Raw genomic sequence first — 115343 nt, 5'->3', positions numbered from 1 at the left:
AAAACATCATCCCCTGGAATAGGATTACAGCATTGCGAGAGCTTATAGTTCAATTTTTCCTCCTCTTTACCAAAGACGAGCATGTCATACTTAACGGTAATCTCATCTTTGTCGATATCCTTGGAAACCGGGGCTCGTCGGATACGGTTTTTAAAGAAATTAAGGAATGCGTTATGGTAGGAGGATGCAAAATCCTTGAGCTTATCATTATCGATAGACCCGATGCCCACCCGATAAAACAAGTCCAGACTGGTCTTTAATTTAAAGTAAGTGACCAGTTTATTGATGGTATCCTCGTTAAGGACAATTTTTTGCGATTTCAACTTTCTGCGAAGGATTTCCTTACCTTCTTCAGCAACACTTTTCTTCTCTTCTTTTAATGAAGATTTAATTTTGGAACGTGCCCTTGCAGTCTGGGCATAATCTAACCAGCTTTGCGATGGCTTTGCCGTTTCTGAAGTAATGATTTCCACCTGATCACCACTTTGCAGTTCTGAACCTAGGGGCACCAATTTTCCATTGACCTTGGCCCCTCGGGTCTTCATGCCAATTTCTGTGTGGATATGGAAGGCAAAATCCAATGCGGTTGCCCCTTTGGGCATGGATTTTAGCTCACCTTTTGGCGTAAAGACAAAAATTTCCTTGGAATACAGGTTGAGTTTGAACTCTTCCACAAAATCCACCGCATTTCCATTGGCGCCTTCCAGCGCTTCTTGAAGTCGGTTCAACCATTCCTCGATTCCCTGTTCTTTCTGGTCGCCGTGCTTGTATTTGAAGTGCGCCGCGTAGCCTTTCTCAGCAATTTCGTGCATCCGCTCACTTCGAATTTGAACCTCAACCCATTTTCCTTTTGGCCCCATTACGGTTATATGTAGGGCCTCGTACCCCGTTGATTTTGGAGAGGTAATCCAATCCCGAAGGCGAATGGGGTTAGGGGTAAAGTGGTCCGTTACAATGGAATAAATCTTCCATGCGAGGAACTTTTCATTTTTTCGGTCGGATTTGTAAATGATTCGAATGGCGAATTTGTCATAAACCTCATCAAAAGGAATATTTTGGGCCTTCATTTTCCTTCGGATGGAGAAAATGGACTTCATTCGACCTTTGATTTGGTAATTGAGTCCTTCCTTATCCAAAGAATTTCGGATGACATCGGAAAAAGCATCGATATAGGCCAGGTTTTCCTCTTCAGTATCTTCAATTTTACCCTGAATGTCATAATAAACATCGGGCTCGGTATATTTTAGGGCGAGGTCCTCTAAGTGGGTTTTTATGTTGTAAAGACCAATTCTATGGGCGAGGGGCGCATAGATATAAAGTGTCTCCGAAGCGATTTTTACCTGCTTATGCTCTGGCATGGAATCCATAGTAAGCATGTTGTGGTAGCGGTCTGCAATTTTGATAATGATTACCCGAACATCATCGTGCAAAGTCAACAACATTTTACGGAAATTCTCCGCCTGCTGACTTATATCCTTATCTTTTTTTAAGTGGGCTATTTTGGTAAGACCGTCAACAATTCGAGCTACCGTTTCACCGAACATGCGTTCGATGTCATCCAAGGTGTATGGAGTGTCCTCAACCACATCATGGAGTAGGGCAGAGGCAATGGAAACCGCGTCGAGACCAATTTTGGAGGCCACGATTTTGGCCACAGCAATGGGGTGAAAAATGTATGCCTCACCGGATTTTCGCCTTTGTTCCTTGTGGGCATCTACGGCCACATCAAAAGCAGAGCGTATCAACTTCTTGTCCTCATCGGTCAAGGTTTGATAGCTGATGCGAAGCAATTCCTTGTACTGCTTTGCAATCTCCTTGTTCTCTTTTTCAATGGCAGCCTCTGTCATAGCATATTAAAATTACCACAATCTTTATTGGTAAACAACAAAAATTATGCCTTTAAATTTCGAATTCGCTCTATGAGTGGAGGATGGGAGTAGTGCACAAAAACGTAGGCCGGATGTGGGGTAAGGTTGCTTAAACTGTTTTTTGAAAGCTTTTTCAGGGAAGTTACCAATGGAGTGGCAGCAAAGGTGGTCTTGGCATAATCATCCGCCTGAAACTCAAATTTCCGTGACAAATAGTTCATGGCCAACCCGGTGATTTCCGAAATGGGGCTATACAAAAGGGCGAACCCAACCAATCCGGCATGAAAACTGGGTATGGAAACCCCAATCGCTCGTGAAATTTCTGGATGGTTGATGAACAATGCCAGGATATAAAGCATGAAACCAGTCAATGCGAGGGAGACCGTTAAATTAAAAATGATGTGTTTCCGTTTGTAATGTCCCACTTCGTGCGCCAAAACAGCCACTATTTCCTCTTCATCGAGATCATGGATCAAAGTGTCATACAGCGTAATCCGTTTTTCCTTCCCAAAACCTGAAAAATAGGCATTGGCCTTGGTGGAACGTTTGGACCCATCGATGACAAAAATGTTTTTCAGTTCAAAGCCCACTTTTTGGGCATAATTCTCAATGGCATTTTTTAAACTTCCCTCATCCAACGGAGTTTGTTTGTTGAACAGCGGAACAATGAGTCGACTGTAAAATAAATTGGTAAACAGAATGACAACTGCTACCAAAATCCAGGTGTACATCCAAAATTGAGGCCCCGTCCATTGGTAAAAAAGGATGAAGAGTGACAAAATACCGCCTGCAAGAACCGCTGTAAGCAATCCAGATTTTATCTTATCCAAAAAGAACAACTTTTTTGTGGTCTTGTTGAACCCGTACTGTTCTTCTATTACAAAGGTTTTATAGTACGAAAAAGGGATGCCAAGCAGTCCGCTTCCAAAGGTTATGATGCCAAAAAATAGCAAAGCCATGGGAATAGTTTCTGTGGTGATGGAACGTGTTATTTTATCGACCCATTCAAACCCGCCAAACCATAAAAAGCAAACGGTTAGCAACAAGGAAAAGCCATCGGAAAATAATCCAAAGCGATAGTTGGTCAACTTGTATGCCTGGGATTTTTGATATTCCGTATCATCAAAAATATCAGAAAGTTCAGCGGGAACCGTGGATTTGAATTTTTGGGCATTCAGGTATTCCAACACCTGATGGACCAGGTATTGCACCACCAAAATGATAAGAATAGTATAGAACAAGTAGTTTTTTTCCATAGCTTAAAATCCGCGCTGCCGCTTCGCCTCAAATATAAGTATTGCGGCGGATACGGAAACGTTCATTGAGTCGATTTCACCCTGCATCGGTATAATGATGTTCTGGTCTGAATTTTGGAGCCAATCTTCGGTTAATCCAGTGGCTTCGGTGCCCACTACAATGGCCGTGGCTTCGGTAAAATCACATTCAGCATAATTTTTTGAAGCTGTTAGCGCTGCACAATTGATTTTGATTTGATGTTCCTTAAGGAAACCGATGATTTCCTCTGAACTTCCCATTCCAATCTGATTGGTGAACACACAACCAACACTTGACCGAATGATGTTAGGGTTATAAAGGTCCGATTTTGGATTGGCAATCAAAACGGCGTCCACTGCGGCGGCATCAGCGGTTCTTAGCAAAGCGCCAACATTTCCTGGTTTTTCTGGGGCCTCCGCTACCAATACCAGAGGAGTTTTAGTTGAAAACTGAATGTCCTCCAAACTGTGTTCTTTTGCTTTTGCAATGGCCAAGATACCTTCCGTGGTCTCCCGGTAGGCCACTTTCTCGTAGACCTGCTTTGAAAGCTGCACAATTTCGGCATTCGGATTTTTAGAAATCAAAGATGTGTCAAGCTGAGGCAAAATCTCAGGACAATGGAGCAGGGTTTCAAAATAAAAACCACCTTTTTGGGCCAATTCCAACTCACGTTGTCCTTCCACAACAAAAAGTCCGGTCTTTCGCCGTTCCCGGGATTTTTCCTTGAGGAGCAGAATTTTCTTGACCAAGGAATTCTGGACACTGCTGATGATTTTGGCTTCCATACAAATCAAAAATAGAGATTCCTGTAATTTAAAAAAGGGCTTTTCGACCAAGTGACAAATTATAAACCATGACAAGAATAACCATCATTTTACTCACATTGGCCATATCGGCCTGCAAACCTAACGCCAAAAAAGAAGAAACCAAAGAAGCAGAACCACCAAAAATGGTGGAAACTTCATCAAGATATCCAGAAACCCTTTCCAAAGTTTTTGATGCTCACGGGGGGCTGAAAAAGTGGAAGCAACAACGCACATTGTCCTTTGTTTTACCCAATCCTGAAAATCCTGAAACCCATACGGTGGACCTTTGGTCCAGAAAGGACAGGATAGACGCTGAAAAATTCACCATGGGATTTGATGGTAATGACATTTGGCTGTTGGACCCTGACCAAAATTACAAGGGAGACCCTGTCTTCTACCACAATTTAATGTCTTATTTCTATGCCATGCCCTTTTTGTTGGGTGACAATGGTATTGTTTATGATAAAACCGACGATTTAGTTTTTGAAGGAAAAAGCTATCCAGGAGTACATATTAGCTATGATCCTGGAGTGGGAATTTCTTCCAAAGATGAATATTTCCTGCATTTTGACCCAGATACGCACCAAATGGCTTGGTTGGGATATACGGTCACCTACCGAACAGGAGAAAAATCCGATAACGTAAAATGGATTCGGTATGACGATTGGCAAAACCTAAATGGGGTTGTACTGCCCAAATCCATTACGTGGTACAATTACGAAGGTCGAGATATCTTGGACGCCAGGAATACGGTTTCTTTTGAAGAAGCTGCGGTAAGCACCACGCCCAAACCGGACGACTTTTACGCTAAACCTGAAGTAGCTATTGTTGTAGAACCCAAAGTGAATTAATTGAAAAAGGAAGTTATAAATAAGAGCGGCGCTCCATGGAGCGCCGCTTTCTTTTTATTCACTTTTTCCTTCTCGTTCGTATTTGCCCATATACCGTTTCCACAGTTTGGTCTGATGGGTTTCCAAGGAGACATCCCTTCCATCAATAAAGGCCTTGGAGATTTGGTTGGTACGCATGTCCAACGCATCCCCTTCGGAAATGAAAAGGGTTGCACTTTTACCAACTTCCAATGTGCCATAATCCGCATCAATACCTAAGATTTTAGCGGTATTGCTGGTAATCATTTTAAGGGCGGTTTCTTTGTCTAAACCTTGACCTGCTACCTGACCCGCGTAGAAGGGCAAGTTTCGCGTTTGGAAATTGGCCATGGATTCATTCTGTAAGCCTACCAAGAGGCCAGCATCCACCAATAGTTTGGGTAATTTATACGGGAAATCGTAGTCGTCGTCTTCGTATTTTGGCAACGCATGCGGCTCACTTACCAAAACTGGGATGTTGTGCTCTTTAAGGAAATCTGCGATTTTATGCGCACGATATCCGCCAACAATCACAGTATGTTGTATTCCAGCATTTTCAGCAAGGGTCACGGCATCAATCATTTCCTTTTCGCCATCGGTATGAATGTACAACCGTTGCGTACCATTAAATAGGCCCTGCATGGCGGCGAATGGAAGATTGGTCTCTTTTGAGGCAGCCTGTCCATAGGCTTTTGAATTTTCAACAAAGGTTTTGATTTCGCCTACTTGCTCTTCGTACTTTTTGTTAGGAACATACCCATGTTCACCTTGATAGGCATTTCCGCTTCTAAAAAGCGTAGGCCAATTTAGGTGGATGCCATCATCGGTCTTCACAGCCGCATCTTCCCAATTCCAAGCATCGAATTGGACAATGGAGGAAGTTCCTGAAATTCTGCCACCTTGTGGGGTTGCTTGACCTAACAAAACGCCATTGGGACGCATGCTCTCAATAACTTTTGATTCTGCATTATATGCAATAATACTACGTACATGTGGAATAAAATCACCGATTTCATCCTCGTCCTTACTGGCGCGTACGGCATCAACCTCTACCAATCCCAATGACTTTGCTGGGGCAATGAAACCTGGATAGACGTGCTTTCCTTCGGCATTGATCATCGTCCCGATAGTAGTGGCCATGAGATCAGCTCCAATGACCGTAATTTTTCCATCCACAAAAACGATGGTACAGTTTTCAATAACCTCTCCGTTTCCAATGTGTGCTGTTGCGCCAACAATGGCAACTTGTTCCGATTGGGGTGGAGCAGGGGTTTGCTGTGCGGAAGTATTAAAACTCAACACTAGTGCCACCATGAAAGTGAAGGTCCTAAACAACACCCCTAAAGTCCCCTCAAGGGAACAATGATTGCTTGTATTTATATGTATTTGCTTCATCATCTTGTTTTAAAGGGTTTCACATTCAAATTGTTCTTTTTTGTTTTGGACAGGAGTCTGGGTTTTTGCCCCATTTTCCTTTTCGGTCAGCATCATGTCGATGAGTTGGTTTCGCTCTCTCTGAACGGATTCACGAAGCATTTTGTCCTTTTCCAAATCGAAATAAACAGCACCTTCAATAAGCGTTTTTTCGGCTTTGGCATAAACCGAAAGTGGATGGTCGGTCCAAAGGACCAAATCCGCATCCTTACCTTCTTCCACGGTTCCCACTCGATCATCGATATGTAATAGTTTTGCTGGATTCAAGGTGACCATTTTCCAAGCTTCCAATTCAGATACGCCTCCGTATTTTACCGTTTTCCCTGCTTCCTGATTCAATCTGCGGGACATTTCGGCATCATCACTGTTGATGGCAACGGTAACTCCCTGACTGCTCATGATGGCCGCATTGTAGGGAATGGCATCGTTCACCTCAAACTTATAGGCCCACCAATCGCTGAAGGTGGAGCCTCCCACGCCATGCTCAGCCATTTTATCGGCCACTTTGTAGCCTTCCAAAATATGGGTGAAGGTGTTCACGGTAAAGTTGAATTTTTCTGCGACTTTCATCATCATGTTGATTTCACTCTGTACATAGGAATGACAGCTTATGAAGCGTTCACCATTCAAGATTTCAGCCAAAACCTCCATCTCTTCATCGTGGCGATAGGGTTGACCACTTTTCTTTTGGGCATCATATTCCTTGGCGCGCTGGAAGTAATCCACATAAACTTGCTCAACACCCATACGCGTTTGTGGAAAACGGGAAACACTGCCCCAGTTAGATTGTTTTACGTTCTCGCCCAGCGCAAATTTGATGAACTTAGGAGCATTTGGAAATACCAATCCATCGGCATTTTCACCCCATTTCAATCGCAAAATGGCCGAACGACCACCAATCGGATTGGCCGAACCATGCAAAAGTTGAATTGTGGTAACCCCGCCTGCAAGGTCTCTATAAATACCCATGTGCTCTGGGTCTATGGCATCCTTCATTCGAACTTCAGCGGACGAATTGTGTCCGGCTTCGTTGATGCTCAATGCCGCGATATGCGAGTGCTCATCGATGATTCCTGCGGTGAGATGTTTGCCTGTGGCATCAACTGTAGTAGCACCGCCTGCATTAAGTCCTTTTCCAACCTTGGAAATTTTTCCGTTTTTCACTAAAACATCGGTGTTTTCCAAAATGCTGGTACCGGTCCAAACCGTAGCATTTTTAAAGAGGATGTTTTCCTGTTTGGGCTTGGTTTTATAGCCGTATCCTACATTGGGGAAGGAAATCGGCATCAAGTTTGGCTTGGCTGAAGTTGTTGTTTCTGATTTTTCCTCGTACCCCGTAGTTTTGGTCAGATTTGCGGTAGTTTCATTTCCATTGGAAAGCGCAACCGTGGCGGCAATGTTATTCGATGAGGGAAGAACATGGGCCACCAAGCGGTACGTTGCTGCTGCTCCGTCCGAAAAAGCCAGATTCAACCAATCTGAATTGTAATCAATTTTAGATTCCAGTTTTTCAGTTCCTTTTTTTACCTCAACCTTTGGTTTACTCACCTCACCAGAAATGGAAACTGTAAAGGTTTGACCGTTCACAGAAAGGGTGTAATCCCCGCGAATGTCCTTTTGGTCCTTGGACTCAATCACATTTTTGGAGCCTTGCACCCAGTTTTCGTAAAGTGTGCTGCCTTCATCAAAAATATCTCCGGAGGTAATTAAAAAGTTGGCCTGACTCCCTGCTTTTAGGGAACCAATTTCGCTTGATTTACCCAAAATGGATGCCGGGGTAGTGGTTAGTGCCTCCAAGGCTTTCGTTTTGGAAAGTCCATAGGTAATGGCCTTTTGTAATTTTGATTTTAGGTCTGAAGGAGATTTTAAATCATGTAATGTGAAAGAAAACTGAATTCCGTTTTCTTCCAATGCTTTTGGATTGGATGGGGCCAAATTCCAATGTTTCATATCCTTCAAAGAGACATATTGGGCTTCGTAAGGGTTTGATACATCATAAGCATCAGGAAAATTCAAGGGAACAATCAACTTGGCATTTGTCGCTTTTATATCCTGAATGCGCTCGTATTCATCGCCTCCGGCCAAAATTGCATATTGTATGCCAAATTGGTCTCCAATTTTATCGGCTCGAAGCACATGTCCATTGTCACCTGCTGCAAAAATCTGGGTAAGTCCTTTGTTTTCGATTAAGGCCTCTAGAGAAAGGTCTTTGGTGTCCACATTCCCTTTGCTGTACCAATCCAAATCATAATATAATTGGCGCATTAGAGCAGTGGCACCCATAATGGAAGTTGGATAGGATTGGGTTTTTGCGATGCTTTTGTCGAATGAAAAGTACTGTGCGGATTTATCTTCAAGGATACGTTGCGCCTCACTTCCTTCGTCGTTGAGCGCCACCAAAACACCCGTTCCACGGGCAATACCATCTTGAATGTGGGCATTCATGACGCCAAAACCGGCCTTGCGTAATTCCTCCGCTTTTTTGGCGTCATAGGAAAAGTTGGCAATGGCATTGTTCTCGGGCATAATGTGGTCGTTCCAGTAATAGCCTTCCCGAGTGGGTTCGTATTGGGATGACCTACCTTGTGCGTCCGCTTTTCCAGGTTTTTTTACCCCAAAATCAGAAAAGACATCAATGAAGGAAGGGTAGATGAACTTTCCCTGCAAGTCTTCAACGATGGCATTCTTGGGAATAGTGACCGATTTTCCGGCCTGAACCACTTTTCCATTTTGAATGAGAAGGGTTCCGTTCTGGATAACCTCCGAAGGGGTCACGTAGATTTTGGCATTGGTAAATGCCTGGTAATTGTTGTTTTTGGTTTTGACCCCATCGTTTTTAGGAAAATACTCCTGCGCAAATAACGAGGCTCCTCCTAAAAATAGGATAAAAGTAGTTAGTTTGATTTTCATATATCCAGTATTGAATTAGCTGTGCTAAAGGTAACTGAAGTGTGTGTTTTGCACAAGTTTGGATTCAGCCCGTTTTTTTGTGGTGGTTGATCATGAGCCCCACCACGGAATTGTAGCTTAGAATGCCATCCTTTTGATTGTTTACCTTTAAAAAGGTATTGAAGATGGATTTGAAAATGGGCTCCATGGGATTTTGATATCCCTCCCAGAAATTTCGTAATTCCTGATAGTTTTTTTTGACACCTGGATTCAGTTGGGCAATAATTTCCTTGGACTTGGACTCGTCCTTTCGGGCCAAATCGGAAAGACAATACCCCAATGCGTGATTGTAGGCTGAATATCTAAAATAGACATCATCACTATTGGAAGTGACCAAAAAGCCGATAAAGTTGGTAGCATCTTCCGCGGAATAGCCCAACTGATGCCCCACCTCGTGCCCACTTACGGCAGGCAACCTGAAAAAGGGCATAATGCCGTTTACTTGAGCCTCATTGGTGAATGGATTTAAGTAACCACCATAACCCATGTACGTAAGGGGAATACTGTAAATGGAGGCTTTGAGACTATGGTTGTAATATTCAAAATCGGGATAGTCTTTCTGCAGTTTGATGTAACCTTCTTCGGTTTTTTGGAAAATTTCCCTTCGGGAATAGGGGATTTGCACCGCGGCCAAACTATCACCCGTGATTTCCATTTGGTAGTCATTGGTGTTCTCGGCCAGGTATTGGGTGAAGTCAATCAACTCCTCTAAAGTATATTCTTTTTCGATGCTCAATTTCCAAGTGATGGGTTGCCGGTAATAATTCATACCCCATAAAAAATGAAAGGCAAAATAGGCAATGGATAGGACGACAACAATATCCTTTAGAAAAAGCAATGGTTTTGTTTTGATGGATTTCCAATGTTTGTACAAATAGCTCAGCGCCAGAACAATCAAAATAGTGTAGAGCAGGTCCCCAACGGAAAAGGGAATCCAACCCAATAAAAGCCGCAACGTCTTTGAGATAAAAAGGTACAGCCCATTACTGTAATAGTCCTCCACAACATTGGGATAACTCCCTATCCATTTCACCAAAATAATTTGGATGGGTAGGGAAAGGGCTAGTACGGTTTTGGTTTTTTGTCCCATGGGTCAGCGGTTGAAGCATAAAAAAAGCCGCACGGAAAAGTACGGCTTTTTTGATGTTACTTCATTTGATTTATTCTTGGATTCCAGTGATTTCCAAATCGAATACTAAGTCTGAATTTGGTGGGATAGGACCGCTCCCTTGGGCTCCATAGCCCAAATGCGGTGGAATGAACAAGCGAATTTTGTCACCCACTTTCATGCTTTGCAATCCTTCCTTGAAACCGGGAATAAGTCGGGCTTGCGGACCGTATTCCATAGGAAATGGGGCATAACCACCTTGGTCTCTTCGACCTGGATTCAACATATTGAATTTTTCAGCAACTTCTTGAACGTTGCTGTCAAACAAGCTTCCATTGGTCAAATAACCGGCATAGTTCACGAAAACTTGCTGTCCTTCAGTCGGTTGTTCTCCTTCGCCTTTTACCAAGGTTAAAATTTTCAATCCGGTCGAGGTTTCTTCGGCCTCTTCTTTTTGTTGTGCGAATTCGGCAGCTAAATCTTCTTTCATTTTTATGAATTCAGCTTCTGCAACCTTGGCTTCTTCAAAATAGTTGCTCATCACTTGGATGGCATCAAATTTCTTGGCCTCTTTTCCATTCCGAACAATTTCTACCTTGTTCATGACCACCGGCACTTTAGGTTTGTCCCCTGGTGCGGTTTCCACATTGGCGATAGAATCAACAACATCCATTCCTTTGATCACTTCGCCAAAAACAGTGTGTTTGCCATCCAACCAAGGGGTTGGTTTGTGGGTAATGAAGAATTGACTGCTATTGGTTTTTGGTCCACGATTGGCCATGGAAAGTATTCCTTTTTTGGAATGCAACAAGGAATCGTTGAACTCATCTTTAAAGGTATATCCAATACTACCGCTTCCAGTGCCGGAAGGATCACCTCCTTGAATCATGAAATCTTTGATAATCCTGTGAAAGGCCACACCATCGTAAAACTTCTTTTCTTTAAATTCATCACTAACAAAAGGGCTGTTGCCTTCGGCAAGAGACACGAAGTTTGCAACGGTCACCGGGGTTTTTTCATACTCCAATTTCACAATGATGTCTCCTTTTGAGGTCTGGATATCGGCAAAGATACCATCACCCAATTCGGCATACTTGCTGGATTTACATCCAATAAGCACCATGGAAAACACTATGATCAGCAATAGGGATTGTTTCATTTTTCTATACGTTTTAATTTATACTGTCTTTATTTATGATAATTGTGTGGAGTTCCACTGATGATTTTATCGGGGTTCGTGGAGCCACTGCCTTATTGTCCCCTTGATAGCCATACGCTTGAAGGGAAGGGAACACAAAGGTCGCTTTTTCACTTATCTTCAAGAGTTTCACTGCATTTTGCATTCCAGGGAACAATTGTTCTTTATCCACCACAAACGATGTGGGACCAATGTCCTTTGCGCTATAAATGGTATCATTGTCCAGAGACATTACATTATAGGAGAATAATATTTGATCATTGGTTTTTGGAAAATAGGTGGCCGTGTCATTTTTGGCTTCAAAATAGTACCAAAATCCGTTGGGACTGGTCAAATATTCGTGGATGGTGTCCTTGGCAATCAACTCCTGAATCAATTTTTCCTCTTTGGCCAACAAGGCTTTGTTCCGTTCCACGGATTCCTTAAAAAAGCTGCCAGATTTTACTTCCACAGGTCTGCGGGGCTCTGGGCCTCCACAGCTCAAATACAATAATGCGAATAAAAGAATCAAGATGGGTCTCATGGATTCAATTCACTTTTATAATTTTTCAAAATTTTATTGAAACGGTCCACAGTTTCCTGCATGGAGAGGTCACTTTTTCCGCCTGCGGCATTGTCATGTCCTCCACCATCAAAATGTTCGCGAGCAAATTGGTTCACGGAGAAATCTCCGACCGAACGTAATGAAATCTTGATGATGCCTTCTTCCTTGTTTTCAATAAAAATCAGGGCAAAAATAATGCCTTCCAGCGTTAAACCATAGTTTACGAACCCCTCTGTGTCCCCTTTTTTAAATTCATGCTGGTCCAATTCGTCCTGGGTCAACGTAATATAGGCTGTTTTATACTCTGGTAAAATGACCATATTGCTTAGGGCAACTCCCAACAAATGCAATCGTGAGGGAGAATTGGTATCAAACACCTGACGATGGATTTCCATGTTGTCCGCACCCTTGTCAATAAGTTCGGCAACTACCCGATGTGTCTTACTTGAAGTGGAACGATACTTAAACGAACCTGTATCCGTCATAATACCGGTGTACAGATTTGTGGCGATATCCGCCGTTATGCTGTTGGTTAGCCCCAAATATTCAATGAAATTGTAGACCATCTCACAGGTAGAACTCATCGTAACATCAGAATAGGTCATTTTGGCGTAATCACTGGGTTGCTGGTGATGGTCAATCATAATGAAATCTGCATCCCTGTCCTTCAAGGCTGCTTCCATGGACCCAATTCGAGATAGGTCATTAAAATCTAAGGTGAAAATAACGGTAGCTTCATCGAGGAGTTTGTAGGCTTCTTGGGGTTGCCATTCAAAATTCACGACCTCATCATTGCCGGGCATCCATTTTAAGAATTTGGGATAATCGTTGGGCGAGACCACATGGGCCGTTTGCCCCATTCCCTTCAAAAAACTACAAAGACCCAAGCAAGCGCCCATGGCATCACCATCGGGGTTTTTATGGGGTACAATTACGATTTTTTGAGGCTGGGAAAGAATCGACTTAACTGTCGTGATATCCGCTAAATTCATGCGGCCAAATATACAATAATATAATATAGAGGTAACTTGTCATGCCCTATTTTTGTTTTTTGCGAAGTTTGTAAAATGAAGCTTTTTTCTTTTTTATTAGGTATGGTTGTTCTCCTTCTGGGATGCAAACCGAAGGAAAATCCAAAGGATTCCAATTTTGTGGTAGCTTTTGGTTCTTGTAATATGTCGCAGGAGCCCAATCCGTTTTGGGATGATATTTTGGCCGAAAACCCGGATGTTTGGATTTGGGGCGGCGATATTGTCTACGCCGATACCGATGATATCGAAAGATTGAGGGCCATTTATGCTCAACAAGATACCGTTCAAGGCTATGCTGATTTAAAAGCTGCTGTGCCAATTATCGGTACATGGGATGATCATGACTTTGGAGTGAATGATGGTGGTTCGGAATTTGCCGTGAAAAAGGAAAGTCAGCAGGTATTTTTGGATTTCATGGGGGTTCCGAAAGACAGTGAGCGACGAAATCAAGAAGGGGTTTACACTTCACATGATTATGAAACCCCGGAGGGGAAAGTGAAAGTTTTGATTTTGGACACCCGCTATTTTAGAAGTGAATTAATAGATGATGAAGATCCTGACCGACGTTATAAACCGAATCTGGCAGACGATGTTACAGTTCTGGGGGAAGCGCAATGGAAATGGCTGCAAAACGAATTGAATCATTCCGATGCGGATTTCAATCTAATCATGTCCAGTATCCAGTTTTTATCAGGGGAACATGGGTTTGAAACCTGGGGCAATTTTCCCAAAGAAGTGGAAAAACTCGAAAACATGATTGTGGATTCCAAAGCAAAAGGGGTGATAATCCTATCGGGAGACCGACATATTTCAGAATTCTCCAAAAAGACACTTTCTGGAATGGCGTATCCGCTAATTGATTTTACCAGCAGTGGACTTACCCATTCCTATTTTAGTTATAGTGGGGAGCCAAATCAGTATCGAGTTGGAGAGGTGGTTTCCAGCAAAAGCTACGGAACCCTCACCTTGGATTTTAAAAATAAGGAGGTCAATTTTAGGATCATGGGGGATAACGGTGTGGTTCTACAGGAGTTAAAACAGGCCTATTAAACCTTGCCCGTTAGTTGAAAAAATGTACTTTTGCGCAAAATTTAAAGTAAATGACTGGAAATAGAACGTTTACCATGATCAAGCCCGATGCTGTTGAGAACGGATACATTGGTGCGATTTTGGAAAAAATAACAGCTGCTGGATTCAAGATTGTGGCCATGAAGTATACACAGTTGAGCAAAAGGGATGCTGAGGAATTTTATGGTATCCACAAAGAGCGTCCATTTTTTGGGGAATTGGTTGAATTTATGACCAGGGGCCCTATTGTTGCCGCCATTTTAGAAAAAGATAATGCCGTTGATGATTTTCGTGCATTGATAGGTGCTACCAACCCAGCCGAGGCTGCCGAAGGTACCATCCGTAAATTATACGCAAATGACATTGCAGAGAATGCCGTTCACGGTTCTGACAGCGATGACAATGCAGCCATAGAAGGTGCTTTCCATTTTTCAGGAAGGGAAGTATTTTAATTGAAAATGAAAATTCTTTGAAAAGGCCACTCAATTCGAGTGGCTTTTTTTATTGGAGAACAACAGCAGTTCCTGACCGCCAGTTTTTGGAGTAACCGTTCCGATTTGTTGTAACCCCATTTTTTCAAGCAGCCTACATGATCTTCCGTTGGTGGGCAAAACAATGGCCAAGACACATTCGAACTTAAGTTTGGATTTCGCATGGTTCATTAGGGCATTGCACGCTTCCAACATCAATCCTTGACCTTCAAATTCAGGGAGCAGTGCAAAACCAATATCGGGATGGTCCAAATAATCCCGCTGTAAAAACCCACAAAGTCCAACCGGAATCAAAGACGATTTTAAACAAAGTTTATAAAGTCCAAAACCATTCTTTTTATAAGAACCGATTAAGCTCTCATCAATATAGGCCAAGGCCTGTTTTTTGGTCTTTATCCCCTTATCACCAATAAATTTTAACCAGGTAGCACTATTCAGCAACTCGAAGATAAAGTCGGCGTCGTTATGGTCTGCTTCCGCGATAAGAAGTCGCTCGGTCTGTAGGATGGTTTTCACGACATTTTGGAATACAAAATTTAACGAAGCACCAATTTCTTCACCAATTCCCGACCCAATTCTTCATTGATCATAGCAATGATTTTGGTTTTTCCCAAACTCAGTTCTTCACGAAGTACCGAAGATGAAAGGGACACAAAAAGGGTCTCATTTTTAAGTTCAACACCGGTGGTGTAGTTGTTCACCCCATTACCCATCAAGTTGGCCCAAGCTTCTCGAGCATCCACTTTATCCATTCCTTTTTGAAGCTTATTCTCTTTTATAAACTCGTTCAAAGCTTCACTCAAAGGTAAATTTGAATTCTGTCGCTTGGCCATTATTTTGGCATTTTAATGGGTTCAAATCGTTTGTAGAAATACGTTATCCCTTCTGGGTTGACCACCGCGAACGAAGTGGAATCAAGCTGCACCAAAGTTTCTTCCCATTCACTAAAATCGTTTTTGTAACGCATGGCGAAGCCATTGCTCACCTCAGCTACCGAAAATGTCTCCACGTCGTTTGAAGTGTTGTAGCTACCATCGAATTTTGGCTGCATTTTTTTGCGATAGCCCTCGCTTTCCTTCAATTGGATAAAATCGATGTTGGGATTCATCCCATATTCCTTGATGCTTCCGTCTGGGAACACCACCTCGTCAATTTCCCAATAGCCGTTCAAATAGTGAAGGTCTGTTTCGGCAACTATGTTTTTTTTGCAGCCCATAGCCATCAAAATCAAGAAAAAGGGAAGAATTCGAGACATACTACAAGGTAAAGATTTTATAACTCTGGTGAATGGTTTTAACAACATTTTCCGTTCGTTCGGCATGGGTGTCGCTGATGAAAATCTGTCCGAAATTTTCATTTTTCACCAAGCCAACAATGTGGGACACGCGACTTTCGTCGAGTTTATCAAAAATATCATCCAATAACAAGATGGGCGTGGTGCTGGCCAATTCTTTGATAAAGTGGAACTGTGCTAATTTCAATGCAATCAAAAACGATTTTTGCTGGCCCTGACTCCCAAATTTTTTAATGGGATGTCCTGCGATGGTAAAGTTCAAATCATCTTTGTGGATGCCCACTGAAGTATATTGTAAAGCCCGGTCTTTTTCAACGTTGTCTTCCAGCAGTTTCAAAAGAGACCCTTCGGAAAGTTGACTTTCGTAGGACAGCATGATTTCTTCATTTTTATCCGAAATATGGGCATACTGCTCTTGAAAAATCGGAACAAAGGAGGCAATAAATTCCGTCCGTTTTTTGTGGATTTCGGTTCCTAGCTGATGCAACTGCTCGTTGTAAATGGCCAAAGTGTTTGGGTCGAAGGTGCGGTTGGCCACAAAATATTTCAGTAGCGAATTGCGCTGCACCAATACTTTATTGTATTTGATAAGGGCCTGCAAATAGGCTTTGTCCGACTGTGAAATCACCCCGTCCATAAATTTTCGTCGGGTATCGCTGCCCTCCAAAATAAGGTCACGATCTGAAGGCGAGATGATTACCAAAGGTAAAAATCCGATATGCTCAGAAAACTTTTCGTAGGCCTTTCCGTTTCGTTTGATGATTTTTTTAGTACCCTTTTTAAACGAGCAGAGTATTTTTTCGGTGCGATTTTCTTTTTCAAACTCTCCTTCCACTACAAAAAAATCGGTATCATGCTTTATGTTTTGGGTAGACACCGGATTAAAATAACTCTTGCCAAAACAAAGGTGGTAAATGGCATCCAAAATGTTGGTCTTTCCCACGCCATTGTCGCCCACAAGACAGTTGATCACTGGGTCAAAATCGAGCGACTTGGAATCAAAATTTTTGTAATTGACTAAAGATAAATGCCTTAAAAACATAAAAAGTTTGTGGAACTACGTGATTTTTAGGGTTTGGGAACCAATTAAAGATTCCAAAAATAACGAATAAATTGCCTTTTGGTTTTGGATAAAAACTTTATTTTTGCGCGACCAATTAAATGATGCATGGCAACATACAAGAAGAGAGGCTTTAAGCCACAGAATAAGGCTGAAGAGGCTCAGGTAGAAGAACATGAAAGTACAACCGCTGAAGTTTTCCATACCTTGGACGAGAGTGCTTCCAGGACTGAGGCATGGGTTCAGAAGAACCAAAATTATATTTTGGGGGTAATTGGGGCCGTAGCCATTGGGGTGTTGGCCTACTTGGCTTACCACCAATTCATTCAGAAACCAAAAGAGGCTTCGGCAGCTAACGAGCTTTTCTATCCTCAGCAATATTTTGACCAAGCTTTGGCCAATGAAACCGCGAAGGATTCTTTGTTCACATTGGCTTTGAACGGGGCTGAAGGGAAATACGGATTTTTAGATATTATTGAGGAATACAGTGGTACCAAAGCGGCCAATTTAGCGGAATATTCTGCTGGAATGACCTATTTGAACCTTCAACAGTATGATGAGGCTATTTCCCATTTGGAGAGTTTTTCTTCGGATGATGCCATTATGGGTGCCATGGCCAAAGGAGGAATCGGTGATGCTTTTTCACAGCTGAATCAGTCTGAAGATGCTTTGGACTACTACGAAAAGGCAATTGCCCACAGCGATAATGAATTTACTACGCCAAGATTCTTGTACAAAGCAGGTGTTGTTGCCATGGAAATGGGACAAAACAATAAGGCTTTGGGGTATTTTGAGCGCATCAAGGAAGAATATCCAAAATCCCCTGAGGGCGTAGGAATCGATGCCCTTATTGGATTGGCCCAAAACTAACGTATGGCCACCGAGAATAAGAATTTATCAACTTACGATAAGACTAAAATCCCAAATGCGAAGGACCTTCGGTTTGGGATTGTTGTTTCTGAGTGGAACGGGGAAATCACTTCCGCCCTTGCACAAGGAGCTTTTGATGCGCTACTAGACTGTGGGGCCAAGGCTGAAAATATCCTGAAATGGGATGTGCCAGGTAGCTTTGAGCTTACCTTCGGAAGCAAAAAAATGATCAAGACCCAAAAGGTGGACGCTGTTATTGCCATTGGAAGTGTTATCCGTGGTGAGACCAGTCATTTTGATTTTGTCTGCAGTGCCACCGCCCAAGGCATCAAAGATTTGAACGTAGCGTATGATGTTCCCGTTATTTTCTGTGTTTTAACGGATGATAACATGCAGCAGGCCAAGGACCGTAGCGGTGGTAAGCACGGCAATAAAGGAACTGAAGCGGCTATCGCGGCGATACAGATGGCGGTATTGGGCAAGTAAGTTCAAACACAAGTTCAAGAATCAAAAAACAAGAAATAAGAACAGATTTGGGCTACCTTTTTCTTTTGGGTAGTTGGATTTTCTGAACTTGAAATATGCACTTGCATTTGAACCTGTGCCCCTGTTAACATTTTTTAGGAGTAGCCCTCAATCCCTTTTTTCTATTTTGAGTACCTTTGAAACTATACGGAAAAGGATACCATGCGAAACCCGCTAAAGCTTAGAAAAAATAAGGAGTTCAATTATTCACCACGCTATTACAAAGGGGAGGGCAATCCGTTTAAAATAGAACACAAACTAGATAAATTCAGAAGTACCGCAAATACGAAAAGGGGACTGAAAAATAAGGTCAATTCCGCCATGGATGACCTTAAAGTGGAGGGTGACAAAAACCTAAAACTACGTTTTCTCATCATTGTGGCCATTTTGGTCCTGTTGTTCCTTTTTGTGATCGATTTTGATTTATCGATATTCCTGAATCCATAATGGCCGACATCATTAAACTTTTACCGGACCATGTTGCCAATCAAATCGCAGCAGGGGAGGTGGTTCAACGGCCAGCCTCTGTGGTTAAGGAACTCTTGGAGAATGCCATCGATGCCGGTTCCACAAGCATTAAATTGATTGTAAAGGATGGTGGGAAAGCATTGATTCAGGTGGTGGATGACGGTATTGGAATGAGCGAAACAGATGCTCGATTATCGTTTGAGCGTCACGCCACTTCAAAAATATCCTCCGCACAAGACCTGTTCAATTTACAGACCAAAGGTTTTCGAGGTGAAGCATTGGCGTCCATTGCGGCCATTGCCCATGTGGATATGCAGACCCGCCCGGAATCAAAAGAGGTGGGAACCCATCTTAAAATTGAAGGAAGCAAGATTGTTTCCCAAGATGTGGTGGCCACGCCCGTTGGTACTTCTATTTCAGTTAAGAATCTTTTTTTTAATATTCCAGCACGACGTAATTTTTTGAAATCCAATCAGGTGGAGCTGCGCCATATTCAGGATGAATTTCATCGGGTGGCCTTGGTGCATCCCGGCATTGAATTTCATTTTTATAATAATGGTTCGGAGATTTTCAACCTGCCCAAGACCAAACACAGACAGCGCATCGCCCATATTTTTGGAAGCAAGATGGAAAGCCGTTTGGTACCCGTGAACGAGGAGACCGAAGTGGTAAAAATATCCGGATTCATCTGCAAGCCTGAGTTCGCCAAAAAGAGTAGGGGCGAGCAGTTTTTCTTTGCCAACAATCGATTTATCAAAAGTCCTTATTTGCATCATGCCGTGGTGGCTGCTTTTGAGGGACTCATTAAACAAGACATGTATCCGGGTTATTTCCTGTATTTGGATGTGGACCCGGCATCCATCGATATTAATATCCACCCCACCAAAACCGAAGTCAAGTTTGATGATGAGAATACATTGTATGCCATTCTAAGGTCGACCATAAAGCACAGTTTAGGACAATTTAATGTGGCTCCTGTTTTGGATTTTGACCACGACCCCAATCTGGATACGCCGTATGCCTATCGCGAAAAAGGTGCAACCTTGCCCAAAGTTACGGTCGACCCTACCTTTAATCCGTTTCAAGATGCTGCAAAAGCGAAGAGTGGCGGAGGAGGTTTTCAAAAAAGGAGCAGCAAAGGATGGGAAGGGCTGTACGAAGGTCTGGAAAAAGATGTGGATGTGGAGGAGTTCAGTAGTGTGGCCATTGAGTCTGATGGAGATGTGCAAGGAACCATTTATTCAGAGGACCATCTTGAAGAGCACTTGGCCACAACCTTTCAGTTACGTAGGAAATATGTAGTAAGCACTGTAAAATCTGGAATGCTCGTGATTCATCAGAAAAGGGCACACGAACGCATTCTGTTTGAGAAGTTTTTAGGTGAAATCACGGTGAAGGAAGGCGTAAGCCAACAACTGTTGTTTCCATTGGAGCTTACTTTTAGCAAACAAGAATTGAATATCTTAAAGGAAATCAAAGATAGCCTGTCAAACATTGGCTTTGCCTTTGAAAGCTTGGAGGAAGAAACTGTAAAAGTGACAGGTGTGCCGCTGGTGGTTCCCGAAAGTGGGATTGGCACGGTATTGGATCGCCTGATAGCGGATTATAAGGAGGGGTTCACGGAGGGTTCACTTTCGCAAGCCGAAGTATTGGCCAAAGTCTTGTCCAAAAACTTGTCGGTACGCACTGGAGAATTCTTGGATCAAGAATCGCAACAGGCTTTGGTGAACAATTTGTTCGCGTGCAAAGAGCCAACATTGAGTCCGTTTCAAAAATTGACGTATACCATAATCTCCGAAGGAGATATCGATAAAAAATTTAGCTAGATGGGTAGAATGACCGAGGCAGTGAAGCATTTATTGATCATTAACGTGATCTTATTTTTTGCGACCCAGTTATATGGGGAACAGATGTACCAATGGCTGGCACTTTGGTTTCCGAAGAACAGTAATTTTCATTGGTGGCAAATTGTTTCCCACATGTTCATGCATGGCGGATTGATGCACATAGCCTTCAATATGTTTGCACTTTGGATGTTTGGAACGCCCGTTGAACGGGTTTTGGGCAAGAATCGCTTTCTTTTTGTTTACTTTTCCGCAGGACTCGGTGCGGTTTTGTTTCAGTTGGGATACTATTATTTCAATTTTCTACCGGCCGAAACCGAATTGTTGAGTACTGGACTTTCAAATGAACAACTGGTGCAAATGATGACGTCCAACCAGCTTCAAGATGGGTTAACGAACTTACAGGCTTCCACAGTGCGAGCTGTACTGCCCGAATATGCCCAAATCTATTATGCGAGTATGGTAGGGGCCTCAGGTTGTATCATGGGAGTGTTGGCCGCTTTTGGAATGATGAATCCAGAAGCGAGACTGATGTTGATTTTCTTACCAATTCCCATCAAGGCCAAGTATTTCATCCCTGGGATAATTCTGTTGGATGTTATTTCGGCAATCACTGGTCAATCGTTTTTCAGTCCAAGCAATACGGCTTATATGGCCCACGTTGGTGGAGCCATTGTAGGTTTTCTGATCATGTGGTATTGGAAAAAGAATCAGTTTAACCAAAATCGGTGGGATCAATAGATGGCAACAGGAGGAATACGATACTATATGGCCCGCATGAATATCGCTGAAAAGCTGATAGCCATCAACGTGCTTGTTTTTATTTTGGATGGCCTCTCCGTAGCTCTTTTGGGTTATTCCGTATCCCAATGGTTTCATTTGCCCAAGGATTTTATGGATTTCTTTGGTCAGCCTTGGTCCTTGGTAACCTATTCTTTTTTTCATGGTGGACTGGGGCATGTATTTTGGAATATGCTCATGCTCTATTTTACGGGACGAATTTTCCTCAATCTTTTTGATGGCCAGCGGTTCATCAATGTGTATTTCTTGGGTGTTATCATCGGGGGACTCGTCTTTTTGCTGAGCTATAATGTGTTTCCAACGCTGTTGAACACTAACACTGCTTTGATAGGAGCATCCGCGGGAGTTACCGCCGTACTCATTTTTATTTGTGCCTATATTCCCAATCAGGAGGTGCGGGTCATCTTTTTTAATGTCAAGTTGTGGTATGTTGGGGCATTTTTTGTGTTGGTTGACTTGATTCAGATTCCATATGGAGGTAATATTGGAGGCAGATTGGCCCACTTGGGAGGTGCTTTTTTGGGCTATATTTATGCACGACAGCTGGTAAATGGCAAAGATATTGGTTCAGGGTTCACCAAGTTGATGGATGCCATTGCCCAATTCTTTAAACCAAAAGAAAAAAAGGCACCTTTAAAGACGGTCTACAAGAAAAATACCCAAAGGAACAGTGGAACGGATTATGACAAAGAGGCCCGTCAGCGCAAAATAGACACCATTCTGGATAAAATCAGTAAATCTGGTTATGAAAGTCTGTCAAAAGAAGAAAAAGATTTTTTGTTCAAAGCCGGTAAGGAAGATTGATCTGTGAAAAAGAGAACCTCCATAATCGACGGAATTGTCTTTGCAATCAATGTTTTGATTGCTTTTTTATTGGTTATGAGCTGCTTGTCTTCCTATTTAACGTTTCAGGCAATTCCGGTATTTTCAATACTTAGCTTAATCGTTCCATTAGTTTTTGGACTGAACTTACTGTTTGCGGCCTATTGGATTTTCAAGCGAAAAAGGAAATTTCTTTGGTCTTTTATTGCTCTGTTACTTGGATATTTGGCTTTTGGTCCGTTTTATGGAATGGGTAATGAATCAGAGGAAGTCAAGGATTCTGATTTAAAGATAATGACCTATAATGCTCGGGGGTTTGACAAATTTGGTTGGAGCAAGGACCCGAATACCGGGAACGAAATCGTAGCGTTCATAAAAAAGGAAAACCCGGATATTATCTGTATTCAAGAACACAGTAGAATTCGGCATAGACAATTGAAACAATATCCCTACCGAAGTGAAACACCTTATTCGGAAACTAAATCAGTTCAGGCCGTATTTTCTAAATACCCGATCGTGAGCAATGGTTCTCTTGATCTTCCGGGAACGGCCAATGGGATAATTTATGCTGATATTGTCCATAAAGAGGATACCATCCGTTTTTATAACATGCATTTGCAATCATTTCGCATCGTCCCATCCGCAAAAACATTTTCGGATGGTGAAGAATCTGAAAGGAATTACAAGCGATTGATCAGCACCTTCAAAAAACAAATGGAACAAGCGAAGACATTTGATGATCACATTAAAAATAGTCCTTACCTGAATGTGGTTTGTGGAGATTTTAACAACACACAATTCTCTAATGTGTACCGAATTGTGAAAGGGGATTTGAATGATACCTTTTTGGAGAAAGGTTCGGGTTTTGGAAGAACCTATGATTTATGGAAAATCCCTTTGAGAATCGATTACATTTTGACTGATTCTAATTTTGAGGTAATTTCCCATAAAAATTTCAATGAAAAACTGTCTGACCACTATCCGGTAATGGCCACTCTGCGCCTATCCTCGGAGGAGTAAGCAGTCTGTCACATCCGCGATGATATGAATAATCAGCGCCAAACCAATAATCCGTGTCACTTTAAAAAAGGGTAGAATACAATACACCAAAATGGCCCAGTAACTATGAAAGGGATGGAAACCTATGCTGCACCGATTTGGGTCGAACAGCGGTTCTGCCCATAGGTGGTCTATGTCTATGACAATTCCAGCCAAAAGAATCAGGGCGACTTTGATTCTATTTTCCTTAAAAAAGAAAAAGGCAATTAGTATGGGAACTAAAAAATGGATGCCATAATGTATGATATGCCTATACATCCAGAAAGTCTAACGACTGATTTTGTAAATAGGACAGGGTATTGGGGCCTTCGTTGAACAATAGGTCCAGCACACTGAGATTGGGAATAAACCCGTGACGGTCATCAAAAACCTGGGTGTAAGGCTCTATTTTTGGTGAAGGTTCTTTTTTGGCCTCTACCAAAAACCGTGCATCGTAATAGTTCTTAGGTTGAAGCTCATATTTTTGAGTCTTCTCCATTGAAAATTCAACCCCAATGCAATCAGCCACGGCTTCAATGGTCTTCAGGTTGAACTCAAATAGAGAATCGTCGTTTCCTTCGTATAAAGGGCGAATGTCATCCTCATAAAACTCAAAAAAGGGTGAGGTTCTGTAGGCGGTTTCAAGGGTTCGCCAGTGTATCTTCTTCCAATCATAGCTGTTCTCCAACTCGACCTCTTTGTATTTTTGACGTCCTTGATTGCCTCCAACATGTTTTATGGGAATATTGAGCATGTGTTTCCCTTTGTCAGTGCAGATATAGCACCGATTGCGGTAGGTTTGCTTCTGAAAATTATCGTGCGCTTCCCAAACCACCTCATTTTGCACCAATGCGGCAAAAGTGGCAATACTTGGAAAATACGTTGGATGCACCAATATTTTCAATAGACAATATTTTTAGGAATTATAGGAGCTTAATCAGCTTTTTTATTTTTTCGTTTTCTGAAAAAATCAAACACAAACCAGCCCACGACCAGAGCAACAAAGTACCAGCGATAAGACACAGGTTCCCCGCTTCCACCTACGGTGGTGAAAACACGTTCCCAACGGGGTCTCCATTTGGCTATCCCTTGCTTAAAGTTGTCAAAACTCATCCAAAGGAAGACCGGTTTACCCACAATATGATCGGCGGGCACATAACCCCACGTTCTGCTGTCTTCTGAGTGGTCCCTGTTGTCTCCCATCATCCAATAATAGTCCTGCTTAAAGGTATAGGAGTTGGCTTCTTGACCATTAATGAACACTTTTTGGCCAGTAACCTTTACATCATTATGCTCATAATCCCTGATGATCTTCTTATATAAAGGGATGGTCTTAGCATTGATTTCAACCGTAGCACCAGCTTCTGGGATGTAAATCGGACCAAAATAGTCATTGTTCCATGGATACAGATTCGGTTTTTGAGGAAATGCCCCTCCGTACATGCCTTTTGGCTCTTCGGTCTTAACTACAGAATCTATTCCAGATGTTTTACGGAGTTGCGCTACCATTTCATCCGTCATATTCGCGACTCTTGAGCGTGGCTTTTCTTCAGTAAGGGAAAGCCTCAATTGCCGGATAACATCGATGGGAATGCCATCTTCACTGGCAATAAGCTCCAACTTTCCATCTTGGGTTCTATTGGCACCCAAAACGAAGGGAACAAGAGCGTTATATTGTGCTTCACTAATATTGGAAGCTATGTACTTGCGCAGATAGTCGGAAGCATCCACATCTTCCAAATAGCGACTTGACACTCCATTTTTGGCATAAATCTCATAGTCGTACATGGGTTTGGCCCTATCGGATAACTTTAATTGCTTTCCATTGATGTACACATATCCATCAATCACGGCTAAAGAATCCCCCGGAGTGCCCACGCATCGTTTTACGTAATTCGATTTTTTGTCGATGGGCTTCATCACCGCTTTTTGAGCCTTGAAAAACTGATACAGAGTATCGGACGGCAGACTGAACACTACAATATCATTTTTCTTTACACGCTCAAAACCGGGCAATCGCATGTAGGGCAACTGCAATTTGTTGATCCACGAAGTTTTGTAGGTTTCCGGGTCAACATCCGCCAAATACGACCTTGTTTTTAGCACAGGTAGCGTATCATGCACCATTGGTGCGGCCAAAGTGGTCATGGGAACCCGGGCGCCATAATGGAATTTGCTCACAAAAAGAAAATCCCCAACGCGCAACGTGCGCTCCAACGATCCTGTGGGAATTACATACGGTTGAATAAAATAGGTGTGCACCAATGTGGCTGCCACAATGGCAAAAACGATGGAGCTCACCCATTCCCCCAATCCGGTTCGTGGTTTTAGGCTTCGATCCTCTATATAAGTTACATCTTCTGCGTAATTGATGTAGTAAATATAAAATCCTAGGGTAAGGATGACCAACCAAGTGTCCAAAAGGGTGTTTTTTCCAAAACTTCGGATGGTCTCAACCCATACTACGGGAATCATCAATAAATTGATGATGGGAATGAACATCAATATCACCCACCACCAAGGTCGGTTGATGATTTTCATCAGTACAATACCGTTGTAAATTGGAATTGCTGCTTCCCATGCTTTTCGTCCAGCTTTGATGTAAAGCTTCCAGGTTCCCAAGAAATGGATGACCTGGATGATCAAGATAAAAATGATCCACTGTGTGCCGCTCATGTAAAAGTTTCTTAGTTAGACTGTTCGTCTAAATTGTTGTTACGTTATTTAGCTTAGGTTTAACACATCTTTCATGGAGAAAACCCCTGTTTTTCCCTGAATCCATTCCGCGGCAATCACCGCTCCCAAGGCAAAGCCCTCTCTATTATGGGCCGTATGTTTTATTTCAATGCTATCAACACTGCTTTCATAACAAATGCTATGTGTACCAGGAACCATTCCTTCTCTTTTTGATGTGATGGGAATGATTTTTTCACCAGATGCTTCAAGTTGCCAACTGGTATACGCTGTATTATTGATAATGCCTTCAGCCAAGGTAATGGCCGTTCCACTGGGAGCATCCAACTTTTGGGTATGATGGATTTCTTCCATGGACACTTTATATTTATTCAATTTGGACATCATCTTGGCCAAATGCGCGTTCAATTCAAAGAAAATATTCACACCCAAACTAAAGTTTGAGGCGTAAATGAACGCACTTTTATTTGCGTTGCATAGGTCCACCGCTTCATTGTATTGGTCCAACCATCCGGTGGTGCCACATATCACAGGGACTCCATGCTCAAAACACCCGGTAATGTTTTCAAATGCTGAGTCTGGGGTGCTAAAATCGATGGCAACATCCATGGAAGCATAATCGATATCTTCTGCGCCGACATCTACTTTTGCAACAATTTCGTGGCCTCTTTTTTGGGCGATTTCTTCAATCATTTTGCCCATTTTGCCATAACCGAACAAAGCTATCCTCATATGCTAAAATTTTATGACCAGCGCCATTCCGTAATTGGGCTCTTTGGTCAGTGGATTTAAATCCAGATAAGGTTTAAAGTCAATCGAAAGATTATCATCCACATTGTATTGTTTTAGATGCGAATCCACGTTGGCATCAATAATATTCAAAGCGTATAGGGCAATGGTGACCACTAACGCCAAATCCCGATCACGCTGTGTACGTTCCTGCGCATCTTGCAGTGCTTCGTCAGACACATCTGGACCTTCCCCATCTCCATTGATGTCGAAAAATTCGTCATCCTCAAAGCCAGCGAGTCTTCTTTTGAAGGCATTTCGAGCACTTCTGTAATTGGTGTTGTTCGTGGAATAAACGTAAATCCCGGTACCTATGGCGCCCCAAACTATTGGAGCTTTCCAATACCGTTTATTGTAAATCTGACCGAGCCCAGGAAATACGGCGGAGTAAAATGCCGCCTTGCTCGGTGCTAAGGGGTTGATTCGCTTCTTTTCCACAGTAACCTCTTGAACCACAATGCCTTTTCTTTCCAAATCCTGTGCCAGCGTATCCACGGCGGTGGGTTGAGGCTGCACCTCTTCTTCTTTTTCTTCATCCTCTTGGGAAAAGCCAACGTGAAGAAAAAGCAAAAAAAAGAACAACAATAGGAGGTTTTTATTCACCTGTCACAATTTTTTTGATGCGCTGGAACTCTTCCTCGGAGTGAAACGGAATCACAATTTTACCTTTACCACTGGCTGAAGCAGTTATGTCCACTTTTGCGGATAAATATTCTTTTAAGGCATCAGCACCTTTTGTTGCAAAACTGGGTACTTTTTTCGCTTCTTTTTTGGTGGGGTTGGATTCTCCTTGAGGCTCTTTCAGGGATTTAACCAGTCGCTCTGTCTCACGAACGGAAAGCCCGTCTGAAACCACTTTTTCATAAACAGCAATCTGTTCTTTTTTCTTATCGATGTTTATAAGTGCGCGTCCATGCCCCATGCTGATGAAACCATCCCGCATTCCCGTTTGGATGATGGGGTGCAATTTCAACAACCGAAGATAGTTGGTGATAGTGGAACGTTTTTTGCCTACGCGGTCACTCAATTTTTCTTGGGTGATTTGGATTTCGTCAATCAATCGTTGGTAGGACAGCGCAATTTCAATGGGATCTAAATCCTGACGTTGGATGTTTTCCACCAAAGCCATTTCCAAGGATTCTTGGTCGTTGGCAATTCGGATATAGGCAGGAATGGTCTCCAAGCCCACCAATTTGGAGGCGCGGTATCTCCTTTCCCCAGAAACCAACTGAAATTTGTTGAAATCGAGCTTACGGACAGTAATAGGTTGAATGATGCCCAACTCCCGGATGGAACTGGCCAATTCTTCAAGGGCTTCGTCGTTAAAGTTGGAACGCGGCTGAAAGGGGTTCATTTCAATGGAATCAATTTCCAATTCCACCACATTTCCTATGACCTTGTCCGCATTTTTATCCGAAACGGATTGAATATCGTTCTCGGGGTCTTTCAATAGAGCGGACAGGCCTCTTCCCAAAGCCTGTTTTTTTGTTGCTTTCGCCATCTAAACTTTCTCCTTGTTTTTCTTTAAAATCTCATTGGCCAAGTTAAGGTAATTGGAGGCGCCCTTACTACTGGCATCGTATTTTATGATGCTCTCGCCATAACTTGGTGCTTCACTCAGCCTAACATTTCTTTGGATGATGGTGTCGAACACCATATCGGCAAAGTGTTTCTTTACTTCTTCAACAACTTGGTTGGATAAACGTAATCTGGAATCGTACATGGTCAGTAGCATGCCTTCAATGTCCAAATCGTTGTTGTGTATTTTTTGTACGCTTTTTACGGTGTTCAGCAATTTGCCAAGACCTTCAAGCGCAAAGTATTCGCATTGAATGGGAATCATCACCGAATCTGCCGCAGTTAGCGCATTCAGAGTGAGTAACCCCAAAGATGGAGCGCAATCAATAAGAACGTAATCATAGCGGTCGCCCAAATCTTTGAGAGCTTCCTTAAGCATGTACTCCCTATTGTCCTTGTCCACCAATTCAATCTCAATGGCCACTAAGTCGATATGTGCCGGGACCAAATCAACATTGGGGGAATCGGTTGGGATGATGACTTCTTCTACACGCATGGTGTGCTCCAAAAGCTGATAGGTTCCTTGTTCCACAGAATCCACATCAATTCCTAAACCAGATGTGGCGTTTGCCTGGGGGTCGGCGTCAATCAGCAACACTTTCTTTTCCAAAACACCGAGGGAGGCAGCAAGGTTTACCGTAGTGGTCGTTTTGCCCACACCGCCCTTTTGGTTTGCAATAGCAATAATCTTGCCCATTTCATAGTAAGTTAGGCGCTAAAAATACGATTATTTGAGACGCCAAAAAATGTATTTTGTTAACAGAGGGTGAATAACTGGGGCATTCTGCGTTAAAGAAAGTTAAAGTTGTATTTATTAAATCGTTACGGGTGCTTATTCCATCAAAACCGTTAAGATTTCAATGGCGGCATCACTGATTTTTGTGCCAGGTCCAAATACGGCAACAGCACCGTTGTCCAATAAATGGTTGTAATCCTGTTTTGGAATGACGCCACCCACGATAACCATGATGTCCTCGCGACCTATTTTTTTCAATTCTTGAACCACTTCGGGCACCAAAGTTTTATGCCCTCCGGCCAAAGATGAAATGCCCAGAATGTGCACATCATTTTCCACGGCTTGTTTGGCCACTTCGGAAGGGGTTTGGAACAAGGGGCCAATATCCACATCAAAACCAAGGTCGGCATAGCCTGTAGCCACCACTTTTGCCCCACGGTCATGTCCATCCTGACCCATTTTGGCCACCATGATACGGGGTCTTCGCCCTTCTTGCAAAGCGAATTCATCGGCCATTTTTCGGGCCTTTTCAAAACTTTTATCGTCTTTGATTTCTTTGGAATACACTCCGGTAAAGGATTGAATTTTAGCTTTGTAACGTCCAAACGCACTCTCCATGGCATCACTGATTTCACCTATGGTTGCACGAGCTTTGGCCGCTTGTACCGCTAAAGCTAACAAATTTCCCCGGTCAGATTGGTTTTGCATGGCTTTTTTGGAAGCGATTCGAATGGCATCCAAGGCTTTTTCAACTTTAGATGCATCCCGAGTGGACTTAATGTGCTCTAAGCGTTCCATTTGTTGTTTACGTACTTTGGCGTTGTCCACCTCCAAAATTTGAAGATCATCCTCATCTTCCAATCGATATTTGTTCACCCCAACAATCACATCTTGACCACTGTCAATTCGAGCTTGTTTTTTGGCGGCGGCTTCTTCAATCCGCATTTTGGGAATACCTCCCTCAATGGCTTTGGTCATGCCACCCAATTTTTCGACCTCTTCAATCAATTTCCAAGCCTCTTCCGCGATTTCTTGTGTCAATTTTTCCACTACGTGACTTCCCGCCCAAGGGTCAACAGTACGGGTAATGTACGTCTCCTGCTGTAAATAAATCTGGGTATTTCGGGCAATGCGCGCGGAGAAATCGGTGGGTAGGGCAATGGCCTCGTCCAACGCATTGGTATGCAAACTCTGCGTGCCTCCAAACGCAGCTGCCATGGCCTCGATAGTGGTTCTGGCTACATTGTTGAAAGGATCTTGTTCGGTCAAACTCCATCCACTGGTTTGACTGTGGGTACGGAGCATGAGGGATTTTTCATTTTTTGGATTGAATTGCTTCACGAGTTTTGCCCAAAGCATTCGTCCGGCCCTCATTTTGGCAATTTCAGTGAAGTGGTTCATCCCAATCCCCCAGAAAAAGGAGAGTCGAGGTGCAAATTCATCAATTTTCAAGCCAGCCTTGATTCCGGTACGGATGTATTCAATCCCATCGGCCAACGTATAGGCCAATTCCATGGCCGCCGGAGCACCTGCTTCATGCATGTGGTAACCCGAAATGCTAATGCTGTTGAATCGGGGCATATTTTGACTGGCAAACTCAAAAATATCGGCCACGATTTGCATGGAGGGCGTAGGCGGATAGATATATGTATTCCGCACCATAAACTCCTTTAATATATCGTTTTGAATGGTCCCAGAAAGTTGTTCCAAGGATACGCCCTGCTCTTCAGCGGCCACAATGTAAAAAGCCATGATGGGAATAACGGCCCCGTTCATGGTCATGGATACGGACATATGGTCCAACGGAATGCCATCGAACAAAATTTTCATGTCCTCCACCGAATCGATGGCCACCCCGGCTTTGCCGACATCGCCAACAACACGTTCATTATCAGAATCGTAACCTCGGTGCGTAGGGAGGTCGAACGCCACGGAAAGCCCCTTTTGGCCTGCCTCTAGATTTCTTCGATAGAAGGCATTGCTTTCCTCAGCGGTGGAAAATCCCGCATATTGACGAATGGTCCACGGCCTCCGAACATACATGGTGGAGTAGGGGCCGCGTAGGAAAGGTTCTATGCCTGCGGCAAAATTTTCATTTCCAGTGTATGAGGTCTTGACTCCCTGCCCGTCCGGCAGGCGGGCGATTGACCCACTAACCAATTCCAATTGTTGAAGGTCTTTTCTATTCATCGTCCAATCTTTTTTGTTCCACCGTTTCGGCCAATCGTTTTTCGATGATGGGTTCTATCAAGGTTTTTCTGGGCTTGGTTTTTACAAAAGGATAGAGTTCCAGATTTTCCTTCATGCGGTCCTGCTTGTTTTGGAATTTGTTGGTACCCACCAAAACGATTTGGGCATCATCAAACAATTGTTGCTCCTTGGCGGCACTGTCCTTGATTTTTTGTAGAATCGTTCCCTTTTTTAGGGCATCCAAAAAACCTCCTGATTTTTCAATCTGTTTGAAAAGGTTTAGCGCTTTTTCGGCCAATTGTTCCGTTAGCGATTCAATGTAATAAGCTCCTTTTGAAATTTGGGAAGCTTCTTCAAAATAGCTTTCTTCCTTCAATAACAACAATTGATTCCGCGCAATCCGCTCGCCAAATTCATTGTCTTTGTGATAGATGGCATCGTAGGGGAGGTTGCAAACGGTATCAGCTCCACCTAAAACTGCGGACATACTTTCCGAAGTAGTCCGAAGCAGATTCACATTGTAGTCGTAAAGCGTTTTGTTTCGTTTTGAGGGAATTGCCAAGATGTGACAATCGTTTTCAATACCATATTCTTTTGCTAAACTATTCCATAACCAACGCAAAGCCCTGAGTTTGGCTATTTCAAAGAAATAGTTGCCACCAACCGCCACTTTAAAGGAAATTGGAAAGGTTTTGTTGGACTTAAAATGATTCAAATATTCATTAGCACTTGCCAATCCATAGGCTAATTGTTGTACCCTATTGCCCCCTGCATTTTGATAAAGGGATAGGTCAACTCCAATGGTGTTAACGCCTGTTATTTTTGATGTTACGGATTGGATTTCTTCTAAATTGGCATGGTCTTTCTCCAAACTGTGGAACCAATTGCCACTTCTTGCAAGATTTGTAATGATATCAATATGAAGATAAACGTGCGATGTTTTGTCCCCCAGAAAAGTCATCAGTTTTTTGATGGGCTCCACTGCTAAAAACTGAAAATTGAAGTGAATCGGAGTGCTCTCCAAATCCATTCCATCCAATAAGGTTGCAAAGTCAATATCGGCAGTTGGAATGGTGAAAATTAAACTTTCCACCCCTTTGTTTCGAATGTCCAAAGCTTTTTTGTTGGCTTTGGTAGCGTCACCAGCATAAATGGTCTGTGCTATGTTCCAGTCGTGGTTTTTGGGAAGATCGTAGGTTTTGAGTCCTTCCAAATCCTCGGAATTGTAAAACGGTTTGGTCTTGATGCCCTCCAAAGATTCCCAGACCAAGGCATCATTATAATCGGCGCCTTTCAGGTCAAACTGGATTTTTTGCTTCCACTGTTTTGCGGAAACTGAGGGGAACTCATCAAACAAACCGATATTACTCATCATTTTTGTTTTTTAAGCTGTCTTCGTATTCAATCAGAAAAATCTCTTCGCCTTCCTTTTTCATATAATATTTTTCACGGGCGAATTTTTCAAGCTCTTCTTTATCCGATAATGTTTCTAAAACTTTTCTATCCTTTTCAATCTCACCTTTCAAAAATTCTTTTTGCTCTTCCAGTTTTTTGATTTCCCTTCGGAGCTCTAAATGGATGAGCATGGAATTCGTATCAAAAAAAGCCATCCAAATCACAAATAGGGTCAATACCAAAATGTACATATTGGTCATGATTTTGAACCATTTTTTCTTTCGCAATCCCTTCAACCCCATAGCTACACCAATTTATTGTTGATGATGGTTCGTACAATATCCACCGCAACCGTATTGTAGTGGTTATTGGGGATGATGATATCCGCAAACTCCTTTGAAGGTTCAATGAACTGCTCGTGCATGGGCTTGACGGCTGTTTGGTAACGGGTCAGTACCTTTTCCAAATCGTGCCCCCGTTCGCGAATATCGCGTTGCAAACGTCGAATCAAACGTTCATCCGAATCGGCATGCACAAATATTTTAATATCGAACATATCCCGAAGTTGCGGATTGCTCAACACCAAAATACCCTCCACGATCATTACTTTGCTTGGAGGGGTGGGGATGGTTTCCTCCAATCGGGTTTCTTCCACAAACGAGTAGACCGGAATGTCCACCGTTTTTCCCTGCCGTAATTCCTCCAAATGCGAAATCATAAGGTCGAAATCTATGGAATTGGGATGGTCAAAATTGATTTTGCTCCGTTCCTCTTTCGTTAAATGTGAAAGATCGTTGTAATAGGAATCTTGGGAGATCACGCCTACTTCGTTCTCCGGCAATTGGCCCACAATTTGGTTGACAACCGTGGTTTTCCCACATCCTGTGCCCCCCGCTATCCCTAGGATCAGCATACAGATTATTTTAATCCCAAAAGTAAGCATTTGATAAGATTTGCCATCAACCAATGCTTTTGCATAGTTAGTACTGATTTTCGGCATAATGAATGACGGTTGTCATAATCCTTGAAAGTTAATGGCAGTAGCTTTGTGCGGGTTTTGATCATTAATCTTATATTTAGCTAGTAACCAATGGCAACTTTTTTTATGGATAATTCATATACGGTCAAGGTTGACGGCAACTTTGACTTTCCGCTGTCCGAGGATGCTATTTCTGGGTTGGATATCATCAAGTCAGGTAAGGGCAGTTTTCATATGTTAAAAGAGGACACATCATACCATGTTGAGATTGTTTCATCCGATTTCAACAAAGGGTTGTACACCATCAGTATCAATGGAAATGAACACGAGGTTTCCATCCGTACCCCTTTGGATGACCTCATCGAGAAAATGGGTTTTGCTACCAATGGTGCCAAGAATGTCGATTCCATTTCTGCTCCCATGCCAGGATTGATTTTGGATATTTCCGTAGAAGAAGGTCAGGAAGTACAAGAAGACGAACAGCTCTTGGTCTTGGAAGCAATGAAGATGGAAAATATAATTACTTCCCCCCGAAATGGTGTCATCAAAAAGATTAGCGTGAAGCAAGGTGACGCCGTGGATAAAAAACAGCTTTTGATTGAATTTCAATAAGATACCATGAAAAAAATATTGATTGCCAACCGAGGAGAAATAGCGGTTCGCGTCATGAAAACTGCAAAGAAAATGGGTATTCGTACCGTTGCGGTTTTTTCTGAAGTGGACAGAAATGCGCCCCATGTACTATTTGCTGATGAGGCTGTGTGCATAGGACCGGCACCATCCAACCAATCCTATCTAAAAGGGGACAAAATCATTGAAGTGGCCAAAAAACTCCATGTGGACGGAATTCACCCGGGCTACGGTTTCCTCAGTGAAAATGCAGATTTCGCGGAAGCTGTGGAGAAAAATGGTTTGACGTTCATCGGGCCAAAATCCAAAGCCATCCGAATTATGGGCAGCAAATTGGCTGCCAAGGAAGCCGTGAAAAAATACAACATTCCCATGGTACCCGGCATCGATGAAGCCATAACCGATGTCGCCAAAGCCCATGATATTGCCAACGAGATTGGCTATCCGGTTTTAATCAAAGCCTCTGCTGGCGGCGGTGGAAAAGGTATGCGGATTGTAGAAAAAGAACAGGATTTGGAATCCGGGATGAAACGTGCCATTAGTGAGGCTACATCCGCCTTCGGCGATGGTTCCGTTTTTGTGGAAAAATATGTGACTTCTCCACGACACATCGAAGTGCAGGTCATGGCCGATACCCATGGCAATGTGCTCCATTTTTTTGAAAGAGAGTGCAGTGTGCAAAGACGGCATCAAAAAGTAGTCGAAGAAGCCCCTTCATCCATTCTTACCCCAGAACTTCGTGAAGAAATGGGCATTGCAGCGACCAAAGTAGCCAAGGCTTGTGATTATGTCGGGGCCGGTACCGTGGAGTTTTTAATGGATGCAGACCATAATTTCTATTTTCTGGAAATGAACACGCGTTTGCAGGTGGAGCATCCCGTTACCGAACTCATTACTGGGGTCGATTTGGTGGAATTGCAGATAAAAGTGGCCCGGGGTGAAGAACTCCCTCTAAAACAAGATGACCTAAAAATTCATGGGCATGCATTGGAATTACGCGTATATGCGGAAGACCCCTTAAATGATTTTTTACCTAGTGTAGGCACTTTGGAAACGTACCAATTGCCGGTTGGCGAGGGTGTAAGGGTAGATAACGGTTTTAGGGAAGGGATGGATATTCCTATTTACTACGACCCCATGCTTTCCAAACTGATTACCTACGGTAAAACCCGGGAGGAGGCCATGGAGTTGATGCTGGAAGCCATTCAGAATTACAAGGTGAAAGGCGTACAAACGACCTTGCCTTTTGGGAGCTTTGTTTTTGCGCATGAAGCTTTCCGGTCTGGGAATTTTGACACCCATTTTGTGAAGGACCACTATTCCCCAGAAAAAATCCATGAAAAAAATGCCAAGGAAGCTGAAATAGCGGCCCTAGCTTCAATGCATCAATATCTTGAAGATAAAAAAACAGTAAAAATCCCTATAAATTGAGCTCAATGGACCCCAAAATAAAAGCACTGGAAGAAAAATTGGCCCAGGCCCGATTGGGTGGTGGGGAAAAGCGTATCGAAAAACAGCACCAAAAGAAAAAATTGACCGCAAGGGAGCGTATCCATTACCTTTTGGATGAAGGTTCTTTTGAGGAAATGGGCATTTTGGTAACCCACCGTACCACCGATTTCGGCATGGATAAGGAAGTCTATTATGGTGATGGGGTGGTCACAGGGTACGGCACTATCCATGGACGATTGGTGTATGTATATGCCCAAGATTTTACGGTATTTGGAGGTGCATTATCGGAAACTCACGCTGAAAAAATCTGTAAAGTGATGGACTTGGCCATGAAGGTGGGAGCGCCCATTATTGGATTGAACGATTCTGGGGGAGCCCGTATTCAGGAAGGGGTAAAATCCCTTGGGGGCTATGCCGATATTTTTTACCGAAATGTACAGGCCTCGGGCGTGATTCCACAAATATCCGCAGTGATGGGCCCCTGCGCAGGGGGCGCGGTGTATTCTCCGGCGATGACCGATTTTATCATCATGGTCGAGGAGACCAGTTATATGTTCGTGACCGGACCTAACGTAGTGAAGACGGTGACCAATGAGGAGGTGACTTCGGAAGAATTGGGCGGTGCCAGTGCACATGCCGTTAAATCTGGGGTGGCCCATAAAACCTCGTCCAATGATGCGGCTTGTTTGGACGACATCAAAAAACTGATGGAATATTTGCCTCAAAATAATACCGAACATCCTCCACATCAAGAGTATGCATTGGGCGAAGAACTTCGGGAAGAATTGTCGAGCATCGTTCCTGATAATCCCAACAAACCCTATGATATGCACGATGTGATCAAGGGCATTATCGACTCCGAGTCGTTCTACGAAATTCACAAGGACTATGCGGAAAACATCATAGTGGGTTTTGCTCGATTGGGTGGTCGAAGCATCGGAATTATTGCCAACCAGCCAATGTTCCTAGCCGGAGTTTTGGGAGTAAAAAGTTCTCGAAAAGCGGCTCGTTTCACTCGTTTTTGCGATGCCTTCAATATCCCATTATTGGTTTTGGTGGATGTTCCCGGATTTTTGCCTGGTACGGACCAAGAATGGAGCGGTATCATCATGCACGGGGCAAAATTGTTGTATGCCCTAAGCGAAGCAACCGTGCCACGAGTCACTGTCATTACTCGAAAAGCCTACGGTGGGGCCTATGACGTAATGAACTCCAAACATATTGGTGCGGATTTTAACTTTGCTTGGCCATCTGCCGAAATTGCTGTGATGGGCGCCAAAGGGGCCAGTGAGATTATTTTCAGACGAGAAATTGCCGAAGCTGATGACCCTGTGGCTAAATTAAAGGAAAAAGAAGCGGAATATGCAGAAAAATTTGCCAATCCCTATCGTGCTGCACAACGTGGATTTATAGATGAGGTTATTTTACCAAAAGAGACTAGACGTAAACTGCTTAAAGCCTTCGCCATGTTGGAGAAAAAGCATGTGGAGCCACCCAAGCGGAAGCATGGGAATATTCCGTTGTAAAAATGGAACATAGCCACATAAAAGAGTAATAAAAACATAACACTAATACTTTCTTAAAAACTTCATCAATCCATGGGGTATGTCTAATTTTGCGCCATGCAAAAAGAAAATCAGAAACCCAACTTCGAATTTATAGCTCTAATGGCCGCTTTAATGTCCATTGTGGCATTGGCGATTGATGCTATTTTACCTGCAATTTCACAAATTGGTGAAGCTATAAACAGTTACGACTCCAAGGACCATCAGTTACTGGTTACCATGATTTTTCTAGGGCTAGGTGTAGGACAGTTGTTCTTCGGTCCCCTCTCCGATTGTTATGGACGAAAGCCCGTTGTTTATGTTGGTTTTTCCCTGTTTTTAGTGGCGAGTCTCATTTGTTTGTATGCTCCCTCATTGGAAATAATGGTGATTGGAAGAATTTTACAGGGCATTGGTCTATCAGCACCACGAACTATAGCCATATCCATCATTCGGGATACGTATGAAGGCGATTACATGGCTAAAATCATGTCTTTTGTGGTGGCCTTCTTTATTTTGGTGCCTGTTGTAGCGCCAGCCATAGGAAAAGTGATTATGGATGGATTCGGATGGGAAGCCATTTTTTATGCGCAGCTCATTTTTGCGGTCCTTATTTCTGTTTGGTTTTGGAAAAGACAACCTGAAACTTTGCATCCGGAGTATAAAATTCCATTTTCGAGCCATGTTTTTATTGATGGCCTTAAGGAATTTGTCAAGTATAGGGAAACGGTGGCCTTTACCATCATTTCAGGCTTGGTGACAGGAGCGTTTTTGGTCTATCTGAGTTCGGCCCAGCATATTTTCGAAGAAATCTATAACCTAAAAGAAGTCTTCCCCTATATTTTTGCGGGATTGGCCATTTCAATAGGGCTTTCCACCTTTTTAAATGGGACTTTGGTGATGCGTTTTGGAATGCGAAAGTTATCGTGGATGGCTACGTTGGCCTTTACGATTATCGCTTTAATGTATGCTGTGTTATTCTTGAACTCACCAAATCCCAGCATTTTTGTGTTGGTGGCATTTCTATCCGTACAATTCTTTTGCCTTGGATTTATGTGGGGGAATTTTCGTTCCATTGCTATGGAACCCATCGGCCATATTGCTGGAATTGGAGCAGCCATCAATGGTTGTGTATCCACCATTATTTCGATTCCAATAGCCACTTTTATTGGTGAATTTGTGGAACACAGTGTTTGGCCCGTTTTTGTTGGACTGGGTGTTTGTGGACTGGTTTCACTCCTCATCTTTATGATGGTGAAGCGGCCTAAACGGTTGGTGACGGTTTAAGAATTTTCCGGAAAAAAGACGTAGCCACTGCAGGAATCCTCTCGTGCTCCAGTAACTGAGGAAAGTACATTCGTGATACCCTTTAGACGCAGTACTCCCATAAAGGCAAAAACTAAGGCCTCTTTATAGGCAATCAAGGTTTTACTGGGAATGATTACCGTTACAGAAGTACCTAGTTTTTCTTGTAGAGTATCCATAAAGAAATTGTTCAATGCCCCGCCTCCGGTTGCCAAAAGTGTACTTTTGGGTTTGTTGGCATACTTGTGTACCTGCAAAGCAATCTGCTCACAATTATGATGGATAAAAGTATGAAGAAGGTCAGCATCCGTACTTTCTGAAGCTTCAATCAGGGGGACAATCTTTTCGGTGAACCATTCATAACCGGTTGATTTTGGGTGGGGAAGATGATAAAATTCCAACTGGTTGAGTTTTTTCAGTAACGCTTCATCCATTTTTCCACTTTGGGCCAACTTTCCATTTTCGTCATAAGCCATTCCCATTTTATGGGTGATATAATTCAGAGGCATATTAGCCATTCCTATATCGAAAGCAATTCGAGCTCCGTCTTTTTCAAACGAAATATTGCTGATGCCCCCCAGATTCAAGCAGAAATCATATTCATGGAACAATAATCTGTCTCCAATGGGAACCAAAGGAGCACCTTGCCCACCCAAGGAAACATCCGTGGTTCTAAAATCGCACACCACCTGTTTTCCACTCATGTTGGATAAAACCTGTCCATCCCCTAACTGGAAAGTTATCCCATCCTCAGGGCGGTGGTGCGAAGTATGACCATGACTGGCAATAAAATCAACCTCAAGACCCCGCTCCTCAATAAAAGTTTTGGCCTGCTCTCCCAACCATTTTCCATAGTCTATATGAAGTTGGGCATGGTCCTCTTCAGAGAGATAAATGGCATTTTTGAGGTATTCACGTATGTCATCGGAGTACGGTAATTCTTTAGTCTGCTCAATGGAAAATTCCCAATGGCCGTTCTCTTCCCATAGATGGCAATAGGCCATATCCAATCCATCCAATGAGGTGCCGGACATCAACCCTAAAACTTTATAAACACTACTCATATTTGAAGGTTTTTAGTGTGATGGATAGCTTTCCAAGCGCTGTTGCCTCTCCCTTAAAATGACGAACAGCCTCTTCTTGAAATTCTTTAAAATCTTGATAGACCAAAACAGTGTTTGAATTGGAATGCAATCCTAAAATATCCAAAACGTATGGGTTTCCAAATAGGTACAGTAGGACATTTTTTTCTGCTGACAGTTTTTGGATGAAATTCAAAAGCTCTGCATCAAAACCAAACTGATTTTTAGGTTTTATCGATGGAGGGAAAAGAGCGAGCACTACATTTTGATGTTTCTCCAGTTCCTTTTTTATTTCTAGAAATTGTGAGGATAGTTCCCAGGTCTTTTGTTGGAAATCCTCTTCCAATTTTTTGAAAAAATGGTTGCTCTTGTTTGGGGCAAAAGAAAGATTGATGAAAGAAGAATTCCTGAATTCTTTTGCTCCTTTTGGGTTATTAAAAACTTCCGTCAGCGAATTTTTGGCAATCATTCTGTTCAAAACTGAGACATCATTTATCTCTTGGGTTTCAGGAAAACTGTTCGCTGAAAAAGCGATTTCCTTAAGTTTCCATATTCGTTTGAAGCTTTCTTCAATCCGACTTTCAGAGGCGTCGTTCAAAATGTTTTCAATACCCTCTGCGGGGTGCTCGCTAAAACAAAGCACATCCATGCCTGCAGTAAAAGCGGCAGCTTCAAGTTTGCCCGCTTTCGGATATTTTTTTGAGACAGCATGCATGTTCAGGGCGTCGGAAATGATTACCCCTTCAAAACCCAATTTATTTCGAAGTAAACCCGTAATGATTTTTGACGAGGTAGTGGAAGGTTCTTCGCTATCCAATTTAGGCAATGATAAATGCCCCACCATCACAGAATCAACCCCTACTTGAATCAACTTTTGAAATGGAAACAGCTCATTTTTCCTTAGTTCTTCGAGCGATTTATCAATGACCGGTAGTCCTAAATGGGAATCCGTGGCTGTATCCCCATGCCCAGGAAAGTGCTTGATGGAATTTAAGGTCCCCATACTTTTCATCCCTTTTAAAAAAGCTTCTGCCTTAGTGGAAACTTGTTCTTTGTCATCGCCGAAGGAACGATAGCCAATCACTGGATTATCGGGATTGCTGTTGATGTCCACCACAGGGGCAAGGTTCCAATGGATGCCAGCTTTCCTACAATCCAAACCTATTCGCTGACCCACATCAAAAATCAATACATCATTGTTTTGAATGGCTCCTAAGGTAATCGCATAAGGATATTGGGGGGTGTTTTCAATACGCATGGCAAGGCCCCATTCCGCATCCATTGCCATCAGTAGTGGATATTTTGCAGCGTTTTGATAGCGTGCGATAAGTTCTTTTAAACGGTCATAGCTGTTTTCGTTGTGAACAACCGCTTTTTTGCCTTCAAAGTTGGTGGCGGCACTGGCTCGACTGTGAAAAAAGCAAAGCGCACCAATGTGATGTTCCTTAATCAATCGCTCCATTTCTTGAACTTCCTCTTCAGTGTCATTGATGAAAGCGGCCAGCATGAACAATTGCCCCACTTTTTCTTGTAGACTAAGTTGGTCTTGTGCAATTGAATATGGAACGATTTCTTTAGGCATTGGTTTCATTGGTCTTTTTGCCGTAATCAGCGGGATATTTTAGAAATTTGAGCACCAAAAATGCCGGTATGGCTGCTATCACCACCCAGATAAAGAAGCCATCATACCCCAACCATTCCTGAATGTATCCGCTGACCATTCCGGGTAGCATCATGCCCAAAGCCATAAACCCGGTGGCTATAGCGTAGTGTGATGTTTTTGAAACGCCTTCGGCCACAAAAATAAGGTACATCATAAAGGCAGTAAAACCGAATCCATACCCAAATTGTTCCAAAATCACGGTGCCAACGACTGCGTAAATACTGGTGGTTTGAGTAACGGCCAATAGCGCATAAAGGGCGTTTGGGAGGTTAAGGGCCAGTAGCATGGGGAGCATCCATTTTTTTAGTCCATCCCGGGAAATTAGGATACCTCCCAGTATGCCTCCAAGGGATAGCATAATGATTCCCACGGTTCCGTAAATGGTTCCGACGGCTTCTGTGGAATATCCCAAACCGCCCACTTCCAATTTGTCCAATAGAAAGGGAGAGGTCATTTTCACCAATTGTGATTCCCCTAAACGATAGGTTAGAATAAACAACAGCGCTATTCCAATTTGATTTTTCTGAAAAAATGAAGCAAAAACCTGCAAAAATCCTCCTGGTTTTTCTTCGAGTTTGGTGTGTTTGGTTTCAAATTTAGGAGCACTAAAAAAATTGGCAATTGTCAATATTAGCATGAGCACCGCAGCACATACCATGGTCATGGACCATGCTTTGGTATTGTCTCCATACTTGTTTTCTAAAAATCCGGCAAAAATGACCAAGAGCCCTTGTCCGGTAACCATGGCCAACCGATAGAAGGTACTTCGTACCCCAATAAAAAAGGACTGTTTTTTTTGGGTGAGCCCCAACATGTAGTAGCCATCCGAAGCAATATCATTGGTGGCCGAAGCGAAAGCAGCCATCCAAAAGAAAGCCAAGGTGATGATGAAAAAGGAATTGGAGGGAACAAAAAGACCTATGCCCAAAAAGGCAGCGGAAATCATCAGTTGCATGATCAAAAACCAGTTTCTTTTGGTTCCATTTAAATCCACGATGGGACTCCAAAGTGGTTTCAGTACCCAAGGAAGGTAAAGCCAACTGGTATAGAGTCCGATTTCAGCATTACCGATACCGAGCCGTTTGTACATGATTACGGAAACGGTCACCACCAAAATATAGGGAATCCCTTGGGTGAAATAGAGGAAAGGAATCCATAGCCAAGCATTTTTGTCTTTTGGTGCGACACTCATTTTCGTGGTTTTAAAAATTTAAAGGTAGCACTGCGCTTTCATCGCCGAAGGCGTCGGATACAGAAATACCCACCTTGTTTCTTTGTTGCTTTTTGGTCAATTTGAGCTGAAAACAGCCTGAATTTTGACTTTCGGAAAGATACTCCTTTCCTATGAGTTGTTTTTCGTCGGCATTCAGTTGATAGTAATTCAGGAATCTAGGCACGGAATCGGTATGTGAGATGCAGATGTCCAAAACATCATTTTGTTTTTGAACAGATTCAATTCCGGGAAGCTGAATTTCCCTTAAAGTTCTTTGCGGTGTTGCAGGGTTTTCAGCGGGGAACCTGTAGAATTTTCTTTTTAGAGTCTTTACTACTTTTTCGTGCTGACCAATCAAAGATTTGGCACTAAAAAAGATGTTGCCGTCAATATTTTTCTGCTCTCTGGCAAAGGTCAACTGTTTTGGAATTTCCTTCTTTTTGTCCCAAGCTTTATCACTGTTGTTTTTGATTTTGTAGGCTCCGTTCCCGAGATACAAATTGGTGTTGGGAGTGGTATTGGCCCACCAAGAACCTACGGCTCTATGGGAAGCGTGTGGGTAGTCCATACTCCAATAGGCTTGTGGCGCCAAATAGTCCAACCAGCCTTCTTTGACCCAAAGGACAGGGTCTGCGTACAAATCTTCATAGGTGGTTTGTCCCGCCCTGGTATCTGAACCTGAAGGGTCTGTGCTTTTGTTTTTCCAAACGCCAAACGGACTGATGCCAAATTGTACCCACGGCCTGTTTTTCTTGATGGTTTGGTAAACATTTTTCACCAAGGAATCTACATTGCTACGCCGCCAATCCTCTAAGGTTTGATTGGGCAAACCGTAGGTTTGGAATGTCAGCGAATCGTTGAATACTTCACCTTCTATTTTATAGGGATAGAAATAATCATCAAAATGAATGGCATCCAACTCATAGTTAACCACCAATTCCTCTACGATTTTGGCGAATTTCTTTTGTACCTCGGGCAATCCGGGATTGTAGTAGTATTTTTTGCCATATTTCACCATCCAGTCCGGGTGCTGGTAAAAATCATGGTTTTGGGAAAGGGCCAAAGTATCCAAATCAAATGTAGCACGATAGGGATTAAGCCAAGCATGGAATTCCATACCCCGTTTATGAGTCTCCTCAATCATCCATAACAATGGATCATCAAAACCTTGGGGAGCTTCCCCTTCTTTTCCGGAAAGATATTTGGACCACGGCGCCAAATCAGTCTTGTAAAAGGCATCGCCAGCGGTTCTCACTTGGACAATTGCAGCGTTGAAGTTCAACTCTTGATAAAAATCCAGAATGGCGGTAAAATCCTGCTTTTTTTTCTCTGGGGAATCATTTGGATTTTTGGGCCAGTCAATATTAGCCACTGTGGCAATCCAAACACCCCTAAACTCGGTTTTAGGAGCCTTGGTAACCGCACATGAAGCTAAAAAAACAAAGAGAATCGATAAAGATAAAATGGTACGCATAAAAGCTGAAAAGGCCTACTTTAAAACTAAATGTAGGCCTTTTTGAATTAATTAAACAATTAAAACTACTTAATGGAAATTTTCAATACGTGCTGTTATTTGGAATCAAATCGATAGCGAACAAAACCTTCCATGGCCTCGTATTCTGCCATGCCCAACGCATTATATCGATTGGCAGTGAGCTTGTTTCGTTGCTCGGCACGTTGCCAGAACTCCCTTTCGTCATTTCCGGGGAACATGGCACTGTCTTTTTGGGATTGGTGTTTGAAAATGGCATTGATTTTTCGTGCCATATCTTTTGGGCCAATGGGTACGGCCATTTCCATATCTGCAATATCCCATTCTTGCCAAGCACCGCGATACAACCATACGTAACAATTTCGTATCCAGTCAGAACCTTCATCCAACAACCGTTGAATGGCCCTGAAAATCACATCCAAACAAACCCTGTGGGTACCATGTGGGTCGGAAAGGTCACCCGCGGCAAAAATTTGGTGTGGTTTTATCTTGTTGAGCAGCTGATAGGTGATTTCAACATCCTCATCGGAAATTGGCTTTTTTCGAACCGCTCCGGTCTCGTAAAATGGGAGGTTTTGAAAGTGTGCATTCTCTTCAGGAACACCACAATAACGACAAGCAGATAGCGCCTCTCCCTTGCGAATCAATCCTTTAAAGTTTTGAACTTCCGCACTGTCTATTTCCCCAGGTTTTTTTGAGGCGAGGAACTCACGAACCTGCTTGAACTGCTTTTTAAGTTCTTTGTTTTCTTTTTGTACATCAGTGGCAAAATCCAAGAAACGGATGACCTCATCATCAAAAACCGCAATATTTCCGGAGGTTTGATATGCTACGTGTACATCATGTCCTTGGTCCACCAATCGCAATAAGGTGCCACCCATGGAAATCACATCATCATCAGGGTGTGGACTGAAAATCAGGGAAGTTTTAGGGTATGGCTGTGCCCTTTCTGGACGTTGGCTGTCATCGGCATTGGGTTTTCCGCCAGGCCATCCAGTGATGGTTCGTTGCAACTGATTGAAAACAGAAAGGTTGATTGATTCTGCAGAACCCACCTCGGCAATCAAGTTCCCCATTCCGTATTCGTTATAATCCTCATTGGTCAATTTCAATATGGCTTTGCCCAATTTTTCGGACAACCAAATGGCAGCTGTTTTAATCAATTTTTCATCCCAGTCGCATTCAGTGACCAACCAAGGGGTTTTGACACGGGTTAAAAAGGAAGAAGCAGCATCATCGATAACAAAGTCGCAATTTTCATGATGTTGCAGGAATGTAGCCGGTACAGATTCTTTGATTTCACCCTCCACTGCTTGATGGATAATGGGTGCCTTGCCTTCTCCCCATGCCATTAGTATGATTCTTCGGGCATTCATAATGGTCCCAACACCCATGGTGATGGCTCTTCGAGGAACGTTTTCTTCCCCAAAAAAGTCGCTAGCGGCATCCAATCGGGTAACTCTGTCCAAACGAACCAAACGCGTTTTGCTGCTCAGGGATGAACCTGGCTCGTTAAAACCTATATGTCCGGTTCTACCAATTCCCAATATTTGGATATCGATTCCCCCGACATTTTGAATTTTCTCCTCATAATCCGCGCAGAATTTCTTGATATCGTCCTTGGGAAGGTTTCCATTTGGGATATGGACGTTGAACGGTTCAATATCAATATGGTCAAACAGATGCTCGTTCATAAAACGCACATAGCTGTGGATGGAATCGGGTTCCATGGGAAAGTATTCGTCCAAATTAAAGGTGACCACGTTTTTAAAGCTTAGCCTTCCTTCTTTATGGAATTGAACCAAATAATCATAAACTTTGGTAGGAGTGGAGCCAGTGGCCAAACCAAGGACCGCTTTTTCCCCTTTTTCCTCCTTTTGTTTGATCAGACTTGCAATCTCATTGGCAACGTACCAAGAAGCACTTTCTGAATCTTGATAGATGTGTGTGTTGATTTTTTCAAACTTCACAGTTTCCGTGTCCAGTGCCTCTGGTTTTGCTGGATTTTTGACCAATTCTTGCATTATTTGTCAGGATTAAGAATTAAAACTGGACAAATATACGTTATGTTTGCAGTATTTTGCAATATATTTGCTGTTTTATGCGTTTTTTCGACGGACAACATTGATTCGGACATAAACAGCATAATCTGGAATAGTTTTCTACTTTTGAATCTGAATTGCAATGACGCATTTAATGCTTAAAGAAGAAAGACAACATGCCATCCTTAATGAGGTTGAGCTTCACAACCGGGTTTTGCTGACCGATTTGGCGGAGAAGCTGGATGTTTCCATCGATACAGTTCGGCGTGATGTAAAGGAATTGGACGCTGAGAGCTTGTTGGTAAAAGTGCATGGTGGTGCGGTATCCTTGGGTTTTGTCAATCACAGCCCAACACGAAGCAACAAGGTATATGCACTGGACAAGAAAATAGCGATAGCCAAAAAGGCGATAAGCTTACTGCGTGAAAACAGTGTTGTTTTGATTGATGGTGGCACCACTTGTTTGGAGCTCGCGCGGTTATTGCCCACCAACCTAAAACTAACGTGTTTTACCTTGAGTCTTCCAGTCGCTATGGAATTGTTGAGCAAACCGAACGTGCAAACCATATTTATTGGAGGAACGCTTTCACCCGATTCTCAGATAGCCATGGGGTCAAGCACCATTCACGCTTTATCGGAAATAAAAGTGGATTACAGTTTTATTGGAACAGGTTATGTGGATGCCCAATTTGGTTTAACGGAGTTTGATTGGGATGTGGTCCAGACCAAGAAGGCCGTGATAAACGCTTCCAAACGAACGGTGCTTTTGTGCATTTCGGAGAAATTGAACTCCCAACATCGGTTTAAGACCTGCGATTTAAATGTAATCAACACCATGGTGACCGAGCTGGAACCTTGGGATGAAAAACTAGCCGCTTTTAAGAATATGAACATTCAATTATTGTAACCCCTGTGAAGAAACACATCAAAATAACAGAAGAACCTTCGTTGTACGACCGTTTGGAAGAAATGCCAAGTTTGGACATCGTGCGCAATATCAACAATGAGGATAGGAAAGTAGCGGAAGCGGTGGAAAAAGTATTACTCAAGGTGGCGCAATTGGTGGATGAAACCGCAATACGATTTGAAAAAGGAGGGCGCTTGTTTTATATTGGTGCCGGTACCAGTGGGCGTTTGGGTATTTTGGATGCTTCGGAAATTCCGCCAACCTTTGGAATGCCTTACGATAGGGTCATTGGGTTGATTGCCGGTGGTGATACCGCTATCCGAAAAGCTATTGAATTTGCAGAAGATGACTTGGAACAAGCTTGGAAGGATTTACAGGAATATAACATCAACTCCAATGATGTTTTGGTCGGAATTGCAGCTTCGGGAACCACACCTTATGTTTTGGGAGGCATCGCAAAGGCGAAAGAGCATGGCATATTGACTGCTGGAATCACCAATAATCCTGGGTCGCCCTTGGCTACAGGGTCTGATATTGCCATAGAAGTGAATGTTGGGCCAGAATTTTTAACCGGAAGTACCCGTATGAAAAGCGGAACCAGCCAAAAAATGGTGCTCAACATGATTTCCACTGCCCTTATGATACGAATTGGTCGGGTGAAAGGAAACAAAATGGTGAACATGCAATTGAGCAACACCAAATTGGTGGACCGCGGTACCCGATATATTATGGAAGAACTCGGCCTGAATTACGAAGAGGCCGAAAAAGCCCTAAAACAATACGGTTCGGTAAAAAATGCGGTTGACGCTTTAAAATAAATGTTATTTGGGGGCCAATCGAACAATTCCCTTACCCTCAATCCCTACATAGATATACCCATCCGGTCCTTGGCGTACGTTTCGGACCCTTCCCATACCATCCAATAGTTTTTCGCGGTAAGTAACTTTGTTATTTTTTAGTTCGAGTCGCTCCAAATATTGAAAGGATAGTGAGCCCACTAGCAAATTCCCTTTCCATTTGGGGTACTTGTCCGATGTCACAAAGGTCATTCCTGAAGGGGCAATGGAAGGTGTCCATTGGTATAGAGGTTGCTCCATGCCTGGTTTTGATGTTTCATCCGTGATTTTGGTGCCACTATAATTAATGCCATAGGTGATGACTGGCCAACCGTAATTCTTGCCTTTTTGGATGATGTTGATTTCGTCCCCACCGCGAGGGCCATGCTCATGCTCCCAAATTTTTCCGGTTTCAGGATGTTTGGCCAATCCTTGAGGGTTTCTATGTCCATAACTAAAAATGGCAGTCTTTGCTCCGGATTTTCCCACAAAGGGATTGTCATCAGGAATACGACCATCGTCATGGATACGGTATATTTTACCGCCATCGCGCATGATGTCCTGTGGGTTGACATCTCTATTTCCGCGTTCCCCTACTGAAAAATAGAGGTAACCCTCATTGTCAAACTCCAATCTGGAGCCAAAATGCTGTCCACGGGTTGAGTTGGGCTCTGCTTTGTAAAGCAATTGCTTTTGAGTTAGCTTATTATTGGATAGTTTCGCACGCATGATGGCCGTATTTCCACCTTTTTCATCACCTTCCGACGAAGCGTAGGAGAGGTACAGCCATCCATTTTCTTTATAGTTGGGATGTAGTTCAATGTCCATCAATCCACCTTGGCCGCGAACATAAATTTCAGGGAGATTGCCAATTTTGGTAGTTTTTCCAGAGTCAAAATGTATGAGTTCCCCAGACTTCTCCGTTATCAACAGACTGCCATCCGGGAGGAATGCCATTCCCCAAGGGTTCTGTATGCCAGAAACGATGGATTCTACAGTAAAATCAAGGGTTTTGGGAAGATTTAAGTTTTTATCCGGAGTTTGGGCGCAAGATGTACCGAGCAGTACAACGAAAAAATACTGAAATATGATACTTTTTTTCATAGTTTTACGTTGAAATTATAGATTTCATAGATAAACGGCTACATTTTGGTAGTTGAGTGTTGAAGATAAATAGATTTTTATAAGTATATATAATTACTATAAAGAATATTAAGGTCCCAAATCTGACGTATTCTGCCCTAACAAGACTTAACCTATGCTCCCTCAAAAAACAAGGCATTTGCTATATGCCGTGTTGATGGTGTTCATATCCATATTTTGTTCCACGGTATTAGCAAAGACAGAGGTCAACCGGATACTTACCAGAATAGTATCCACTGTTTCCGAAAAAAGTGCTGATGAAAAAGCGGAGATTCCCGCCGAAAAAACTTCAGCTACTCAGGCGGATGCATCTTTTGCTGCCAGTAGCAGCATGTTCTTGACCATTATTCAAGGGGCCAATGAAGAAGTGGTTTGCCCCAACGATGGTAGCACACTCGCAAAATTCTTTCTTTGCGGTACCAGCGACATCCGAACCATTACACTGAGTCAATCCGGTACCAGCTACCAATGGCAAAAGCTGGACCCTAATACCTGTGCACCTACGGTAGTGGATGATTGCCCTACAATCAATGGGGCCTGTACTTGGAATACGGTAGGTACCGGTGCCACATACAACCTTTCCACGGCGGGTGAGTTCAGGGTGCGTGTGAACTCAGGACAATATTATTACTTCAAGTCAACCTTGAACCCATTGAATCCCCAGTTGATCAAGGAGGATATCATTTGTGGAAATCCAGGTAGGGTAGAGGTGACCAACGTACCCGCTGGTTATGAATACAGCTTGAACAGCGCTTCGGGACCGTACCAAGATGCTCCCTTCTTTGATATTACTGCTCCTGGAGACTACCGTGTTTATGTGCGATTGAAAAATGTATCTGCCACTGCTTGTGTGTTCCCATCTAATGTGGTGACTATTGGCGATTTGGACATCAATGTGGATGTTACCGCAAATGACATTCTTTGTAGCAGTGAACTGGGCAGTATAGACGTTCAAGTATCTGGTGTTCCTGGTTTCTATACCTATAGATTGGTCAAAAATGGGGTTACTGTGGATACCTTCGGGCCAAACGGAGCCGATTCCTATACCTTCGCCAATGTTAGTCCAGGTACGTATAGCATTCGTGTAGAGACCAACAATTGCTCTGAAACTGTTACCACCGATATCAACGGAGACCCTATAGTCATTGGAAATGGAATCAGTCCACTAGCCGTATCTGCAACTGCTTCAGACAGTTTTGGGTGTGGTGCTACTTCGGTAAATGTAAATCTAACTACTTCTGGAGGGACCGCTCCTTATCGCTTTAGTGTGGATGGAGGACCCTTTGGTTCCACTTATACAGGTTCCACAACATTTTCCGTTACTTCCGCCGGAACCTATTCTATTTTGGTGGAAGATGCCAATGGATGCCAGCGGAGTGCCTCTGTGGATGTTCCGGATATTCCACCACCTATTTTCAACTTTACGGAACAAGATGCCAATTGTGGTGGGGCCAATGATGGTAGAATCACCATTAATGTAACCAACGGATTTGGTTATGAAATCGAATATAGCATCAACAATGGCTCAACTTTTCAGATAAGTAACACCTTTTCCAACTTGGCGCCCGGGACCTATAATGTGGTATTGCGGTATGAGCAGGATTCGTTTACCTGTACCACAACCCCGCAAACAGCCACGATTGGGACACCGTCGACCATTACAGCAACAGCTACACCAGATTCGGTGCCTAACTGTACCAATGAAAATGGTGGACAAATCACGATTTCTGGGGTTTCTGGAGGAACCGCTCCCTATGAATACAGTGTAGGAGCCGGATTCAGCACTAACCCTGTTTTCACCAACTTGGGCGTGGGTACCTACACTCCAATGATTCGAGATGCCAATGGATGCGTCCAGACCTTATCTGATATCGTTTTCAATGCCTTGAACAAACCTACCAATTTGGATTTTACCATTTCCAGCTTGGATTGTATCACGACCACGGCTTCGGTTGGATTGACCGTTACGGGAGGTACAGGTCCGTATACCTATGAAATTATAGCACCAGCGGCTAGTGCTGTGAACAATGGAAACAACAATACATTCAGTGGATTGGGATTGGGAACCTACACCTTTAGGGTGACAGACAATGCTGGCTGTTCGTATGATGAGAATTATGCCATCACCGATATCAGTTCCATTGGGGTTCAAGGGCAACAAACCAAGGTGGTCACCTGTGTTGGTGATGCTGATGGTGAAGGACGTTATTTAGTGGACGGGTTTAATTCAACCTACAGTTACAGCATTGATGGAGGCCCTGTTTTTACCGGACAGAGCGCAAGCATTATCCCGCTGACTGGATTGACCGCGGGGAGCTACTTGATTTCCGTTACGGATGAAGAGACCAATTGTACCGATACAGCTACTTTGGTGATTGAAGAGCCTTCAATTGCCTTTGCAATTTCCAGTTTGGATGTGACGGCGATGAGCTGTCAAAATGGAAATATTGGAGCCGTTCGCATCAATACCGTTGGAGGATGGGGTGGTAATCGATACACCTTAACTCAACCTGATGGCTCTACAAGAGGGCCAAAAAATGGGAGTACGTTCTCTAATTTATCCCAAGATGGAACCTATCAAGTAAGTGTTACCGATGCCAACGGATGTACCGTGACCGATAGTTTTACCTTGACCCGATTAGATGCTCCAACCTTAACCTTGGACAATGGTGCCTCGGATTTTTGTTATGACAACTTTACTGCTTCTACTTTGGTGGTGAATGCTGCTGGTGGTTTAGCGCCGTATCAATATCGAATCAATGGAGGAACGCTAGGTGCCAGCAACACTTTTGCTGGATTAACCCCTGGAAACTATACCATTGAAGTAGTGGATGCCAATGACTGTCGTGATACAGTGACAGCAACCATTCAGCCACAGGTGGTCGCCAATGCAACAACCATTCAGGAATTGGATTGTGCCGGCCCTCCGGGACAAATTCGAGTGAATATCAGTAATGGATATACCTCTGGTGGAAATTATGACATTTATGAAGTAAGTATCAATGGAGCCCCATATACTTCGGATAACAACAACATCACTGGAAATTCATTTATATACAGTGTACCGAATGATGGTTCCATTATTACAGACACCACTTTTCAATTCCAGATTACGGACAGCCGCGGTTGTGTAACGGAATCCAACATCGTGACCATTTCCCCACCCGAAACCATTGCAGGTTCAGTTGTGGGTACCGATACCCAATGTGGTGACAACACTAGTGGAATTGTGCAATTGATTCCTGATACAACCCAGGGAGTTCCTCCTTATGAATTCAGTAATGATGGTGGAACAACCTTTGGCACTCAAAATTTCTTCTCTGGATATGGTCCCGGAACCCACGGGGGATTCGTGATTCGTGATAGCAGAGGATGTGTGAGTCCAGCTTATGACGTTACCATTGGTGCCAGTACCCCATTGGATGCTACGGCCACTCCTACGGATGCGGTTTGTTCGTCCAGTACGGTGAATGGTTCCATTTCAACCACAATAAACAACGGTGTAGCTCCTTTTGATTACATTCTTCTGGATGTGGCAGGTAATTTGGTGGCTTCCTCAACGGGGACTGCCAGCACAACAGTGAATTTCCCCAATCTTCCAGTTGGAAATTATACTGTGGTCACTACAGATGCCTCGGGTTGTGAAGACCGTGATGAAGTGGTCATTGACCAAAATACCTTGGATTTGATTCCGTTGGACTCTGATCCATTATTGTGTTCAGAAACCTCTTTCCCATACCGAGTTAGGGCTACCGGGGGAACCGCACCTTACGAATTTAGGCTGGTAGGAGAACCTACTTTCAATCCAGCTACTTCTGGAGGAGACACCTATGATTTTACGGGGCAAGTTGTGCCTGGCGTCACCTATTTTGTCGAAGTGAGGGATGCCAACGGCTGTACCTATATTGAGGAGATTGACCCCATTGGACCTTCAAACCCAGTTACGGTTACGGCGACCACCACTTCTGCTTCATGTGATGTTGCTGGTAGTGGAAGTATTGATTATAATATTACAGGAGTTTCAGCTCCTGGAAACTTTACTGTTACCCTTCAAAATACAGATTCAGGTGCTATCGAAACCAGTCAAACATTGACTGGCCAGGCTATTCCATATAATGGAACGTTCACAGGATTAGCTCCTGCCAATTACCAAATTATTGTGGAGGACGATTCCACCGGATGTAGCTCAAGCACCTTGGTTTTCATAAGTTTTAGCTCTCCATCCATTACCATCGATAATTTTGTGGAAGCTACCTGTAATGCCGGGGCTTTGGTTACTGTGAGAGGTTTTGGCAGCAACGGACCTTTCAATTATGCGTATGTTCCCACGGGGGACCCTGCGCCGACGGTATTTTCAGCATCAACCACTTTTGAAATACCCGGACCGTACCCAACAACCTATGATTTCTATGTGCAGGATGCCAATGGTTGTACCGCTTTGACCTCCTTACCAGTCACTCAGGAAGCTGGCGTACCCAATCCGGTGATTGACGTTGTGAATCAATGTACGGCTACAAGCGGATATCAAATTAATATGGTGTCTCCATTGTCCACTGGTTCTGGACTTCCAGAGGAGACCTTCCAGTATGATATTGGCAGTGGTTTTCAAAATGGGACAACTTTTATCGTTCCCAATCCGGGAAGTTATGTGATTACAGTTCGGGATGGAAACGGATGTACCAATACCGTTACCGCGGAAGTCTTCGATTTCTTCGCCATCAGTGCGGATGCCACCTCGTTCCCAACCTGTAATGCCGGAGATGGTGTGATTACTGTGAACACGACCGGCGGTAGTGGTAATTTTGAATACCAACTTCGTGACGCAGGGACTTTGGCCAATATCGGTCCAGTGCAATACACCAATGTATTCAATAATGTGTTGCCCGGTGATTATAATATTTTGGTAACGGATTTGAACTCCAATACCTCACCATTATGTTCCGATGAAGCCATAGTGAATGTATCCACGGTAAACACCCCAGTCATTACCGCAACACCTAGTAGCGATGTTACCTGTAATGGAGCGGATAATGGAACTATTTCTGTGGAGCTTCAACCCGGAACGGATACCGATACACCAATCAATTACATCCTGTATGATAGTGGCTCGAACATTGTTGCAGGACCTCAAGGTTCTCCTGTTTTTGATGATTTGCCACCAGACACCTACACGGTTGAAGTGGTTTCGGATAGGGGATGTACAGATTCAGTGGGTGGTATTGTTATTGGTGAACCATCTGTACTTCAGGTAAGTGCAGTGAATACGGAGTTTAGTTGTAACCCATCCAGCAATCAGTTCAGTACGGCAACCATTACCATCTATACCGATGATAATGGAGACGGAACCGGAACTGCCACAGGAACTGGGCCTTACACTTATAGTATGAATGATGGTACCCCTCAGTTTGACGGTACCAACTTCCAAACCAGTAATACGTTTGAGGTAATCGATAACGGTACCAATCAAACGATTACACTAACAGCCCGTGATCAGAATGGCTGTGAGGAAACTTCAACAGTGACCATCAATAGTCCTACCGATATTACCTTCAGCTATGCTGTGAATCAAATTACCTGTGATGCTTCAGGAAGTGGAGTGAGTCCAGGAACCATCGATATTATCATCAATGAAGGCCCCGGAAATTATCAGGTGGAAATCCTGCCATTGGGCTCCGAACCCGCTCGAACTTCTGGTGGGTCCGATCGTGTGACTTGGGATATTGCCACGCCAGGGGATTACATTTTTGCAGTGACCGATATTGGTAATGGAGGTTGTTCGTATCTCACCACAACCATCAACATGCCGGAATACAACAACATTGAGGCCTTGATTGCCGAAGTGCAACCAGTGACCTGTTTTAATGGAAATGATGGTCAAATCAGTCTCGCCATCAACAATTACAGCGGCACGTATAATTATGAAGTTTTCTCTAGAGACAATAGTGGCGTTGAGACTTCAACAGGGGTGACCGGAAGTTTTGACACCAATGCACCGATTAATTCACCTGAAATCATTGGCGGATTGCCTGCGGGTAACCTTGTAGTGCATATTGAAGCCTTGGATTCGCCCTTCTGCGATGTGGTGAGTAACGTGACTACGGTTCGCTCTCCGGATAGGGCGCTTACGATTGCTGCTATAGAAACCAATCCGGTGACCTGTAATGTACCTGGGTATGGCGAGATCACAGTAGCTGGTGATGGTGGCTGGGGTACCTATGAATACCAATTGATTGCCCCTGATGGCGTGACAGTGTTGGTGGATTACCCAAATACTAACCCTATTTTTGAAGATTTATCCACAGGAACGTATACCGTTAATGTGAGGGATATTAGAGGTTGTGAAGCCTCCAATACCATCAATTTGCCTTTGCCAATTCCAATTTCTGCTGATATTCAAGTGGTGCAGCCTTTGGCCTGTAACAATGATAATAATGGAATTATTGAGGCGTATAATGTAGCTGGAGGTCAAGGGCCTGGAAATTATTTATTCCAATTGAACCGAATTACAGATGGCACTAACAGTGGACTTCAAACCACACCAACATTTGCCAACTTGTCTGCTGGAGATTACACCATTACCATTTTTGATGGATGGAACTGTAGCTTTACAACCATACCAATAACCGTTCAAGATCCTGAAATTGTGGTGGCTGAATTGGTAGAGTTGCAACCTCCCGGTTGTGGCGATTTGGGTAGAATGGAATTGAGTGTCACCAATCCGGAACCCGGTGTGGATTATTTCTATCGTAGGTCCGGTAGTTCGGACCCATTCACGCCATTTGGCGCAGGAATGACAAGCGTTGAAATTACTGCGGACATTACTTTGGACCCAGGACCGTTCCAGTATGATGTCCAAAACTCCAATGGATGTCCTTACGAGCGTTCCAACCAAATTTCACTGGATCCTGCTGCACCTTTGGTCATTGCTTTGGATTTAACCAATGCAACCATCAACTGTGCTGGTGAAGCAACAGGTATTATTCGTTCTGAAGCCTTTGGGGGTATTGGTAGCTACAGGTATACTTTGGTAAACTCTGATGTGTTGCCGATAAACCCTGCAAATATTATTCGTCCGTCCCAAGATTCTGGAATTTTTAGGGAATTGAACCCTGGTACGTACTACGTGTATGCGCAGAGTGGGGGATGTGAGGCCATTTCGGACCCAATTGTCATCGAACCAAAACCACCTTTGGTATTGGAATATTTGGAAGCCGTTCCAGTGATGTGTGCTGGGGATACCAATGGACAGATAATTATTGAGGCCAGTGGAGGAACTGGTGCCATTCGCTATTCCATTTCCGATACCTTGAGTGAATTCTTTGAAGGAGATGACCCTGATAATCCAAATCGAAAAACATTTACCGATTTGTCGCCAAGAACCTATGATATCATCATTCAAGATGATTTGGGATGTACCATAACCCGAACTGTCGAGATTACCCAACCCATGGAATTGGTGGCTGTAATTGCATCCACTACCCCAGAAGTTTGTATGGGCGATGGTGACGGTACACTTACCCTTGAGGTTTCAGGAGGTACGGCACCCTATTATACCAGTATAAACTCTGCGGATGATGCTGACTTTGTACAAAATGACACCATGTTCTTTGATAATCTTCAGGGTGGGGAAACCTACGTGATTTTTATCAGGGATGCCAACGGATGCCAGACCAACGTGGTTGCTGAAATCGGAATTGGTATTGAGCTTATTGCCGAGCCTATTGTTCAATATGGTTGCGAGGGAATATTCCCAAATAGTACCGCCACAGTGTCCATTGCTGATGAATCGCAGATACCGCATCTATTGTTTGCTTTGGATGTGGAGGATATTGCAATGGCTACGGAACAAAGAACCTTTGGAGATCTTCCAGCGGGTGAGCATACGGTTTATATTTATCACGAAAACGGATGTGTGACTTTTGTTGAGTTTGAGATTGATCAATACGAACCATTGACCCTTGAAGCTATGAAAACTGGACCCAACGAGGTCACGGCCATTGCTGCCGGTGGTTTTGGAGAGTATGAGTATTTCTTCCAAGGCGAATCGTATGGGGAGACCAATACGTTCAACATCAACATAGATGCCAATATCAACATCATGGTGAGAGATCGCGAGGGCTGTGTGGCCAATTTGGTGATGCCTTTCAATTTTGAAGGAATGCCAGAAATGCCTAATTTCTTTACCCCAGATGGAGACAACCTGAACGATTACTGGTATCCTGGCAACCGCGAATTTTTCCCGGATATCGATGTCATCATTTATGACCGATATGGACGTGTAGTTGCGCGACTGGATCAAGTCAAGAAGTGGGATGGAACGTACGAAGGAAGTCCATTGCCAACGGGGGATTACTGGTATGTAGTCAATGCCAATGACCGCGAAAAGCAACGGTATGTAGGTCATTTCACTTTATACCGATAGTCGGCGTTGGTCTTTTTTACTATATTTACGGAATAGCTTACAATTAGTTTGAAGTCCACAACCTTCCCCCATCCCGGATTTCAAACTGTAAGTCTGTATTAGGTACAGGAATTGGAAATGAGCTTATGTTCAGGGATGAGCCAATTACTGTTTAAAAGAAAGGTTTAATCACCAAATCTTAAACAAACTAACTCAATGGATAACACTAGACCTACGAACACATCCTCTTTTTTGGCACATGAACATGAAAATCTTGACTATTCCATTTTTCAGCTTAATCTGATTCTCAATGCGTACAGTGAGGGGCAAAAACCATATAAAATAGATTATAATGTACTTTTACTCAGTTATAGTCTATGGAAAGGGGGTGACATTGATGAATTTTGCCAGGATCAAACAATAGGATATTTTCTTCTTAATCCTTCCAATGATTCTGCGGAGGCTAGGGAGGCCTTCTGTATGGAAATCAGGGAGTTCCTTTTGGAAATGTAAATCCACTGACCACACTTTTTATCTCCCTGTTTCATATTTGTTGAAAATGGAGATATAGTTCTCCTAAAATTTATATTTTTGCAATCCGTTTTCGGGATGTGGCGCAGTCTGGTAGCGTACACGCATGGGGTGCGTGTGGTCGCTGGTTCGAATCCAGTCATCCCGACGAACCATGGTTTTATGACACTAAGTAAAACCTTAATTAATTGAAAACCAGAAAATTAATTTTTTCTGGTTTTTTTTATTTCCATCTGAAACCATCGGTGAGGATGTCCTATAGAGTGTCCTATTTTTGTCGGGAAAAATTCCCTAAATTGTACTTCCATTATTGATTTTTCGTGTGATTTGACTTTCGCTTCAACCAATGTTTCACTTAAAGCGAGAACACATGAATACCTCTAACTCCTTCAGTATCAGTTTTTGGCTGAAAAAATCAGGAAGAAAAAAAGATGGACGGTTTCCAATTTATGTCCGGATCAGATGTAAAGGAAAAAATGCAGATCTCAGTGTCCATAGATCAACTTTTGAAGAACGATGGTGTCCTATTTTGGGAAAAATGGACCATAGGGCCAGTGAATCCGTTGTTGTAAACAAATATCTGGACGACGTCCGTGCAAAGTTGCTGGAATGCCATCGGCAACTTAGTGCCGAGAGTAACTTTATAACGGCACAATCCATCAAGCTTCGATATCTGGGAAAGGACAAGGTGATGCTCACCCTATTGGACCTTTTGGAGTACAACCGAACCTATGAGTTGCCCAAACTGGCCAAAGGGACGGTCAAGAACTATTCCTCCACAGAGACCTACCTGAAACGCTTCATTGCCAAAAAATATCGGGTACCCGATATTGGGCTGGCCTCGATAGACTATGCCTTTTTGATCGAGTTTGAAAACTTCCTGCGGAACTGCGAACCCATCAAATCGTTCCAGACATTGAACAACAACGGTATCATGAAACATATGCTGCGGTTCAAGAAATTGGTGACCATGGCCTATAAATTTGATTGTATCCCCAAGAATCCCTTCAATCTGTATAAAGTGAAAATGGAGGATTATGACAGTGCTTTCTTGGAAGAGGAGGAAATTCTGGCGCTGGACCAATTGGAATTCGAGGAAAAGGGCATGGAACTGGTCCGGGATATTTTCCTTTTTGCCTGTTATACCGGACTCAGCTACATAGAGATCAAACTTCTCAATCCCAATGGTATCGTATCCGGCATCGACGGGGAACTCTGGATCGATGTAAAACGCCAAAAGACCAAGACCGAAGTGAAGGTTCCCCTATTGCCCAAAGCCAAGAAAATCTTGGAGAAGTATGTGGATTTTCCCAAAAATGAAAATACCGTTCTTCCAGTGTATTCCAATCAAAAGGTGAACCAATACCTAAAGATCATTGCACAAAGGGCAAATATTGATAAGCACCTAACCTTCCATGTGGCCAGACATACCTTTGCAACGACAATCACCTTAATGAACGACGTGCCCATTGAGACCGTTTCCAAACTCCTCGGGCATACCAAGCTTTCAACGACCCAAAAGTATGCTAGGGTCGTGGAAAAGAAAATCAGCAAGGACATGGCCCAGTTGAAGGAGAAATTGGGAAGCGGGCAAAGTAAAGCGAACGACAATTCGGAATATCCGACCCTAAAGATTATCAGGTAATGTGACCCAGGGCTTGATATTGTTCTTTTGCCACCCATTTATTTTAGAGTTTGCTAAAATAATAAATTACTGTAACTTCGTAGTATGGATAAGAACATATGCATACGTTTGGAGGCGGATGCCAAACAGATAATGGAATGCAGGGAAACTATGCAAAATTTGGAAAATTCCATGGACTCCCTTTCAGGGATAATGAATTTAATGGGCAATCCGGTTCGGCTTAAGATTCTCTACCTTTTGAACCAAGAGCAACGCTTATGTGTCTGTGACCTTAGTGATATACTGGAAATGAATGTATCCGCAATTTCACAACATTTGCGCAAGCTCAAGGACAGAAATTTGATCACATCCCAAAAGGAAGGCCAGATGATCCATTATTCCTTGGTGACCGATCATTCGCCGTTACTTTTTCCAATTTTTGACCTGCTCGATAAAAAAGAACAAATAAAACCAGTAAACCATGAATAACAAGAAAACCTTAATGGGATCTTCCATTATTTTGGCCATGGCCACCTCCCTTTGTTGCATAGGACCACTTTTGGCCATTGTGGCCGGAACATCTGGCCTGGCGTCCAATTTTAAGTTTTTGGAACCGTTCAGACCGTATTTGATCGGAATTACGGGTTTGGTTTTGGTAGTGGCGTGGTACCAACAGTTAAGGACAGTCGCCAAAAAGGAAATAGACTGTGCATGCGATACGGACGAAAAGCCGGCCTTTTGGAAGGGTAAAATTTGGTTGATGACCATCACGGTCTTTGCCTTAGCGATGCTTGCCTTTCCCTATTATGCCCAATCTTTGTACCCGAAACAGGAAGCCAAGGGTCAAACGAACTTTTTTGCGAGCCAAGATGTCAAGGAAATCAATATTCCGGTCGTGGGAATGACATGCAGTGGGTGCGAGGCACATATTGAACACGAGGTCAATGGACTTGATGGGATCATCATGGTCAAGGCAGATTACCAAAAAGCCAATGCACAGATAATGTACGATCCCGCCAAAACCACCAGGGATGCTATCGTGAACGCCATTTTGAAAACCGGATACACCATAAAGGACCAGTGATAATGGATATCAATCTGTACTCTACAATTACCTGTCCGCATTGTGGCAATTCCAAAGAGGAAAAGATGCCTACGGATTCTTGTCAGTTCTTTTATGAATGTGAAAATTGCGGCTCCATTCTAAGGCCCAAAAATGGCGATTGTTGCGTGTATTGTTCCTTTGGTTCGGTGGCCTGTCCCCCCATTCAGGCAACATCCGGATGTTGTGGTACATGACCAAGTGACCCTGAAAATTTGTAAAGCCTTGGTTTGAACCTAAGTATTTTTATCGAAAATCTTTTTATGTTGAATCAATATATTGTAATATTGCGATAAAATAATGATATGGGACTGGCAAAGACCGAAATATTTACCGAAAACCAGAATGAGCTCGCCCTCATCGGTAAGGTATTTGCCCATCCCGCCCGGATTGCCATATTGCAGCACCTCTTCAAGGTCAAGGCCTGTGTCTGTGGTGACCTTGTGGACGAGATAGGACTGGCACAGCCTACGGTTTCACAACACTTGAAGGAACTCCGGAACATGGGACTCATCAAGGGCGATGTGGAGGGCACCAGTGTCTGTTACTGTGTCAATGTGGCAAATTGGAACGAAATGAAGGATAAGTTCAAGGCATTCCTCGATCAGGGGATTGAACTGGACCAAGAGTGCTGTTAGTATTTTTTTGAACCCATTAATCGTTTTATTGCGATTAACTAATAAACTGAAACCATAAAATAGAAACCATGAAAACAAAAATGATCCTAACCATGGCACTGCTGCTGTTGTGCCTCCCATTGACCACACATTCCCAGGAACTGAGGGGAAAGATCCAACGCTCCGTAAAGGAACTGAAGACCGTTTTTCCCCAGATACCCAAAGAAAAGATCCAGCTTTTGGACCAACTCGCCGCCAGAATGGTGTCCAATATGGGGGAGACCCCTTATACCGTTGTATTTGTGGACCAGGACAATGACGATATGGGCCAATTGGCCATGATCTGGCTCAGGACGGGCCTTATGTACTACGGATTATATGACAGGTTCAAGGTGGAATCCGCTGGTCTGGATACCGCCAATGAGACCCTTCCCGGTCTGGCCCTGCTGAAGAACGATGGGTTCAGGGTCTCCAATGCGCAGGGCGAATCCCTGTTCACGTATTCGGTCCGCTATGGCTCCGATAGTTGGACCATCAACAGAAAGACCCTCGAATCCTTACATTTGGACGAGGACAGCAGTGTCAAGGTATATGTACAGGATGGGCTGACGGACCGAAATGCAGAGGTCCTTTTTGAAAACAAGGCCGTCATCGCGGGGGAAATGATCTATGTCGCCACCCAGGTCGATGCTATTATCAAAGCTAAAATGAACAATCCATGAAATTATCAGAAGTAAAAGAAGTACTGTCCCGATTGGAAACCCTTGGCTTCCAATTGCCCACCGGGGAAATGGTCCCCGGACATTTCCATGTCACCGAAGTGGGGAAGATTCACAAACACTTTATAGACTGCGGGGGAACCGTGCGCCATGAGGAAGTGGTCAGTTTCCAACTGTGGGAGGCCAACGACTATGACCACAGGTTGCATCCCGAAAAGTTGGTTCATATCATCGAACTGTCCCAAAAGGTATTGGAAATAGAGGACTCACTGGAAGTCGAAGTGGAATACCAGGGCACCACTATCGGAAAATATGGCCTTGCCTTTGATGAAGGGCATTTTCTGTTGACCACCAAGATGACCGACTGCCTTGCCAAGGACCAGTGTGGGGTCCCCGAAAAGAAACCAAAGGTAAGACTGTCCCAATTGAAAAGTGAGCCCTGCTGTTCCCCGGACGGCAATTGTTGCTAAATCTTAATTCTATATAATGACTACGACCACAACTAGCCTGTTCCCTGAAATAGCGGGATTCATCACAACCTTGAAACTGGATGCCGTTTCCCCGGAGCGTAGGGAAATCCTTGATCCCCTTGCCGGGTTCATACAGTCGAAAGTTTCCGAAGATCAGGAAATACGCCTGAATTTCATTTGCACCCACAATTCCAGGAGGAGCCACCTGTCACAGATATGGGCACAGGCCATGGCTTTCCATTTCAACATCAAGAACGTATTTTGCTATTCGGGGGGGACCGAAGCCACGGCCCTGTTCCCGATGGTGGCGGAAACCTTGGGGAAACAAGGGTTCCAGATCCAACAGCTTTCACAGGGACAAAATCCTGTCTATGCCATCAAATATGCGGAAAATGCCCATCCGGTGATCGGGTTCTCCAAGAAAATGGACGATGCCTTCAACCCCAGTTCCGGCTTTGGGGCCATCATGACCTGTGATTCGGCCAATGAGGCCTGTCCCTTTGTGCCCGGTGCGGAAAAGCGCATCCCCATCACCTTTGAGGATCCCAAGGCCTTTGACAATACCCCGCAACAGGCCGAGAAATACCTTGAAAGGAGCATACAGATAGCAACGGAACTTTGGTATGTATTTTCACAGATCAAATCATAACACATGGCAGTAAAAAAATTGAGCTTTTTGGACAGGAACCTTACCCTTTGGATCTTTATCGCCATGGCGGTAGGGGTCGGTATCGGTTACTTCTTCCCGTCCTTCCCCGACATCATCAATTCGTTCAACAGCGGCACCACTAACATCCCCATTGCCATAGGTCTCATCCTGATGATGTACCCACCTTTGGCAAAAGTGGATTATAAACTGTTGCCCAAGGTGTTCAAGAACACCAGGATCTTGACCATTTCCCTGGTGCTCAACTGGATCATCGGCCCCGTGTTGATGTTCGTCCTGGCCATCCTCTTTTTGAGGGACTATCCCGAGTATATGGTCGGATTGATATTGATAGGTTTGGCCCGTTGCATTGCCATGGTGCTGGTCTGGAATGACCTGGCCGAGGGCAGTGCGGAATATGGTGCGGGACTGGTGGCCCTGAACAGTATCTTCCAAGTGTTTGCCTACAGTTTCTATGCGTGGATCTTTATCACCGTTTTGCCCCCATATTTTGGCTTTGAAGGGGCCATTGTGGACATCTCCATAGGGACCATAGCGGAGAGTGTGGCCATTTATTTGGGCATCCCCTTCCTTATGGGCATCCTTAGCCGAACGATATTGGTCCGGATCAAAGGGGAACAGTGGTATGCCCAAAAGTTTGTTCCCGCCATTTCTCCCATGACCTTGATCGCCCTGTTGTTCACCATTGTGATCATGTTCTCCCTCAAAGGGGAACTTATCGTGGAGATTCCCATGGACGTGGTGGTAATCGCCATACCCCTCTTGGTGTACTTTACCCTGATGTTCATCATTGGGTTCTTTTTCACCAAGGCGATGGGTGCCGAATATGACAAGACCGCTTCGGTGGCCTTTACAGCAGCCGGGAACAACTTTGAGCTCGCCATTGCCGTGGCCATTGCCGTCTTCGGACTGGATTCCGGCCAGGCCTTTGCAGGGGTCATCGGGCCCTTGGTGGAAGTTCCTGCCCTGATTCTGTTGGTAAGGGTCGCCTTTTGGTTGCGCAAAAAGTATTTTAAACCGCAAACCGCATAAGGATGAAAATTGCACTCTTCTCGGACATCCACGCCAACCTTCCTGCCCTTGAGGCCTTTTTTGTGGATGTGGAAAAACATAGGCCGGACGCCATCTATTGCCTTGGGGACCTTGTGGGCTATAACATCTGGCCCAACGAGGTGGTCCATGAGATCAGAAAACGCCGGATACCCACCATTGCGGGCAACTATGATTTTGGCATCGGACGCAACAGTGATGATTGTGGCTGTGCCTACAAGAGCGATGAGGAAAAGGCGAACGGGGCAATTTCCATATCCTATACCAACTCCATTATGGGGGATGATGAAAGGGCCTACCTGAAAAACCTTCCATCCCATATCAATGTGGAGTTCAAAAGGAACGATGAAACAGTGAACCTACTCCTGGTGCATGGAAGCCCAAGACGAATCAACGAGTATCTTTTCGAGGACCGGAAGGAGAAGAGCCTGGTACGCATCCTGCGGGATGCAAATGCCGATATCCTCTGTTTTGGACATACACACCAACCCTATCACAAGGCCCTTTTGGATTATGATGGAGGCACCATATACCGCCATGCGATAAATATCGGATCCATCGGAAAGCCCAAGGATGGCGACAATAGGGGATGCTATGTGCTGTTGAACATGGATGGGAACTTCCGTAGGCCGGACAAGAATAGCATCCATGTGGAGTTTGTACGCTTCGAATATGATGTCGAAAAGGCGGCCAAAGCCGTTGAGGGCAGCATATTGCCCAACGCTTACGCTGGAGCATTGAGAAAGGCCCATTGATTATTTTTTAAGGCCTTAGTCTAAATATTTTCTTGTAAGACAATCCAAATCTGTGATGAATTTTGTAAGGAACAATGTAAGTACAAGAATATAACAGGCAACTTGGTGGAAATATTTTCCATTGTAAATCTACCCTTGATCAGCATTTAAGGGAATTGAAAACCATGGTCAGTTACAGGGAAATTTTACCACTACTAAAGCTTCATCCTTAATTGACAAAGGAAATAGGAAGAGTGAAAAATAAAAGTTTCACCAACCTCTTTGTATACATATCCTGTGTAGGCTGGCACACCATTAAACCGAAAGCCATAAAAGCAAAGCCATGAAAAAGAAATGTTGCGATATTAATGAACAGATCGAAAGTTTCTACAGTTATTTAAAATACTTTACCTTAAAAAAGGTTCGGGATGAAACCATTGCGGAAGATATTGTGCAAGAGGTAATGCTGAAACTGGTCGAGTCCTATCAAAAAAATAGGGAAATTGAAAACATCAAGGCCTGGCTGTTTCAAGTTGCCAGAAATACCATTTATGACCATTTCAAAAAGAGTGCCCCAATTGTTGAACTTAGTGATGTAAAGATACTTGAGGCAACTGAACCAACCAATCTGGAGCTATCCGTGTATGATCATATGATACCCATGATCCAGTTCCTTCCCAAAAAATATGCCGAGCCTTTACAATGGAGTGACATCGACAAACTATCCCAAAAAGATGTAGCTGAAAAGCTGAACTTGGGGTATTCGGCTGCAAAAATGCGGGTGCAAAGGGCAAGAACAAAGCTAAGGGAATTATTTGTGGAATGCTGTGATATCGTATATGATGCCAATGGCAACTTCGTCAATTGCTCTGTTAAGGAATCGTGTATCCCGTTAATAAACCACTTGGTTGATTTTCAGGCATCCACAAAGTACAAATAGGTAGAATCATTTTTTTATTGAGAATTGTGTCTTTTGACACGCCATTTTAGACTACATAGTAAAGTTTATTTAAAATTACTGAACTATGAGTACTGAAGTCAAAATTTTACATTCATCCTGCTGCGCCACTGCATCCCCCATAAGGGCACAAATCGAAAAAATTGCCAGTGAAAACCATCTGGACGTAAACATCACCGAGTTTTCTGACCTCAAGGACACCATGCCCTACGGGGTCCTTACCTTTCCTGCATTGGTCATTGACGGGAAGGTTTATGACTATAAAAAAGTCAGCAACGACAAGGTGTTATTAGCAATTCTTTAAAACGTTTTTAAGATGGAAATCTTTACAAAACTGCTTACCCGACTGGCAGACTATGTTGTCCATGTCCTTTTGGGTATTCCTGATACGGATACATTCGGCTCAGCATTACACTATTTCATCATTGCCTTTGGCTCTATTTCCATTCTGGTTGTGCTGGTGACCTATGTAATGGGAGTGGTAACAAGCTATTTGCCCATGGAAAAAATCCGGGATTATTTGGAGAAACACAAAAAATCAGGTCTTGGGAATGTTGTGGCCTCCTCTTTGGGTGCCTTGACACCTTTTTGCTCGTGTTCTTCCATTCCTTTGTTCGTGGGAATGATGCAGGTCAGGATCCCACTGGGAATTTCACTTTCCTTCCTCATAACCTCACCCTTGGTGAACGAAATCGCTATTGCCATTTTCTGGTTGGGCTATGGTTGGAAAGTTACAATAGTGTACCTACTTTCAGGAATCGTCTTGGGGGTGATCGGTGGAATTATCCTGGAAAAGATGGGTATGGCCAAATATGTGGCAGAATGGCTCAAGGACAATGAATGGAAAGCGCATTCGAGGGAAAAGGATAGCAGAAATTTGCTGAAACGATTTCCTGGAATTCATCGGGAGGCCATTCGGACCCTTAAAAACCTTGTCCCCTATATTTTTATAGGAATTGCAATAGGGTCATTTATCCACGGCTATGTCCCCGAGTCATTTTTTGGCACCTATATTTCAAAATCCAACCCTTTTGCGATTCCCATTGCCGTATTGGTATCGATTCCATTGTACATTGATGCGGTTGGAATCCTGCCCATATTGGATTCGCTCGTTGACAAAGGGGTTCCGTTAGGGACGGCCATGGCCTTTATGATGGGTTCGATCGGACTTTCCATCCCCGAAGGCCTGCTGCTCCAAAAAGTGATGCAAAGGCAGTTGATCATTGCCTTCTTTTCAACTATTGCCATTGGAATGATCATTTCCGGTTATTTGTTCAACCTCCTTTTTTAACAACCTATACTTATGAAATGTGATATATTCAATATTTGGGAAGACCTTCGGACTGATTTAAGGAACTATGTGGGCAAGCGTGTTTACAATGAGCATGATGTTGATGATATAATGCAAACGATTCTTATCAAGGTCATAACATATTGTGAGAAAAAAAATGACGTAAGATATATAAAGGCTTGGTTATACAGGATTGCACAACATACAATTTTTGACTTTTACAAGAAGCCAAGAAAGACCACACTTGTTGACCTGGAACAGTTGCACCTGTTTGTTCCGGATGAATATGATGAAAACGTCTTTGTTTGGCTCGATAAGTTTATAAATGGTCTCCCTATCGACTATTCAACTCCCTTGAGACTTTCGGATATAGAAGGCCTTCCGCAGAAAAGTATTGCCGCGCATCTGGGCTTGACATTATCGGCAACAAAGTCAAGGATCTTAAGGGCAAGGAAAAAGGTTAGGGCAAAGTTTGATGAATGTGGTGAAGTTGAATATTCTGAAAACCAAATGTGGAGATTTACCATTACAAAATCCTGTTGCCTATCATAATTTTGTATAAACCTGCATCCTTTGTCCATTTTCCATGTCTTAGGGGTAAACTTTAATCTTAAAAACGTATGAACATGGAAGTAAAGACAAAAAATGCATTGAGAGTGACCCTTTTTCAAGTGGGAATGCCAACAACTGGGGAAGGTACTTGCTCAGCCTGTGATTCTGTTCAAGGTGTATTGCTATCGGCGATTCAAGAAGTTCAAGAACTCTTTGATCATTTGAACTGCGAAATCTTGTTCAGTTCAACCATGATTAAAACGATAGAGGAAGCCGAAAAAGCCCATATTGTTGCTTCCCCTACCATAAGGGTCGGCAACCTCGATTTCCATCCTGAACATTTGGAAGACAGTCCGGAAGCCAGGGAATGGGTTTGGAATGGAGCTACAATGGGAGAACCCAATAAAGAAATCTTAATCGAGGTATTGCTCAAAGGCTATTTTGAACCCAAAAATGACCATGGGGAAATAACCTTGTCCCCTTACATTCTAAAACACTTAAAAGGAGAAGTGACCGCGGATTCCAACTGCGGATGCCATTGATGAATGATTGGGTGAACCGCCTTAGGTTCTGTTAGATGAGATTTACCTCATACAAGAAAAGACCTTATTAAGCTCATCGGAAACGATGGGCTTTTGTTTTACCTATTTTTTGAATTTGGCAATCTTCCCAGTAGTATTTCATTACCGTTCAATACCCCAATGCCGTATCGTCCCCTCGTTTGTCCGCCCCGCCCTCAAATAAGTCATTTTCAGGACTAGGACGGCGGATACGCTTCCCATAACCTAGGTTCGTGCCTGATTGATATTGTAGCCTTTGGTTTTTAGGGTTCTATGGGTTTTCAAAGAAAAACCTTCGGTTTCAAACATGCGTACAAGGGATATCCATCTAAGGTTTGGAACTATAATACCCTTATGGGCCTTCTGGAGGGGTAGATTTCTTTTTTATCTTCCAATAGTTTTCGAAAGATAAGCCCGCAAATGGTTTGTCGGACAAGGGACATAAAGCCGTTCCCCTGTCACTTTTTATTCCGTTTCCTTGCCACTCCAAAAATTTGTCTTCCGCTTGGTTTCCGCTCAAATATTGTTTAACCAAAATCCAAAGATCATGGAAGCACAAACAAAGAAGAGAGCGACACGTAAAGCAGGTAACAACCAAGGTTCAAAGTCGGAACAAACCAAAACTGTGGAGAAGGTGGAAAACGTTCCACAGATCCAGTTGTTGGGAATCGATTCGGTTTTCCCGGACCCAGACCAACCCCGAAAAACCTTTGATGAGCAAAGTCTCAATCATTTGGAACAGAGCATTGCCGAACATGGGGTGCTGCAGCCGATCACCGTACGAAAATCCGACGAAGGTTTTATCATCGTCATGGGTGAGCGAAGGTATCGTGCCAGTAAATTGGCAGGATTGACCACTATCCCTGCCATGGTAAGGGACTATAGGGACACTGAGATTCTGGAGGTCCAGATCATCGAGAACCTACAGCGCAAGGATGTGGAACCCACGGAGGAGGCCGAGGCCATCCAATTTTTGTTGGATCGTTACGAACCCGGGGAGATTGCAAAACGTCTGGGCCGATCTGAGAACTATATCCGGCAACGCATCAAGTTGGCAGGATTGATCGAGGGATTCAAGGCCTTTATCCGCAGTGGGGAAATGACCCTCTCCCTAGGGGTGGCCGTGGCCCTTTTTGAACCCGGAGAACAACTGATGCTGTTGGAAAGCCTAGAAGACGAATTCCAGGAACATCGGATCAAACGGATGATCGAAAGCCGCACCTTCGATCTGTCCAAAGCCCCTTTTGGGTTGTCGGATAAGACGTTGCTTCCCAAAGCCGGGGCTTGCCATACCTGTCCCTTCAATGCTGCCAATCAGGGCAATTTGTTCGGTGATGGGAAGATGGTCTGTACCCGGACCTCCTGTTTTGAGAACAAAAAGACCAAGACCTTTATGCAGCTATTGAAAAGCGTGAAAAAGGAAGGATTGAAACTGGTGCCCAACATCAACAAATACCGGGTGGACGAGGAACGCAACCAATGGGTCATGGCCCAAATGGAAAAGGAGGGCCTAGCGGTGCATTTGACCAATGGGCTGGACATTTTAAAGGAGCCCATAGAACCTACCATGAATCACATTAGGGAGGAGCACCGACACTATGAATATACCGAGGAAGAGTTGGGTGAATTCCTGAAAGAGGCCCTGGAATCCTTCACGGAGGAAAAGGAGGCATGGGACAAGGCCGTGGACCTTGGATTTGAAAAGGGTATCCTGCTGGAAACGGACACCTATTTGACCCGGCCGGTATTTGTGAAGGTCAGGGAAGAAACCCATAGTGGAAGTTCAGGTACCAAGGCCTTGGAGCAACGCAAAATGTCCGAGTGTACCCCGGAGGAGCAGATCATCAAGATCAATACACGGGAATTGCGGAAAAAACAGATCGAGAACAACAACCAGTTCAAGGAAGTCGTGGACATGATACGTGAGACCGATTATATCAACCTGAAAAAGCCTTTGTCCACGGATGAAATGGTGGCCATTGCCATTTCCCTGTTCGAGAACAACATCGGGTATTATAGCCAAAGGGAACATTTTGGGGAATTCTTCGGCGAGGATTCCAAGTTATCCGATGGGGAACGGGTGGCCCGGTTCAAACAGGGTTTCAAAAAGGAGACCTTGTATAAACTGCTCCGGTTCCTGTTGACCCGACAGGTACACCTTGGGGAAAGCAACCACTCCAATGATTTGACCAACCGATCCTTTTATGTGGCAATGCAATCCTTTTACAAGGAGAAGATTTTGGGAATCGAAAAATCCTATACTGAAAAGCGTCAAAAACGGGAGGAACGGATCAAGGAAAGGGTGGCCAGTTTAGAACGGCAGGCCAAAATATTGGAGGGATAGGGCTTCCAAATGGTACAAAAGAAGGGTTCGGGAAAGCGAACCCTTTTTATTTTGGTCGAACCATGCCGGTGTCCTACCACAGATAGGGATTTGAATAGTTAGGGAACCCAAACTGGGTCAGGTTACCCATCAACCTTGGAAAATACTTTGGAATGAATCTTCAATTTCCTGGATTTCAGCATCTGTCAATTCCGCAAATTCCTTTTCCCTTCTTTTTTTGGACAATATACCTTCATTCTGGTTCAGAAACTTGATCAAAAGATCGACTTTGGTATCCGGTAAGGTCACACGGGCATTGATAAGGTTTGTCATCCGATCGTATTTTTCCAAATAGTCCAATTCTTCCGGTATGATCCTTTCAATGGTCTCTTCCACACAGGTATACAGGAATTCCGCTTGTTTGGTCAAATCAAAGTACCGGTATAGATCAATGGTTTCGTTCAGGATATCGATGTTATGGTCTTGTGTTTCCTCCCATTCGATCAAATCGACCCTTGGCGAGGAAAAATGCTCCAGAATATCCTGATATTCATCAATCCGTTCCAGAATGGCAGAGGATATGGGGAATATCATACCTCTCTTGGTATACCCCATCCGGGTAAGCAAATGGTGGATGATATAGCGATGTATCCTCCCGTTGCCATCGGATAGGGGATGGATAAAAACAAAGCCAAATGCGATGGTGGCCGCGGCCAATACAGGATTGTACCGAGACTTCTGCAACAGCTCGTTCGTGCCGAACAACCCTTGCATCAAAAGAGGAAGGTCCTTGGCCTTGGCAGAGATGTGGTCGGGCAAGGGGGAGAGGGTCTCCCTATCGTGCTCCCCAATAAAGCCTTCCCCGGTCCTGATGCCCATATGCCTCAGTTTTTTGTTGCCGATGACAATATGCTGTAACCGTTCGATCTCCTGTATGCCCAAAGGGGACTTGCCCGATTGGCCTATGGCTTTTCCCCAATTCCTTGCCCGCATGCTCGGGGGATGTTCCCCTTCTATGGCAAAGGATGCCTTCGAGTCCTTCAACAATAAAAAAGCAGCGGTCCTTCGAATAAGATCCTTGTCCCGTTTGCCCAATCCCTTTTCGATGGTTTCAGATAGGTCCTTGGCAATATACCCATCCAGTTTTGCCGTCCGTCGGATCATCGGGCAGTACCCCGGGACCCCGGGCAGGTTGTTCTTGACGCGATGCCGTGTGGAATTCTCGGGCTCGGCCGTATATTGTAGGTTGGGGTCCACCACCGTTACATAAGTGCCCTTGTTCAGGTTCGGTACGTCAAGGGTTATTCCGGTCAGCCATTCGTATAGAAACCACGCCCTTCTAGTGTATTGCCCCGTGGGCTCCTCTTCCAACATTTGGTGTATGATGGCATCCCCGGTCAACTCGAAAAACCTTTTGAGGAGATATAGGTCCAAGGGCTCGTATTTAAGGGCAAAGACCAAATGGCTTTTCAGGTCGTCCTTGGGTTTGTGCCTTATGGTGAACACTTGCCATTGGTCCGTATCGTAGCGTTGGTGCTTCTCCGTTGCCATGGCCAATATATCAGGCAGGGGAACCGCTACATCAAATTGATTCTCCATTGTGGCAATCAAAAGGGACTGACCTACCAAGAAACCTTCCTCAGGTAAGGTGCGGCCATGAAAAACCGTTATTTTCTGTGAAAAATCATTATTTTTCATATGATGACGTGAAATATAATGACAAATATACCATGAAAAACAATTACTTGGCGTGAAAAACGATGATTTTTATATATTTTTCATGAAATATAAGTACATCTGTCTGGGTTGACCGTTGAAGATCTTGCACTTCCGGGGCTAGCGAACCCTTAATGGGGGATATTCCCTGTCCGTACCCATGAACATGGTCAAAAGGAAAGGTCAATAGGGTATGGACACCTCTTCGTAGTCCACTTTTTCAATGATGCCCGGATAGTTGGAATCCACACTTCTACTATAGAGGTCCTTGGTGACGGGATAGGCTTCCAGATCACCTTCCCATAGATCGTCATCGATAAGATCTTGAACATCTGATTTATTGTTGCCGTTATGTAACCAAGCATCCAAGTTTTCATCATCAATGATGACGGGTCGCCTTTTCTTTTCATTGTGGATTTCCTCGAACATGGGGGTGGCGTCCTTGGTGAGTACGGCAAAGGTCCTCCGTCCATCGGCCGTGTTGGTATAGATGCCCGCTAGGTATATGGGGTCGCCGTTCTTTCTATGGAAATAAAACGGAACTTTAAAATCCTTTCCCTTGACTTTCACTTTCGTATTGTGTGGTTCGAAGAATCCGTCCACGGGAATGATACAGCGTTGGTGCTCCCAACAGTACCGGTACACGAAGTGGTCAAAGAGCTTTTCGGATTTGGCATTCAGTCCCCCAAAGGTTTTTGGGTTCTTGAAATACTCCGTGTAATTTTCCTGCTTTTCCTTTGGGGGCATGATGCCCCACATCGCAGGGAGCATATTGTAGGGCTCTTCCTGGCCCAAAGTCCACATCACAGGATGGCTCCAGCCGTTGGCGTGGAAATAAATGAGTTCCAGGTCGGTGTCCAGGTCACCGTACATGGCCTTGACAGAAAGGAGTTTTTCCAGCTCCTTCCGTTCCCGGGTCTGTCTGGTCGAGTAACACATGTTGAGGTTGAATTATGCCGTATTAAGATAGGCAAAATTGTTAAAGTTTTGAAACGGGTTGTTCCTTTCCGTACATTTGGATATTTTCCAAATTATAGGAATAAATCCAACATTTTATGAAACCCACCATTCTCCATATCGATCTGGATACCTTCTTCGTCTCCTGTGAACGACTACTGGACAGCCGTCTGATGAAGCGGCCCCTCTTGGTCGGTGGGTTGGGGGACAGAGGGGTGGTCGCGGCCTGTAGCTATGAGACCCGGCGTTTTGGGGTGCATTCAGGGATGCCCATGAAAGTGGCCCGGAGGTTGTGTCCGGAGGCCACTGTGATTAAGGGCAATGCAGGGACCTATATGAAGTTCTCGGACAATGTGACCGAGATTATCAAGGAGAGTGTCCCGGTCTTTGAAAAGGCCAGTGTGGACGAGTTCTATGCCGACCTTTCCGGGATGGACCGTTTCTTTGGCTGTTACAAATACGCCTCGGAAATTCGACAACGGATCTTGAGGGAAACGGGATTGCCTATTTCCTTTGGACTCTCCCAGAACAAGGTGGTCTCCAAAGTGGCCACCGGGGAGGCCAAGCCCAACAACCAGATGAAGATCGATCTTGGACTGGAGAAAGAGTTCCTGGCGCCTTTACACATTCGTAAACTGCCCTCCGTGGGGGAGAAAACCTATGGGCTTTTGTCCAATATGGGGGTGACTACCATACAGACCGTACAGCAACTGCCCTTGGAGATGCTGGAAAGCGCCTTTGGGTTGCATGGACGGACCATCTGGATGCGGGCCCAGGGGCTGGACAATTCCCCCTTGCTCCCGTTTCATGAACGGAAGTCCATTTCTACGGAACGTACCTATGGAAAGGATACCACCGATATGGTCAAACTGGAGACCACCTTGTTCGCCATGGCCGAGAACCTGGCCTACCAACTCCGAAGGGCCAATAAGATGACGGGCTGTGTGAGTGTGAAGATCCGGTACAGTGATTTCAAGACCTACACCAAGCAGAAACGGGTTCCCTATACTTCTGCGGACCATGTGTTGGTACCCTTGGTGAAGGAACTCTTTACCTCCCTTTATGACCGAAGGATGCTCATCCGACTCGTGGGTGTCAACTACAGTCATATCGTAGGGGGGCATTACCAGATCGACCTGTTCGCGGATGACGAAAAACTGCTCAACCTCTATCAGGCCATGGATCGTGTACGGAATCGATTTGGGGAATCCAGTTTGATGCGGGCCTCGGCCATGGGGGCCCATAGTATAGGAAGAGGCGGAAACCCCTTTGACGGACAACCACCCATCTTATTGGCCCATAGACAACAATAGCATGTACTTGAACTGCCATACCTATTATTCCTTGAACTACGGGGTGCTTTCCGAAACGGAGCTCTTGGAGTTGGCCTGTTCCCATGGGGTGGAAACCTTGGCCCTGACCGATATCAACAACAGTTCGGCAGGGATGAACTTTGTGCGACTGGCCCATGAGCAGGGAATACGTCCCATTCTGGGAATCGATTTTCGCAACGGGAACGTACAGGAGTTTGTGGGCCTGGCACAAAACAATGAAGGGTTTCGGGAGATCAATGCCTTTCTATCCGAACATTTGCATAAGGGAACATCCATTCCCTCCGTGGCTCCAATATTCGAACATGTCCATGTCATCTATCCCTTCGAGAAGATCCAGGAGGAGGAACGGACAGACTTCCGAGCTTATGAGTACATTGGGGTATCCGTCGAAGAGCTCCGGAAATTACGGTTCTCCCGGTACCGGGATTATACCGATAGATTGGTGTTGTTACAGCCCGTGAGCTTTCGTAACAAAAAGGATTTCAATACCCATCGGTTGCTTCGGGCCATAGGATTGAACACACTGTTGAGTAAACTTCCCCAGTCCGAGGAGGCCAGACCCTCTGATACCCTTCGGTCCATGGAGGAACTAAAAAAAGCCTTGGTTGATTTTCCGCATATCTGGGAGAATACGCAGCGGTTGATGGACTCCTGTACCATTGCCTTTGGGTTTGGAAGTGAGCGGGTTTCCCAGAACCAGTCCCGTTTTTTGGCGTCCAAGGCCTTGGATGTGGAGCGGTTGCGGGAACTGGCATTGGATGGGCTGCCTCGACGCTATGCCCATCCCACGGAAAAGGTCAAGGAGCGGATGTTCCGGGAACTGCGTACCATTCAGGAACTGGACTTCGTGTCCTATTTTTTGATCAACCATGATATCGTCTCCTATGCCAAGTCCAAAGGGTATCCCTATGTGGGCAGGGGGAGTGGGGCCAACAGTCTGGTGGCCTACCTAATTGGGATCACCGATGTGGATCCCATTGAACTGGACCTGTATTTTGAACGGTTCATCAATCCCTTTAGGGCCTCCCCTCCGGATTTTGACATTGATTTTTCCACCTGGGACCGGGACGATGTCACGGCCTATATTTTTGAACGTTTCGAGCATGTGGCCCTATTGGGAACCTACAACACCTTTAAATACCGGGCCGCTGTTCGGGAACTGGGCAAGGTGTTCGGTCTGCCCACCGAGGAAATCGATAAGCTCAGTGCAGGTCGGTATGAGCAAGGAAGCTTGGACGAACTGGCCCGATTGGTGCTGAAATACGCCACCTATATCCATGGGATGCCCAATTACATCAGTGTGCATTCCTCGGGGATCTTGATTCTGGACCGTTCCGAGCATTACTATTCGGCCACGACCCTGCCGCCCAAAGGGTTTCCGACGGTGCAGTTCGATATGATCATTGCCGAGGATGTAGGCCTGTTCAAGTTCGATATCCTTGGGCAACGGGGATTGGCCAAGATCAAGGAGGCGGTTGAGGTGATCAAGGACAACCGACCCGATGCCATGCTTTGGGACATCAAGAGCGTGGAGGCCATGAAACAGGATGCCAATATCAATCGGTTGTTGAGCCAAGGAAGGGCGATAGGGGCCTATTATGTGGAATCCCCAGCCATGCGGGGGCTGATGAAAAAGCTACGGACCCATGACTACTTGGGACTGGTGGCGGCCAGCTCCGTGATCCGTCCAGGGGTATCCTCCTCGGGGATGAAGGATGAATATATCCGCAGGGAGCGGGAACCGGAACGCCGCAAGGAGGCCAATCCCATCCTGTTGGAGATCATGCCGGAGACCCATGGGATCATGGTCTATCAAGAGGATGTGCTCAAGGTGGCCCATCTCTTTGCAGGACTCGACCTAGGGGAGGCCGATGTGTTGCGACGGGGGATGAGCGGAAAGTTCCGTTCCCGGGAGGAATTCCAAGCAGTGAAACTCAAGTTTTTTGAAAACTGCAAACAAAGGGGGCACGATGCTGCCTTGACCCAAATGGTCTGGGAACAGATCGAGAGTTTTGCGGGTTATGCCTTTGCCAAGGGACATTCCGCTTCCTATGCCGTGGAAAGCTACCAGAGCCTGTATCTGAAATGCTACTTTCCCCTGGAATTTATGGTAGCCGTGCTCAACAATAGGGGAGGGTTCTATGATACAGAGCTCTATGTCCATGAGGCTAAGATGTGGGGAGGAATTATCCATCCGCCCTGTATCAACCGCAGTGATCATGTCAATGTCATCTATGGGAAGCACATCTATTTGGGGCTGGGGCAGCTTCGGAGTTTGGAACGTTTGGTCATCCAACGCATTTTGAACGAAAGGCAACTCCATGGCAAATTCCGAGATTTTGATGATTTTATCGACCGTGTCCCCATTGCCATCGAACAGTTGACCATCTTGGTGCGTATCGATGCCTTTCGTGTCTTTGACGTGCCCAAGAAGCAAGTGCTTTGGCAGGCCGTGTTCAAGACCAAGGCCCATCGAAAGGAAACTATCCAGAAACTGCTCTTTAAACCCAACCACAGGCATTTTACATTGCCGAATTTACCTTCCCATCCTATTGAGGATGCCTACGACCAAATGGAACTTCTGGGTTTTCCACTATGCGGGTATTATGAACTTATGGACGGCAAAGTGAAGAGTAGGCTGACTGCCGGTGATTTTGAGGCCTATGTCAACCAAAGGATCTGGATCTATGGTTCCCTAGTGCATACCCGATTGAACACCACATCCAAAGGGGACACCATGCGCTTTACCACCATGCTCGATCTGGAAGGGCACTTTTTTGACTGTGTACACTTTCCACAAACGATGGCATCCACACCCATTCATGGAAAGGGCATCTATTTATGCCACGGAACGGTGACCGAAGAGTTCGGGCATTTCAGTCTGGAGGTGGTTACGACCGTCAAACAACCCTTGAAACCTGACCCGAGACAAGTGGGATCGGGAGCGCTATTGGCCAAATAAAAGCGAGTAAGGACGTATTCCGATCAATACTGCGCAAAGATAAACCCGGAAAATATTTCTCGGGAAAGGGACGGCATAAGGCCGTTGCCGATGTCACTTTTTTCATACTCTAGTAATGACCTGATATTTTAGGGGGAAAACTCCAATAATGAAGTTTGGAACTACTTTTTATTGGTCCAAAAAGAGTTCCTTTTAAGAACCATTCTTTGCAATAGAGTTGCACTTGGATTTTTTTATCTTTGCCCCGTGAAATTTTTGACAATCATATTAACAATATACTTCTTGGCGCTCAACGTGGTGCCTTGTAGTGATTCAGGGAATGCCTCTGACGATTGCCAAACTGTTTCGGTAGTCGATTCTGACGGCGACCAAGGTGACGATTGTGAACTTTGCTCGCCTTTCTGTCAATGTCATTGTTGCCACGTTCACACCATAGATTTTGGGCTTGTCGCATTTGAACCGTACCAGCCAGAAATCCCAGACGAATTCTTTGCCCATTTTGATGACCTCGGCAAGGATATTCCACCTTCTCTTTTACAGCCCCCTCGGGCATGATCCAGTTTTTATAGGATAAAACTATCCTGTTTTGACGTGACTTTTTCATGGTTACGTCAATATCGTGCGTTGCTTTTCATCAATGCGCCCAGTAAGAATATAAACTGAATCAATACCCTTGTCCATGATCAACAGAATCATTGATTTTTCAATCAATAACAAATTTATTATAGGTCTGCTGACCCTCGCATTGATTGGTGCGGGCGTTTATAGCATGACCCAAGTTCCCATCGATGCCGTACCGGATATCACCAATAATCAAGTACAGGTCATTACCCAATCACCCAACCTGGGAACGGAGGATATAGAACAATTTGTAACCTATCCCGTGGAAGTTGCGATGAGCAACCTACCCAATGTCAAGGAAATCCGCTCTGTTTCCCGTTTTGGGCTTTCTGTGGTGACCATTGTATTTGACGATGAGGTGGGCACTTATTTGCCCAGACAACTTGTAGCCGAAAAACTGCCCGAGGTTCAGGAACAGATCCCTTCTGGCTTTGGCAAACCCGTTATGGGGCCAATTTCAACGGGATTGGGTGAAATCTACCAATATACCCTTGAAGTAGATGATGAACATCAAGGTGAATATTCGGCAACGGAACTGCGAACGATGCAGGACTGGATTGTACGGAGACAGATGGCCATGGTACCCGGCGTGGTCGAGGTAAACGCCTTTGGCGGAAACAAAAAGCAATACGAAGTGGCGGTTGACCCGGACGAACTTCGCGCCATTGGTATTACCATTACAGAAGTGTTCTCGGCCCTTGAAAACAACAACCAGAATACAGGTGGGGCCTACATCGAGCGTAACCACCAAGCCAACTTCATTCGTGGTGAAGGGCTGGCCAGGACCATATCGGATATTGAAAACATGGTGGTCAAGGCCGTTAATGGCATTCCCATCAAAGTGAAGGATATAGGTAAGGTAAGCATGGGAAGTGCGGTACGCTATGGTGCGCTTACCAAAGATGGAAAGGGCGAAGCCGTGGGCGGAATGATCTTGATGCTCAAAGGGGCAAATTCCAACGAGGTGATCGAGAACGTGACCCGACGTGTGGAACAGATACAACGGTCCCTTCCTGAAGGGGTGTCCATCAAACCTTTCCTTGACCGTAGCGAATTGATCGCCGAGACAACAGGCACGGTAACGGGGAACCTTTTGGAAGGTGGGCTTATCGTGATCTTCGTGTTGGTCTTGTTATTGGGAAATTGGCGTGGCGGACTCATTGTGGCTTCGACCATACCCTTATCCCTATTGTTTGCCTTTATTCTGATGAATGTTTTTGACGTATGGGCAAACTTGATGAGCTTGGGGGCAATCGATTTTGGAATCATTGTGGATGGTGCGGTGATCATCGTAGAGGGCACCGTTTTTTTAATGTACTCCTATGTGGTCAAAAAGAATGGCGTTAGTGCAGAAACACGGGATGACATCGCCGCCAAGGCCTCCAAAAAAATGATGAACGCCGCTTTCTTTGGCCAGCTGATCATTCTGATCGTGTTCCTGCCCATTTTGGCCTTGGAGGGTGTCGAAGGGAAAATGTTCCGGCCCATGGCCCTTACCTTCATTTTCGCCATGATCGGGGCCATGCTATTGTGTCTTACCTATGTGCCCATGGTTTCGGCATTGTTCCTACGGCCGCCAAAATCCAAAAAACAATCCTATGGCGATAGGTTCGTGCATTGGATTGAGCAGAAATATGAACCGTTGTTGACCAAATCACTTTCCAAGGCCAAAGTGGTCGTAAGCATTGCCATTGCCATTTTTGCCATTGCCATTTTCGTCTTTACGAGAATGGGCGGTGAGTTTATCCCGCAATTGGACGAAGGTGATATTGCCTTTCACGCGATCTTGAAACCCGGCAGTTCCCTGTCGGAAACCATCGAAACCACGACAAAGATTGAACGTATCGTGAAGGCCGAATTTCCCGAAGCGGAAACCGTTCTCAGCCGTATCGGTGTCGCCGATGTACCAACGGACCCGATGCCCATGGATATCGCCGATGTCTTCGTTATCCTCAAACCAACGGATGAATGGACATCTGCAGAAAGCAAGGATGAATTGGTGGAAAAAATGAAGGAGGCCATCAGTATCGTTCCCGGTGTGAATTTTGAGTTTACCCAACCTATAGAAATGCGCTTCAACGAATTGCTTACGGGTGTTCGTGAGGATGTGGCCATTAAATTGTTCGGGGAAGACCTCGGCATATTGGCAAGCAAGGCCGAGGAAATGGGGGAAATCATTGCCACCGTTCCCGGTGTGGCAGATATGAAAGTTGAGGCCACGGACGGCCTGCCACAAATCACCATTGACTATAACCGCAATAAATTGGCACAGTACGGTCTAAAGATCGAACAGCTCAATAAAGTGGTACAGGCCGCCTTTGCAGGAGGAAAGGCGGGCGTAATCTTCGAGGGTGAAAAACGGTTTGACCTGGTCGTAAGACTTCAAAAGGAAAACCGGCAAGGCATCGAGGACATCCAGAACCTGTTCATCAACCTGCCCAATGGTTCGCAAATCCCATTACGGGAAATTGCCGAGGTAAGTTATGAACCCGGCCCGATGCAGATAAGCCGTGACAATACCAATAGGCGGACCTATGTGGGCATCAATATTCGCGACCGTGATGTAAAATCCGTTGTAGAGGATATCCAAGAAAAATTGGATGCCCAGTTTGACCTGCCCACAGGATATTACATTCGGTATGGTGGTGCTTTCGAAAATCTGGAACGCGCCAGCAATAGATTGCAAACTGTTGTCCCTATTGCCTTGTTCCTGATTTTCATATTGATTTATTTTGCGCTAAAGTCCTTTCCACAGACCTTGATGATCTACCTCGCCATCCCGATGGCCACCATTGGCGGTGTGTTCGCCCTCTGGTTAAGGGATATGCCCTTTAGTATTTCCGCGGGGGTCGGCTTTATCGTGCTTTTTGGCGTGGCCGTTCTGAACGGACTCGTCATGATAAGTGGTCTCAATGAACTGAAGGAAGAAGGCGTGACCAATCTTAAAGGTAGAATTATAGAAGGCACCAAAAGACGGATTCGTCCCATTATGCTCACGGCCTTTACGGATATTTTAGGGTTTCTTCCCATGGCCGTTTCGGCTTCGGCCGGGGCAGAGGTACAGCGACCTTTGGCCACCGTGGTCATTGGTGGCTTGATAACTTCGACCCTCTTGACCCTCTTTATCCTACCCATCTTTTACCAATGGGTCGAGGGACGTTCGGAACGGATGAGGAAACCCGACCCGAAATGGGTTACCCCTGTGGTCATGGTCCTTCTTTTGTTCGCCACCGCACTGCCTGCCAAAATGCATGCGCAAGAAGGTTTTGAAAATGCACGGCAGATCCAGCCTAATGATTCACTGCCCGCTATTTCATTGGAAGAGGCGGTGGAAGTTTCCAGGAAAAACTACCCGCTGTTGAAAGCGAAACAATGGGAGGTCCAAAAACAAACCGCCCTAAAAGGTATGGCTTACGACCTTGGCAATACCCAAGTCTTTACAGGTGGCGAAGAAATTGCGGACGGACAAGGAATTTATACCTTGGTTGGGGTTGGACAACAGAATATCGACCTGTTGGGCATCAGTGCAAAAAGGCGTTTGCAGAGACAACGCATCGCTTTGGCCGAGACAGCTCTTGACCTTTCCGAACTGCAAGTGGAACAGGAGGTCAAAAAGGCTTGGTCAGAAGCCTATCGACAACGACAGAAATTTGAACTGTACCGTGAACTGGATTCCATTTATTCACAGTTTAAAAGAGCAATAGAACTCAACTTCAAGGTAGAGGCCATTTCCCGGCTGGAATATTCATCGGCCACAAATCAGGCCTTACAAATCAACAATCAACTGCAACAGGCCGAAAGTGATTATGCCATTGCCCTGCAAAAGCTCAATCTTTGGTTGGTTTCGGACATCTACTATTCCGTTCCAGAAAAACTTGATGAAAGTGCGGTAACGGTTTTGGGATGGGAAGGGGATTTGGGAAAACACCCAGAGCTGGAACTTTCACAAAGGCGCATCGAGGAGGCCGAGGCGACATACGATGCAGCACGGGCTGACTTGCTGCCTAAGTTCAACCTTCAGGGCGGACTGCAACAGGTCAATGGTGATAGCGGGTTCTACACCTATCAAGCCGGCATTTCGGTTCCTTTGTTTTCAGGTGGACAGCGTAGTCAAGCCAAGGCCGCCAAAATTGAAAGTGAAATCGCAAAGACCAATGCGGATTATACCAAACGCCAGCTGCAATCCGAATATCGGCAGGCGGTGCAAGCCTATCAGAAATGGAGCGCATCGTGGCAATTTTATAGGGACAAGGCCTTGCCGCTTGCCCAAGAGCAGCGCAGGGGAGCATTGTTGGCCTACGCGGAGGGTGCGGTGGACTATGCAGCGTTCACACAGATTATTCGGGATGCCATAAACACGGAAATGGATGCACTTGACGCTCTTGACAACTATCTAGAATCAGTATTTGAATTACAATATTTTAAACAATAGACAAATGAACAATCTTTTTAAATATAACGTTATTGGGCTTGTGGCGATGCTCTTGGTACTTGCTTCCTGTGGGAATTCCAAAGCCGATACTGAAGAAGCAAAGCAAAAAAAACCTGAAATGGACGAAATGCACAAAGAAAGTGAAGCCAAAGAAGCCATGCTTACGGAGGCGCAGTGCCGGAATCTTAACATGAGAATCGATACCGTCGCCCAACGTGTTATGAAGCAGTATGTGGAAGCCAATGGCCAACTGGAGGTCCCACCTCAGAATGAAGCGACCATTACGACGGTCGTGGGTGCCAATGTGGTGTCCATAGAGGTCATTGAAGGCGACAAAGTAAAAAAGGGACAAACGGTCGCCTATTTGTCCCACCCCAATATCATCCAGAAACAGACCGATTACCTGAACGCCTACAGTAACAGCCAGTTTCTGAAAAAGGAATTTGAAAGACAAAAAACCCTGTATGATGCCGGGGTGGGCAGCGGGGCCAACTTTCAAAAGGCCGAAGCGGAATACCGGGCATCCCAAAGCCTGGCAAAGGGATTGGAAGCACAGTTGCAACAATTGAACATTGGTGCGTCCGGGGTGAGAAACGGTACGATTTACCAACGGGTGGCATTGCGAAGTCCCATTGAGGGATTTGTCCAAAACGTAGCGGTGAAGACCGGACAGTATGTAGAACCGCAGACCGACCTATTTGAAATCGTTGACACCCATCACGTCCATGCCGATTTAATGGTGTTTGAAAAGGATGTGTACAAAGTAAAGGTAGGGCAGCAAGTATCCTTCAATGTACAATCCATTCCCGGAAAGGAACTTACTGCGAAAATTTATTCCGTAGGGAAAACTTTCGAGCAAAATCCCAAAGCGATACACGTCCATGCTGAAATCGAGAACAAGGAAGGGCAGCTGATTCCAGGGATGTATGTTGAAGGACGGATTGAAATCCAAAAATCCGAGACCGTTGCGGTGCCTGAAAGTGCAATAAGTTCGAACGAGGGAAAGAAGTATATTTTTAAAGCGGAGCGTGAAGGCAATGACTGGAGCTTCAAACCTGTCGAAATTAACACAGGCCCAAATGACGGGGATTGGGTCGCCATCGATTTTGTAGATTCCGTTGGGCCAAATACTACATTTGCATACAACAATGCCTACTATTTAATGGCCCAAATGAAAAAAGGGGATGCGGGACATAGCCATTGATAAAATTACAATATGATGACAGAAATTGAAAAAACATTGGAAAACAAAGGTGTACGCCCAACGGCGATGCGTATTTTGATCTATAAATATTTGGCTGAAAAGGAAGTGGCCATTGCCCTGACCGATATGGAGAACGCTTTCTCAAAAGCGGACAGAACCACATTGTACCGGACCCTGAAGACCTTTGAGGAAAAACGCATTGTGCACCAAATAGATGATGGCACCAATATTTCAAAGTATGCCCTGTGCGAACCAGGTTGCAATTGTGAAATGGAACAAGATCTGCACTTGCACTTTCATTGCGATAACTGTGATGAAACGGTCTGTCTCACTGAGCATAAGATTCCCCATATCAATCTACCTGATGGGTATGTGGCAGAAAATGCCAATTTGGTCATTAAGGGAATCTGCGACAAATGCAGCGGGCAATAATTGCACTTCCGTTGCATGAAACAAATAACGACCTTACCGTCTATGAAAAAGAAAAAAGTAAAACTACGTGATCTTGGTTCAAAGGAACGCCAGGGCGAACACGGACACGAAAGTGGCCATAACCATGACGGTCCTGAAGGTGTATCTAAATTCAAGACCTATTTACCGGCCATTTTCAGTTTTGTAATGCTTATCATCGGCATAGCAGTGGACTATTTTGATGCTTTTCCGTTTTTCAAGGGCTGGATAAGGATCGCATGGTACACCCTTGCCTATTTGCCTGTTGGTTTTCCTGTCATCAAAGAAGGTTGGAACAGTATAAAGCATGGTGATTTCTTTACTGAATTTTTCCTGATGTCCCTTGCCACTCTAGGAGCCTTTGCCATAGGCGAATACCCAGAGGGCGTGGCCGTAATGTTGTTTTACGCCGTGGGCGAACTGTTCCAAAATGCAGCAGTCAATCGGGCAAAGGGAAATATTAAGGCCCTTTTGGATGCGCGACCGGACGAAGCTTTGGTGCTTCGTAACGGGAATTTCGTTACCGTAAATCCCCAAACCGTCGAGATTGGCGAAAGGATACAAGTACGTGTGGGTGAGAAAATCCCCTTGGACGGCATTCTCTTATCCGAAAGAGCTTCCCTCAATACGGCGGCAATTACTGGCGAAAGTAAGCCCGATACGATAAATAGAGACGAAAAAGTCTATGCCGGAAGTATTAATCTCGAGGGTGTTATCGATGTAGAAACCTCCAAAGAATTCAAGGACAGTTCCATCACTCGAATCTTGGATATGGTACAAAACGCTACAGCCAGAAAATCAAAGACAGAACTGTTCATTAGAAGATTTGCAAGAATTTATACGCCCATTGTGGTTTTCCTTGCCATTGGATTAACGTTCTTGCCCTACTTTTTTCTAAATGACTATGTATTTAGGGATTGGCTCTATCGCGCATTAATATTCCTAGTGGTTTCCTGTCCCTGTGCCTTGGTCATTTCCATTCCGCTCGGCTATTTTGGTGGTCTGGGAGCGGCATCCCGAAATGGGATTCTTTTCAAAGGTGCATCTTTTTTGGAAGCAATCACCAAAGTGAACACGGTAGTGATGGACAAAACGGGAACCGTTACCAAAGGGGTTTTTAAAATCAAGGAGATCAAGACCGCGCAATTTGAGGAAGCCAAGTTTATGAAATACCTGATGGCCATGGAGGAACAATCTACCCATCCCATAGCAAAAGCAATTTTGGAATACAAAGCCGAAGGCACGGATATAAAGGCAACCGATGTATCGGAAGTTGCAGGAAAGGGATTAAGGGGAACGGTCAATGGGAAAACAGTGCTGGTGGGCAATAAAGCCCTAATGGCCTCAAACAACATTGATGTACCTTCAGAAACCGATGATATTGTAGATTCTATTGTAATGTTGGCCATTGATGAAAAATTTGCAGGCTATGTTACCATTGCAGATGAACTCAAGGAAGATGCCCATCAAGCCATCCAACAAATCAGGGATGCCGGGATTTCGAAAATCATAATGCTTTCGGGTGACAAAGATTCCATAACGCAACAAGTCTCGAAAAAGTTGAACTTTGATTGGGCAAAGGGCGGCCTGTTGCCAGAAGATAAGCTCGGCGAAGTCGAAGAACTCAAAAAACAATCAGACACCAAAGTGGCCTTTATGGGCGATGGCATTAATGATGCGCCCGTTCTGGCCATCAGCGATGTGGGCATTGCCATGGGAGGCTTGGGTAGTGATGTGGCCATTGAAACAGCAGATGTCATCATTCAGACCGACCAACCGAGCAAGATGGCACGAGCCATTAAAATAGGACGCTCCACCCGAAAGATAGTTTGGCAAAATATTGGGCTCGCTTTTGGCGTGAAGGCATTTGTGCTCATCCTTGGAGCGGGAGGCCTAGCCACGATGTGGGAAGCAGTTTTTGCTGATGTGGGGGTTGCCTTATTGGCAATATTGAATGCTGTTCGACTTCAGCGGATGAAGTGGAACACTTAGTTTCAAAGAGGAACCATTTTTTGGGCTAACTTATATTTCAGCCGTTGTTGGCAGCCCCATGGTTCGCCAAGACCTTCAATAAAATTGTACATGAGAGGCTTCGCAGGTTGTGTCACCCAAACAACTGTCCGTGTATTGGAGGGGACTTCAGGAAGGTTAGGGGTCTGATTCTTCGAGAAACGGCGACAGGACTTATGAGACAATATGAAAGCTTCCGGGCATAAAAAACCGTATCCGAACAATTACGAAATGCTTATCACTGAGGATGATAAATAATCCGGTCGTAGGGTAACTCCAATACGTTTGTTCCCTTATTGTCGTAATGTTTGATGAAACTTCATTTGGTCAAAACGGAAGCCGTCCAAACGGATCTTTGGTGCGCCCTTCCTTAGCAAACCCTTCTTGGGGCTTTGCCGGGAAAGGCCGCAAATCCGTCCGTCCGCCCAACAAATTTTAAGGGGTCCATAATAAAAGAAGCCCTCGTTGTTTTTCGGGGCATCGAAAAACAGGGCAGTGCCCAAGGACTTCCTATCAGGACACCATTGCCTGCACTCGCTTAACTTCCCGTACGCTCCCTTGCCAATGGGTCTGAAGGAATTCCTAAGGCCCTTATCGAACCTGTCAAGGCCAAGACAGGTTTTGTCCACAAATAGGGTTTCCACTTCCTTGAAAACCTAAAGGTTTTGCTACGTCGCGGAGCCTCCCGATTTCTGTCCAAAAGCCTTGACAGAACCCCCCTTCTTTTATTGTGCTACGCACGTAAGAAGCAAACAAACGCCCCTTAAAATTTGGGAAACAATGACCAAAAAAATAGAGGGGAAATTTTTAACCCTGTTTGCTGATTTATCCATACTGGAAGATAGCAGGCCTTTAAAACTTTTTATCATGAGTACATTGAGAAACAAAGTGCAGTTGATCGGAAACGTGGGGCAAGACCCCACCATTACTGACCTTGACAAAGGCAAACGTGTGGCACGGTTCACCATGGCCACCAACGAACATTACAAAAACTCCGAAGGGGAACGGGTGACCAATACCGAATGGCACACCATCATCGCATGGGGGAAATTGGCGGACATCATCGAAGGCTTCGTGACCAAGGGCAAGGAAGTTGCCATCGAAGGGAAATTGACCTCCCGATCCTATGAGGACAAAGAGGGCAATAAAAAATATGTGACCGAAGTGGTGGCCAGTGAGATCCTGCTTTTGGGCGGTGGTGATAACAATACCACCGAGTAAAATGGATAGGGGGTGTCCAGTCTTTGGGCATTCCTTTCTTTTTCATCCTTAACACATTTGAAATGGAACACCGTGTCAATGAAATACAGATCAGTTATCGGGAAAAACTCAGCACGCTGAAATCCCTGTCCGTGACGAACTCCAATGAGGTGGCGAATCTATTGTTCCAAAATTGGGACAACAAGACCATAGGCCTGCACGAGACCTTTAAGATCGTGCTGCTCAACCAGTCCAACAAGGTAAAGGGCATTTATCCACTATCCCATGGGGGCATCACAGGTACCTTGGTAGATCTGCGCATCCTTTTTGCCATTACCCTAAAGACCCTTTCCGTGGGGATCATCCTCGCCCATAACCATCCTTCTGGACAACTCAAGGCCAGTTATCAGGATAAACAATTGACCCAAAAGATCAAAGAGGCGGCACAGCTTTTTGATGTCAAGGTTTTGGACCATATCATCCTTGCGCCTGATGGTAGGTATTACAGTTTTGCTGATAATGGAATTCTTTAATCCAATGGTCATGGAAGCGAATACAGCGAATACAGAAATGATGGAATTTGAAAAATGGTTGGAAGAACAATATGACCCAAGGTATTACCCCGATGGGTTCGATCCAAGCCTATATGATCTGTGAGCAATGAACTATCAAAGTTTTGAATAATGGTCTATTTGAACTTTACCAACCTTGATAGCGAGACCCAGGAACGTTTGCTTTCCGTATCCAAAGAAGATGTGGAAAGCCGTTCCGGGACCGAATTGCTCCAATTTGCAGAAACGCATGATAAGGACTATGATACCCTCTTGGAAGAAGAGGCAATGCGAAATCTCTACAGTTATGATTTCGTATTCAATATGTGAATGCCAAAACACACCATCGAAGCCCATCCATCACGATGGGCTTTTTTTATGGGTTCATGGTTGGTTTTTAGGTGGGTCGAACACCCAAAAACCAATTTGGGAAATTCTTGTTTGCAAAGTATTGGGCAACCCCAAAGTATACCTATCCCTTATTTGACCGCAAGTTCGCCCTTCAAAAATGTTCCCATCAAAAGACTACGGCATAAACCGTTCGTACCTCACTCCTTCCGTTTCCTTTTGAGCTGAAATTTTTGGGAAGTGCGGGGATGCCCTCAAATAATTAATAATCTAAAATCATGTATTATGAAAGCAATTGTAAAAAAGTCATTGGAAATCCCTGCAAAGAAACATCCAAAGAAAAGCGTTGTCAAAAAGACAGCGGATGCCACGGTGGACAAAACCTACTCCCTGGTGGTCAATCTCTGGATATTTCGGTATGAGTATTACAGGGAACAGACCAATACTGTTCCATCGGAGGACTGACGGGAACAAGACCCTTGAAAAAGGGTCTTTTTTTTGGCGTTCCCGTGGAACTCCCGACGTTGTGGAAACCCAAAAATGGACGTTTCATATTTACTGCGGGCAAATGATGCCATTTGCCCGCAGAACGCATTTTTGTGCCTGAAGGAATGTGGGTATATTTAAGATGCTACATCGTAGCAAAGTTTGCACGGCAACCCAACTTGATCTGACTTTCCAAAAGTCCGTGCTCCATAGGGTAAAATATGAAAAGGGACGGCTGTCTTTTTAAGATGGTTTGTGCGATGCTTTTTGGGCCTTTGGCGCAAAAAGGAGAAGCAAGAGGATAGCGTGCTGGCGCAGCGCTACCGATCATGGTTGCTCCGTAAGGCCCTGTTTATAGGGGTTTTGGGCATTTTAGAAAACTTGGGGCATTCGGTTTTTGTTGAAAAAATGGGCCGGGCCCAGTAAAACCAAGGAATTTTTGTTGAAAAAATGGATAAGGGTTACGAAAAAGAGACGTTTGCGGGACTGAGGATCAAAATCTCGGTGGCCCTGAAATTTCGGAGCTTTTCCAAACGGCAAGGAAAGTCCCATTCCATGACCTTGTTGGCCATGGTGGAGTTTTTTGAACGCCATGGGATCTCCCCGGAACAACATTTTGGGGAGACCATCGCCAGTATGAAATTGTTCATGAAGCGACGCTTCAATGCCATGGTGGCCATCATGCGCAGCATCGAAAAGGAACAGACCCTGCCCACGGTCAGTATGATGCAGGCCCTCTTTCAGCAGGAACTGGAATCTGGGGAGGGGGACGAATGGGAAGGGGACTTTGAATTTTTTGAAAGGCAGCTGACCGAGATCAACACGCCCACCAATCCTGAGCTGTTGGATAAAGAGACCACCGTTCCCAAGATCGTCCATGAACGGTTGAAGGAACAGGTGGAAGAATTGAAAGCTGATTTTGGGCATGTCCTGGATCATGTGTCCGTGACCAAAAACCGCTTCGGAAAGGACCACCTCAAAGTGGACCTCAAACCCGGAGCCATAGAACAATACCGTACAAAACTCAAAAACCTATAAGCATGTACATCGCCATCACACGACAACACTTGGGAGATAACTATCATGGCAGTGCCAGTGATTTTGTCAAGTATCTGGAAAAGGAGAACGAAGGGAAGGCCCCTGAAGATCAAGAACTGTTCTTCAACCAAACAGAAAACAATATTGATGCCCAGCGGGTCATTGCCGAGATCGATGCCAATACGTCCAAGTTGTCCAAACGGGATCCCAAGTTCTATTCCATCATGGTCAGTCCCTCCCAGGCTGAACTCAACCATATCGGAAATGACCCCGAAAAGCTGAAACAATATACCCGGGAACTGATGAAGACCTACGCGGCCTCCTTTTATAGGGACAAAGAGGTGACGGTCAAGGAGGTATTGTATTTCGCGAAACTGGAAAGGGAGCGGACCTATTCCGAAAAGGACAAAAAGGTCAAGGAGAACCAGGCCTATGCCAGCAAGATTTTGGAACTGCAACACCAGATCAGGGCCATCAAAGAGGGTAGGGAGCAAGGGGACATGGCCAAACTTCAAGAAAAAATCAATGCCTTGGAAATGGAGGCACCCCATAAACAGAACGGGAAACGTATCGTTCCAGGCATGGCCAAGGAAGGCCACCAAAGCCATATCCATATCATCGTCAGCCGAAAGGATGTGACCAACTCCCATAGCCTTTCCCCAGGTTCCAAGTTCCGCACCTCGGAAACCACCCTCAATGGGGAGAAGGTCAAACAGGGCTTTGACCGGGACAAGTTCTATCGGACGGCTGAAAAGACCTTTGACAAACAATTCGGGTACCGCCGGAACTTTGTGGAGACCTACCATGCCCGAAACTTGTTGGATAAAAATCCCAAGCAATTCTTTACGGCTCTTTTGGGATTACCAACAACCGAGAAACAGGCTGCCAAACAATTGTTGTTCAAGGCGGGAATCAAAGTGCCTAGCATCCCCACCAATAAAGCGCAGTTGGCCTATAAAGCGATGATGCAACTTAAAAAAGGTATCGGAAAGGCCATGGAGTCAGGATCCATTGGAATATAAAAAATTTAAATATGGAAAGTTTAGGATGGGTTGAAATAGTATTTGGTATGGTGATCGGGGCAGGAATCTCGGTTGTAGTAAATCGATTTCTCAAATATGGGTTTGTGATATGGGTTTTTGGCATTGTTCTTTTGGCCGTGGCCAATGGTTTACTAAGGGGGTGGGATGGTCTATTAAGAGAATCATTGGTCCTTTGGTTGCCGTTGTTTTTTGTCCATGTGGTAATCTATGGTTTGGTGGACCACTACAAAGACAATCAGAAACCCTCAAAGGTTTTTGAGGTGAAAATGAGGGTAAAGGGGAGGCCTCTGGTTTTAGGAAACATCCGAAGGGGGGTCTCCGTGATGGCTTCTGCAGGAAGCGGTAAGACCGAGAGTGTCATCTATAATTTTTTAAAGCATTTTCAAAAGGAGCATTTCTCCGGGGTCATCCATGATTACAAGGATTTTGAGATCACGGAAATGGCCTATCCTTTATGGAATGGGGAGCAGGTACCCTTTAAGATTGTTTCCTTTGGCCCCATCTATAATCGTGTGAACCCCATCGATCCCAAATATCTGCCCGATGAGGAGAGTGTCCATGAGGTGTCCCGGGTGCTGTTGGAGAACTTGATGGAGCATAGGGACTCCGATGAGAACAGTACTTCCCGTTTTTTTAAGGATGCAGCCGAGGGCTTGATCAGTGGATTGATTTGGAGGTTAAAGACCGATTATCCGCACTATTGTACCCTGCCCCATCTCATGGCCGTTTTTCAGCAATTGGCCACCAAGAGCTTGATCAAATTCTTAAAAGAAAATATAACCTCCCGGGCCATGGCCGATGCCTTTATCAGTGGCATAGGGTCCGAACGACAGACAGCAGGGGTACTCAGTACCTTGGCGAATGGGTTCAAAAAGATCAGTACCCGGAAGATCTTTATGGTGCTTTCTGCTGATGAGATTTCCTTGGATATCAATAATGAAGACCACCCATCCGTCATTGCCTTGGTGAACAATCCACAAAAGGATGCTTCCCTTTCCCCTGTGATCGCCACCATCATCCATACGATTTCCAAGCAGATGAGCCAACGCAACCGGAAACCTTCTTTTATGTTGTTGGAGGAGGCCTCTACCTTACGGCTGTTGAACATGCACAGGATACCGGCTACATTACGGAGCTATGATATCGTAAGTGTCTATGTCCTTCAGGACAAGATCCAAAATGATATGATGTACGGGGAGAAGGCCAGTAAAGCGATACTCTCCAATCTATCGTATCAGTTTTTTGGGAAAGTCAATGACCCGGACACGGCTCGATATTACGAACGCTTCTTTGAGTTGGTCAAGATACCGACCCGGAGTGTGAGCAAAAGTTCGGGGTTGAACCTGGAACGACGGATAACGGAAGGGGAGAAGGAGGTGTCCAAGCGTAGGGCCGAGGTGTTCTTTCGGTTGAAACAAGGGGAGTTTGTGGTATTCGCTGATGGTAAGGATAGAAAGGTACAGTTTCCGAGGCCAGAAATTGAAAGGGGATTGCCCAAGCCTTTGCTGGTTTCAGAATTGGAATTGGAACAACATTATCTGAAAGTGCATCATGAAATAAAAGGAATTTTTCTGTATGTAAAATAAAACTAGTTTTAATACATCACTGACTCCTTTTTTGCAAAGAGGTTCGGCTATCATAACGGGTATGAAAGAAGTTAAGTTTAATGCGTAAAAAATATACTTCCATTCCATTCAGAGGACTTAAATTCATAAGCCAATTATTTTTCTTGGTTACTTCTTGATTTCAAGTAATGAAACAGTGTTATTTTGAAAGGTGTTGAGATAAAATTATGTAGCTTTCCTTATCTTAAACATGCGAATTTATACCCTTAGAATACCATAATGGATTATAGGAAAATTACTCGGAATATAATAAGTAACCCCACCTTAAGTTTGGCACAAAAAGCTGCCCTGATTAAGTTACATGTCCCATCTGGTCATTACAAAGATGCTTTAAGAATTAACCCATTAATAGGTAGATATATACTACAGAATCCTTTTTTTGAATCAATAGAGAGCATCTATATTAAAGATCCATTTAGCTTTTTAAACGATTTGAAGAGCGAGTTTAGATGGATTACTTGGATTATAGATAATTTTTTACAAGAAATAAATGATTTCTTAAAATTAAAATGCCAATTCGATAAAAGCATTTTACTTGAAAACTTTACCAACGCTAAGGAGTTACTTGTTCAAATTGAGACCAAATTTGGTATAAGTCTTTGGAGTATAGAAGCTAGCTTATTGATTAAGGATCATGAAATTGGATCTGAAGCAAATTGGAATGCCCTAAGTGATTATTTGAGGAAAATTAAAAATCCAATATATGAGTTCATAATAAATTCTAGTAGCAAAAGGATTGAGTCGAAAGTTAGTTTCCAAAATTTCATTACACAATTTCAAAATGATATTGATGCGGTAAATACGGAAGGAGCTCTAAGAGATTTTTTGGTTTTTAAAAACTTTAGTTATCCCGATTATGAATATTCGCATCCCAATCTAGAAGGTGTGTTGTATGTTACTAATACTTTATCGATTATCGACCAATATTTGATTGTTATTGATGTAATTGAGCATAACATTTGGAATTCCCCTGCAAACGATTCACTATTTATCCCATTTTTACGGAATGCTAATCAAGTAGTGAAAAATGATCCAAAACTAAGGAATCTATACAATGCAATTAATACTAGGAATGAGTTAGTTATTGGTAATGGATTGGAAATCTATTTGGATTGTATGAATTCATACTATCGAGGAGATTTTGAGAAGGCTTTGGAATTATCAAAAAAAGGGATTAAGGAAAACCCAATAGAGTATGAATTTTTTGAGGTTTATTGCAAATCTCTAATCAATTTGGGCTATGACTTTCAGGCCTTGCCTACAAGCCAAAGTATTAACGAAATATTGCACCAAACTTATGATCTTCTTTCTTTCAATAGCGTAGAGGACAAATGCTTCATTTTTTTGACCAAGGTTTCATTAATTTATATGAACACGACTTTTGGGAAACAGATATTCGCATTGCTATCCGAAATTGAAGGGAGGGTTGATTCAAGAAATTACATCAGAGGTTTCTTGTCATCAAATTATTCCTCATTTCGAAATATGTACATGAGTAATTCAAGGAATTTAGTTTTTAATAATTACTCTGATTTATTAAATTCTCATTGCTTCAAAGTTTACTTGTTTAAAAATGGCCATGACATAGATTTTGAAAATGATGTTTCAATGTCTCCCAAACAAAGATTGTCCTATGAGGCCCTGAGAAATTATGGAAAATCTGATTTCCGACAAGTAATAAACTTGCTAAAATCAAATATTGAATTGGATGATATACCATATTATTTAGAGCGAAAGTATAGTTTATTATATAATTCTTATATCAAGATTGGTGAATATAGGGAAGCATTAATTCTTTTTGGAGTGCTTTTGTTTGATAAAACATTTGTAGGAAGAAAATTTGATAACCATTTATTATTTGAAAGTATAGAGAATTCTAATTCTAAAGAAAGTCTAATATCACTTATCGAGTATCCTATATTGTGCAGTCTGAATTTGAAGGAATACGATTTATTTGAAATATATGATGACTTTTTATTTCAACAAGGAATAAATCATTTAAATGAAATACAAATTTCAGCTTTAATTGAAAAGTTCTCAAAGCAGGAGACCATATTTTTTTTAGAAAATGTAGCGACAATTGACACAATAAAATATTCTTCGGATTATCAATCTATAAGTCAGGTTGAAGAGGATAGAATTATGATTTTGGAGAATTTAAGAAATATAAATCCCAAGGATACTCTTAAGTATGAAAAAGAAATCAACGAGATACTCAGAATTAATTCTGTTCGCAAAGTTCTTCGTGAGGTGGATGAAGGACGTCTGTATATTGATGTGAATAGTCTTAAGAAGAAATTGGTAAAGAAATTCGAAGATCAGTTCAAGAGATTTAAAGAAATAGAACAAAGTGCCTCTTCAAGCACTTTAGTAGGTTTCAATCCTTCAAAAACCAAAAATTGGGAAGCAGTTTTAAAATCATCAGGTAAGGAATATGATAGTTTAGATTCGGCTGAGTACCTGGCCTTTAAAAATATTTATATTGAATCTAGGGAGAATTTTCTTTTTAGCAAAGAGTATGGTTTAGATAGTAGTTTAAGCACAAGAATTAGACATGGGGCGTTAAAAAACCATATAAGAAGCGTTTTTGAAAAATTAGATTTGGTTACATCAAAATCTCAAAATCAATATAAAGAAAATGAGGTTTGGAAGGTTCAATTAGGAAATAACTTTCTACTAAACCATAGGGTGCAGGAAATTTTACAGAATTTATCTAAGGAGGTAGATGATTACATTGAATTTATTATTGATAAATTAATTCAAATCCAAACAGAGAAAACTAAAGATAGGGATGACGGTATTTTTAAATTTATGACTGATGACTATACGCTATTCGAGTTTTTTGCAGGTAATAGAAAGTATTTTGATTCAACTGAAACTGTAGTTGAATTAATTTTAGACTCTTTAGTAAGGCATACTTTAATACCCCTACAAACTACAATCATAGCGGCCTTGTCTGGACCTATTTATAATACGTTTCAAGAAATAATTGATATAACAATAAAGGAACTAAGGAATTTAGATTTACCAAGTAGTTGTCAATTAATTCCAAATCTTATTAAATCAGGAACCGAAATTCAAAAGGAACTTGATGTAATTTCTGATTGGTTTTACTTAAATACAACAAACTCAAAATCTCTTCTAAGTATTGAGACTGTGTTGGATGCTAGTGTTGAGTTAACAAATAAAATTCACCCAAATTTTCAAATTAATCCAGTTATTGACTTAAAATGTAGTCCATTTGGGGTTTACAGTAATTTAATTTTTGTATTTAACATATTATTCAATAATATAATAGAACATTCTAAACTCCCACCTGAAAACATGAAAATAAATGTCAAAATTGGTATGATAGAGAATAAATATTTTGAGATAATATTTACGAATAGCGTCAATAAAGATTTCGACTTTTCAGAAAATGTTGAGAAATTAGAAAAGGTTAAGGGTAATTGGAATGACCATACAAATATTGATAAATCCAATAAAGAGGGTGAAAGTGGGTTTGACAAGATTAAGAGGATATTACTCTATGAGGCATATTCAAAAACAGAAAGATTTGATTTTCTATTAAAAAATGATAAAATCTCAATCAAATTATTTTTTCCATATAATAAAATGTCTGGATATGAAGAATATTCTAATAATTGAGGATGATAAAACTAAGATTGAAAAGCTAGTGAACTTTTTCGATGGAATTAATTTGACAATTGAAGAATCATTTCAAGGTGGAGTATTTGAACTAAAAAATAATTTTCAAAATTATGAATTATTGATTCTTGATATGACAATACCAATGTGGAAAAAGGGAAACAACGATTTAGGGGGCAATTACGAACAATTTGGTGGAGAGAAAATTTTACGTGAAATGAAAAGGAAATCTCTTTTTATTCCGACTGTCTTGTTCACAATGTTTGATTTCTTTCCAACTAAAAAAGGAAACATTACATTCAATGAGTTGAATAAAAAATTCAATTTGGACTATTCAGAATTTTACTTAGGAGCAGTTTTCTATAGTACAAATGAAGATTCATGGGAAAGAGAACTTTCAATTTTAATTGAGAAATCAAAATGAATCATATTAGTGTGCTAATTGTTGATGATGATCTAAATAAAATCAGTTCAGTTATCGCTTCAATACGCGAATCTAACCAAGAAATCATATCATATACCCAAGCATCAAGTGTACAAGAAGCAATTGAGACTCTACAAAAAAAAGAGTTTCATTTACTAATTTCTGATTTGAAATTGCCATTAAAACCGGATGATGTTATACCAAGCGATGAGGGAGGGCAAGCTTTAGTTAGAAGTTTATACAGGAAAAAGACAAGGGCAAATGTACCTATGTATATTGTTGGATTGACCCAATTTAAAAATCTTCAGATTGATTTTAAAGGTGTATGGAAAGTTTGGTATTTTGATAAGAGTCTTAATGATTGGAGAGATTGTTTAAGAGATTTGATTTTTCATATAAGTCTGGTAAAATCAAGAATATCGGTTGAGAAAATTGAAACACTTTTTGTGGAGGGTATTTCAGATCAAAGGATAATCGCTACAGGACTAAAGAAGTATTATCCAACATATGAAAAGCTTATTTATGTTGATTCTATGGACTCAGGAGGAGGAGCTAGTTGGGTAGAACGACAATTATTAATTTGGGCAAAATCATTAAACAAAAAAAATGGTTCTGAGGACTATTTAAAAGCCATAGGGTTGTTCGATGATGATAGAGATGGAAAAGCATCGATTAATAACTTAAGACAACTTGTAGACGTTAATTCAGCAGAAGGAAAAACCTTTTCAATTAAAAAAAGTTGTTACAAATACTCACCTATACTTAAATCAATTAAATCAAAAGGAATTTGTTTTCCAAGTTCAATTGAAGATTTGTTGGCTGAGGAATTTTGGGAAATAGCGAAACTTAACGGTTGGTTAGTTCCTAGATTACCAGAATTTTACGAAATAGATAAAAAGGTCTTAAGCTATTCAAATGAAGAGATATCTAAAACTGTACTATTGAAAAATGGTTTCAACGAGACTGAAGTGGATACAATTCTATTCAAGATTGGAAATAAGTTTAAAAAAGATTTTTCACAATTAGTGATCAAAAATTCAAATAAAGACTTGTTTCCATTAAAATTTCTGGTTGAAGATATTTTGATTACATTAAAATTATTGCCATTAGGATAACTCTGGGCCAACTTTTTTCTAGTTGGAATAATTTCAATTGGGGCATTAAGTTGAAAAGTATAATTTTCGACTTAAAATTTCTAGAGACCAGCTAGTTTAAAAAATTCACTAAGCTTTAAACCTTTTGCTTCACAGATTCTGTTTAAAGTTTCCACAGGGATTCTATATTCTTTTCTACCTTTTATTTTTCTAACTGTACTTTCATCAATATTGTATTTAATGGCAAAGGAACTCTGAGACTTGCCCTCCTTTAACCAAGGAAGTAGCCATTCCCTAGTTATGAACCTGCATATTTCAATATTAATGTTAGACATCTAGACAAAGGAAAATGATGGGAAATAGAATATCTCGGTCGTTCGACCGTATTTTTAAAAATTTTACTATATTTAGCCCAATAACATAAATTTGCGATTCTTCGTTTAGAACATATTTGAAGCTATCGCTTAGAATCTCTCGCTAGAAAACTGGTAACTTTTTGCAGAAGGGATGATAAGTAGATTTGCTCACGACCCGGGCGTGAGCTCACTTGTCTCTGCAAGGTATACCAGTACCACTAGCGGGTAAGTTGAGTTTTCACGCCCAACTTTTTCTTAGCGTTTGATTTCTTTTATTTTTCGGAGTGTCGCCTAACCCTCTAGGTTATGGGAAACACTTGGCAACTTTTTTATGTGGGGTTCACTCTGTGTGATTGTCCTGTTTTTGGTACATCACATTCGGTGTTCGATATCCTATTTAAAAAGAAGCCAAAGAATCCCGTATAATCCCAAGGCTAGCGTTGTGGGATACCCGTTACACTAATTTTTCGGTTCACGATATCCTTTAGTCCCACAACTAACGACTACACTTTTTGGGTGACCGACCCAACACGAAATCATGGTCTTTTTTTGATTAAGGAATCCATTTCCACGGGCTTTTGCCCCTTGGACAGGACGGCCTTTGTCCGAACCTTGATGCCCTTCTGGAAGTTACGGCTTTTCCGTGGCTTTTTGGGTAGTGTGTTGAATAACTAACAAAGAAATCAAACGAACTCATTTTTATGAAACAATCAATATCATGCATGTGCAGGGGGACCCTGTTCATGCTCCTATATGTCTTTTTAATGCCATTCTTTTTAATTAATGTGCAGGCGGGCACAGTCCTGGAACCACCACAAGCTACTGTTTCCGGCACCGTGACCGATACTTCGGGGAATCCCCTGGCCGGGGTGAACCTTGTGGTGGAATCCAAGAATATTGGAACTATCTCAGATTTTGATGGTTCCTTTTCTATTAATGCAGGCCCTACCGATGTGCTGATCTTTTCCATGGTGGGCTTTAAATCCCTTACAGTTCCCATTGTGGGTCGAGAAGAAGTTATCGTTCAATTGGAAGAGGATGTAACCGTTTTAGGGGAAGTGGTACTCAATGCGGGCTATTATAGTGTTTCTGAAAAGGAACGCACTGGGAACATTGCCACCATCAAAGCGGATATCATTGAAAAACAACCTGTGGCCAATCCTTTGGCCGCCATGCAGGGACACATGTCAGGAGTCAATATTGTCCAGGATACCGGGGTGCCAGGTGGAGGATTCTCCATTGAGGTCCGCGGCAGGAACTTCATCAATGGGGTATCCGATCCGCTGTTCATTGTGGATGGAGTACCCTTCGGTTCCCAATCCATGGGTGTGGCCCGATTGTCCAATCAGATTGTCGGGGGTAACATCAGCCCTCTGAATGCCATCAACCCCAATGACATTGAGAGCATCGAGGTCCTCAAGGATGCCGATGCCACGGCCATTTATGGTTCACGAGGGGCGAATGGCGTTGTCCTAATTACCACAAAAAAAGGAAAGGCAGGCAAGACCCGTTTTGATGCCCAATTGAGCACTTCCCTTGGGCAAGTATCCCATTTCTTGGACCTAATGAATACCGAACAGTACCTGCAAGTCAGAAGGGAGGGAATCTCCAATGACGGATATGACAGTTTTTTGGAGAACCCCGCATTTAGCTTCTATTGGCCAGATCTTACCTTATGGGACCAAGATCGCTATACGGATTGGCAAAAGGAACTGATCGGGGGAACAGCATATCGCAATAATGCCCAACTTTCCATTTCCGGGGGCAGTGACCGCACCCAGTTCTTGGTCAGTGGTGGTTATCAAAAGGAGACCACTGTTTTTCCTGGGGATTTTAGGTACAAAAAGGCAAATTTGAACAGTACTGTAAACCACCGTTCCAAGGATGGCCGCTTTGGGATCAGTCTCTCCACTTCCTATACCCATGAAGACAATAAGTTGCCCACAGAGGACTTTACCGCCAATGCCTATTCGTTGGAACCCAATGCACCCGAAATTTATGACGAGGATGGAAATCTCAATTGGGAAAATAACACTTGGGACAACCCTCTGGCCGGTTTGGAAGAGGAATATGCCGCTGTTTCAAAAACCCTTATTTCAAATGCGGTGGTCTCCTATAAGATCATGGACCATTTGGAATTGAAATCCAGCCTGGGTTTTACCAGCTACCAATTGGACACCCATAGGGCCATGCCCAGTTCAGCAACAAACCCTTTGTATGGCCTTACCCCCCAAAACTACTCTTACCTCATGACCAATGCATCCCAACGGGAGTCCTGGATCATAGAACCCCAACTGAACTGGAAAAGGGAATGGGACAGCTTCTCCGTGGACATCCTCATGGGCACCACCTTCCAACAGGAGACCACGGAACAGTTGGTACTGCGAGGGCGCGGTTTCCCCAATAATGGATTGCTCTATAACCTGGGTGCAGCACAAAACATTGACATCCTTTCCAATGCAGATGGGGAATACCGCTACAATGCGGTATTCGGAAGAGTCAATCTTAAATTCTTGGATCGATATATCCTCAACCTGACAGGGAGAAGGGACGGCTCCTCCCGATTCGGTCCTGGCAAACAGTTCGGAAACTTTGGTGCCATAGGAGTGGCATGGCTCTTTTCCGGAGAAGGCTTTATTGGGACAAACTCCTTATTGAGCCATGGTAAATTAAGGGGAAGTTACGGGACCACAGGAAGTGACAATATTGGGGACTACCGATACTTGGATACCTATACCGTCACTGGTAACGACTATGATGGGACTACTATCCTGGAACCTACAGGGCTATTCAACCCAGAATTTGGATGGGAGGAGAACCGAAAGTTGGAAATGGCCCTGGAACTTGGATTCTTCAAAGATCGATTGTTGCTCAATTCCTCATGGTACCGAAATCGTTCCTCCAATCAATTGGTCGGTATTCCCTTGGCGGCCACAACGGGATTTTCTGAACTTACGGGGAATTTTGATGCCCTTGTGGAAAACTCCGGATTTGAGTTCGATTTGAGAAGTGTCAACTTCCAGTCCAATACATTCACTTGGTCCACTACCGTCAATCTGACCATACCCAAAAATAAATTAGTAGAATTTGATGGTTTGGATAACTCCACCTTTGCCAATCGTTATGTCATTGGTCAACCCTTGTCCATTGTGAAATTGTACCACGCCCTAGGGGTAGATCCAGAAACAGGCCAGTACCGATTCGAGGATTTTAACGGTGACGATGAAATCGGTAGCCCCGAAGATCGTCAATGGATCGAGGATTTGGCCCCCAAGTTTTATGGTGGCTTGGGGAATTCAATCCGTTTCGGCAACCTTACCCTTGATGCCTTTTTCCAGTTCAAAAAGCAAAAGGCCTACAATACCGTACGGTTCGATGCGACACCAGGATATAAGGGAAACTACCATGTAGACCTTTTGGACCGATGGATGGAACCGGGTGATACAAATCCCTATCAAAGGCCATCTGCTGGATTTGGTGGAGGGACCAACTTAGGGGCATTTCAACAGGAGAGCAATGCAGCGGTTTCCGATGCATCCTTTATCCGATTGCGCAACATTTCCTTGGGGTATGAACTGCCCACAAATGAGCAGGGCCCTGATATTAATATCTATGTCCAAGGACAGAACCTTTGGACATGGACCGAATACAAGGGTCCCGATCCTGAGGAACCTTCGAGTACTCGACTTCCCCCTTTGCGACAGATTACCCTTGGACTTCAACTCAGTTTTTAACCTAAAGAGACAACTATGAAACAATATATAAATTCTACTTCTCGACAATTGACACTTTGGTTTGATAAGCTAGGACCTTATCAGGTAAATGTAAAAAGGACCTTAGTATTGCTTACAGTCATACTCCCCTTGGGCTGCACGGATTTTGTAGAGGTGGATCCCCCAAAGAATACCTTGGTATTGGAGACCGTCTTTGATGACCCCGCCACCGTAGAATCTGCATTGGCCAATCTCTACTATGATATGCGTGAGCAGGGAATGGTGTCGGGATATAGGGGCTTGACCCCCATGATGGCTATCTACAGTGATGAATTGGACTATTATGGTTTTGACGCCGACCTGACCCAATTGTACCGACATGATGTTCTCCCTGGAAACAGCATCACCACGGGATGGTGGGGCCAAGCCTACCATTTGATCTATGGTGCCAATGATATTTTACAGGGTGTGGAGGGTTCCAATTCGCTTACAGAGGGCGAAAAGAAAAGGTTCAAGGGCCAGGCCTTGTTCATAAGGGCCTATATGCACAGCCTGTTGGTATCTGTTTTTGGGGATGTGCCCTATATCACCACAACGGATTATCAGCAGAACAATAAAGTATCCCGAACTGTCTCAGCAAATGTCTATGCCAATAGTATAGCGGACCTTACACAAGCCGTGGAGATTATGGAAAATCTAGAACCCTTTTCAAGTGAAAAGGTATTGGCTGACCAATATGCAACCAAAGCACTATTGTCCCGGATGTACCCATATATCGAAAACTGGGAACTTGCAGAAGCCGTATCCTCTGAATTGATCCAAGCCTTTTCGTTGGAAGATGAACTCGATCAAGTCTTTCTAAAGGGCTCTGAAGAAACAATTTGGCAGCTTAAAGCCGATGAGGAGTCCCCCTTGAATACAAGGGAAGCCGAACAATTGATCATTCAGGATGTTCCCGGTCAGAGATTCGCCCTGACAGATAATCTGTTGGAAGCCTTCGAAGCTGGTGACCTAAGAAAGGAATATTGGGTGGCCAGTATGTCGGATGCGGATAATACGGTCACTTTATTCTACCCCTATAAATACAAGGCAGGACTCAATGAAACGGAATCTCTGGAGTATTCCATTCTTTTTCGGTTAGCCGAACAGTATTTGATCAGGGCGGAGGCTAGGGCTCATTTGGGAAATCTTGAAGGGGCAAAAGCGGATCTCAATGTCATTCGGAACCGTGCAGGATTGCCGAATACAGGTGCCACCTCCTCAAACGAACTATTGGACGCCATTGGCAACGAACGTCGTGTGGAATTGTTCACCGAACAGGGTCTGCGATGGTTTGACCTGAAGCGCACGGGAAGGGCAGATGAAATAATAGGTAACCTTAAACCCAATTGGAAGAGTACCGATGTACTGCTTCCCATTCCAGTAACCGAACTCGAAGCCAACCCTAATTTATTGCCTCAGAATGATGGATACTAAAAAAGTTCATTGTGCAGATGGTCACCATGAACACCATCTACAAAGGAAAGACACACACTATTTAACCTTAGGGATGAAGCATTTCTTCGTTTTTGTTGTTTTAATGGCACTTCCCAGGATGCTTTCCGCCAATGAACACAACCAAAGGTCAGTGTATGGAAAGGGTTTGTCTATCGAAGAACGTAAGAGCCCATTTTTGACCACCAGAATTGAAGACGACCAAATCCTTTTGACTATACCTGAGGAAATTTTGGAAAAACCTATGATGTTCGTGCGACATGACCATGGAAATCAACCCAAGTTCATGCAGGTGGTCTGGTCTATGGAAAGGGACAAGATTTTGCTCAAGGTTCCAAGCCTCTGGTCAACTTCGGGCATTACCTTACCCATAAAACCAAGGTTGGATGTAACGGACAATATACTCGCTGTTTTTCCTTTAGTGCATACCAATAGAGCACAAGCCTCATATACCATAAACATCACAAAGCTCGTCATGACACAAATGATTGAATGGGAGCCGGGTTTTACAGAAACTATTGTTCCCGAAATTTCATTGCTCATGGAATCCAAAGACTTTGATGATGAAGTCATCATCAAGGTCCGAAGGGGTTTGGTTTTGGAACGATCCAAAATATCCATACCAGTTTACTTTGGGATCAGTGGCCTGCCGGAACCCATGAAGGCCAGACGGTTCGATTACCGTATGGGGTTTTATGATGAAGAAAGTACTGGAATTCATTTTCATTTACGTAATAGTCTGGCCAATATATCAAGATGGCGCTTGGAAAAGAAGCATAAAGATCAAAAGGTTAGTGTTCCAATTAAACCCATCACCTTTTTAATTTCCCCCGAAGTTCCCAAAAAGTGGAGGCCGTACATCAAGGCGGGTATCGAGGAATGGTTGCCTGCATTTGAATCTGCGGGATTCAAGAATGCCCTTATCGTCAAAGAAGTGGACAGTCTGGATGAGTGGCAGGCCCATAGCATTCATTCCAATGTGGTCCAATGGTCACAAAAGAAGTACCTACGTGGCTCTGAATATGAGGATTATGGTGGGACTGTGGCCAAAATCATTGATTATCGAACTGGGGAGGTCTTACGCGGGGATATCCTCATGGGTGCATCTGAACGGTCGGTGATGGAGCAGTACTTTGTCCGGGCCGCCCCCTTGGACAAAAGAGCGCAGCAGTTTCCGTTTCCGGATTCCCTGACCGGAAGGTTGTTCCAAGTCATAGCTGCCCATGAGACAGGCCATATTTTCGGGCTAAAAGATGGCAACTATGGAGAGTACACCTATCCATGGGACATAATGAACGATAGTACTTGGTTACGGAACATGGGACATACGCCCAGTGTCATGAACTATACCAGGGCCAATAATATTGCACAACCAAAAGACAGCATCCCACCTTCCCTATTATTGCGACGTGTTGGCCCAACCGATAGGTACAATATCCAATGGGCCTATGCCGAGTTCCCAGAGGGCATTTCAATGGAGCAGGAACAAAGAGCCCTGGAACAAATAATCGGATGGCAGGATACAGTACCTTGGTATAGGTTTGTCAACCCGACATTTGAAGTCCTCGGACCGGCAGCTTCCAACGAGGTTGTCGAGACCAATGATCCCGTTCGAAGCACAACTTTGGCCTTAAAAAATCTAGAGCGGGTCATCGCACTTTTACCCAAAGTGACCAAGGATCAAAAGGATAATGCGAGATTGGATAGGCTTTATGAAAAAACGGTCACCTTATGGAATGACCATATGAAGCATGTAATGACCTTGATCGGGGGCTACGATGTCCAATACAAATCCATTGGACATGATAAAAACAGATATACCCCCATCCCATGGGAAAAGCAAATGGAGGCCCTGGAATTTTTGTTGGCCAATGCCTTTGACCCTCCTGAATGGCTGACCAATCCGGATTTTTATAAAGGGGCAAGATATTCCACTTACACGGATAGGGTAATGGATTATCAATCTGGTCTTGCCTTGGAATTACTTATGGCTCCCCGCTTGAATCGATTGGAATATCTGGAAGACTTTCTTGGGCAAGAGAATTTGATTAAAACATATCTGTCCACCCTGAGATATGGTCTCTTCAGTGAACTCTATCAAGGTTCAGAAAAGGCGGATAGCAGGAGACTGAACCTCCAATCCATTTATATTAAACAGTTGATCCGGGCTATTGGACAAGAGAGAACAGGCTATGGTTTAGAAGAGCGGTTTTATGCCTATTCAGATCACATGAAAGCCCTTATTCTGGAAGAATTGATGGTATTGAAAAAAGATATGCAAAAGGGCATGAAAAGGAAAGGGGAAGATACTATGAGATGGCATTGGGATTTGTGTATTAAGAAAATCAATGGGGCATTGTAAGGGGTATTACCCATTACCCCCATTGGTGTTTCGGTCCATGTTTAGGGATCAAATTTGAATTAGTGAGAAAAGGTGCCTGATCAGGCACCTTTTCATTTCACGACATTTGGTCATTGGAACTCATTCCTTACGCAATTGAATGCTGCCAAAATCATCGTCAGAATACAGCTGCAAATTCATGGGCCCATAGGTACATGCTTCGCCCCCATTATCGCCACAGCCTTCCTCAGCTGTAGTGGTTTTCCATTCTTCGTCTACAGGGTCAAAGTAATAGGCGTCCTGAAACACAGGCTTATCCTCCGTGGCAAATGCCAGGCCAACCGCCAACAAAATGGCGAAGGCCGGTAAAACAAGTTTTAAAAAATTAGATTTCATAATACTAAGTATAAACGTTAATGCCTACTCTTTTCTAGGTTTTCGGCTTCCCCTACTGTACAGTATTTTGATTTGTGTGAATGTTATAGTGTTTCTTTGACCAAAGGATTCCCAATAGGGAAAGCACCATAAAGGAGATATTCAAAATTACATGGTCCTTCCACCCCAAGGCTGAAATGACCCCTCCACAAGAGCATGGAATGGAATTACTGTACCTAAGGATTATAATGATATAAGTGGTGAATGAACCCAATAAGACCAAGCTGGCATACAGGGCAAGTGTGCGGTATCTTGCGAACCACAATAGGCCTGCGATCACCAGCTCCACAAAGGGCACGGCCCATGAGATCACTGTGGCATAGGATGCAATGTAGGGCATACGCTCCACCCTCAATTGAAAGATATCCAAATGCATCAATTTGCTGACCGCAGTATAAACGAACAGTAGGGTCAACAAAAGGCTGAACAGGGTAATAAGTTTGGAGTAGATTCCTTTGTGAGACATATCCTTTGATTTGATATGACAAAGTTCGGGAGTCTGATGTATCCCTAAGGGAGTATTTGTTATCTGAAACGGAGTAAATGCATGATATTAAGGATTTTATGACCTTAAATCAGTAGGGGATAGTCCATATTTGTCCTTGAATGCCCTTGAGAAATGGGTCTTGCTCTTAAAGCCGGTCATTTGGATGATTTGCTTTATCGTCAGGGTGCTGTGCTGGATCAGGGTCCTTGCCATTCGAAGACGTTCCCTGATCAGAAATCTAAAAATGGTCGTACCATAGATCTGTTTGAAGCCATATTTCAGTTTGTACTCGTTGGTGCCCTTCTGACGGGCAAGATCCTGCAAGGTGGGAAGATCCTTGTCCAGATTGTTGATGATCATATCATGGACGTCCCTGATGATTTGGATATCCTCTGGCGTCAATGTGACCTTATGCTCCTTGATGCCCTTGGTCACTTTGAGTTTATTTTTGGGCAGCCCTGTTTCAAAAGGTTCCCCCTTGGAAAAGAATACGGAGTTCAACAGGGTTTTTTGACCGCTCCCATCCAAGGCCTGGTACACCGATATTTGGCAATCCTTGGCCAGCAAAAGACCATCGTTGGTAATGAATTCCAGGAACAATACCGTTTCAGACCGCTCCCGTTTCAAATGTTTTGACATCTTCTTGTTCCATCTTTCACGGGACCTTTCCGTCATGAATTCAGAGATATGTTTTCCGAAAAGATCCTTAGGGGGATAGGACAATAGGGAGCAGGTGCCATTGGTGAGCAATTCAATGTGACCATTCCCATCTAAGATCATGGATAGTTGGATGACACATTGTGGGGTGTTGTGTGCGTTTGCAAAACCCTGATGGATAAAGGCCGCCCCTATTTCCTCATTGACCATGTTCAACATGACCACCAAAGAAGCAATATTGTCATTTTTATCGGAAGGCTCAATGGAATAGAAGAAATTGCCCTTGGCCATTTCCAAGAGCATCTTTTGTATCCGTTTTACCCTAAAGTCATCGCTGTTCGGCATATCCTTTCATTAAATTGGTTAGTTTTCATCGGTTTCCTTAATGCCCAAATAGGCCAAGGCCTCCGCTTTTCTGGTAAAGGATCGTGTAGGCACTTTCTGGGAATGGGTGTCCAGATAAATGGAGCTGATCATATCCGTAACCGGTGGATCGATCAAAAAGGCCAGTTTCTCGATCCAAAGGGAACCTTCCAAAGCCAAATAGTCCCTTGCGGCCTTATCGATATTTCTGACTTCCAGTATATCGCATAGCACCGGCATCGATTTACCTTCTTGTAATTCCATCCGATCCTTGACTATGAGTTGTGCCGCCTTACGGTTGATACACGGCACTTTCTTGTAGATAATATGTAAAAGATCATCAGTCAACAGATATATGGCATAGCTGTTTTCATGTGTTTTTTTCATCTCCGGAAAACTGGTTAGCGCAATCAATTTACAAAATTACTGCAATTGATTTTTTTACAGGAGAGCTATTGACGTTAATAAAAGGATTTTGGTTATCTGAAAAGGAGTATTTGTTATCTGAAAGGGATTAAATAGAATAAGTATGATTTATCAACTTACAAAATCCGTTTCTTTTTATCACAAATAATATCAAATAAAATGGCCAAGATCAAACACCACAATTTTTTGAACACTGTACATGAGGTATTCACTGATGCAAAACAAGCTGGGGTATTGCACCTTTATGCCGGCGGAAAGTCTTTTTCGGGAAGGACGATAGAAGTTGGCGGAAGGGAACTGTACCATTTTGGGACCACGGGTTATTTAGGGTTGGAACTGGATCCCAGATTGAAAAAGGCCGCCAAGGAGGCCATTGATAGCTATGGGACGCAATTTCCCTTATCCAAATCCTATATCTCCAATCCGTTATATGAGAAATTGGAAAACTCGATTTCCGAAATGTATGGCTATCCCATTGTCATTACCAAAAACAGTACCCTTGGGCACTTAGGTGTCATTCCAAGTGCCGTGGATGATGACGACGTAATCATTCTGGACCACCAGGTCCATTGGAGTGTACAGAATGCGGCCAAAATGCTAAAGACCCGGAGTGTTCCCATCGAAATGATCCGGCATAACCATTTGGAAATGTTGGAGGACAAGATCAAAAAGTACCAACATTCCAAAGGCAGGATTTGGTATATGGCCGATGGCATTTATTCCATGTACGGGGATTATGCCCCGGTTAAGGAACTGATGGGGTTGGCAAAGAAATATTCCCAATTGCATTTTTATTTCGATGATGTTCATGGCATGAGTTGGGTGGGAAGGAATGGTACCGGATATGTGTTGGACCAATTGGGGGAATTGTCCGAAAATGTATTGCTCTTCGGCACCCTGAGCAAGACTTTTGGGGCCAGTGGTGCAGTATTGGCCTGTTCCAACCCACAACTATATAATAAGATCAAGACCTTTGGTGGACCGTTGACCTTTTCTGCCCAATTGGAACCCGCTTCTGTTGCCGCGGCCATTGCCTCTGCACAGATTCACCTATCATCCGAGATCTATGAGCTTCAGCACGAATTGCGGGAACGCATCGATTATTTCAATGAATGCCTTTCTATAACGGAACTTCCCTTGATCGATCGGAATGAATCCCCGGTGTTCTATATCGGGACCGGTATGCCCAAAACCGGGTACAATTTTGTGAACCGTTTGATGGGGGAGGGCTTCTTTGTCAACCTCGGGATCTTTCCTGCTGTACCTGTAAAGAATACTGGTGTAAGGATTACGATTTCAAGGCATAACCAAAAAATGGAAATCCAAGCATTGGTGGAGGCCATGGAATATCATTTTCCAAAGGCATTGGAAGATACCCAGACCGATGCCCAAAGGGTATTCCACGCCTTTAATATGGAACCAAAGCCCCTAAATGGGCCGAAAGTATCTTCTGAGCTTACCATTGAAGTATTCGATACCATTGACCAAATTGAAAAGGAAGAATGGAACCAAAGATTAGGTGGGCAGGGGGTCTACGATTGGGAGGGGCTGAAGTTTTTGGAAGAGGTATTCCAGGATAACCCAGAGAGGGAACATAACTGGTTGTTCCGATATGTGGTCATCAAGGATGCTGATGGGATACCTGTATTGATGACCTTTCTGACCGTTTCCCTTTGGAAGGACGATATGCTGGCACAAGCACAAATTTCTGCTGCCATTGAGGAGGAAAGGAAAATCGATCCCTACCATTTGTCATCCATGGTCCTGTCCCTAGGTTGCCTGTTCACGGAAGGAGATCACCTGTATTGGAATGCATCACATGCATTGGGCAAGGAAGCGAGGGACACCCTATTGGAAACCATGGAAAAACTGGAACACCAATTTGGGGCCAAGATGACCGTCCTACGGGACTTTGGAGAACATACACCATGGAACGAATCGCTTTACGGTCAGGGATTTTTAAGGGTGCAGATGCCCAACGCCTGTTATGTTGTCCTGGACAAGGTGGATTCCATGGAAGACTATTTGAAACTTTTGTCTTCAAGGAATAGAAGACATTTTCGAAAGGACGTCCAACCCTATCTCGATAGGGCAAAGACCCTAGTTCTTCCTAAGCTATCCAAATCTGAACTTGAACAGGTCAAATCCTTGTTCGGGGAAGTACAGTCCAGAAATTTGGGGCTCAATACCTTTTCCTTTCCGGACTCCCTGTTTGAAAAGATGAACGAAAACCATTTGTGGGAGTTTATTCTCCTTTGTTCATGGGATAAACCTGAAAGGATAGTGGGTGTAATGTTCTGTTATACCAATTTGAACCAGGTCTATGTCCCTGCTTTTGTAGGTATGGATTATGACGGTCTGGAAGAGTTTGCCATTTATCGGCAATTGCTCTACCGGACCATTGAACGGGCCATTGGATTGGGCATTCCCAAAATCGATTTTGGGTTGACCGCTGCCTTTGAGAAACGGAAACTCGGTGCAACGGTCGAGAAAAAATATGCCTATCTCCAGACCAATGACAATTTCATCCTGGAATTGCTCGGAATCATGGAAGGCCAGCATTAATGGAAAAACGTCATGAAATACCAAAAGCTGCTATCAGAATTTGAAGGCCAATTGGATGCCTTGGAAAGCGGGAACGGGGATATTCTTTTCAAAGCGGAAAAGGGTATCGTACTTGTGGAGAAGAGCATCCGTAAACTCCAAAAACAGATTACCGGCAAGACCTTCGAGACCCAAGCGGACGAAATCTACTTCTTTAAGCACGTCAAGCCCCAAATCTTTAGCAAGCTGATCTATTATGTCAAACTGTTCAATATCGAGAGCAAGCGGCCTAGGGGAAATGATGCGGCACAGATCAAGTACCTACAACTTCAGATCGACAAGTTCCAGACCTTTTTTAACGATAATCTGGAGTTTTATAATTATTACCGTCGTGGGGCCATGTCCCTCGACGAGCAGTATTTCGTTCGGGGTAACCGAGATCTCAGGTTGCCCCTTGAATCCTTCCACTTTTTGATCGATGACCAGTTTTCCACCTGTCAGGATGGTACCGTGGCCACGATCATGGCCTATGACATGCTCATCGTGTACCTGAGAAAGGAGGTGGATGACCTACAAAACAATTTAGAACCCCAAAAGAACATGACCATGGAAAAACCTTCAAAACTCTTCTGGACCGGAAACAAGACCGATTTGATCGAACTTTTATATGCACTCCAATCCAGCAAATGCATCAATAGCGGTACCACGGACATCAAGGAGTTGGCCTCGCATTTTGAACATTTTTACAATGTGGACCTCGGTAACTACTACCACACTTTTATTGATATCCGGTCCCGAAAGACCAGTAAGACCCGCTTTTTGGACAAGCTCATTGAGATGCTCAACCAACGGATGGATTCCCTGGATGAATGAGTTTTAGTTTTTCCCAAGTTGGTACCAACTTGGGAATTTGCATTTTGATGGGCCATAGTGCCAGGATTATGGGTTTTCTGAGGTTTCCAATAGGTTTACAAAGGTCAAATTCAACCAAATACCATCAAATCCTATGCATTGAAAAAAACACCCACCTTGGTACCAACTTGGGAAGTTTTTTCAATTTTGTTTTTGAGTTTTGTCCCAGAAAGTCAAATCAGTGGATGGGTCACCAAATGACATAAAAATCATGCAGTGGCCCTTCCTATTAAAACACAAAACACATGGGAGCGACCATCATTACCACCGAAGATTTAAGGGAGTTCAAGATAGAACTGTTGGAGGACATCAAGGACCTTTTGCAGAACGAAAAGGGACAACGCAACAAAAAATGGCTCAAATCAAATGAGGTGCGGGACCTCTTGGGCATATCCCCGGGCACCCTTCAAAACCTAAGGATCAATGGGACCCTACCCTATACAAAGATAGGAGGGGTGCTCTACTATGAATACCATGAGATCATGGAAGTACTGGAGCAGAACAAGGTCCATAACCGCATCTAAGATGGAGGACATCAATTATATCAAACACCTGAACGGGGTGTTTGCCCAGTTTGCCAAGGACAACCGTTTGAACCCGACCCATATCAGCCTGTATATCGGACTCTTCCAATTGTGGAACCAAAACTATTTTGTGGCCGAGTTCTATATCAGTAGGGAAGAGGCCATGGCTTATGCCAAAATAGGCTCCAAATCGACCTATCACCGCTGCATCCGAGAGCTCAGCCATTGGAACTATATCCTGTACTCTCCATCCCACAATCCCTACAAGGGCAGCCGAATCAAGATGTTCGATTTTGGGACAAGTACTGGACAAGCCCTGGACCAGTACCGTACCAAATTCGGGACAAGCAGTGGACAAGCGTTGGTACCTATAAACAAACTTATACAAACAACTAAAAACATTACAAACGGGAAGAAACGGAAAAAAATGAAAAAGAAAGTTTTTGAGATCGAAGAAAACAATGCCAAACGCACCCCCACTGTCCCATATCTGGACAACTTGCGGACTAGCAAGGACAAGGACTACAACGAACCGCTATGAATTTTAAGGCCCCACATATCATCACTGAAGGTGCCATAAGCTATGAACTGGGCTCCTTGAAGGGCAGGGAGATCAAATACGATTTCGATAAGATCCTGGTCTACCTCGATGCCAAGGGAAAACTCCTGTTTGGCAAGAAGTTCAGGATGCACAGGGAGGACCGGGAGATGCTGTACAAGCTCAGTCTCTACTTTATCAGGGACAGGGAACGTTGCAAACAGTTCGGGATCGATGTGGATAAGGGCCTTCTCCTTTCAGGTCCGGTAGGCTGTGGGAAGACCAGTTTGATGAAACTGTTCAAGTTCATGGTGCCCCACCAAAGGCCTTATGAAGTCATTCCCTCCAGGAACATTGTCTTTGGCTTCAACCATTTGGGCTATAAGATTATTGGGGACTATGGAAACACCCAATCCTTTTGTTTTGACGACCTGGGTGTGGAACCTGATGGGGTCCATTTTGGAAAGGAGTGCAATGTCATGGGGGAGATCTTATTGTCCCGCTATGAGCTGTTCACTGACCATAAGATCAAGACCCACGCCACTACCAATCTCAATGCACAGGAACTGGAAGCAAGGTATGGGAACCGGGTAAGGTCAAGGATGCGGGAACTTTTCAACCTTGTAGGGTTTGATAAGGACTGTAAGGACAAAAGAAAATAAGGTTTTGTGGCTGGTGTAGCATGTAACCTTGAATTTGGGCGAATTGCAACACTTTTTGATGGGCCGATCAGCCACTTTTGACGTTTTTGGGCTGGAGGGATTGGAACCAGATGGCACTTATCAACAGGGAGTGTTCGCTTTTTCATTAAATCTGCATGGATTCCAGACCAATTGAACCTGTTTCAATGCAACTATAATGATATTCACAAATAACTGATTATCAATTATTTGTGATGTGTATTCCATTAATTTTCACATATCAATAATCGTCTAACCCTTAAACGTTTACGATATGCGAAAATCTTTCTTCATCACCTTAATGTTGCTTTTTACCTCCAGTGCCCTTTTGGCCCAGATCGGGGGTATTGAGGATTCGGTCAACGATATTTCAGACACCATTCGGGCCATATTTCCCATCATATTGGGGGTCATCTTTTTAGTGGGCTTCCTTTTTAATGCCGGACATTTCTTTGGAGAGAATGCTGACCTAAAAAGGGGCATTACCCGGGTCTTGGTCTTTGTGTTGATTGCCGGGGCCGTTGTGGGCATCTTTACCTATCTCATCGGAATTGTGGTCTGATGAAACAGTTCGAGGTCTATAGAAATATACGAAAGCGGGCCATGATCATGGGGCTGTCCATTTCCCTGTTTGCCCTGATGATGGTGTCTATCATCGGTTCGCTTTTGATCATCATTTTTTCGTTTCAATTTGGTGTCATCGTGGGCCTACTGCTCTTCAATGCCCTTCTCTATGGGGCATTGTTGCAGTGGGTGAAGCAACCTTTCCAATGGAGGGTAGTGCAAACCTTTCCCAAGAACATAAGCCTAAAACAGTTAAATCCCATTGACTATGTCTAAGCTCAATTTCAATGCATTTCACCCAATCCTGGATATCCAAAACCATGTGGTCTTTGGGAGCAATGGCAATGTGGTGTTGTGTTATCAAGTGGAATTACCTGAGATATACTCCCTTTCTGAGACGGATTTTGAGGAGCTGCACGGGATGTGGTTCCAGGCCTTTAAATCCTTGCCCGTGGGTGCTATTATCCATAAGCAGGATAGGTATCAAAAGAAAGGTTATGATGCTAGGAACCTTCCAAGGGATACCTTTCTGGCAAAGGCTACCCATGATTATTTTGTAGGTAGGGAGCATTTGGACCATCAGAGTTATCTCTTATTTGTACTTCCTCTTGAGAAGGCATTCAATGCCACCAAATATGTCAATCCCTTTCGAAAAGTGGAGAATGGTCTTCACCGTAAACTGGATGTGCAGGTAGCGGAATTTATTACTTCGGTGAACGATGCGGTATCCTATGTCAACAACTCCAAAAGCGTGACCATGGTTCCCATGGAACCTGAAGCCATATTGAAGCATACCCATAATTATTTCAATGGGTTCAATCTTGATTTTGATACGGATATCCAGCTCGGAAAAGGCCCATTGGAAATTGGTGACCATTATTTCGATGTGATGGCCATCAATAATGAAAAATGTTTTGGAGAAACCGTGCAGAGCAGTGTGCCCAATGGGAAATTCAGTTCGGACGGATTCAGCTTTCATAAGGGTTTTATGGACGATCTGGGACTGGAATTGGGGGAAAACCATATCATCAACCAGATTCTTTTTCTGGACGATACCCATCAATGGCGCAAACGATTGGACAAAAAAATAGAGGAACTCTCCAAGAGCTCCAATTTTGGTTCCCAGAACAAAGTGGTTCGCAACAAGGTCCAACATATCTTGGACAGGATCAATGGGGATGATACCGCACGGATTGTTCGTGGCCATGTGAATATTGTTTTTTGGCATACGGAAGCTGGCTTGTTGAAGCGCATTGCTTCTGGCATCAAGGCGCAATTAAAGGAATTGGATATTCGACCCTATCATCCCAACGGAGAGGAGCGCAAACATTATTTTTTGAACTCCTATCCCAGTCATGCTTCCAACTTTTCCAATGAGGATCTCTTCGTGATGGATCTCAAACCGGCCCTTTGTCTGTATATCAACAATACCAATTATCGCTCTGATGAAACAGGGATCGTTTTTAATGATAGACAGTACAATATTCCTGTGGTCAAGGATGTATGGGACGAGGGGAAAAGGCGTATCAAGGCC

General features: G+C 43.8%; 99 protein-coding genes and 1 tRNA gene (2 of these 100 cut by a window edge). 63 read left to right on the top strand and 37 right to left on the bottom strand.

Annotation, left to right across the window (positions count from 1 at the left end; all coding sequences use genetic code 11):
- The 3 genes in view from ACFSJE_RS14820 to ACFSJE_RS14810 are tightly spaced (at most 44 nt apart) and all read right to left on the bottom strand, a layout consistent with a single transcriptional unit that may run on beyond the window.
- Positions 1-1847 carry the 5' portion of a RelA/SpoT family protein gene (locus ACFSJE_RS14820; RefSeq protein WP_379831643.1) on the bottom strand. It extends 358 nt beyond the left edge of the window, so the window shows 1847 of its 2205 coding nt (coding positions 1-1847); it begins with the start codon at positions 1845-1847; its stop codon lies off the left edge, out of view.
- 44 nt (positions 1848-1891) lie between these two features.
- Positions 1892-3124, bottom strand: coding sequence for a M48 family metallopeptidase (locus ACFSJE_RS14815; RefSeq protein WP_379831642.1), 1233 nt, complete (start codon positions 3122-3124; stop codon positions 1892-1894).
- Positions 3125-3127: 3 nt separating this feature from the next.
- On the bottom strand, positions 3128-3928 hold the full coding sequence (locus ACFSJE_RS14810) for a TrmH family RNA methyltransferase (protein ID WP_379831641.1): 801 nt from the start codon (positions 3926-3928) through the stop codon (positions 3128-3130).
- A gap of 68 nt (positions 3929-3996) precedes the next feature.
- Between ACFSJE_RS14810 and ACFSJE_RS14805 the strand changes: the two genes are divergently transcribed.
- A complete protein-coding gene (locus tag ACFSJE_RS14805) occupies positions 3997-4800 on the top strand; it encodes a DUF6503 family protein (protein WP_379831640.1) in 804 nt (267 codons plus the stop codon).
- Between the two features lie 54 nt (positions 4801-4854).
- On the opposite strand, the gene ACFSJE_RS14800 is transcribed toward ACFSJE_RS14805, so the two are convergent.
- The 6 genes from ACFSJE_RS14800 to ACFSJE_RS14775 all read right to left on the bottom strand — a co-directional run bounded on the left by ACFSJE_RS14800 (position 4855) and on the right by ACFSJE_RS14775 (position 13043).
- The gene (locus ACFSJE_RS14800; protein WP_379832297.1) at positions 4855-6132 is read right to left on the bottom strand and encodes an amidohydrolase family protein; all 1278 of its coding nucleotides are present in this window, start codon (positions 6130-6132) and stop codon (positions 4855-4857) included.
- 90 nt (positions 6133-6222) lie between these two features.
- Positions 6223-9162, bottom strand: a complete 2940-nt coding sequence (locus ACFSJE_RS14795) for an amidohydrolase family protein (protein ID WP_379831639.1) — start codon at positions 9160-9162, stop codon at positions 6223-6225.
- A 64-nt stretch (positions 9163-9226) separates the two neighbouring features.
- Complete coding sequence (locus ACFSJE_RS14790; RefSeq protein ID WP_379831638.1) at positions 9227-10291, bottom strand: DUF3810 domain-containing protein; 1065 nt, start codon at positions 10289-10291, stop codon at positions 9227-9229.
- Positions 10292-10361: 70 nt separating this feature from the next.
- Entirely contained in the window at positions 10362-11468 is a 1107-nt protein-coding gene (locus tag ACFSJE_RS14785) for a peptidylprolyl isomerase (RefSeq protein WP_379831637.1), read from the bottom strand.
- Between the two features lie 13 nt (positions 11469-11481).
- Positions 11482-12030: a gliding motility-associated peptidyl-prolyl isomerase GldI gene (gene gldI / locus ACFSJE_RS14780; RefSeq protein WP_379831636.1), complete on the bottom strand. Its 549-nt coding sequence runs from the start codon at positions 12028-12030 to the stop codon at positions 11482-11484.
- Positions 12027-13043 carry a DHH family phosphoesterase gene (locus ACFSJE_RS14775; RefSeq protein ID WP_379831635.1) on the bottom strand — a complete coding sequence of 339 codons (1017 nt, stop codon included), beginning with the start codon at positions 13041-13043 and terminating at the stop codon, positions 12027-12029. Before ACFSJE_RS14775 ends, gldI begins: the two co-directional genes overlap by 4 nt.
- A 75-nt stretch (positions 13044-13118) precedes the next feature.
- Between ACFSJE_RS14775 and ACFSJE_RS14770 the strand changes: the two genes are divergently transcribed.
- Positions 13119-14132 (top strand): alkaline phosphatase D family protein, encoded by a 1014-nt coding sequence (locus tag ACFSJE_RS14770; RefSeq protein WP_379831634.1) that lies wholly within the window; start codon positions 13119-13121, stop codon positions 14130-14132.
- Between the two features lie 50 nt (positions 14133-14182).
- Positions 14183-14602 (top strand): nucleoside-diphosphate kinase, encoded by a 420-nt coding sequence (locus ACFSJE_RS14765; RefSeq protein WP_207097112.1) that lies wholly within the window; start codon positions 14183-14185, stop codon positions 14600-14602.
- A 30-nt stretch (positions 14603-14632) separates the two neighbouring features.
- On the opposite strand, the gene ACFSJE_RS14760 is transcribed toward ACFSJE_RS14765, so the two are convergent.
- From ACFSJE_RS14760 to recF, 4 genes are read right to left on the bottom strand one after another with little or no spacing between them, the layout of a single operon-like run.
- Positions 14633-15157: a GNAT family N-acetyltransferase gene (locus tag ACFSJE_RS14760; protein ID WP_379831633.1), complete on the bottom strand. Its 525-nt coding sequence runs from the start codon at positions 15155-15157 to the stop codon at positions 14633-14635.
- Positions 15158-15177: 20 nt separating this feature from the next.
- Positions 15178-15474 (bottom strand): DciA family protein, encoded by a 297-nt coding sequence (locus ACFSJE_RS14755; RefSeq protein ID WP_379763055.1) that lies wholly within the window; start codon positions 15472-15474, stop codon positions 15178-15180.
- The gene (locus ACFSJE_RS14750) at positions 15474-15896 is read right to left on the bottom strand and encodes a hypothetical protein (RefSeq protein WP_379831632.1); all 423 of its coding nucleotides are present in this window, start codon (positions 15894-15896) and stop codon (positions 15474-15476) included. Before ACFSJE_RS14750 ends, ACFSJE_RS14755 begins: the two co-directional genes overlap by 1 nt.
- A gap of 1 nt (position 15897) precedes the next feature.
- Complete coding sequence (gene recF, locus ACFSJE_RS14745) at positions 15898-16977, bottom strand: DNA replication/repair protein RecF (RefSeq protein ID WP_379831631.1); 1080 nt, start codon at positions 16975-16977, stop codon at positions 15898-15900.
- Between the two features lie 126 nt (positions 16978-17103).
- Here recF and ACFSJE_RS14740 point away from each other — a divergent pair, with 126 nt between their 5' ends.
- From ACFSJE_RS14740 to ACFSJE_RS14710, 7 genes are all read left to right on the top strand, one after another.
- A complete protein-coding gene (locus tag ACFSJE_RS14740; RefSeq protein WP_379831630.1) occupies positions 17104-17865 on the top strand; it encodes a tetratricopeptide repeat protein in 762 nt (253 codons plus the stop codon).
- Positions 17866-17868: 3 nt separating this feature from the next.
- The gene (ribH, locus tag ACFSJE_RS14735) at positions 17869-18351 is read left to right on the top strand and encodes a 6,7-dimethyl-8-ribityllumazine synthase (RefSeq protein ID WP_379831629.1); all 483 of its coding nucleotides are present in this window, start codon (positions 17869-17871) and stop codon (positions 18349-18351) included.
- A gap of 201 nt (positions 18352-18552) precedes the next feature.
- Positions 18553-18837 carry a riboflavin synthase subunit beta gene (locus tag ACFSJE_RS14730; RefSeq protein WP_379831627.1) on the top strand — a complete coding sequence of 95 codons (285 nt, stop codon included), beginning with the start codon at positions 18553-18555 and terminating at the stop codon, positions 18835-18837.
- Positions 18837-20684 (top strand): DNA mismatch repair endonuclease MutL, encoded by a 1848-nt coding sequence (gene mutL, locus ACFSJE_RS14725; protein ID WP_379831626.1) that lies wholly within the window; start codon positions 18837-18839, stop codon positions 20682-20684. The genes ACFSJE_RS14730 and mutL overlap by 1 nt, the downstream gene beginning before the upstream one ends.
- Positions 20685-21443, top strand: coding sequence for a rhomboid family intramembrane serine protease (locus tag ACFSJE_RS14720; RefSeq protein WP_379831625.1), 759 nt, complete (start codon positions 20685-20687; stop codon positions 21441-21443).
- Positions 21444-22307: a rhomboid family intramembrane serine protease gene (locus tag ACFSJE_RS14715; protein ID WP_379831624.1), complete on the top strand. Its 864-nt coding sequence runs from the start codon at positions 21444-21446 to the stop codon at positions 22305-22307. It begins immediately after the preceding gene.
- Positions 22308-22310: 3 nt separating this feature from the next.
- Positions 22311-23345 carry an endonuclease/exonuclease/phosphatase family protein gene (locus ACFSJE_RS14710; RefSeq protein WP_379831623.1) on the top strand — a complete coding sequence of 345 codons (1035 nt, stop codon included), beginning with the start codon at positions 22311-22313 and terminating at the stop codon, positions 23343-23345.
- Here the strand turns inward: ACFSJE_RS14710 and ACFSJE_RS14705 are convergent.
- The 11 genes from ACFSJE_RS14705 to udk all read right to left on the bottom strand — a co-directional run bounded on the left by ACFSJE_RS14705 (position 23328) and on the right by udk (position 33658).
- Positions 23328-23642, bottom strand: coding sequence for a DUF6122 family protein (locus tag ACFSJE_RS14705; RefSeq protein WP_379831622.1), 315 nt, complete (start codon positions 23640-23642; stop codon positions 23328-23330). The two genes, ACFSJE_RS14710 and ACFSJE_RS14705, sit on opposite strands and share 18 nt — an antisense overlap.
- Positions 23635-24267, bottom strand: coding sequence for a WbqC family protein (locus tag ACFSJE_RS14700; protein ID WP_379831621.1), 633 nt, complete (start codon positions 24265-24267; stop codon positions 23635-23637). Before ACFSJE_RS14700 ends, ACFSJE_RS14705 begins: the two co-directional genes overlap by 8 nt.
- A gap of 29 nt (positions 24268-24296) precedes the next feature.
- On the bottom strand, positions 24297-26039 hold the full coding sequence (gene lepB, locus ACFSJE_RS14695; protein ID WP_379831620.1) for a signal peptidase I: 1743 nt from the start codon (positions 26037-26039) through the stop codon (positions 24297-24299).
- 48 nt (positions 26040-26087) lie between these two features.
- A complete protein-coding gene (gene dapB / locus ACFSJE_RS14690; RefSeq protein WP_379831619.1) occupies positions 26088-26789 on the bottom strand; it encodes a 4-hydroxy-tetrahydrodipicolinate reductase in 702 nt (233 codons plus the stop codon).
- Between the two features lie 3 nt (positions 26790-26792).
- Positions 26793-27449 (bottom strand): DUF5683 domain-containing protein, encoded by a 657-nt coding sequence (locus tag ACFSJE_RS14685; RefSeq protein ID WP_379831618.1) that lies wholly within the window; start codon positions 27447-27449, stop codon positions 26793-26795.
- Positions 27442-28347, bottom strand: coding sequence for a ParB/RepB/Spo0J family partition protein (locus ACFSJE_RS14680; RefSeq protein ID WP_379831616.1), 906 nt, complete (start codon positions 28345-28347; stop codon positions 27442-27444). The genes ACFSJE_RS14685 and ACFSJE_RS14680 overlap by 8 nt, the downstream gene beginning before the upstream one ends.
- On the bottom strand, positions 28348-29121 hold the full coding sequence (locus ACFSJE_RS14675) for a ParA family protein (RefSeq protein ID WP_379831615.1): 774 nt from the start codon (positions 29119-29121) through the stop codon (positions 28348-28350).
- A gap of 135 nt (positions 29122-29256) precedes the next feature.
- The gene (gene scpA / locus ACFSJE_RS14670) at positions 29257-31350 is read right to left on the bottom strand and encodes a methylmalonyl-CoA mutase (protein ID WP_379831614.1); all 2094 of its coding nucleotides are present in this window, start codon (positions 31348-31350) and stop codon (positions 29257-29259) included.
- A complete protein-coding gene (locus ACFSJE_RS14665) occupies positions 31343-32725 on the bottom strand; it encodes a methylmalonyl-CoA mutase subunit beta (protein ID WP_379831613.1) in 1383 nt (460 codons plus the stop codon). Before ACFSJE_RS14665 ends, scpA begins: the two co-directional genes overlap by 8 nt.
- Positions 32715-33047, bottom strand: coding sequence for an FtsB family cell division protein (locus tag ACFSJE_RS14660; protein WP_379831612.1), 333 nt, complete (start codon positions 33045-33047; stop codon positions 32715-32717). The genes ACFSJE_RS14665 and ACFSJE_RS14660 overlap by 11 nt, the downstream gene beginning before the upstream one ends.
- 2 nt (positions 33048-33049) lie before the next feature.
- On the bottom strand, positions 33050-33658 hold the full coding sequence (udk, locus tag ACFSJE_RS14655; protein WP_379831611.1) for a uridine kinase: 609 nt from the start codon (positions 33656-33658) through the stop codon (positions 33050-33052).
- A 192-nt stretch (positions 33659-33850) separates the two neighbouring features.
- On the opposite strand from udk, the gene ACFSJE_RS14650 reads away from it, so the two are divergent.
- The 4 genes from ACFSJE_RS14650 (at position 33851) to ACFSJE_RS14635 (ending at position 38637) form a co-directional block, all read left to right on the top strand.
- The gene (locus ACFSJE_RS14650; protein ID WP_379831610.1) at positions 33851-34336 is read left to right on the top strand and encodes an acyl-CoA carboxylase biotin carboxyl carrier protein subunit; all 486 of its coding nucleotides are present in this window, start codon (positions 33851-33853) and stop codon (positions 34334-34336) included.
- A gap of 6 nt (positions 34337-34342) precedes the next feature.
- On the top strand, positions 34343-35785 hold the full coding sequence (accC, locus tag ACFSJE_RS14645) for an acetyl-CoA carboxylase biotin carboxylase subunit (protein WP_379831609.1): 1443 nt from the start codon (positions 34343-34345) through the stop codon (positions 35783-35785).
- A gap of 5 nt (positions 35786-35790) precedes the next feature.
- Positions 35791-37332 (top strand): acyl-CoA carboxylase subunit beta, encoded by a 1542-nt coding sequence (locus ACFSJE_RS14640; protein ID WP_379831608.1) that lies wholly within the window; start codon positions 35791-35793, stop codon positions 37330-37332.
- 96 nt (positions 37333-37428) lie between these two features.
- Positions 37429-38637, top strand: coding sequence for a multidrug effflux MFS transporter (locus ACFSJE_RS14635; RefSeq protein ID WP_379831607.1), 1209 nt, complete (start codon positions 37429-37431; stop codon positions 38635-38637).
- Here ACFSJE_RS14635 and ACFSJE_RS14630 read toward each other — a convergent pair.
- From ACFSJE_RS14630 to nagB, 5 genes are all read right to left on the bottom strand, one after another.
- Positions 38634-39719 carry an anhydro-N-acetylmuramic acid kinase gene (locus ACFSJE_RS14630; protein WP_379831606.1) on the bottom strand — a complete coding sequence of 362 codons (1086 nt, stop codon included), beginning with the start codon at positions 39717-39719 and terminating at the stop codon, positions 38634-38636. The two genes, ACFSJE_RS14635 and ACFSJE_RS14630, sit on opposite strands and share 4 nt — an antisense overlap.
- Positions 39712-41319 carry a glycoside hydrolase family 3 protein gene (locus tag ACFSJE_RS14625; RefSeq protein WP_379831605.1) on the bottom strand — a complete coding sequence of 536 codons (1608 nt, stop codon included), beginning with the start codon at positions 41317-41319 and terminating at the stop codon, positions 39712-39714. The genes ACFSJE_RS14630 and ACFSJE_RS14625 overlap by 8 nt, the downstream gene beginning before the upstream one ends.
- Positions 41312-42592 (bottom strand): MFS transporter, encoded by a 1281-nt coding sequence (locus tag ACFSJE_RS14620; protein ID WP_379831604.1) that lies wholly within the window; start codon positions 42590-42592, stop codon positions 41312-41314. Before ACFSJE_RS14620 ends, ACFSJE_RS14625 begins: the two co-directional genes overlap by 8 nt.
- Positions 42593-42602: 10 nt before the next feature.
- A complete protein-coding gene (locus tag ACFSJE_RS14615; RefSeq protein WP_379831603.1) occupies positions 42603-44087 on the bottom strand; it encodes a glycoside hydrolase family 10-like protein in 1485 nt (494 codons plus the stop codon).
- Positions 44088-44182: 95 nt separating this feature from the next.
- The gene (nagB, locus tag ACFSJE_RS14610) at positions 44183-46129 is read right to left on the bottom strand and encodes a glucosamine-6-phosphate deaminase (protein WP_379831602.1); all 1947 of its coding nucleotides are present in this window, start codon (positions 46127-46129) and stop codon (positions 44183-44185) included.
- 172 nt (positions 46130-46301) lie between these two features.
- Between nagB and ACFSJE_RS14605 the strand changes: the two genes are divergently transcribed.
- Together ACFSJE_RS14605 and murQ are read left to right on the top strand one after the other, a co-directional pair.
- Positions 46302-47054 (top strand): DeoR/GlpR family DNA-binding transcription regulator, encoded by a 753-nt coding sequence (locus ACFSJE_RS14605; protein ID WP_379831601.1) that lies wholly within the window; start codon positions 46302-46304, stop codon positions 47052-47054.
- 5 nt (positions 47055-47059) lie between these two features.
- Positions 47060-47872, top strand: a complete 813-nt coding sequence (gene murQ / locus ACFSJE_RS14600; protein ID WP_379831600.1) for an N-acetylmuramic acid 6-phosphate etherase — start codon at positions 47060-47062, stop codon at positions 47870-47872.
- A 3-nt stretch (positions 47873-47875) separates the two neighbouring features.
- Here the strand turns inward: murQ and ACFSJE_RS14595 are convergent, their stop codons facing one another.
- The gene (locus ACFSJE_RS14595) at positions 47876-48994 is read right to left on the bottom strand and encodes a PQQ-dependent sugar dehydrogenase (protein ID WP_379831599.1); all 1119 of its coding nucleotides are present in this window, start codon (positions 48992-48994) and stop codon (positions 47876-47878) included.
- A gap of 154 nt (positions 48995-49148) precedes the next feature.
- On the opposite strand from ACFSJE_RS14595, the gene ACFSJE_RS14590 reads away from it, so the two are divergent.
- The 19 genes from ACFSJE_RS14590 (at position 49149) to ACFSJE_RS14500 (ending at position 70653) form a co-directional block, all read left to right on the top strand.
- A complete protein-coding gene (locus tag ACFSJE_RS14590) occupies positions 49149-57455 on the top strand; it encodes a T9SS type B sorting domain-containing protein (RefSeq protein WP_379831597.1) in 8307 nt (2768 codons plus the stop codon).
- Between the two features lie 195 nt (positions 57456-57650).
- A complete protein-coding gene (locus tag ACFSJE_RS14585) occupies positions 57651-57947 on the top strand; it encodes a hypothetical protein (protein ID WP_379831595.1) in 297 nt (98 codons plus the stop codon).
- A 92-nt stretch (positions 57948-58039) separates the two neighbouring features.
- Positions 58040-58113 (top strand) — tRNA-Pro (locus tag ACFSJE_RS14580).
- Positions 58114-58335: 222 nt separating this feature from the next.
- Complete coding sequence (locus tag ACFSJE_RS14575) at positions 58336-59610, top strand: site-specific integrase (RefSeq protein WP_036385944.1); 1275 nt, start codon at positions 58336-58338, stop codon at positions 59608-59610.
- Positions 59611-59694: 84 nt separating this feature from the next.
- A complete protein-coding gene (locus ACFSJE_RS14570; protein ID WP_036379075.1) occupies positions 59695-60078 on the top strand; it encodes an ArsR/SmtB family transcription factor in 384 nt (127 codons plus the stop codon).
- On the top strand, positions 60071-60673 hold the full coding sequence (merTP, locus tag ACFSJE_RS14565; protein ID WP_036379073.1) for a mercuric transport protein MerTP: 603 nt from the start codon (positions 60071-60073) through the stop codon (positions 60671-60673). The genes ACFSJE_RS14570 and merTP overlap by 8 nt, the downstream gene beginning before the upstream one ends.
- Positions 60674-60675: 2 nt before the next feature.
- Entirely contained in the window at positions 60676-60888 is a 213-nt protein-coding gene (locus ACFSJE_RS14560) for a GDCCVxC domain-containing (seleno)protein (protein ID WP_081894160.1), read from the top strand.
- Positions 60889-60996: 108 nt separating this feature from the next.
- On the top strand, positions 60997-61329 hold the full coding sequence (locus ACFSJE_RS14555) for an ArsR/SmtB family transcription factor (protein ID WP_036379071.1): 333 nt from the start codon (positions 60997-60999) through the stop codon (positions 61327-61329).
- Between the two features lie 68 nt (positions 61330-61397).
- Positions 61398-62030 (top strand): hypothetical protein, encoded by a 633-nt coding sequence (locus ACFSJE_RS14550; RefSeq protein WP_108423558.1) that lies wholly within the window; start codon positions 61398-61400, stop codon positions 62028-62030.
- Positions 62027-62497: a DUF6428 family protein gene (locus tag ACFSJE_RS14545; RefSeq protein ID WP_036379069.1), complete on the top strand. Its 471-nt coding sequence runs from the start codon at positions 62027-62029 to the stop codon at positions 62495-62497. The genes ACFSJE_RS14550 and ACFSJE_RS14545 overlap by 4 nt, the downstream gene beginning before the upstream one ends.
- 16 nt (positions 62498-62513) lie before the next feature.
- Complete coding sequence (locus ACFSJE_RS14540) at positions 62514-63146, top strand: low molecular weight phosphatase family protein (RefSeq protein ID WP_108423559.1); 633 nt, start codon at positions 62514-62516, stop codon at positions 63144-63146.
- 3 nt (positions 63147-63149) lie between these two features.
- Positions 63150-64196, top strand: a complete 1047-nt coding sequence (arsB, locus tag ACFSJE_RS14535; RefSeq protein WP_036379066.1) for an ACR3 family arsenite efflux transporter — start codon at positions 63150-63152, stop codon at positions 64194-64196.
- A 2-nt stretch (positions 64197-64198) separates the two neighbouring features.
- A complete protein-coding gene (locus ACFSJE_RS14530) occupies positions 64199-64969 on the top strand; it encodes a metallophosphoesterase family protein (RefSeq protein WP_036379065.1) in 771 nt (256 codons plus the stop codon).
- A gap of 322 nt (positions 64970-65291) precedes the next feature.
- Positions 65292-65888 carry a sigma-70 family RNA polymerase sigma factor gene (locus tag ACFSJE_RS14525; protein WP_051947131.1) on the top strand — a complete coding sequence of 199 codons (597 nt, stop codon included), beginning with the start codon at positions 65292-65294 and terminating at the stop codon, positions 65886-65888.
- An 85-nt stretch (positions 65889-65973) separates the two neighbouring features.
- Positions 65974-66210: a thioredoxin family protein gene (locus tag ACFSJE_RS14520; RefSeq protein WP_051947130.1), complete on the top strand. Its 237-nt coding sequence runs from the start codon at positions 65974-65976 to the stop codon at positions 66208-66210.
- A 12-nt stretch (positions 66211-66222) separates the two neighbouring features.
- Positions 66223-67197 carry a permease gene (locus tag ACFSJE_RS14515; protein WP_051947129.1) on the top strand — a complete coding sequence of 325 codons (975 nt, stop codon included), beginning with the start codon at positions 66223-66225 and terminating at the stop codon, positions 67195-67197.
- 12 nt (positions 67198-67209) lie between these two features.
- Entirely contained in the window at positions 67210-67749 is a 540-nt protein-coding gene (locus ACFSJE_RS14510; RefSeq protein ID WP_051947128.1) for a sigma-70 family RNA polymerase sigma factor, read from the top strand.
- 74 nt (positions 67750-67823) lie between these two features.
- Positions 67824-68291 (top strand): DUF2703 domain-containing protein, encoded by a 468-nt coding sequence (locus ACFSJE_RS14505; protein WP_161594391.1) that lies wholly within the window; start codon positions 67824-67826, stop codon positions 68289-68291.
- 565 nt (positions 68292-68856) lie between these two features.
- Positions 68857-70653, top strand: coding sequence for a ParB/RepB/Spo0J family partition protein (locus ACFSJE_RS14500; RefSeq protein WP_036385939.1), 1797 nt, complete (start codon positions 68857-68859; stop codon positions 70651-70653).
- A gap of 129 nt (positions 70654-70782) precedes the next feature.
- Here the strand turns inward: ACFSJE_RS14500 and ACFSJE_RS14495 are convergent, their stop codons facing one another.
- Positions 70783-72330, bottom strand: coding sequence for a Fic family protein (locus tag ACFSJE_RS14495; RefSeq protein ID WP_036379063.1), 1548 nt, complete (start codon positions 72328-72330; stop codon positions 70783-70785).
- A gap of 201 nt (positions 72331-72531) precedes the next feature.
- Positions 72532-73287, bottom strand: a complete 756-nt coding sequence (locus tag ACFSJE_RS14490) for an SOS response-associated peptidase (protein WP_036379062.1) — start codon at positions 73285-73287, stop codon at positions 72532-72534.
- A gap of 116 nt (positions 73288-73403) precedes the next feature.
- Between ACFSJE_RS14490 and dinB the strand changes: the two genes are divergently transcribed.
- From dinB to ACFSJE_RS14405, 17 genes are all read left to right on the top strand, one after another.
- On the top strand, positions 73404-74618 hold the full coding sequence (gene dinB, locus ACFSJE_RS14485) for a DNA polymerase IV (protein ID WP_036379060.1): 1215 nt from the start codon (positions 73404-73406) through the stop codon (positions 74616-74618).
- A 1-nt stretch (position 74619) separates the two neighbouring features.
- Complete coding sequence (locus ACFSJE_RS14480; protein ID WP_119618876.1) at positions 74620-77601, top strand: DNA polymerase III subunit alpha; 2982 nt, start codon at positions 74620-74622, stop codon at positions 77599-77601.
- 246 nt (positions 77602-77847) lie between these two features.
- Entirely contained in the window at positions 77848-78156 is a 309-nt protein-coding gene (locus ACFSJE_RS14475) for a DUF6660 family protein (RefSeq protein ID WP_081894468.1), read from the top strand.
- Positions 78157-78280: 124 nt separating this feature from the next.
- A complete protein-coding gene (locus ACFSJE_RS14470) occupies positions 78281-82654 on the top strand; it encodes a CusA/CzcA family heavy metal efflux RND transporter (protein WP_119646830.1) in 4374 nt (1457 codons plus the stop codon).
- 4 nt (positions 82655-82658) lie between these two features.
- Positions 82659-83858: an efflux RND transporter periplasmic adaptor subunit gene (locus tag ACFSJE_RS14465; protein ID WP_119618874.1), complete on the top strand. Its 1200-nt coding sequence runs from the start codon at positions 82659-82661 to the stop codon at positions 83856-83858.
- A gap of 15 nt (positions 83859-83873) precedes the next feature.
- Positions 83874-84290 (top strand): Fur family transcriptional regulator, encoded by a 417-nt coding sequence (locus ACFSJE_RS14460; protein ID WP_067036187.1) that lies wholly within the window; start codon positions 83874-83876, stop codon positions 84288-84290.
- 42 nt (positions 84291-84332) lie between these two features.
- Complete coding sequence (locus ACFSJE_RS14455) at positions 84333-86300, top strand: heavy metal translocating P-type ATPase (RefSeq protein ID WP_119646828.1); 1968 nt, start codon at positions 84333-84335, stop codon at positions 86298-86300.
- A gap of 885 nt (positions 86301-87185) precedes the next feature.
- Positions 87186-87539 (top strand): single-stranded DNA-binding protein, encoded by a 354-nt coding sequence (locus ACFSJE_RS14450; RefSeq protein WP_036385938.1) that lies wholly within the window; start codon positions 87186-87188, stop codon positions 87537-87539.
- 62 nt (positions 87540-87601) lie between these two features.
- Positions 87602-88051: a JAB domain-containing protein gene (locus ACFSJE_RS14445; protein WP_119618872.1), complete on the top strand. Its 450-nt coding sequence runs from the start codon at positions 87602-87604 to the stop codon at positions 88049-88051.
- Positions 88052-88201: 150 nt separating this feature from the next.
- On the top strand, positions 88202-88399 hold the full coding sequence (locus ACFSJE_RS14440) for a hypothetical protein (protein WP_090294768.1): 198 nt from the start codon (positions 88202-88204) through the stop codon (positions 88397-88399).
- 303 nt (positions 88400-88702) lie between these two features.
- Positions 88703-88882: a hypothetical protein gene (locus ACFSJE_RS14435; RefSeq protein WP_067036202.1), complete on the top strand. Its 180-nt coding sequence runs from the start codon at positions 88703-88705 to the stop codon at positions 88880-88882.
- A gap of 471 nt (positions 88883-89353) precedes the next feature.
- Positions 89354-89941, top strand: coding sequence for a BfmA/BtgA family mobilization protein (locus ACFSJE_RS14430; RefSeq protein WP_119618878.1), 588 nt, complete (start codon positions 89354-89356; stop codon positions 89939-89941).
- A gap of 2 nt (positions 89942-89943) precedes the next feature.
- Positions 89944-90963, top strand: coding sequence for a MobB family relaxase (gene mobB, locus ACFSJE_RS14425; RefSeq protein WP_119618879.1), 1020 nt, complete (start codon positions 89944-89946; stop codon positions 90961-90963).
- Between the two features lie 11 nt (positions 90964-90974).
- On the top strand, positions 90975-92570 hold the full coding sequence (locus ACFSJE_RS14420) for a type IV secretory system conjugative DNA transfer family protein (RefSeq protein WP_119618880.1): 1596 nt from the start codon (positions 90975-90977) through the stop codon (positions 92568-92570).
- 309 nt (positions 92571-92879) lie between these two features.
- On the top strand, positions 92880-96257 hold the full coding sequence (locus tag ACFSJE_RS14415) for a hypothetical protein (RefSeq protein WP_379831591.1): 3378 nt from the start codon (positions 92880-92882) through the stop codon (positions 96255-96257).
- Positions 96235-96681, top strand: coding sequence for a hypothetical protein (locus ACFSJE_RS14410; protein WP_119618882.1), 447 nt, complete (start codon positions 96235-96237; stop codon positions 96679-96681). Before ACFSJE_RS14415 ends, ACFSJE_RS14410 begins: the two co-directional genes overlap by 23 nt.
- Complete coding sequence (locus ACFSJE_RS14405; protein ID WP_119618883.1) at positions 96678-97796, top strand: response regulator; 1119 nt, start codon at positions 96678-96680, stop codon at positions 97794-97796. Before ACFSJE_RS14410 ends, ACFSJE_RS14405 begins: the two co-directional genes overlap by 4 nt.
- Positions 97797-97876: 80 nt before the next feature.
- Here the strand turns inward: ACFSJE_RS14405 and ACFSJE_RS14400 are convergent, their stop codons facing one another.
- Positions 97877-98110 carry a helix-turn-helix domain-containing protein gene (locus tag ACFSJE_RS14400; protein ID WP_119618884.1) on the bottom strand — a complete coding sequence of 78 codons (234 nt, stop codon included), beginning with the start codon at positions 98108-98110 and terminating at the stop codon, positions 97877-97879.
- Positions 98111-98832: 722 nt separating this feature from the next.
- Between ACFSJE_RS14400 and ACFSJE_RS14395 the strand changes: the two genes are divergently transcribed.
- From ACFSJE_RS14395 to ACFSJE_RS14385, 3 genes are all read left to right on the top strand, one after another.
- A complete protein-coding gene (locus ACFSJE_RS14395) occupies positions 98833-101865 on the top strand; it encodes a SusC/RagA family TonB-linked outer membrane protein (RefSeq protein ID WP_379831590.1) in 3033 nt (1010 codons plus the stop codon).
- Between the two features lie 15 nt (positions 101866-101880).
- Entirely contained in the window at positions 101881-103320 is a 1440-nt protein-coding gene (locus tag ACFSJE_RS14390; RefSeq protein WP_119618886.1) for a RagB/SusD family nutrient uptake outer membrane protein, read from the top strand.
- Positions 103321-103393: 73 nt separating this feature from the next.
- Positions 103394-105700 carry a zinc-dependent metalloprotease gene (locus ACFSJE_RS14385; protein ID WP_379831589.1) on the top strand — a complete coding sequence of 769 codons (2307 nt, stop codon included), beginning with the start codon at positions 103394-103396 and terminating at the stop codon, positions 105698-105700.
- A 120-nt stretch (positions 105701-105820) separates the two neighbouring features.
- Here the strand turns inward: ACFSJE_RS14385 and ACFSJE_RS14380 are convergent, their stop codons facing one another.
- From ACFSJE_RS14380 to ACFSJE_RS14365, 4 genes are all read right to left on the bottom strand, one after another.
- Complete coding sequence (locus ACFSJE_RS14380; RefSeq protein WP_119618888.1) at positions 105821-106075, bottom strand: DUF6520 family protein; 255 nt, start codon at positions 106073-106075, stop codon at positions 105821-105823.
- A gap of 52 nt (positions 106076-106127) precedes the next feature.
- On the bottom strand, positions 106128-106580 hold the full coding sequence (locus tag ACFSJE_RS14375) for a MauE/DoxX family redox-associated membrane protein (RefSeq protein WP_379831588.1): 453 nt from the start codon (positions 106578-106580) through the stop codon (positions 106128-106130).
- Positions 106581-106676: 96 nt separating this feature from the next.
- Positions 106677-107603 carry a helix-turn-helix domain-containing protein gene (locus ACFSJE_RS14370; RefSeq protein ID WP_081894154.1) on the bottom strand — a complete coding sequence of 309 codons (927 nt, stop codon included), beginning with the start codon at positions 107601-107603 and terminating at the stop codon, positions 106677-106679.
- An 18-nt stretch (positions 107604-107621) separates the two neighbouring features.
- Positions 107622-108008, bottom strand: coding sequence for a DUF7793 family protein (locus ACFSJE_RS14365; RefSeq protein WP_379831587.1), 387 nt, complete (start codon positions 108006-108008; stop codon positions 107622-107624).
- A gap of 198 nt (positions 108009-108206) precedes the next feature.
- On the opposite strand from ACFSJE_RS14365, the gene ACFSJE_RS14360 reads away from it, so the two are divergent.
- From ACFSJE_RS14360 to ACFSJE_RS14325, 8 genes are all read left to right on the top strand, one after another.
- Positions 108207-110612: an aminotransferase class I/II-fold pyridoxal phosphate-dependent enzyme gene (locus tag ACFSJE_RS14360; RefSeq protein ID WP_379831586.1), complete on the top strand. Its 2406-nt coding sequence runs from the start codon at positions 108207-108209 to the stop codon at positions 110610-110612.
- A gap of 12 nt (positions 110613-110624) precedes the next feature.
- Positions 110625-111464, top strand: a complete 840-nt coding sequence (locus ACFSJE_RS14355) for an RteC domain-containing protein (RefSeq protein ID WP_166248551.1) — start codon at positions 110625-110627, stop codon at positions 111462-111464.
- A gap of 284 nt (positions 111465-111748) precedes the next feature.
- A complete protein-coding gene (locus tag ACFSJE_RS14350; RefSeq protein WP_036379020.1) occupies positions 111749-112027 on the top strand; it encodes a helix-turn-helix domain-containing protein in 279 nt (92 codons plus the stop codon).
- Positions 111978-112568 (top strand): hypothetical protein, encoded by a 591-nt coding sequence (locus tag ACFSJE_RS14345; RefSeq protein WP_231562580.1) that lies wholly within the window; start codon positions 111978-111980, stop codon positions 112566-112568. The genes ACFSJE_RS14350 and ACFSJE_RS14345 overlap by 50 nt, the downstream gene beginning before the upstream one ends.
- On the top strand, positions 112565-113227 hold the full coding sequence (locus tag ACFSJE_RS14340; protein ID WP_379831585.1) for an ATPase: 663 nt from the start codon (positions 112565-112567) through the stop codon (positions 113225-113227). Before ACFSJE_RS14345 ends, ACFSJE_RS14340 begins: the two co-directional genes overlap by 4 nt.
- Before the next feature lie 292 nt (positions 113228-113519).
- Positions 113520-113807, top strand: a complete 288-nt coding sequence (locus tag ACFSJE_RS14335; RefSeq protein WP_163636516.1) for a hypothetical protein — start codon at positions 113520-113522, stop codon at positions 113805-113807.
- The gene (locus ACFSJE_RS14330) at positions 113807-114085 is read left to right on the top strand and encodes a hypothetical protein (protein ID WP_379831584.1); all 279 of its coding nucleotides are present in this window, start codon (positions 113807-113809) and stop codon (positions 114083-114085) included. Before ACFSJE_RS14335 ends, ACFSJE_RS14330 begins: the two co-directional genes overlap by 1 nt.
- A protein-coding gene (locus ACFSJE_RS14325; protein ID WP_379831583.1) for a TraG family conjugative transposon ATPase crosses the window boundary here: on the top strand, positions 114078-115343 show its 5' portion. It continues 1146 nt past the right edge of the window; the window shows 1266 of its 2412 coding nt (coding positions 1-1266); the start codon lies at positions 114078-114080; its stop codon lies off the right edge, out of view. The genes ACFSJE_RS14330 and ACFSJE_RS14325 overlap by 8 nt, the downstream gene beginning before the upstream one ends.

It is taken from the genome of Flagellimonas iocasae (genome assembly GCF_042682725.1).
Taxonomy (GTDB): domain Bacteria; phylum Bacteroidota; class Bacteroidia; order Flavobacteriales; family Flavobacteriaceae; genus Flagellimonas; species Flagellimonas iocasae.
This window is presented reverse-complemented; position numbering and strand designations above follow the sequence as displayed.

Bases quoted from the DNA above. Each gene is read 5' to 3' on its own strand.
- ACFSJE_RS14465 (WP_119618874.1), top strand. From the start codon at position 82,659: ATGAACAATCTTTTTAAATATAACGTTATTGGGCTTGTGGCGATGCTC.
- ACFSJE_RS14430 (WP_119618878.1), top strand. From the start codon at position 89,354: ATGGATAAGGGTTACGAAAAAGAGACGTTTGCGGGACTGAGGATCAAA.
- ACFSJE_RS14680 (WP_379831616.1), bottom strand. From the start codon at position 28,347: ATGGCGAAAGCAACAAAAAAACAGGCTTTGGGAAGAGGCCTGTCCGCT.
- ACFSJE_RS14765 (WP_207097112.1), top strand. From the start codon at position 14,183: ATGACTGGAAATAGAACGTTTACCATGATCAAGCCCGATGCTGTTGAG.
- merTP (WP_036379073.1), top strand. From the start codon at position 60,071: ATGAATAACAAGAAAACCTTAATGGGATCTTCCATTATTTTGGCCATG.
- ACFSJE_RS14740 (WP_379831630.1), top strand. From the start codon at position 17,104: ATGGCAACATACAAGAAGAGAGGCTTTAAGCCACAGAATAAGGCTGAA.
- ACFSJE_RS14470 (WP_119646830.1), top strand. From the start codon at position 78,281: ATGATCAACAGAATCATTGATTTTTCAATCAATAACAAATTTATTATA.
- ACFSJE_RS14500 (WP_036385939.1), top strand. From the start codon at position 68,857: ATGGAAGCACAAACAAAGAAGAGAGCGACACGTAAAGCAGGTAACAAC.
- ACFSJE_RS14435 (WP_067036202.1), top strand. From the start codon at position 88,703: ATGAAAGCAATTGTAAAAAAGTCATTGGAAATCCCTGCAAAGAAACAT.
- ACFSJE_RS14720 (WP_379831625.1), top strand. From the start codon at position 20,685: ATGGGTAGAATGACCGAGGCAGTGAAGCATTTATTGATCATTAACGTG.
- ACFSJE_RS14770 (WP_379831634.1), top strand. From the start codon at position 13,119: ATGAAGCTTTTTTCTTTTTTATTAGGTATGGTTGTTCTCCTTCTGGGA.
- ribH (WP_379831629.1), top strand. From the start codon at position 17,869: ATGGCCACCGAGAATAAGAATTTATCAACTTACGATAAGACTAAAATC.
- ACFSJE_RS14615 (WP_379831603.1), bottom strand. From the start codon at position 44,087: ATGCGTACCATTTTATCTTTATCGATTCTCTTTGTTTTTTTAGCTTCA.
- ACFSJE_RS14490 (WP_036379062.1), bottom strand. From the start codon at position 73,287: ATGTGTTACTCGACCAGACAGACCCGGGAACGGAAGGAGCTGGAAAAA.
- accC (WP_379831609.1), top strand. From the start codon at position 34,343: ATGAAAAAAATATTGATTGCCAACCGAGGAGAAATAGCGGTTCGCGTC.
- recF (WP_379831631.1), bottom strand. From the start codon at position 16,977: ATGTTTTTAAGGCATTTATCTTTAGTCAATTACAAAAATTTTGATTCC.
- arsB (WP_036379066.1), top strand. From the start codon at position 63,150: ATGGCAGTAAAAAAATTGAGCTTTTTGGACAGGAACCTTACCCTTTGG.
- ACFSJE_RS14815 (WP_379831642.1), bottom strand. From the start codon at position 3,124: ATGGAAAAAAACTACTTGTTCTATACTATTCTTATCATTTTGGTGGTG.
- nagB (WP_379831602.1), bottom strand. From the start codon at position 46,129: ATGCAAGAATTGGTCAAAAATCCAGCAAAACCAGAGGCACTGGACACG.
- mutL (WP_379831626.1), top strand. From the start codon at position 18,837: ATGGCCGACATCATTAAACTTTTACCGGACCATGTTGCCAATCAAATC.
- ACFSJE_RS14420 (WP_119618880.1), top strand. From the start codon at position 90,975: ATGGAAAGTTTAGGATGGGTTGAAATAGTATTTGGTATGGTGATCGGG.
- ACFSJE_RS14775 (WP_379831635.1), bottom strand. From the start codon at position 13,043: ATGAATTTAGCGGATATCACGACAGTTAAGTCGATTCTTTCCCAGCCT.
- ACFSJE_RS14355 (WP_166248551.1), top strand. From the start codon at position 110,625: ATGAAATACCAAAAGCTGCTATCAGAATTTGAAGGCCAATTGGATGCC.
- ACFSJE_RS14530 (WP_036379065.1), top strand. From the start codon at position 64,199: ATGAAAATTGCACTCTTCTCGGACATCCACGCCAACCTTCCTGCCCTT.
- ACFSJE_RS14730 (WP_379831627.1), top strand. From the start codon at position 18,553: ATGCGAAACCCGCTAAAGCTTAGAAAAAATAAGGAGTTCAATTATTCA.
- ACFSJE_RS14370 (WP_081894154.1), bottom strand. From the start codon at position 107,603: ATGCCGAACAGCGATGACTTTAGGGTAAAACGGATACAAAAGATGCTC.
- ACFSJE_RS14625 (WP_379831605.1), bottom strand. From the start codon at position 41,319: ATGCCTAAAGAAATCGTTCCATATTCAATTGCACAAGACCAACTTAGT.
- ACFSJE_RS14705 (WP_379831622.1), bottom strand. From the start codon at position 23,642: ATGTATAGGCATATCATACATTATGGCATCCATTTTTTAGTTCCCATA.
- ACFSJE_RS14360 (WP_379831586.1), top strand. From the start codon at position 108,207: ATGGCCAAGATCAAACACCACAATTTTTTGAACACTGTACATGAGGTA.
- ACFSJE_RS14380 (WP_119618888.1), bottom strand. From the start codon at position 106,075: ATGAAATCTAATTTTTTAAAACTTGTTTTACCGGCCTTCGCCATTTTG.
- ACFSJE_RS14635 (WP_379831607.1), top strand. From the start codon at position 37,429: ATGCAAAAAGAAAATCAGAAACCCAACTTCGAATTTATAGCTCTAATG.
- ACFSJE_RS14665 (WP_379831613.1), bottom strand. From the start codon at position 32,725: ATGATGAGTAATATCGGTTTGTTTGATGAGTTCCCCTCAGTTTCCGCA.
- ACFSJE_RS14560 (WP_081894160.1), top strand. From the start codon at position 60,676: ATGGATATCAATCTGTACTCTACAATTACCTGTCCGCATTGTGGCAAT.
- ACFSJE_RS14790 (WP_379831638.1), bottom strand. From the start codon at position 10,291: ATGGGACAAAAAACCAAAACCGTACTAGCCCTTTCCCTACCCATCCAA.
- ACFSJE_RS14390 (WP_119618886.1), top strand. From the start codon at position 101,881: ATGAAACAATATATAAATTCTACTTCTCGACAATTGACACTTTGGTTT.
- ACFSJE_RS14555 (WP_036379071.1), top strand. From the start codon at position 60,997: ATGGGACTGGCAAAGACCGAAATATTTACCGAAAACCAGAATGAGCTC.
- ACFSJE_RS14810 (WP_379831641.1), bottom strand. From the start codon at position 3,928: ATGGAAGCCAAAATCATCAGCAGTGTCCAGAATTCCTTGGTCAAGAAA.
- dinB (WP_036379060.1), top strand. From the start codon at position 73,404: ATGAAACCCACCATTCTCCATATCGATCTGGATACCTTCTTCGTCTCC.
- ACFSJE_RS14605 (WP_379831601.1), top strand. From the start codon at position 46,302: ATGCTTAAAGAAGAAAGACAACATGCCATCCTTAATGAGGTTGAGCTT.
- ACFSJE_RS14405 (WP_119618883.1), top strand. From the start codon at position 96,678: ATGAATCATATTAGTGTGCTAATTGTTGATGATGATCTAAATAAAATC.
- ACFSJE_RS14650 (WP_379831610.1), top strand. From the start codon at position 33,851: ATGGATAATTCATATACGGTCAAGGTTGACGGCAACTTTGACTTTCCG.
- ACFSJE_RS14800 (WP_379832297.1), bottom strand. From the start codon at position 6,132: ATGGTGGCACTAGTGTTGAGTTTTAATACTTCCGCACAGCAAACCCCT.
- ACFSJE_RS14410 (WP_119618882.1), top strand. From the start codon at position 96,235: ATGAAGAATATTCTAATAATTGAGGATGATAAAACTAAGATTGAAAAG.
- gldI (WP_379831636.1), bottom strand. From the start codon at position 12,030: ATGAGACCCATCTTGATTCTTTTATTCGCATTATTGTATTTGAGCTGT.
- ACFSJE_RS14495 (WP_036379063.1), bottom strand. From the start codon at position 72,330: ATGAAAAATAATGATTTTTCACAGAAAATAACGGTTTTTCATGGCCGC.
- lepB (WP_379831620.1), bottom strand. From the start codon at position 26,039: ATGAGCGGCACACAGTGGATCATTTTTATCTTGATCATCCAGGTCATC.
- ACFSJE_RS14350 (WP_036379020.1), top strand. From the start codon at position 111,749: ATGGGAGCGACCATCATTACCACCGAAGATTTAAGGGAGTTCAAGATA.
- ACFSJE_RS14545 (WP_036379069.1), top strand. From the start codon at position 62,027: ATGAAATTATCAGAAGTAAAAGAAGTACTGTCCCGATTGGAAACCCTT.
- ACFSJE_RS14375 (WP_379831588.1), bottom strand. From the start codon at position 106,580: ATGTCTCACAAAGGAATCTACTCCAAACTTATTACCCTGTTCAGCCTT.
- ACFSJE_RS14795 (WP_379831639.1), bottom strand. From the start codon at position 9,162: ATGAAAATCAAACTAACTACTTTTATCCTATTTTTAGGAGGAGCCTCG.
- ACFSJE_RS14480 (WP_119618876.1), top strand. From the start codon at position 74,620: ATGTACTTGAACTGCCATACCTATTATTCCTTGAACTACGGGGTGCTT.
- ACFSJE_RS14340 (WP_379831585.1), top strand. From the start codon at position 112,565: ATGAATTTTAAGGCCCCACATATCATCACTGAAGGTGCCATAAGCTAT.
- ACFSJE_RS14595 (WP_379831599.1), bottom strand. From the start codon at position 48,994: ATGAAAAAAAGTATCATATTTCAGTATTTTTTCGTTGTACTGCTCGGT.
- dapB (WP_379831619.1), bottom strand. From the start codon at position 26,789: ATGAGGATAGCTTTGTTCGGTTATGGCAAAATGGGCAAAATGATTGAA.
- ACFSJE_RS14395 (WP_379831590.1), top strand. From the start codon at position 98,833: ATGAAACAATCAATATCATGCATGTGCAGGGGGACCCTGTTCATGCTC.
- ACFSJE_RS14550 (WP_108423558.1), top strand. From the start codon at position 61,398: ATGAAAACAAAAATGATCCTAACCATGGCACTGCTGCTGTTGTGCCTC.
- ACFSJE_RS14450 (WP_036385938.1), top strand. From the start codon at position 87,186: ATGAGTACATTGAGAAACAAAGTGCAGTTGATCGGAAACGTGGGGCAA.
- udk (WP_379831611.1), bottom strand. From the start codon at position 33,658: ATGCTGATCCTAGGGATAGCGGGGGGCACAGGATGTGGGAAAACCACG.
- ACFSJE_RS14330 (WP_379831584.1), top strand. From the start codon at position 113,807: ATGAAACAGTTCGAGGTCTATAGAAATATACGAAAGCGGGCCATGATC.
- ACFSJE_RS14345 (WP_231562580.1), top strand. From the start codon at position 111,978: ATGAGATCATGGAAGTACTGGAGCAGAACAAGGTCCATAACCGCATCT.
- ACFSJE_RS14590 (WP_379831597.1), top strand. From the start codon at position 49,149: ATGCTCCCTCAAAAAACAAGGCATTTGCTATATGCCGTGTTGATGGTG.
- ACFSJE_RS14455 (WP_119646828.1), top strand. From the start codon at position 84,333: ATGAAAAAGAAAAAAGTAAAACTACGTGATCTTGGTTCAAAGGAACGC.
- ACFSJE_RS14440 (WP_090294768.1), top strand. From the start codon at position 88,202: ATGGTCTATTTGAACTTTACCAACCTTGATAGCGAGACCCAGGAACGT.
- ACFSJE_RS14630 (WP_379831606.1), bottom strand. From the start codon at position 39,719: ATGAGTAGTGTTTATAAAGTTTTAGGGTTGATGTCCGGCACCTCATTG.
- ACFSJE_RS14510 (WP_051947128.1), top strand. From the start codon at position 67,210: ATGAAATGTGATATATTCAATATTTGGGAAGACCTTCGGACTGATTTA.
- ACFSJE_RS14445 (WP_119618872.1), top strand. From the start codon at position 87,602: ATGGAACACCGTGTCAATGAAATACAGATCAGTTATCGGGAAAAACTC.
- ACFSJE_RS14570 (WP_036379075.1), top strand. From the start codon at position 59,695: ATGGATAAGAACATATGCATACGTTTGGAGGCGGATGCCAAACAGATA.
- ACFSJE_RS14750 (WP_379831632.1), bottom strand. From the start codon at position 15,896: ATGTCTCGAATTCTTCCCTTTTTCTTGATTTTGATGGCTATGGGCTGC.
- ACFSJE_RS14335 (WP_163636516.1), top strand. From the start codon at position 113,520: ATGCGAAAATCTTTCTTCATCACCTTAATGTTGCTTTTTACCTCCAGT.
- ACFSJE_RS14460 (WP_067036187.1), top strand. From the start codon at position 83,874: ATGACAGAAATTGAAAAAACATTGGAAAACAAAGGTGTACGCCCAACG.
- ACFSJE_RS14715 (WP_379831624.1), top strand. From the start codon at position 21,444: ATGGCAACAGGAGGAATACGATACTATATGGCCCGCATGAATATCGCT.
- ACFSJE_RS14505 (WP_161594391.1), top strand. From the start codon at position 67,824: ATGGAAGTAAAGACAAAAAATGCATTGAGAGTGACCCTTTTTCAAGTG.
- ACFSJE_RS14585 (WP_379831595.1), top strand. From the start codon at position 57,651: ATGGATAACACTAGACCTACGAACACATCCTCTTTTTTGGCACATGAA.
- ACFSJE_RS14620 (WP_379831604.1), bottom strand. From the start codon at position 42,592: ATGAGTGTCGCACCAAAAGACAAAAATGCTTGGCTATGGATTCCTTTC.
- ACFSJE_RS14515 (WP_051947129.1), top strand. From the start codon at position 66,223: ATGGAAATCTTTACAAAACTGCTTACCCGACTGGCAGACTATGTTGTC.
- ACFSJE_RS14400 (WP_119618884.1), bottom strand. From the start codon at position 98,110: ATGTCTAACATTAATATTGAAATATGCAGGTTCATAACTAGGGAATGG.
- ACFSJE_RS14575 (WP_036385944.1), top strand. From the start codon at position 58,336: ATGAATACCTCTAACTCCTTCAGTATCAGTTTTTGGCTGAAAAAATCA.
- ACFSJE_RS14785 (WP_379831637.1), bottom strand. From the start codon at position 11,468: ATGAAACAATCCCTATTGCTGATCATAGTGTTTTCCATGGTGCTTATT.
- ACFSJE_RS14520 (WP_051947130.1), top strand. From the start codon at position 65,974: ATGAGTACTGAAGTCAAAATTTTACATTCATCCTGCTGCGCCACTGCA.
- ACFSJE_RS14365 (WP_379831587.1), bottom strand. From the start codon at position 108,008: ATGAAAAAAACACATGAAAACAGCTATGCCATATATCTGTTGACTGAT.
- ACFSJE_RS14660 (WP_379831612.1), bottom strand. From the start codon at position 33,047: ATGGGGTTGAAGGGATTGCGAAAGAAAAAATGGTTCAAAATCATGACC.
- ACFSJE_RS14525 (WP_051947131.1), top strand. From the start codon at position 65,292: ATGAAAAAGAAATGTTGCGATATTAATGAACAGATCGAAAGTTTCTAC.
- ACFSJE_RS14540 (WP_108423559.1), top strand. From the start codon at position 62,514: ATGACTACGACCACAACTAGCCTGTTCCCTGAAATAGCGGGATTCATC.
- scpA (WP_379831614.1), bottom strand. From the start codon at position 31,350: ATGAATAGAAAAGACCTTCAACAATTGGAATTGGTTAGTGGGTCAATC.
- ACFSJE_RS14640 (WP_379831608.1), top strand. From the start codon at position 35,791: ATGGACCCCAAAATAAAAGCACTGGAAGAAAAATTGGCCCAGGCCCGA.
- ACFSJE_RS14385 (WP_379831589.1), top strand. From the start codon at position 103,394: ATGAAGCATTTCTTCGTTTTTGTTGTTTTAATGGCACTTCCCAGGATG.
- ACFSJE_RS14805 (WP_379831640.1), top strand. From the start codon at position 3,997: ATGACAAGAATAACCATCATTTTACTCACATTGGCCATATCGGCCTGC.
- ACFSJE_RS14675 (WP_379831615.1), bottom strand. From the start codon at position 29,121: ATGGGCAAGATTATTGCTATTGCAAACCAAAAGGGCGGTGTGGGCAAA.
- ACFSJE_RS14755 (WP_379763055.1), bottom strand. From the start codon at position 15,474: ATGGCCAAGCGACAGAATTCAAATTTACCTTTGAGTGAAGCTTTGAAC.
- mobB (WP_119618879.1), top strand. From the start codon at position 89,944: ATGTACATCGCCATCACACGACAACACTTGGGAGATAACTATCATGGC.